The sequence below is a fragment of the Candidatus Microthrix subdominans genome (genome assembly GCA_016719385.1).
GTDB lineage: Bacteria > Actinomycetota > Acidimicrobiia > Acidimicrobiales > Microtrichaceae > Microthrix > Microthrix subdominans.
In genome coordinates, this window is sequence record JADJZA010000007.1 from 689,257 (window position 1) to 804,599 (window position 115,343).

General features: G+C 69.1%; 108 protein-coding genes, 1 tRNA gene and 2 pseudogenes (1 of these 111 running past the window's edge). 59 read left to right on the top strand and 52 right to left on the bottom strand.

Annotated elements, in window-relative coordinates; translation table 11 throughout:
• Nucleotides 1-134: 134 nt before the first annotated feature.
• The 5 genes from IPN02_13345 to IPN02_13365 all read right to left on the bottom strand — a co-directional run bounded on the left by IPN02_13345 (nt 135) and on the right by IPN02_13365 (nt 4,717).
• Nucleotides 135-1,337 (bottom strand): acetyl-CoA C-acetyltransferase, encoded by a 1,203-nt coding sequence (locus IPN02_13345; protein ID MBK9297788.1) that lies wholly within the window; start codon nt 1,335-1,337, stop codon nt 135-137.
• A complete protein-coding gene (locus tag IPN02_13350; GenBank protein ID MBK9297789.1) occupies nt 1,283-1,960 on the bottom strand; it encodes a DUF1990 domain-containing protein in 678 nt (225 codons plus the stop codon). The genes IPN02_13345 and IPN02_13350 overlap by 55 nt, the downstream gene beginning before the upstream one ends.
• Before the next feature lie 110 nt (nt 1,961-2,070).
• Nucleotides 2,071-2,514 (bottom strand): MaoC family dehydratase, encoded by a 444-nt coding sequence (locus IPN02_13355; protein MBK9297790.1) that lies wholly within the window; start codon nt 2,512-2,514, stop codon nt 2,071-2,073.
• 125 nt (nt 2,515-2,639) lie between these two features.
• Entirely contained in the window at nt 2,640-3,434 is a 795-nt protein-coding gene (locus IPN02_13360; GenBank protein ID MBK9297791.1) for an SDR family oxidoreductase, read from the bottom strand.
• A 71-nt stretch (nt 3,435-3,505) separates the two neighbouring features.
• A complete protein-coding gene (locus IPN02_13365; protein MBK9297792.1) occupies nt 3,506-4,717 on the bottom strand; it encodes an acyl-CoA dehydrogenase family protein in 1,212 nt (403 codons plus the stop codon).
• 121 nt (nt 4,718-4,838) lie between these two features.
• Between IPN02_13365 and IPN02_13370 the strand changes: the two genes are divergently transcribed.
• On the top strand, nt 4,839-5,684 hold the full coding sequence (locus IPN02_13370; GenBank protein ID MBK9297793.1) for an alpha/beta fold hydrolase: 846 nt from the start codon (nt 4,839-4,841) through the stop codon (nt 5,682-5,684).
• Between the two features lie 8 nt (nt 5,685-5,692).
• Here the strand turns inward: IPN02_13370 and IPN02_13375 are convergent, their stop codons facing one another.
• The 4 genes from IPN02_13375 to IPN02_13390 form a co-directional block, all read right to left on the bottom strand.
• Nucleotides 5,693-6,223, bottom strand: coding sequence for a hypothetical protein (locus IPN02_13375; protein ID MBK9297794.1), 531 nt, complete (start codon nt 6,221-6,223; stop codon nt 5,693-5,695).
• A 42-nt stretch (nt 6,224-6,265) separates the two neighbouring features.
• Nucleotides 6,266-6,958, bottom strand: a complete 693-nt coding sequence (locus IPN02_13380; protein ID MBK9297795.1) for a NifU family protein — start codon at nt 6,956-6,958, stop codon at nt 6,266-6,268.
• Between the two features lie 100 nt (nt 6,959-7,058).
• On the bottom strand, nt 7,059-8,951 hold the full coding sequence (locus IPN02_13385; GenBank protein ID MBK9297796.1) for an ABC-F family ATP-binding cassette domain-containing protein: 1,893 nt from the start codon (nt 8,949-8,951) through the stop codon (nt 7,059-7,061).
• Nucleotides 8,952-8,994: 43 nt separating this feature from the next.
• Nucleotides 8,995-9,498, bottom strand: a complete 504-nt coding sequence (locus IPN02_13390) for a hypothetical protein (protein MBK9297797.1) — start codon at nt 9,496-9,498, stop codon at nt 8,995-8,997.
• Nucleotides 9,499-9,695: 197 nt separating this feature from the next.
• Between IPN02_13390 and IPN02_13395 the strand changes: the two genes are divergently transcribed.
• Nucleotides 9,696-10,409: a crotonase/enoyl-CoA hydratase family protein gene (locus tag IPN02_13395; GenBank protein MBK9297798.1), complete on the top strand. Its 714-nt coding sequence runs from the start codon at nt 9,696-9,698 to the stop codon at nt 10,407-10,409.
• A gap of 66 nt (nt 10,410-10,475) precedes the next feature.
• Here the strand turns inward: IPN02_13395 and IPN02_13400 are convergent, their stop codons facing one another.
• Nucleotides 10,476-10,988, bottom strand: coding sequence for a hypothetical protein (locus IPN02_13400; protein ID MBK9297799.1), 513 nt, complete (start codon nt 10,986-10,988; stop codon nt 10,476-10,478).
• A complete protein-coding gene (locus IPN02_13405; protein ID MBK9297800.1) occupies nt 10,988-11,791 on the bottom strand; it encodes a ParA family protein in 804 nt (267 codons plus the stop codon). Before IPN02_13405 ends, IPN02_13400 begins: the two co-directional genes overlap by 1 nt.
• A gap of 143 nt (nt 11,792-11,934) precedes the next feature.
• On the opposite strand from IPN02_13405, the gene mutM reads away from it, so the two are divergent.
• The gene (gene mutM / locus IPN02_13410; protein MBK9297801.1) at nt 11,935-12,819 is read left to right on the top strand and encodes a bifunctional DNA-formamidopyrimidine glycosylase/DNA-(apurinic or apyrimidinic site) lyase; all 885 of its coding nucleotides are present in this window, start codon (nt 11,935-11,937) and stop codon (nt 12,817-12,819) included.
• Nucleotides 12,820-12,831: 12 nt separating this feature from the next.
• Here mutM and IPN02_13415 read toward each other — a convergent pair whose 3' ends face one another.
• Nucleotides 12,832-14,913, bottom strand: coding sequence for a diguanylate cyclase (locus IPN02_13415; GenBank protein MBK9297802.1), 2,082 nt, complete (start codon nt 14,911-14,913; stop codon nt 12,832-12,834).
• Between the two features lie 237 nt (nt 14,914-15,150).
• Between IPN02_13415 and IPN02_13420 the strand changes: the two genes are divergently transcribed.
• Nucleotides 15,151-15,675, top strand: a complete 525-nt coding sequence (locus tag IPN02_13420) for a hypothetical protein (GenBank protein ID MBK9297803.1) — start codon at nt 15,151-15,153, stop codon at nt 15,673-15,675.
• An 8-nt stretch (nt 15,676-15,683) separates the two neighbouring features.
• Here IPN02_13420 and IPN02_13425 read toward each other — a convergent pair whose 3' ends face one another.
• From IPN02_13425 to IPN02_13440, 4 genes are all read right to left on the bottom strand, one after another.
• Nucleotides 15,684-17,561: a 1-deoxy-D-xylulose-5-phosphate synthase gene (locus tag IPN02_13425; protein ID MBK9297804.1), complete on the bottom strand. Its 1,878-nt coding sequence runs from the start codon at nt 17,559-17,561 to the stop codon at nt 15,684-15,686.
• A 48-nt stretch (nt 17,562-17,609) separates the two neighbouring features.
• On the bottom strand, nt 17,610-18,620 hold the full coding sequence (locus IPN02_13430) for a flippase-like domain-containing protein (protein MBK9297805.1): 1,011 nt from the start codon (nt 18,618-18,620) through the stop codon (nt 17,610-17,612).
• A gap of 136 nt (nt 18,621-18,756) precedes the next feature.
• Complete coding sequence (locus tag IPN02_13435) at nt 18,757-19,776, bottom strand: alanine racemase (GenBank protein ID MBK9297806.1); 1,020 nt, start codon at nt 19,774-19,776, stop codon at nt 18,757-18,759.
• Between the two features lie 5 nt (nt 19,777-19,781).
• Complete coding sequence (locus IPN02_13440; protein MBK9297807.1) at nt 19,782-20,159, bottom strand: thioesterase; 378 nt, start codon at nt 20,157-20,159, stop codon at nt 19,782-19,784.
• Between the two features lie 151 nt (nt 20,160-20,310).
• Here IPN02_13440 and IPN02_13445 point away from each other — a divergent pair, with 151 nt between their 5' ends.
• The 3 genes from IPN02_13445 to IPN02_13455 are packed head-to-tail and all read left to right on the top strand — an operon-like array spanning nt 20,311 to nt 24,511.
• Entirely contained in the window at nt 20,311-21,702 is a 1,392-nt protein-coding gene (locus IPN02_13445; protein ID MBK9297808.1) for a TldD/PmbA family protein, read from the top strand.
• The gene (locus tag IPN02_13450) at nt 21,699-23,099 is read left to right on the top strand and encodes a TldD/PmbA family protein (protein ID MBK9297809.1); all 1,401 of its coding nucleotides are present in this window, start codon (nt 21,699-21,701) and stop codon (nt 23,097-23,099) included. Before IPN02_13445 ends, IPN02_13450 begins: the two co-directional genes overlap by 4 nt.
• Entirely contained in the window at nt 23,096-24,511 is a 1,416-nt protein-coding gene (locus IPN02_13455; GenBank protein ID MBK9297810.1) for a TldD/PmbA family protein, read from the top strand. The genes IPN02_13450 and IPN02_13455 overlap by 4 nt, the downstream gene beginning before the upstream one ends.
• Here IPN02_13455 and IPN02_13460 read toward each other — a convergent pair.
• Nucleotides 24,508-25,308 carry a hypothetical protein gene (locus IPN02_13460; GenBank protein MBK9297811.1) on the bottom strand — a complete coding sequence of 267 codons (801 nt, stop codon included), beginning with the start codon at nt 25,306-25,308 and terminating at the stop codon, nt 24,508-24,510. The genes IPN02_13455 and IPN02_13460 overlap by 4 nt on opposite strands.
• A 329-nt stretch (nt 25,309-25,637) precedes the next feature.
• On the opposite strand from IPN02_13460, the gene IPN02_13465 reads away from it, so the two are divergent.
• Complete coding sequence (locus IPN02_13465) at nt 25,638-26,990, top strand: D-alanyl-D-alanine carboxypeptidase family protein (GenBank protein ID MBK9297812.1); 1,353 nt, start codon at nt 25,638-25,640, stop codon at nt 26,988-26,990.
• 191 nt (nt 26,991-27,181) lie between these two features.
• Here IPN02_13465 and map read toward each other — a convergent pair whose 3' ends face one another.
• Nucleotides 27,182-28,147, bottom strand: a complete 966-nt coding sequence (gene map / locus IPN02_13470; GenBank protein ID MBK9297813.1) for a type I methionyl aminopeptidase — start codon at nt 28,145-28,147, stop codon at nt 27,182-27,184.
• 98 nt (nt 28,148-28,245) lie between these two features.
• Entirely contained in the window at nt 28,246-28,629 is a 384-nt protein-coding gene (locus IPN02_13475; protein ID MBK9297814.1) for an FmdB family transcriptional regulator, read from the bottom strand.
• A 96-nt stretch (nt 28,630-28,725) separates the two neighbouring features.
• On the opposite strand from IPN02_13475, the gene galU reads away from it, so the two are divergent.
• The 6 genes from galU to IPN02_13505 all read left to right on the top strand — a co-directional run bounded on the left by galU (nt 28,726) and on the right by IPN02_13505 (nt 33,874).
• Entirely contained in the window at nt 28,726-29,658 is a 933-nt protein-coding gene (gene galU, locus IPN02_13480; GenBank protein MBK9297815.1) for a UTP--glucose-1-phosphate uridylyltransferase GalU, read from the top strand.
• Nucleotides 29,655-30,890 (top strand): molybdopterin molybdotransferase MoeA, encoded by a 1,236-nt coding sequence (locus tag IPN02_13485; GenBank protein ID MBK9297816.1) that lies wholly within the window; start codon nt 29,655-29,657, stop codon nt 30,888-30,890. Before galU ends, IPN02_13485 begins: the two co-directional genes overlap by 4 nt.
• A gap of 37 nt (nt 30,891-30,927) precedes the next feature.
• A complete protein-coding gene (moaA, locus tag IPN02_13490) occupies nt 30,928-31,923 on the top strand; it encodes a GTP 3',8-cyclase MoaA (GenBank protein ID MBK9297817.1) in 996 nt (331 codons plus the stop codon).
• Nucleotides 31,924-31,966: 43 nt separating this feature from the next.
• Nucleotides 31,967-32,506 (top strand): cyclic pyranopterin monophosphate synthase MoaC, encoded by a 540-nt coding sequence (gene moaC, locus IPN02_13495; protein MBK9297818.1) that lies wholly within the window; start codon nt 31,967-31,969, stop codon nt 32,504-32,506.
• A gap of 413 nt (nt 32,507-32,919) precedes the next feature.
• Nucleotides 32,920-33,660, top strand: coding sequence for a hypothetical protein (locus IPN02_13500; GenBank protein MBK9297819.1), 741 nt, complete (start codon nt 32,920-32,922; stop codon nt 33,658-33,660).
• 137 nt (nt 33,661-33,797) lie between these two features.
• A tRNA-Ala gene (locus IPN02_13505) sits at nt 33,798-33,874 on the top strand.
• Nucleotides 33,875-33,978: 104 nt separating this feature from the next.
• Here the strand turns inward: IPN02_13505 and IPN02_13510 are convergent.
• Nucleotides 33,979-34,557, bottom strand: a complete 579-nt coding sequence (locus tag IPN02_13510) for a hypothetical protein (protein ID MBK9297820.1) — start codon at nt 34,555-34,557, stop codon at nt 33,979-33,981.
• Between the two features lie 205 nt (nt 34,558-34,762).
• On the opposite strand from IPN02_13510, the gene IPN02_13515 reads away from it, so the two are divergent.
• The 5 genes from IPN02_13515 (at nt 34,763) to IPN02_13535 (ending at nt 40,082) form a co-directional block, all read left to right on the top strand.
• Nucleotides 34,763-36,550, top strand: coding sequence for an MBOAT family protein (locus IPN02_13515; protein MBK9297821.1), 1,788 nt, complete (start codon nt 34,763-34,765; stop codon nt 36,548-36,550).
• Nucleotides 36,551-36,703: 153 nt separating this feature from the next.
• Nucleotides 36,704-37,483, top strand: a complete 780-nt coding sequence (locus IPN02_13520; GenBank protein MBK9297822.1) for a zinc-dependent peptidase — start codon at nt 36,704-36,706, stop codon at nt 37,481-37,483.
• Nucleotides 37,484-37,550: 67 nt separating this feature from the next.
• Nucleotides 37,551-38,114 (top strand): carboxymuconolactone decarboxylase family protein, encoded by a 564-nt coding sequence (locus IPN02_13525; GenBank protein ID MBK9297823.1) that lies wholly within the window; start codon nt 37,551-37,553, stop codon nt 38,112-38,114.
• Complete coding sequence (locus tag IPN02_13530; GenBank protein ID MBK9297824.1) at nt 38,111-39,010, top strand: radical SAM protein; 900 nt, start codon at nt 38,111-38,113, stop codon at nt 39,008-39,010. The genes IPN02_13525 and IPN02_13530 overlap by 4 nt, the downstream gene beginning before the upstream one ends.
• 175 nt (nt 39,011-39,185) lie before the next feature.
• Nucleotides 39,186-40,082 carry a hypothetical protein gene (locus IPN02_13535; GenBank protein ID MBK9297825.1) on the top strand — a complete coding sequence of 299 codons (897 nt, stop codon included), beginning with the start codon at nt 39,186-39,188 and terminating at the stop codon, nt 40,080-40,082.
• On the opposite strand, the gene IPN02_13540 is transcribed toward IPN02_13535, so the two are convergent.
• Both IPN02_13540 and IPN02_13545 read right to left on the bottom strand, forming a co-directional pair.
• Entirely contained in the window at nt 40,072-40,377 is a 306-nt protein-coding gene (locus tag IPN02_13540; GenBank protein ID MBK9297826.1) for an N-acetyltransferase, read from the bottom strand. The two genes, IPN02_13535 and IPN02_13540, sit on opposite strands and share 11 nt — an antisense overlap.
• A gap of 66 nt (nt 40,378-40,443) precedes the next feature.
• Nucleotides 40,444-41,022: a thioredoxin family protein gene (locus IPN02_13545; protein MBK9297827.1), complete on the bottom strand. Its 579-nt coding sequence runs from the start codon at nt 41,020-41,022 to the stop codon at nt 40,444-40,446.
• A gap of 27 nt (nt 41,023-41,049) precedes the next feature.
• Between IPN02_13545 and IPN02_13550 the strand changes: the two genes are divergently transcribed.
• Nucleotides 41,050-41,475 (top strand): CBS domain-containing protein, encoded by a 426-nt coding sequence (locus IPN02_13550; GenBank protein ID MBK9297828.1) that lies wholly within the window; start codon nt 41,050-41,052, stop codon nt 41,473-41,475.
• A gap of 487 nt (nt 41,476-41,962) precedes the next feature.
• On the top strand, nt 41,963-43,045 hold the full coding sequence (locus IPN02_13555; protein MBK9297829.1) for a DUF459 domain-containing protein: 1,083 nt from the start codon (nt 41,963-41,965) through the stop codon (nt 43,043-43,045).
• A 77-nt stretch (nt 43,046-43,122) separates the two neighbouring features.
• Here IPN02_13555 and IPN02_13560 read toward each other — a convergent pair whose 3' ends face one another.
• The 4 genes from IPN02_13560 to IPN02_13575 form a co-directional block, all read right to left on the bottom strand.
• On the bottom strand, nt 43,123-43,908 hold the full coding sequence (locus tag IPN02_13560) for a prepilin peptidase (protein MBK9297830.1): 786 nt from the start codon (nt 43,906-43,908) through the stop codon (nt 43,123-43,125).
• A gap of 69 nt (nt 43,909-43,977) precedes the next feature.
• Complete coding sequence (locus IPN02_13565) at nt 43,978-44,727, bottom strand: PIG-L family deacetylase (GenBank protein MBK9297831.1); 750 nt, start codon at nt 44,725-44,727, stop codon at nt 43,978-43,980.
• Nucleotides 44,724-46,298 (bottom strand): acyl--CoA ligase, encoded by a 1,575-nt coding sequence (locus IPN02_13570; GenBank protein ID MBK9297832.1) that lies wholly within the window; start codon nt 46,296-46,298, stop codon nt 44,724-44,726. Before IPN02_13570 ends, IPN02_13565 begins: the two co-directional genes overlap by 4 nt.
• 20 nt (nt 46,299-46,318) lie before the next feature.
• Nucleotides 46,319-47,116, bottom strand: coding sequence for an enoyl-CoA hydratase/isomerase family protein (locus IPN02_13575; GenBank protein ID MBK9297833.1), 798 nt, complete (start codon nt 47,114-47,116; stop codon nt 46,319-46,321).
• Between the two features lie 124 nt (nt 47,117-47,240).
• Here IPN02_13575 and IPN02_13580 point away from each other — a divergent pair, with 124 nt between their 5' ends.
• Nucleotides 47,241-48,788 carry an AMP-binding protein gene (locus tag IPN02_13580; protein ID MBK9297834.1) on the top strand — a complete coding sequence of 516 codons (1,548 nt, stop codon included), beginning with the start codon at nt 47,241-47,243 and terminating at the stop codon, nt 48,786-48,788.
• Between the two features lie 8 nt (nt 48,789-48,796).
• Here the strand turns inward: IPN02_13580 and IPN02_13585 are convergent, their stop codons facing one another.
• On the bottom strand, nt 48,797-50,122 hold the full coding sequence (locus IPN02_13585) for a glycoside hydrolase family 3 protein (GenBank protein ID MBK9297835.1): 1,326 nt from the start codon (nt 50,120-50,122) through the stop codon (nt 48,797-48,799).
• Between the two features lie 56 nt (nt 50,123-50,178).
• Here IPN02_13585 and IPN02_13590 point away from each other — a divergent pair, with 56 nt between their 5' ends.
• The 4 genes from IPN02_13590 (at nt 50,179) to IPN02_13605 (ending at nt 56,805) form a co-directional block, all read left to right on the top strand.
• Nucleotides 50,179-52,293: an NAD(P)-binding protein gene (locus IPN02_13590; GenBank protein MBK9297836.1), complete on the top strand. Its 2,115-nt coding sequence runs from the start codon at nt 50,179-50,181 to the stop codon at nt 52,291-52,293.
• 245 nt (nt 52,294-52,538) lie between these two features.
• Nucleotides 52,539-55,667, top strand: a complete 3,129-nt coding sequence (locus IPN02_13595; GenBank protein ID MBK9297837.1) for a DEAD/DEAH box helicase — start codon at nt 52,539-52,541, stop codon at nt 55,665-55,667.
• A gap of 17 nt (nt 55,668-55,684) precedes the next feature.
• A complete protein-coding gene (locus IPN02_13600) occupies nt 55,685-55,966 on the top strand; it encodes a hypothetical protein (GenBank protein ID MBK9297838.1) in 282 nt (93 codons plus the stop codon).
• Nucleotides 55,966-56,805, top strand: coding sequence for an SDR family oxidoreductase (locus tag IPN02_13605; GenBank protein MBK9297839.1), 840 nt, complete (start codon nt 55,966-55,968; stop codon nt 56,803-56,805). Before IPN02_13600 ends, IPN02_13605 begins: the two co-directional genes overlap by 1 nt.
• 142 nt (nt 56,806-56,947) lie before the next feature.
• Here the strand turns inward: IPN02_13605 and IPN02_13610 are convergent, their stop codons facing one another.
• Nucleotides 56,948-58,192 (bottom strand): GNAT family N-acetyltransferase, encoded by a 1,245-nt coding sequence (locus tag IPN02_13610; GenBank protein MBK9297840.1) that lies wholly within the window; start codon nt 58,190-58,192, stop codon nt 56,948-56,950.
• Between the two features lie 151 nt (nt 58,193-58,343).
• On the opposite strand from IPN02_13610, the gene IPN02_13615 reads away from it, so the two are divergent.
• From IPN02_13615 to IPN02_13635, 5 genes are all read left to right on the top strand, one after another.
• Entirely contained in the window at nt 58,344-59,585 is a 1,242-nt protein-coding gene (locus tag IPN02_13615) for a CoA transferase (GenBank protein MBK9297841.1), read from the top strand.
• A 43-nt stretch (nt 59,586-59,628) separates the two neighbouring features.
• Complete coding sequence (locus IPN02_13620; GenBank protein MBK9297842.1) at nt 59,629-59,931, top strand: hypothetical protein; 303 nt, start codon at nt 59,629-59,631, stop codon at nt 59,929-59,931.
• A 70-nt stretch (nt 59,932-60,001) separates the two neighbouring features.
• Nucleotides 60,002-60,556 carry a DUF4112 domain-containing protein gene (locus IPN02_13625; protein MBK9297843.1) on the top strand — a complete coding sequence of 185 codons (555 nt, stop codon included), beginning with the start codon at nt 60,002-60,004 and terminating at the stop codon, nt 60,554-60,556.
• A 36-nt stretch (nt 60,557-60,592) separates the two neighbouring features.
• Nucleotides 60,593-62,224: an AMP-binding protein gene (locus IPN02_13630; GenBank protein ID MBK9297844.1), complete on the top strand. Its 1,632-nt coding sequence runs from the start codon at nt 60,593-60,595 to the stop codon at nt 62,222-62,224.
• Nucleotides 62,221-62,853, top strand: a complete 633-nt coding sequence (locus IPN02_13635) for a TetR/AcrR family transcriptional regulator (GenBank protein ID MBK9297845.1) — start codon at nt 62,221-62,223, stop codon at nt 62,851-62,853. Before IPN02_13630 ends, IPN02_13635 begins: the two co-directional genes overlap by 4 nt.
• An 84-nt stretch (nt 62,854-62,937) precedes the next feature.
• Here the strand turns inward: IPN02_13635 and IPN02_13640 are convergent, their stop codons facing one another.
• The 3 genes from IPN02_13640 to IPN02_13650 form a co-directional block, all read right to left on the bottom strand.
• The gene (locus IPN02_13640; GenBank protein ID MBK9297846.1) at nt 62,938-63,135 is read right to left on the bottom strand and encodes a hypothetical protein; all 198 of its coding nucleotides are present in this window, start codon (nt 63,133-63,135) and stop codon (nt 62,938-62,940) included.
• Between the two features lie 151 nt (nt 63,136-63,286).
• Nucleotides 63,287-64,897, bottom strand: coding sequence for an MFS transporter (locus IPN02_13645; GenBank protein MBK9297847.1), 1,611 nt, complete (start codon nt 64,895-64,897; stop codon nt 63,287-63,289).
• 32 nt (nt 64,898-64,929) lie between these two features.
• A complete protein-coding gene (locus IPN02_13650) occupies nt 64,930-65,400 on the bottom strand; it encodes a cyclic nucleotide-binding domain-containing protein (GenBank protein ID MBK9297848.1) in 471 nt (156 codons plus the stop codon).
• Between the two features lie 58 nt (nt 65,401-65,458).
• Between IPN02_13650 and IPN02_13655 the strand changes: the two genes are divergently transcribed.
• From IPN02_13655 to IPN02_13690, 8 genes and pseudogenes are all read left to right on the top strand, one after another.
• A complete protein-coding gene (locus tag IPN02_13655) occupies nt 65,459-65,833 on the top strand; it encodes an EthD domain-containing protein (GenBank protein ID MBK9297849.1) in 375 nt (124 codons plus the stop codon).
• On the top strand, nt 65,830-66,660 hold the full coding sequence (locus IPN02_13660) for an SDR family oxidoreductase (protein MBK9297850.1): 831 nt from the start codon (nt 65,830-65,832) through the stop codon (nt 66,658-66,660). The genes IPN02_13655 and IPN02_13660 overlap by 4 nt, the downstream gene beginning before the upstream one ends.
• 53 nt (nt 66,661-66,713) lie before the next feature.
• Nucleotides 66,714-68,279 carry an FMN-binding glutamate synthase family protein gene (locus IPN02_13665; protein ID MBK9297851.1) on the top strand — a complete coding sequence of 522 codons (1,566 nt, stop codon included), beginning with the start codon at nt 66,714-66,716 and terminating at the stop codon, nt 68,277-68,279.
• 47 nt (nt 68,280-68,326) lie between these two features.
• A pseudogene (locus tag IPN02_13670) lies at nt 68,327-69,530 on the top strand (MBL fold metallo-hydrolase).
• Nucleotides 69,531-69,619: 89 nt separating this feature from the next.
• Entirely contained in the window at nt 69,620-70,807 is a 1,188-nt protein-coding gene (locus IPN02_13675; protein MBK9297852.1) for an amidohydrolase, read from the top strand.
• A gap of 254 nt (nt 70,808-71,061) precedes the next feature.
• Nucleotides 71,062-72,944: pseudogene (locus tag IPN02_13680) on the top strand (DUF222 domain-containing protein).
• A 237-nt stretch (nt 72,945-73,181) separates the two neighbouring features.
• Nucleotides 73,182-73,982 (top strand): AzlC family ABC transporter permease, encoded by an 801-nt coding sequence (locus IPN02_13685; protein ID MBK9297853.1) that lies wholly within the window; start codon nt 73,182-73,184, stop codon nt 73,980-73,982.
• Nucleotides 73,979-74,284 carry an AzlD domain-containing protein gene (locus IPN02_13690; GenBank protein MBK9297854.1) on the top strand — a complete coding sequence of 102 codons (306 nt, stop codon included), beginning with the start codon at nt 73,979-73,981 and terminating at the stop codon, nt 74,282-74,284. The genes IPN02_13685 and IPN02_13690 overlap by 4 nt, the downstream gene beginning before the upstream one ends.
• A gap of 243 nt (nt 74,285-74,527) precedes the next feature.
• Here the strand turns inward: IPN02_13690 and IPN02_13695 are convergent, their stop codons facing one another.
• Complete coding sequence (locus IPN02_13695; GenBank protein MBK9297855.1) at nt 74,528-75,889, bottom strand: hypothetical protein; 1,362 nt, start codon at nt 75,887-75,889, stop codon at nt 74,528-74,530.
• A 152-nt stretch (nt 75,890-76,041) separates the two neighbouring features.
• On the opposite strand from IPN02_13695, the gene IPN02_13700 reads away from it, so the two are divergent.
• On the top strand, nt 76,042-76,758 hold the full coding sequence (locus IPN02_13700) for an enoyl-CoA hydratase/isomerase family protein (GenBank protein ID MBK9297856.1): 717 nt from the start codon (nt 76,042-76,044) through the stop codon (nt 76,756-76,758).
• Nucleotides 76,759-76,812: 54 nt separating this feature from the next.
• Here the strand turns inward: IPN02_13700 and IPN02_13705 are convergent, their stop codons facing one another.
• Complete coding sequence (locus IPN02_13705) at nt 76,813-77,616, bottom strand: ABC transporter permease (GenBank protein MBK9297857.1); 804 nt, start codon at nt 77,614-77,616, stop codon at nt 76,813-76,815.
• Nucleotides 77,613-78,587 (bottom strand): ATP-binding cassette domain-containing protein, encoded by a 975-nt coding sequence (locus tag IPN02_13710; GenBank protein MBK9297858.1) that lies wholly within the window; start codon nt 78,585-78,587, stop codon nt 77,613-77,615. The genes IPN02_13705 and IPN02_13710 overlap by 4 nt, the downstream gene beginning before the upstream one ends.
• A gap of 149 nt (nt 78,588-78,736) precedes the next feature.
• On the opposite strand from IPN02_13710, the gene IPN02_13715 reads away from it, so the two are divergent.
• Together IPN02_13715 and IPN02_13720 are read left to right on the top strand one after the other, a co-directional pair.
• Nucleotides 78,737-79,822 carry a Zn-dependent alcohol dehydrogenase gene (locus IPN02_13715; protein ID MBK9297859.1) on the top strand — a complete coding sequence of 362 codons (1,086 nt, stop codon included), beginning with the start codon at nt 78,737-78,739 and terminating at the stop codon, nt 79,820-79,822.
• A gap of 2 nt (nt 79,823-79,824) precedes the next feature.
• Nucleotides 79,825-80,784 carry a cyclase family protein gene (locus IPN02_13720; protein MBK9297860.1) on the top strand — a complete coding sequence of 320 codons (960 nt, stop codon included), beginning with the start codon at nt 79,825-79,827 and terminating at the stop codon, nt 80,782-80,784.
• A 6-nt stretch (nt 80,785-80,790) separates the two neighbouring features.
• On the opposite strand, the gene IPN02_13725 is transcribed toward IPN02_13720, so the two are convergent.
• A complete protein-coding gene (locus tag IPN02_13725) occupies nt 80,791-81,264 on the bottom strand; it encodes an Hsp20 family protein (protein MBK9297861.1) in 474 nt (157 codons plus the stop codon).
• A gap of 141 nt (nt 81,265-81,405) precedes the next feature.
• On the opposite strand from IPN02_13725, the gene IPN02_13730 reads away from it, so the two are divergent.
• The 7 genes from IPN02_13730 to IPN02_13760 all read left to right on the top strand — a co-directional run bounded on the left by IPN02_13730 (nt 81,406) and on the right by IPN02_13760 (nt 87,785).
• Entirely contained in the window at nt 81,406-81,900 is a 495-nt protein-coding gene (locus IPN02_13730; protein MBK9297862.1) for a DUF2505 domain-containing protein, read from the top strand.
• 33 nt (nt 81,901-81,933) lie between these two features.
• On the top strand, nt 81,934-82,869 hold the full coding sequence (locus IPN02_13735) for a type I pantothenate kinase (GenBank protein MBK9297863.1): 936 nt from the start codon (nt 81,934-81,936) through the stop codon (nt 82,867-82,869).
• A 66-nt stretch (nt 82,870-82,935) separates the two neighbouring features.
• Nucleotides 82,936-83,850, top strand: a complete 915-nt coding sequence (locus tag IPN02_13740; GenBank protein MBK9297864.1) for an SDR family NAD(P)-dependent oxidoreductase — start codon at nt 82,936-82,938, stop codon at nt 83,848-83,850.
• Between the two features lie 84 nt (nt 83,851-83,934).
• Entirely contained in the window at nt 83,935-84,795 is an 861-nt protein-coding gene (locus IPN02_13745; protein MBK9297865.1) for a DUF3097 family protein, read from the top strand.
• Nucleotides 84,792-86,159 carry a hypothetical protein gene (locus IPN02_13750; protein ID MBK9297866.1) on the top strand — a complete coding sequence of 456 codons (1,368 nt, stop codon included), beginning with the start codon at nt 84,792-84,794 and terminating at the stop codon, nt 86,157-86,159. The genes IPN02_13745 and IPN02_13750 overlap by 4 nt, the downstream gene beginning before the upstream one ends.
• Complete coding sequence (locus IPN02_13755) at nt 86,156-86,737, top strand: TetR family transcriptional regulator (GenBank protein ID MBK9297867.1); 582 nt, start codon at nt 86,156-86,158, stop codon at nt 86,735-86,737. The genes IPN02_13750 and IPN02_13755 overlap by 4 nt, the downstream gene beginning before the upstream one ends.
• A 76-nt stretch (nt 86,738-86,813) precedes the next feature.
• The gene (locus tag IPN02_13760) at nt 86,814-87,785 is read left to right on the top strand and encodes an alpha/beta hydrolase (GenBank protein MBK9297868.1); all 972 of its coding nucleotides are present in this window, start codon (nt 86,814-86,816) and stop codon (nt 87,783-87,785) included.
• A gap of 57 nt (nt 87,786-87,842) precedes the next feature.
• Here the strand turns inward: IPN02_13760 and IPN02_13765 are convergent, their stop codons facing one another.
• Nucleotides 87,843-88,721 carry an amidohydrolase gene (locus IPN02_13765; protein ID MBK9297869.1) on the bottom strand — a complete coding sequence of 293 codons (879 nt, stop codon included), beginning with the start codon at nt 88,719-88,721 and terminating at the stop codon, nt 87,843-87,845.
• Nucleotides 88,722-88,805: 84 nt separating this feature from the next.
• Between IPN02_13765 and IPN02_13770 the strand changes: the two genes are divergently transcribed.
• The 5 genes from IPN02_13770 to IPN02_13790 all read left to right on the top strand — a co-directional run bounded on the left by IPN02_13770 (nt 88,806) and on the right by IPN02_13790 (nt 94,830).
• A complete protein-coding gene (locus tag IPN02_13770) occupies nt 88,806-90,467 on the top strand; it encodes an acyl-CoA synthetase (protein MBK9297870.1) in 1,662 nt (553 codons plus the stop codon).
• Nucleotides 90,468-90,538: 71 nt separating this feature from the next.
• Nucleotides 90,539-91,561 carry an EamA family transporter gene (locus tag IPN02_13775; protein MBK9297871.1) on the top strand — a complete coding sequence of 341 codons (1,023 nt, stop codon included), beginning with the start codon at nt 90,539-90,541 and terminating at the stop codon, nt 91,559-91,561.
• Nucleotides 91,562-91,699: 138 nt separating this feature from the next.
• Complete coding sequence (locus IPN02_13780) at nt 91,700-93,790, top strand: ABC-F family ATP-binding cassette domain-containing protein (protein MBK9297872.1); 2,091 nt, start codon at nt 91,700-91,702, stop codon at nt 93,788-93,790.
• Nucleotides 93,783-94,196, top strand: coding sequence for a hypothetical protein (locus IPN02_13785; GenBank protein MBK9297873.1), 414 nt, complete (start codon nt 93,783-93,785; stop codon nt 94,194-94,196). The genes IPN02_13780 and IPN02_13785 overlap by 8 nt, the downstream gene beginning before the upstream one ends.
• Entirely contained in the window at nt 94,162-94,830 is a 669-nt protein-coding gene (locus IPN02_13790) for a hypothetical protein (GenBank protein ID MBK9297874.1), read from the top strand. The genes IPN02_13785 and IPN02_13790 overlap by 35 nt, the downstream gene beginning before the upstream one ends.
• A gap of 45 nt (nt 94,831-94,875) precedes the next feature.
• Here IPN02_13790 and IPN02_13795 read toward each other — a convergent pair whose 3' ends face one another.
• The 6 genes from IPN02_13795 to IPN02_13820 all read right to left on the bottom strand — a co-directional run bounded on the left by IPN02_13795 (nt 94,876) and on the right by IPN02_13820 (nt 102,691).
• Nucleotides 94,876-95,328: a hypothetical protein gene (locus IPN02_13795; GenBank protein MBK9297875.1), complete on the bottom strand. Its 453-nt coding sequence runs from the start codon at nt 95,326-95,328 to the stop codon at nt 94,876-94,878.
• Between the two features lie 48 nt (nt 95,329-95,376).
• Nucleotides 95,377-96,066 carry a J domain-containing protein gene (locus IPN02_13800; protein ID MBK9297876.1) on the bottom strand — a complete coding sequence of 230 codons (690 nt, stop codon included), beginning with the start codon at nt 96,064-96,066 and terminating at the stop codon, nt 95,377-95,379.
• A 23-nt stretch (nt 96,067-96,089) separates the two neighbouring features.
• On the bottom strand, nt 96,090-97,424 hold the full coding sequence (locus IPN02_13805; protein ID MBK9297877.1) for an amidohydrolase: 1,335 nt from the start codon (nt 97,422-97,424) through the stop codon (nt 96,090-96,092).
• Between the two features lie 65 nt (nt 97,425-97,489).
• Nucleotides 97,490-98,428, bottom strand: coding sequence for a purine-nucleoside phosphorylase (locus IPN02_13810; GenBank protein MBK9297878.1), 939 nt, complete (start codon nt 98,426-98,428; stop codon nt 97,490-97,492).
• Nucleotides 98,428-100,032, bottom strand: a complete 1,605-nt coding sequence (locus IPN02_13815; protein ID MBK9297879.1) for an alkaline phosphatase D family protein — start codon at nt 100,030-100,032, stop codon at nt 98,428-98,430. Before IPN02_13815 ends, IPN02_13810 begins: the two co-directional genes overlap by 1 nt.
• 112 nt (nt 100,033-100,144) lie before the next feature.
• Nucleotides 100,145-102,691, bottom strand: a complete 2,547-nt coding sequence (locus tag IPN02_13820) for an FtsX-like permease family protein (protein ID MBK9297880.1) — start codon at nt 102,689-102,691, stop codon at nt 100,145-100,147.
• Nucleotides 102,692-102,809: 118 nt separating this feature from the next.
• On the opposite strand from IPN02_13820, the gene IPN02_13825 reads away from it, so the two are divergent.
• Both IPN02_13825 and IPN02_13830 read left to right on the top strand, forming a co-directional pair.
• Nucleotides 102,810-103,667: a crotonase/enoyl-CoA hydratase family protein gene (locus IPN02_13825; protein ID MBK9297881.1), complete on the top strand. Its 858-nt coding sequence runs from the start codon at nt 102,810-102,812 to the stop codon at nt 103,665-103,667.
• A gap of 16 nt (nt 103,668-103,683) precedes the next feature.
• A complete protein-coding gene (locus IPN02_13830; GenBank protein ID MBK9297882.1) occupies nt 103,684-104,316 on the top strand; it encodes an HAD-IA family hydrolase in 633 nt (210 codons plus the stop codon).
• 33 nt (nt 104,317-104,349) lie between these two features.
• Here the strand turns inward: IPN02_13830 and IPN02_13835 are convergent, their stop codons facing one another.
• The 5 genes from IPN02_13835 to IPN02_13855 are packed head-to-tail and all read right to left on the bottom strand — an operon-like array spanning nt 104,350 to nt 109,032.
• Nucleotides 104,350-104,955, bottom strand: a complete 606-nt coding sequence (locus IPN02_13835) for a hypothetical protein (protein MBK9297883.1) — start codon at nt 104,953-104,955, stop codon at nt 104,350-104,352.
• Nucleotides 104,956-104,984: 29 nt separating this feature from the next.
• Entirely contained in the window at nt 104,985-105,692 is a 708-nt protein-coding gene (locus IPN02_13840) for a glyoxalase (GenBank protein MBK9297884.1), read from the bottom strand.
• Between the two features lie 52 nt (nt 105,693-105,744).
• Nucleotides 105,745-107,301, bottom strand: coding sequence for a deoxyribodipyrimidine photo-lyase (locus IPN02_13845; GenBank protein ID MBK9297885.1), 1,557 nt, complete (start codon nt 107,299-107,301; stop codon nt 105,745-105,747).
• Between the two features lie 27 nt (nt 107,302-107,328).
• Nucleotides 107,329-107,907 carry a DUF4395 domain-containing protein gene (locus tag IPN02_13850; GenBank protein MBK9297886.1) on the bottom strand — a complete coding sequence of 193 codons (579 nt, stop codon included), beginning with the start codon at nt 107,905-107,907 and terminating at the stop codon, nt 107,329-107,331.
• Between the two features lie 51 nt (nt 107,908-107,958).
• Nucleotides 107,959-109,032 carry a Rieske 2Fe-2S domain-containing protein gene (locus IPN02_13855; GenBank protein MBK9297887.1) on the bottom strand — a complete coding sequence of 358 codons (1,074 nt, stop codon included), beginning with the start codon at nt 109,030-109,032 and terminating at the stop codon, nt 107,959-107,961.
• A gap of 162 nt (nt 109,033-109,194) precedes the next feature.
• On the opposite strand from IPN02_13855, the gene IPN02_13860 reads away from it, so the two are divergent.
• A complete protein-coding gene (locus IPN02_13860) occupies nt 109,195-109,860 on the top strand; it encodes a histidine phosphatase family protein (protein MBK9297888.1) in 666 nt (221 codons plus the stop codon).
• 240 nt (nt 109,861-110,100) lie between these two features.
• On the opposite strand, the gene IPN02_13865 is transcribed toward IPN02_13860, so the two are convergent.
• From IPN02_13865 to IPN02_13875, 3 genes are read right to left on the bottom strand one after another with little or no spacing between them, the layout of a single operon-like run.
• Complete coding sequence (locus IPN02_13865; protein MBK9297889.1) at nt 110,101-111,267, bottom strand: beta-lactamase family protein; 1,167 nt, start codon at nt 111,265-111,267, stop codon at nt 110,101-110,103.
• Between the two features lie 24 nt (nt 111,268-111,291).
• Nucleotides 111,292-111,780 (bottom strand): inorganic diphosphatase, encoded by a 489-nt coding sequence (locus IPN02_13870; protein MBK9297890.1) that lies wholly within the window; start codon nt 111,778-111,780, stop codon nt 111,292-111,294.
• 29 nt (nt 111,781-111,809) lie between these two features.
• Nucleotides 111,810-112,424, bottom strand: coding sequence for a TetR/AcrR family transcriptional regulator (locus IPN02_13875; protein ID MBK9297891.1), 615 nt, complete (start codon nt 112,422-112,424; stop codon nt 111,810-111,812).
• An 84-nt stretch (nt 112,425-112,508) separates the two neighbouring features.
• Between IPN02_13875 and IPN02_13880 the strand changes: the two genes are divergently transcribed.
• Both IPN02_13880 and IPN02_13885 read left to right on the top strand, forming a co-directional pair.
• The gene (locus IPN02_13880; protein MBK9297892.1) at nt 112,509-113,486 is read left to right on the top strand and encodes a polysaccharide deacetylase family protein; all 978 of its coding nucleotides are present in this window, start codon (nt 112,509-112,511) and stop codon (nt 113,484-113,486) included.
• Complete coding sequence (locus IPN02_13885) at nt 113,479-113,790, top strand: hypothetical protein (protein MBK9297893.1); 312 nt, start codon at nt 113,479-113,481, stop codon at nt 113,788-113,790. The genes IPN02_13880 and IPN02_13885 overlap by 8 nt, the downstream gene beginning before the upstream one ends.
• Nucleotides 113,791-113,821: 31 nt before the next feature.
• Here IPN02_13885 and folP read toward each other — a convergent pair whose 3' ends face one another.
• Nucleotides 113,822-114,721, bottom strand: a complete 900-nt coding sequence (gene folP, locus IPN02_13890; GenBank protein ID MBK9297894.1) for a dihydropteroate synthase — start codon at nt 114,719-114,721, stop codon at nt 113,822-113,824.
• Nucleotides 114,722-114,738: 17 nt separating this feature from the next.
• Nucleotides 114,739-115,343, bottom strand: partial view of a DUF5317 domain-containing protein gene (locus IPN02_13895; protein ID MBK9297895.1) — the 3' portion only. The gene runs 982 nt beyond the window's last position; the window shows 605 of its 1,587 coding nt (coding positions 983-1,587); its start codon lies beyond the right edge, outside the window; its stop codon occupies nt 114,739-114,741.

Consider the following 115,343-nt stretch of genomic DNA (forward strand, 5'->3'; position numbering starts at 1 on the left):
CTGATCACCGTGGGGCGAATCTGCGATCAGCTCGGCCCGATCGATCCGGGCGGACGCGCAACCGCGCGCCCCGGAGGACGCGCGGTTGACGTGAATTAGAGATAGTGAGGGTCGCCCCTGAGCGGGGCGGGCACTCAGCTGAGGCGCTCGATCACCATGGCCATGCCCTGGCCACCGCCGACGCACATGCTCTCCACGCCAAAGGTCTTGTCCTCGGTCTGCAGGTTGTGGATCAGGGTGGTCATGATGCGGGCGCCGGTCATGCCGAACGGGTGACCGAGGGCGATTGAACCGCCGTGGACGTTGAGCTTCTCCATCGGGATGCCCAGCTCGTCGGCCGAGGGCAGCACCTGGGCGGCGAAGGCCTCGTTGATCTCGACCAGGTCGATGTCGTCGATGCCCATCTTGGCGCGGCCGAGGGCCTGCTTGATCGCCTCGACCGGGCCGAGGCCCATGATCTCGGGGTTGAGGCCGGACACGCCGGACGACACGATGCGTGCCAGCGGGGTCAGGCCCAGCTCCTTGGCCAGGGTGTCGGACATGACGACCACGCCGGCGGCGCCGTCGTTGAGGGGGCAGGCGTTACCAGCGGTCACCGTGCCGCCAGGGCGGAACACCGGGTTGAGGCCCGACAGCTTCTCGGCGGTCGTGCCGCGCCGGATGCCGTCGTCGTCGGTCACCACGGTGCCGTCGGGCAACGTGATCGGGGTGATCTCGTCGGCCCAGTAGCCACTGTCCAGGCTGGCCTCGGCCAGGTTCTGGGAGCGGGCGGCAAACTCGTCCTGGGCCTCGCGGCTGACCTGCTTGTACTCGGCCACGTTCTCGGCGGTCTGGCCCATGGCGATGTACAGGTCGGGCAGGCCGTCGTGGGGCGCCCAGTCGGCCTCGTTGCCCTCGGCCATCTTGGCGGTGCGGGCCTCGGCCTCCTCGAAGGTCGGGTTGTGGGGGCCGTCGGCCATGCCGTGGACGTAGCGGCTGACCGTCTCGACGCCGGCGGCGACGAAGCAATCGCCCTCGCCGGCCTTGATGGCGTGGGCGGCCATCCGGATCGTCATCAGCGACGACGAGCAGTAGCGGTTGACCGTGACGCCGGGAACCTGGTTCCAGCCGAGCAGCACGGCGGTGGCGCGACCGATGTTGTGGCCCGATTCGCCGGCCGGCTGGCCGCAACCCATCAGCAGGTCGTCGATGTGGTCCGGGGTGACCGCGGGCACCTTGCTCATCAGGTCGGTGAGCACCTGAGCGGACAGGTCGTCGGGACGGATGTCCTTCAGCGAGCCCTTCATGGCCCGACCGATCGGGCTGCGGGCGGTTGCGACGATGACTGCTTCGGGCATGTTTCCTCCGGGTGGTTGGCCGGCGGGGTGTCGGCGGCGCGTGTCGACCCTAGATGCGGTCGACGGCCGGATCGATTCCCCCTGCCGATCTTGGTGACCGCATGGTAACAACCGCTGGCGCTCCGGCGCGAGCCGACGCTTCTCAGCGGCGGCTCGTGTTTCCGACCGGAGCGGCGGTGAGGCCCACGAGGTAGCGATCGGTGGCGCGGCGCTGGAAGAAGCGCGTGGCCGGGAGGCCGATGCGGGTGATCAGGTTGCCGGGTCGCCACACCGCCTCGATGCGGGCTGATCGTGCCCTCGCCGTCTCGCTCGACGAGGAACAGCTCCTCCCCCTGCTCGGGGTGGTGGGGGAGCGTGGCGTAGACGAAGCCGAACCGGTCGGGCTCGTCGATGACCTCGACGATGCGGCACGTGCCGGTGACCGAACCGGGGCCGATGGGGTAGGCGAAGGCCAGCGTGGTGTCGACGGCAATGTCCGGCGTCGGGGGCGAGAGGGTGAGCCCTGCGGTGCGCTGCGCCGCCCAGGTCGTGATCGCCCGACGGGCGGCGTCGAAATCGTCGTGGTCGGCCCGGCGGGTCCAGCGGTCTCGCCGGTAGCCGGGCGGCGTGGGGGAGTGCGCCATACCCGCGGGTGCGGTTGGGGCATCCGCTGTCGCCGACGCCGCCAGTTTGGCCAGCGCATCGGTCGATAGGCGCCCGAAATGGAAGACCGACTTCGAGCTCAGAGCGATCCTCAGGGGAAGAAGCGGCTGACCGTGTCGACCACGCAGCTCGGCTTGGCCGCACCGTCGATGGTGACGCTCACCCGGACCACCGCCTGGGTGCCGCCGCCGACCTCGTCGACCGACATCACCTCGGCGGTGCCCCGCACAACCGAACCGACCGGCACCGGCGACGGGAACCGCACCTTGTCGACTCCCACGTTGACGCCCATCGACGTGCCGGTGACCTCCAACATTTTGGGCATCAGGTCGTTGACGAGCGACAGGGTGAGGTAGCCGTGGGCGATCGGGCCTCCGAACGGGCTCTCGGCGTTGGCCCGCTCGACGTCGACGTGAATCCACTGGTGATCGCCGGTGGCGTCGGCAAACGTGTTGACCCGCTCCTGGGTGATCTCCACGCCATCGGTGGGGCCCAGGGTGGTGCCGACCAGGGAGGCCAGGTCGCCCAACGCCACCTTGCTGACCGGCTGTGGGCTGACCGGCTGTGGGTGGTGTGGGTGGGGCTGGATGTGTCGCTCATCGCTGGGTCCTTCGTACTCGGGGCATGGCTGCTCGATGGTCTGAAGCGTTGGGGTGCGGCTCAGGCGTGCTGGCTGGAGACCGAGATGACCTCGCCGGTGAGGTAGCTGGCCAGGTCGGAGGCGAGGAACACCATCACGTTGGCCACCTCCCACGGCTCGGCGCCACGACCAAAGGCCTCTTGGCCGCGCAACTGGTCGAGCAGCCCATCCGGGGTGACCTTCTCCAGGAAGGCGTGCATCGCCAGGCTCGGGGCCACGGCGTTGATGCGCACGTCGTGCTTGGCGGCCTCCATCGCGGCCGAACGGGTCAGCGCCATCACGCCGGCCTTGGCGGCGGCGTAGTGGGCCTGCAGCTCCTGGGCCCGCCAGCCCAGCACCGAGGCATTGTTGACAACGGCCCCGCCGCCACGCTCGTACATGTGGGGCAGCACTGCGCGCAGGCATCGGAACGTGCCGGTGAGGGTGACGTCGAGCACCATCGACCACTGCTCGTCGGTCATCTCGACGATCGGGGCGTTGCCGCCCAGGCCGGCGTTGTTCATCCACACGTCGATGCCGCCGAGGGCCTCGATCGAGCCCTGGACCAGGTGCTGCACCTGTTCCTCGTCGGTGACGTTGCACAGGATCGTGGTCGGCCGGGGGCCGAGCTCGGCAAGCCGGTCGGCGGTCTCGCCCAGGCGGCGCTCGTGCAGGTCGGAGATCACCAAGCGGGCGCCCTCCAGCTGGCATCGCTCGGCGAGCGCCGATCCGATGCCGGTCCCGGCGGCGGCGGTGATGACGACGCCCTTCCCTTCGAGCAGGTGTCGGCCTGGGGGCGGTTGCGGAGCGGTCGGCACGGCGTTCTGGTCGGTCATGTCATTACCTGTCGTTCGTCGGAGGGAGGTGCTGGGGGTCGTTTGGTGGGGCGAAGATGGGGGCGGGCCCACTACCTGGCCGGGGGGCGGGGTTCCCGGGGGAGGCCGAGCGCCCGCTCGCCGATCACATTGCGCTGGATCTGGTTGGACCCGCCGTAGATCGTGTCGGATCGAGTGAAGAAGAACAGCCGATGGGCCGCCTCCATCTCGTCGGCGTCGTGGGTATTGTCCGCCCGGCCGTAGGGGGTGAGCGTCGCTTCGGGCCCAAGGGCGTCCATGGCGGCCTCGCCCATGTCGCGGTGCAGGCCGGCCCAGTACAGCTTGTGGATCATCGCCTCGGGCATGAGCTCGCCCGACTCGGCCACGCCCAGGCTGCGCACCGAGTTCCAGCGCATGATGCGCAGGCGCACCCACAGCGACGCCAGTTGCTGGCGCAAGGACGGATCATCCCACCGGCCGGTGCGGCGGGCATCGGCGCAGATCTCGTGAAACTCGTGCTCAAAAGCAGCCTGCTGGCCCAGCGTGAGCGCGCCCCGCTCGAAGGCCAGGGTGCCCATCGCCACCTTCCAGCCCTCGCCCGGCTCGCCGACCACCAGGTCGGCGTCGGTCCGAGCGCCGTCGAAAAACACCTCGTTGAACTCGGCGGTTCCCGTGATTTGGCGGATCGGCCGGGTCTCGATGCCGTCGCCGTCCATCGGCACCAGCAGGTAGCTCAGCCCGTGGTGGCGGACGCTGTCCGGCTCGGTGCGGGCCACGACGAAGCACCAGTCCGACCACTGGGCCAGCGACGTCCACACCTTCTGGCCGTCGAGCACCCACTGGTCCCCATCGAGGCGGGCCTTGGTGGTGACGTTGGCCAGGTCGCTGCCGGCGTTGGGCTCGGAGTAGCCCTGGCACCAGTACTGCGTGCCGTCGACGATGCCGGGCAGGAACCGTTGCTGTTGGTCGGCGCTGCCGAAGTGGATCAGCGTGGGGCCGAGCAGGCCCTCACCGATCAGTCCGGCCCGGCCGGGCCCGCCGGCACGGGAGTACTCCTCGTGAAAGATCACCTCGAGGTGCAGCGGTAGGCCTCGGCCGCCGTGCTCGGTGGGCCAGCCCACGCAGGTCCAACCGCCGGAGGCCAACTCGCGCTCCCAGGCCATGCGCTCGGCGATGAAGGAGTGCTCGTCGCCGGGCCCACCCCGGCCGGCGAGCTGAGCGAACTCGCCGGTGAGATGCTCGTGCATCCACGAGCTCACCTCCTCGCGAAAGCTCTGTTCCTCCGCGGAGAGTCCGAAGTCCACGTCTCGCTCCTCTGCGGCGTCGGGGAAGACCGCTCGCGGATGCTACCCGGCGGCCGATTTCCGGGGGCAGTTCAGGGTTGGTTCCACTCAGCCGTCACACTTGGGCGGTGGAGATGTCGACATGAGGCGCGCGTGGCCCTGGCTGATCGTGGCCGTGGTGCTCGCCGGAGCGCTGTGGTGGAACGCTCGGGGGTCGTCCTCGATGGAGCGCAAGAGCATCTCGACCGGTGGCGAGCGACGCGAGTACGCCTGGTTCACCCCCGAGTCCGTCGCCGACGACGCGGGTCGGCACCCGGTGGTGATCGCGCTGCACAGCCTGGGTATGGAGGGCGAGGGCATGGCCTACGTCGGTGCCTGGGGCGAACCAGCGCAGGCCGGTGAATTTCTGGTGGCGTTTCCCGACGGGCTCGATGACTCCTGGAATGCCGGCACGTGCTGTGGGGCGAGCATGCGCAACGAGGTGAGCGACGTCGCCTTCATCAACGACCTGATCACCTGGGTACGCAAGCAGCCCAACGTCGACCCGGACCGCATCTCGATCGTCGGGTTTTCCAATGGGGGGATGTTGGCGTTGGCGCTCGCCTGCAACGCGCCGGAAGGGGTGAACGCCGTGGTGACCACCGGTGCGCTGCCCACCGCCGGCTGCACCCCGGAGGTCCCGCCCAATGTGTTGTTGATCACATCCTCCTCTGACACCACGGTGCCGCCGGCGGGAGGCGACGGCGATTTGGTTGCCGGGACGATCTCTGGGCCCTTCCCGTCGCTGGATGACTCGGTCCGGTTGATGTCCGAGGCGCACGCCTGCGACCTGCCGGCGCCGGTGAAGGCCCCGTTCCCCGGCGTACTCACCAGCAGGACGTGCGCCGACGACGCCCGGCTGGATACGGCCTTCTGGCCGGAGCTCGGCCACGACTATGACGGTTCGGTCACCGACCTGATGGTGTGGTGGCTCGACCTGGACGGCTGAGCACAACCTCACGGTGCGGTGACCCGTGCGTGGCCCGTCAACGATGTGACCGATGCCGGTCGGGCAACCGGGTGCTGCTGGGCAGCGCGGCGTTCCTCCGGTGAGCGGCCACCCACCCGGCGCGACGTCGGGCGGCGAGTGCGCCGTGTGCGAACCTCGCGCCCGTCTGCGTCGAGGAAGCCGACCTCGCTCAAGGCCTCGAACAGGCGCCTCGGGTGCGACGAGCGGGCCGCCAGGCCGACCGGCGAGGCGGGATCGGCGAGAAAAGCCAGGTAGGTCCAGAGCGACTCGGCGAGATGGGGTGGCGCCTCCAGCCCGGTTCGATCGCAGTAGACGGGCACCATCTGATGGAGGAACACCGGCAGGTCGGCGCAGCGGAACCGCCGCTCCGGCCGTCGGGCGGCCTTGGCGTCGTCGCGGGACGTGCCCAGGATGATCGTGATGGCGGTGCGGTTGAGCGGACGGCCGTTGGCCAACGCCCACCGGGCCACCGCCACGCGCAGATTGCGGAGATCGGGAGGGAGCAGTGATGAGGTCATGGGCCCATCATCCCGATCGGCTGTGACAATCTCGCGGGTCGCTCAGTAGAAGGGGTTTTCTCCCTGGGCATGGTCGGTGACGTCGATGACGTCGCCGATCTCGGGGATGGCGGCGTTGAGCTGCTTTTGGATTCCCTGGGTGAGCGTCATCTGCGTCATGGAGCAGCCCTGACATCCGCCGCCGAGGGTGATGTACACCTTGTTGTCGTCGTCGACGCCCACCAGGGTGGCGAAGCCGCCGTGGGAGGCGAGGCCCGGGTTGATCACCTGCTCCAACAGCTGTTGCACCTGGGACGCCATGTCACCCGAACGATCGAGCTCGACGCCTGCCAGGGGGTCCGGGCGGTTGGGGTTGCGGATGACCAGGCCGGCCGAACCCGCCGCAGGGGTGTCGAGCACGGCGCCGATCAGGTCGGGCACGGTTGCGGCGGGCACCATGACGGTCAGTCCGTCCTGCACGACCCGAACGTCGTCATCGGCGGCGTCGGCCAGGCTTTCGAAGCTGAGGTCGTAGCTGTACTCCGCACCGTTGGTGCCGACGATCTCCACCCGCAGGCCCAGCTCGTCGGGGTCGGGTTCGGTGGACAGCACGCCGTTGACCACCTCCATGGCGGCTGGAGTGATCGACAGCACCACAACCCCGTTGTCCACCCCGTCACCCGGGTCGGCGGTGGCCACCGACGAAGCGTCGGTGCTCGTGTCGCTGGTCGATGTTACGTCGGTGTCGACGGACACAGGTACCTCCAAGAAAGCGTGGTTGCCGATCAGACAGTACCGGCGAAGGACTCAACACCCCAGCCACGTCCGGTGTTCCACGGGCGTCGGGTGCGGTCGCTCACGGCGTGAGCCCGCGGCTTTCGAGGTCGTCGGCCAGCTCCAGCCAGCGCTCCTCGGCCGTTTCCAGGTCGGCTTCCACTTCGGCCAAGCGGGCGCCGGCCTCGGCGAGCCGCTGGTGATCATCGCCGATCCCGTGCAGTTCGTCGGTCAGCCGCTGCCGCTTGGAGCGGGTGGCGTTCATCGAGCGTTCGAGCTCCCGCATGCGGAACCGAAGCGTGTTGGGGCTGGGTCGCCGATCCTCGGGCGCCGGCTGCGGCGCCCGACCGGGCCCTTTCGTCGTGCCACCCTGGCTGCCACCCGTCTCGTCGGCGGTGGGCTTGTCGGTGCTGCGCTCGTCGGTGACGGCGGAGGTGGCGTGCCCCCGACGACGGCGCAGCCGGCGTTCCTGTTCCCAGGCACCGAAGCCGCCTGGGCGCCGTCCAGCGAAGCCCTGGCCGTCCATCACGATCACGTCGGCCACCGTGCGCTCGAGGAACGCCCGGTCGTGGCTGACGACCACCAACGCCCCGGGCCAGTCGTCGAGGAAGTCCTCCAGGGCCCGAAGTGTGTCCAGATCGAGGTCGTTGGTCGGCTCATCGAGAAACAACACGTTGGGACGCTTGGCCAGCGTCAACACCAGCTGGAGGCGTCGTTGCTCGCCGCCGGACAGCGTGCCAACCGGGGCCCACTGGGCGTCGGTGTCAAACCAGAACGACTCCATCAGCGCCTTGTCGCGCCAGTCGGGTTGCCCGTCGGTGCCACAGATCGCCTCCCAGACCCGGTGGGCGGGGTTGAGCTGGGCACCGGTCTGGTCCAACAAGGCCGTGACCGCTGTGTGGCCCTGGCGGCGGGTGCCGGCGGTGGGCTCGAGCCGCCCGGCCAGGATGCTCATCAGCGTCGTTTTGCCTGCGCCGTTCGGCCCGACGATGCCGAGCCGTTCCCGAGGGTCCAGGCGCAACTCGACGTTCTCGAACAGCCATCCCCCTGCCCCGGCGTCGTTCGCCTCGGCGCCGGTCGGGTCGTCGTCCGAGGCGTCGTCCCCGCTCCTCTTGCCGTAGCGGTGGCCGACGCCTTCCAGTTCGATCACGACGTCGCCGAGGCGGGGGGTGTCACCGTGCAGGGCGAGGCCGCCGCCGCGCTCGCCCTTCGGTGCCGAGGCCTGGGTGATCGCCTCGGCGGTGGCGATGCGCGCCTTGGGCTTGGAGGTGCGCGCCGGGGCGCCGCGTCGCAGCCACTCCAGCTCGCGCTTGGCCAGGTTGCGCCGGACGGTTTCGGCCTCGGCCGCCCGGCTCTCCCGCAGCGCCTTGCCCGCGAGGTAACCGGAGTAACCACCCTCGTGACGATGGGCGTTGCCGCGTTCCAGCTCGACGACCGAGGTGCTGACGGCGTCGAGCACGTGGCGGTCGTGGGTGATCAACATCAGCCCGCCCTGGTAGGCGGCAAGCCGTTCCTCCAGCCAGGCGATCGCGTCGAGGTCGAGATGGTTGGTCGGCTCGTCGAGCAGCAACAGATCGGAGCGCACCGCCAGCGCCCGGGCGAGCGCCGCCCGTTTCAGCTGGCCACCGGAGAGGCTGGCGACCGGCGCGTCCAGCAGGGCCCCCATGCCCAGACGGTCGGCCACAGCGTGAGCCTCCCAGCCGCCACCGATCGCCTCGGCCACCGTTCCCGAGCCCAGGTCGGGGCGCTGGGTGAGCTCGGCGACCACCAGGTCCTTGCTGCGTCGCACGGTGCCGGTCTCGGGTCGGTTCCGGCCCGAGATGATGCCCATCAGCGTCGACTTGCCCGTGCCGTTGATACCGACGATGCCCACGCGGTCGCCCCGGTGAACGGTGAGGTCGACGTCGCTGAGGAGGTCCCGACCCGGGCGCGATGCGCCGACGCCGACGAGGTCGACCAGTACCTGACGGCTCATCGCTGATCAGCGCCGCGTCGAGCGGTGCCGCTGCGCTCGATGATCAGAAGCCGGGCGGGGGTGGAGGGGGCGGCGGCGTGGGGGATGACGAAGGCTGCGGTTGCTGGTCGGAATCGTTCCCGGGGCCCTGCTCCGGCGCGGGCTGGGGTGCCTCGTAACCGGGGGGCGGTGGCGTGCCCGGGCCGGGCGGTGGGGGTGTCGAGGGGCCGCCGGGGGGTGGGGGTGCGGTCGACACACCCGATGCCGTGTGGGTGGCCTGCCCGGGAGGCGGCGGGGGAGCGGCCCCGGTGCCGCCGGAGTGGACGTGCTTGCGCCCGACGTTCAGCGATCGGTTGGGATCGACCTCGGCGAGCTCCTCGAGCACGGCCTGGATCTCGTCAGCGGTCGCCTGTGTGGCGGATCCACGATGCTGGGCCCAGGTGAGCGCTCCGAGATCGCGAAACAGCTGCTCGCCTCGCCGGTCGTTCTCGCCCTCCGGTGAGACCGTCTGGTCCAGGCTGCTCATCGCCTGGTCGGCCATCGCCTTTGCCTTGTCCAAGAACCCCATGGCAGTACTCCCCACTTGTGCTGGTCGATCGTGCGACCGGACCCATCGCTCAGCATAGGACCGGCCGGGCGAAACGTCACCCGTCGGGAACCATCGGCTCGGCGGGCGCCGGCCGCAGCGAGCGGGCTACCGTGCCCATCGTGATGGTCGCCTCACCCAGCCGGGGGTGCGGCACAGAACGATCGATGGGAGAGCACGTGAGTGATCAGGTCAGCGAATCGACGGTCAGCGTCAGCACCGAGGGCGACGTGGTCGTCGTCCGGCTCGACGACGGCAAGGCGAACGCGCTGAGCCACGAGATCATCGATGCTCTGTCGGCCGCCCTCGACCAGGGCGCGTCGGCCAAGGCCGTGGCGATCATCGGCCGCGAGGGCAAGTTCTCGGCCGGGTTCGACCTGTCGGTGATGACCAGCGGACCCCAGCAGGCACGCGATCTGCTCGAGGCGGGTGCCAACCTGGCGATGCAGGCCTACCTCAGCCCGGTGCCGGTCGTGTTCGGCGTGACCGGCCATGCGCTGGCGATGGGTGCGATCCTGTGCTCGGCGGTCGACTACCGGGTCGGCGCCGGGGGCCCGTACAAGCTGGGCCTCAACGAGGTCGGGATCGGCATGCCCGTGCCCCGTTTCGCCGTCGAGCTCGTCCGTGACCGGCTGACCCCGACCTGGTTCACCCGGTCGGCTCAGCACGGCGAGGTGCTCGACCCCACCCAGGCGCTCGCCGCCGGGTACCTCGACGAGGTCGTCCCGCTGGCCGAGGTGCCCGGCCGTGCCATCGAGGTGGCCAGCGGACTGGCCGAGCGGGTCCACCCGGGGCCCTTTCGCTTGACGCGCACCAACATCCGCGGGGCGTTGGCCCAGCGGGTGACCGCAGAACTGCACCAAGACCTCAGCGAGTTCAGCGTCGGCGGATAGCCGCTGCCCGGCAGCTGGGCCTCGCTCCGCTGAGCTCGGCCCAGCCCGGTGCTCGGTGGGCCTTGCTCAGCGCTTGCGGCGCCAGGCGATGACGCCGGCGATCGCCGTGACGACGAGCACCGCTCCGGCGGCGATCAGCAGCCGACGATCGTCCTCGTCCGGCGGTGCGGCGGCGGGCACGAGCGGTTCGCGCCGCTCCGGAGCGCTGGGCAGACCGTCCTCGATGGGGAGGTCATCGATGGCGGGAAGAACGTCCTCGAGGGGGAGGGGGGCCTCCGGCGGGGTGGGATCCTCCGGGTCGTTGGCGGCCGCTTGGTCGATCGGCTCGACGTCAACTGGATCGACAACGACCGCTTCGGTGTCTTCCGTGTTGCGCTTGCCCTCGCGAGACGCCTCCGGCGGCAACGTGGCCGCCTCGAAGTCGGCGAGGCTCACGCCATCGGGCGGGGTGGGCGTTGGGTCGACGTTCGTGACGGCATGCTCGCCGGTGGCGTTCAACATGGCGTCGATCGGCACGGTTGAGTCGCCGGCAGGCTTGGCCGAGCGGGCCCGCTTGCCCTTGGGGTCGTAGCCCGCCATCAGGCCACGCCGGAGATCGCGGTCGCCGTGCTGATGCGGTCCCACATGGCGTCGTACAGCGTGGCCAACTCGGCCGACGCTTCCTCGGCGCCCGGACGGGTTAATGCGTGGATGGGGAGGGACTGGGCGGCGGCTTCGGTCAGCGCCGCCCGCTGATGCACAGCGGGCAAGATGTCGTCCCCGTGGGTGGCGAGCAACTCGTTGTGCCAATACTGGGCATCCCGAGTGCGGCCGAGCCGATTGACCGCAATGCCCAGCAGTTCGGGCAGACCGTTGCGTCGGGCGGCTACCCGCTCCAGGTTGGCGAGGATCTGGTCGACGCCGTCGGAGGCCCAGGCGCCCGGCTCGGTGACGATCATGGTGTGGGTGGCGGCGAACAGGGCGTTGATCGTGAGCAGCCCAAGCGACGGCGGGCAGTCGATCAGGGTGAGGTCGGCTTCGGTGCCCACCAGCGCAGAGGCCAGCCGGTCCTGGGCGCCGACGGGATCGGTGGCCAACTGCATCTCCCGCTGGGCCATCAGCGGTGAGCTCGGTGCCACCCGAGGGATCGATCGGAGCGGCGGTCGCTCCCAGGCCGAATAGACGATCGACTGCGCGATCGAGCCCGGCTGGGGGCTCGCCAGAGCGTCGTCGACGCTTCGGACGACGCCGGATACGCCCAGACCGGAGGTTGCGTTGGCCTGCGGATCCAGGTCGACCACCATCACCCGCGCACCGCGCATTGCGGCGGTTGCGGCCAAACCGAGGGTAATCGTGGTTTTACCCACGCCCCCCTTCTGATTGACGATTGCCACACGAGTCACGAACTCAACGCTAGCCACCCGTGGTCCCGTGTCCGGTGATGGGGCGCGAGGACCGCTTGGAGCGTTACCTGAGACGGTGGGAGAACACCGGTTTGTTGCGGGCGCCCCGGCATCGGTCGAGCCCCGCAGTAACCAGTATCACCATGCCCGAGCTTCCCGAGGTCGAAACGATCCGTGCCGCCCTCGATCCAGAGCTCGCCGGGGCGACGGTGATCGAGGCGTGGGGGCATCCGTCGGCGAAGTTCGCCCAGGCCCCCGCAGCGATCGGGAGGCGGTTCGTCTCGGTGGGTCGGCGGGGCAAGTACCTGCTGGCCGATCTGAGTTCCCCGCCCGCCCCCCACGGTGCCCAACGGCGGACGCCCCACACCGAGCTTGGTCCGCCGGCCGACTCCCAGCTGATCGTTCATCTGGGAATGACCGGGGTGTTGTCGCTGCGCCCTTCTCGTGCGCCGGGGCCGTCGGATACGGCGCCGGAGGGTGACCACGTGCGCGCCTGGTGGGCCCTCGACGATCGGCGCACGCTCGTGTTCAGCGATGTTCGACGCTTCGGCCGCCTGGCGGTCGTCGCCCACGGCGACTACTCGGGGCTGCCAACCCTGGCCGCATTGGGGCCCGAACCGTTTGACCCAATGTTCAGCCCATCGCTGTTGCGGGCAGGCGTCAACGCCACACCGCGGACGATCAAAACCGCCCTGCTCTCGCAGCGCATCGTCGCCGGCCTGGGCAACATCTACGTCGACGAGTCGCTCTGGCGAGCGAGGATCGATCCCCGCCGACGGACCGGGCTGGGTCGGCATCGAGCCGAGGCGCTCCACGGCGCCATCGTCGACGTGCTCGCCGAGGCGGTCGACGAAGGGGGAACGACGCTGCGCGACTACCGGATGCTCGATGGCTCGAGCGGCGAGCATCAACACCGGCTGGAGGTCTATGGGCGTGCCGGGTTGCCGTGCCTGCGTTGCGGCTCGACGTTGCGCAGCGCAGTGGTGGATGCCCGCACCACGGTGTGGTGCGGGAGCTGCCAGCGTTAGTGAGACCGGCCCTCAGTGCCCAGTGGGACGCTCGGCGGAGAACACCTGCCGGACCAGCTCGGGGGAGGCGGCGATGGTGCGGTCGCGGCCCTGCTCCTTGGCCACCAGCAGCCCGGCGTCGGCCAGTCGAACCAGATCGGTGAAGTCGCTGCCCATCGTCGAGTGCACCAGCCCGAAGCTGGCGGTGAACGGGACGATCAGCCCGCCGGCGACGGCCTCGCCCAACGCGGTTCGGAGGCGCTCGATCGCTTCGCCCGCCGCCGCGACCGAGAGTTCCGGATAGATGATGACGAACTCGTCACCGCCAAGGCGCCCGACCACATCGGCGCCGCGCACGTTCTGGGACACGACGGTGGCAAACGTCTGCAGGGCCCGATCGCCCGCCTCGTGTCCGAACCGGTCGTTGATCGACTTGAACCGGTCGAGGTCGGCGAGCACGACGACGAACGGGGTGCGTTGTCTGAGCAACCGGGCGACGTTCGCTTCGATCACCTGCCGATTGGCAAGGCCGGTCAGCCCGTCGGTGCTCGCTTGACGACGGGTGAACTCGAGGGTGCGCAGGGCCCCGACATGGCTGGCGGTCTGGGTCGCCAAGGCTACGAACTGGTTGCTGGTGGGTCCGTCGGGGGGCTGTTGACCGGGCCCGGTCAGATGGATCACCCCCAGCGGGGACGAGTTGAACGTCATCGGGATGCATAACGCCGAGATGGGCCCGCCGGGCCGGTTTTGCAGCATCGGGCAGCCGTTGATCGATTCGGAGCTGTCGAACACGGTGCTCTGTCCGCGCCGCAGCGCCACGCAGTCGGTCGGATCGGTCACCGGACATCCGGGCGAACCGGAACTCGGGCTGGCTGCCACCTCACCGAGGTCGCCCGACGTTGCGTCGAGCAACAGCAGCTCGCCCTGAAGGCCGGGAGCGAACAGTCCCATCGCCTGTTCGACGACCGCAAACGTGGCGGCTTCAGAATCGGCGGTTTCGAGCGTCTCGGAGATCACCCGGTTCTGGGCGTTGCGACGGGCATCGTCGGACAGGGTGGAGAACCGGTTCCCGAGGCGCTGCGCCAAGCGATCGGTCGCCTGCCCCACGCGCCCAAGGTCGTCGTTGCCGCCCAGATCGGAGCGCACCTGGAAATGTCCATGGGCGACCTGATCGAGCGTTCGGGAGACTCGGCGCAGCGGTTTGACGGTCGCTCGCCAGGCCCACACAGCCAGCACGAACGCGACGATTGTGAGCGCAAGGGGGAGGAGCGGAAACAGAAGGACGTCCTCGCCCCGCTGGTCGTCGAGCTCGGCGGTCAGTCGGTTGAGCTCGCGAGACAGGTCCCGGCTGAGGGCCTCGTGCTCGGCGAGGCGCTGCTCGTAGGACTCGCGGTCGAACCCAAGGGCCGCCTGGGCAGCATCGGGAGTGCGCCGGGCAAACTCGATCAGACGGAGGGTCCCGTCCAGATACGATCGGTTCGACGCCAAGAGCACCGCGAGCGGTCTGTCGAAATCGGCGTTCCCGGCAATCCTCTCGGCACGTTCGATGATGGCCGTCAACTCGTCCGACTGCCGGCGGAGCACGCGTTCGGCACGGTCCAACGCAAGTTTGGTGGCGGTGATCACACCCTGGTTGACCGCGACCTGCGCTTGGGAGACCGCCCGGTCGGCGTCGGCCGCGACCCGGTATTGATCCTGTGCCGAGCTGATCCGGCCTGCGACCCGCTCGGTTGCGGTGTTCTCGCCCTGGGCGTAGAGGCTGATCAGCGCAGCCAGGACCACGACGACCAGGGTCGGCGCCCCGATGAGGACGGCCAGGGTCGGTCGGACTCGACGCCCGCCCGCCTCCGACCGTTGGTCCGACTCGGTGACGGGGCGGTCCGGGCCTGGATCGGGGTGGTCGGTCGTCGGCGTGTCCGGATCTCTGCCACCAGCAAAGGGCACACCCAAGGGAGTCGGCGGTGTCGTGTTGTCGTGACGGCCGGAGCGGACGTGGTCGTTGAGGGCTTCCTCGGTTCGGGTCGCGTCCCGAGCGGCCCCGACCCGCGCTGGTCCGGATACCTGTCGATATCGCCCGGCCGGTTGCCAGTCGTTGTTGGGTACAAGGTTCATCATCCGCCAAGGTGATTTCCCGGTCCACCTCCAAGGCCTACTGCCGCTCGCGCCCTGACGGTGGTCACACAACCGCGTACGGTTGTATCCGAACACGAAGGGTACCGACGACCTCTGGTGATGTCCATGGGGCGCCGGACACGTCATCACCATCAGGGGCCGCCAGCCAACAGGTCTGCGGCTGCGGGCGTGTCGGTGTGCAACCTCGGTGAATCGTCCCGGCTCCGGTAGCTTCACGCCGTGGCGATCGCTGTGGTGCTGGTGGTGGTGGGGGTGACCGGCATGATCTCCGCCCGCGTTGCAGCCCTGTGGTGGGCACGCCAGCCGCTCGGCGTGGTTCGTCTCGACGGCCGGGTCGAGGTGCGGGTCGGCGCCCGCCGGGTCGACGCTGAGGGTCGCTGCGGCGACAGCGGCGAACTGGCGATCGCAGCGGGTCGCTTGGAGATGGCTGTGGCGGGCAGGACCATCGTGTCGACACCGGTCGGCAGGGTCGGTGCGGCGGTCCGCTCCGATCCCCGACCGTCGCTACGGCTGAGCGGTGACGGCTGGAGCGTGACGCTCGTCGTCGATCGTGAGCGTCCCGTCCCGGTCGTGGTCGGTCGGATCGGCGCTCTTCGTCAGGCGACGACATCTCAGGTGGTGCTCGACGCCCTGCGCGAGGCGACGGCCGCCGCCGATGCCGAACACGTCGACGGTTCGCCAGATGGGTCCAGCGACGGCAACCTCAGGCCGGGCGACCCAGGGCCGTACGTCGACGACCGCTGAGCCCCAATTCAGCTGGTCTGGCTGGCCTTGGCGCTGCGCCAAGCGTTCACCTCGGCGACAACCCCGGCGGAGTCGAGGCCCAGGTCGGCCAGGATGGCGTCGACCTCCCCGTGGGGCAGGTAGGCGACCGGGACGCCGAGCACCCGCACATCGGGACCCCCGACCGGAGCCAGGTCTCGCAGGGAGTCGGCAATCGCCGATCCGACGCCACCCTCGCGTACGCCGTCCTCGATCGTGACGACCAGGCGGTGCCGAGCGGCGTCGGCCAACATCTCGGCGTCGAGCGGTTTGACCACGCGCGGGTCCCAGACCGTGCAGGCGACCCCTTCGGCCTCGAGGCGGTCGGCGGCCCCTTGCGCAGCGGCGAGCATCCTGCCGACGCCGATCAGGCACACCTCGGCGTCCTCGTCGGCGCGTGCACACCGGGCGGACAGGCCGGAACCGACCTGGTCGGGAGGAACCTGAGGCGCCGCCGACTTGGTCCACCTGATGGCCGCAGGGCCGTCGCACAGGTCGAGCGCGTCGGTCATCATCTGCGGCAGTTCCTGGTAGGACGACGGGGCGAAGACCACCATGTCGGGAACCTTGGTCAACAGCACCATGTCCAGGACGCCATGATGGGAGGCCCCGTCGTTGCCGGTCACCCCGGCGCGGTCGAGGCAGAAAAGCACCGGCTGATGGTGCAGCCCGACGTCGAGGTTCACCTGGTCGATCGCCCGGGTGAGGAAGGTCGAATACACGGCGAACACCGGCCGGAGACCCATCATCGCCATGCCGGCAGCGGAGGTGACCGCATGCTGTTCGGCGATGCCGACGTCGAAGACGCGGTCGGGAAAGCGCTCCATCATCGGCAACAGCCCGGTCGAGTCGGGCATCGCGGCGGTAAGCGCCACCAGTTCGGGCCGGGCTTCGGCCTCGGCGACGATCGCCTCGGAAAAGGCGCCGGTGTAGCTGCCCGGCTTGACCGAGCCCATGTCGTGGAGGTGCTTGACCGAGTCGTTCTCGGCAGGGGCGTATCCCCGTCCCTTCTGGGTGAGCACGTGGACGACGACCGGGCCGTCCATCTCCTTGGCCGCAGCGAGCGCCCGCTCGAGGGCATCGATGTCGTGGCCATCGAGCGGGCCGAGGTAGGCCACGCCGAGGTCCTCGAAGAACGCCGGCGGCTCGAACATGTCGCGGAGGGCGTGGGTGGCCGAGTCCCATCCCCGCCCGAGCACCTCGCCGCCCGGCAGGTCGCGCACCACACGCTCGATCCGGGCGGTGTTGCGCCGGTACATCGGGTGGGCGCGCAGCTTGACCAGGCTGTCGCCCAAGCGGGAGGCGGTCGGGGCGTAGGAGCGGCCGTTGTCGTTGAGGATGGTGATCACCCGGCGGCCGCTGTGGCCCAGGTTGTTCAGCCCCTCGAAGGCCATCCCCCCGGTCATCGCCCCGTCGCCGACGACGGCGACGACGTGCCGCTTGGGGCCGCCGCTCAGCTCGAGCGCGGTCGCCATGCCCTGGGCATAGGACAGCACGGTTGAGGCATGGGAGTTCTCGATCCAGTCGTGTTCGGACTCGGCCCGGCTGGGGTATCCCGACATGCCGCCGGCCTGGCGGAGGGTGCTGAACCCTTCGCGTCGGCCGGTGAGCAGCTTGTGGACGTAGGCCTGGTGGCCGGTGTCCCACAGGATCACGTCGTGGGGAGAATGGAAGCTGCGGTGCAACGCCAACGTGAGTTCGACCACGCCGAGGTTGGAGCCGAGGTGGCCGCCGCTGGGGCTGGCATTGACCGCGTCGACCACGAACGCGCGGATCTCCTCCGCCAGCTGGGCGAGTTGGGCCGGGTCCATCCGTCGGATGTCCTGGGGACTGGAAATTTGCTCCAGCAGCACGCTGGTCACCTCCACAAATGAGAGCACTTCGATGCCGGGCCGCTCCCTGTACAAAAAACGAGCCTACTCAGGCAGCGGTGTCTCGGGGTCGGCACGGCCGGGCTTGGTTGGACGGTATCCGGCGGCGAAGGCGGGAGCGCCGAGCGCCGACACGGCCACCGTCGCCAGGTAGTGCACCAGGCCAAGGGCGATCGCCTGAGCGTCCGGGGTTCCAAGCGCTCCCAGCAGGATCACCAATGCCCCCTCTCGAACGCCGAGGCCGCCAAGCCCGATCGGAAGGTTCTGGGCGATCGCCACCGGCGGAAACAGCGCAAGCACGGCCAGAAGTGTCAGGCCCTCGATGCCGACGATCTGCCCCTCGGCCCAGACCGCAGCGCAAAGCACCAACTGGAACGCCGCCCCTGCGGCCATCACGGTGGCGGCGCGTGACGGGTAGGTGCGGGCGGCGCGAACACCCCGGTACACCCCGAAGAGGAGCCCCCGCCAACCGCTGGGGTTCTCGTCGGCGACCACCCGCGCCGTGGCGACGCGCCCAACCGAGGAATGGCCGGCTGCGATCAGCAAGGACGCCAGGGCGATCAGGGTTCCGACGTCGATGGCGAGCGCCAGGGCGGTCGAGGTGCCCGCCGACAGCAACGACGGGTGGACGGCCAGGGCCACCAGGCTGATCACGGGCAACACCACCCAGCCGGTCAGCCGCTCCAGGGCGATCGAGGCGAAGGCGGTGCCGACGCTGTCCAACTCCGGGGCGGAGCGGGCGATGCGGACGACGTCGCCCCCGAAGGCGGTCGGCAGGACGTTGGAGACGAACTGCCCGGCCCAGGTCATCGACAGCAGGTGTCGCATCGCCAGCCGCTGGTCGAACAGGGCAAGAACCCGTTGCCAGCGAACCGCCTGAAGTGACAATGCGGTGCCCTGCAACCCGAGCGCCAGTGCAATCCACGCCGGGGTGGCGGCGGTCCAGGTGGGGACGAGATCGCTGAGCGACACGTCGGGCAGCTGCCAGACGAGGAGGCCCAACATGGCGGCGCTGAGCAGCACCCGCAGCCAGGTGCTCGCCAGGGCGCGCCGCATGGGGCTGAGCGGTTCGACACCGGGGCCGGCGTGGCCGGGGCGTCCGCCAGGGGCGTGTGGGTCCTCGGTGGTGATCCGACCGAGGGTACTGCCGACCGTCGGCGGGGCTGCGGAGCGATCGACCAGTGGCTGTGAGCTACCAGTGACGCAGGTCGATCTCCCACTCATCGACCACGTCGTCGCCATCGACCAGGTGGTATCGCTCGTGGCGGGCGACGGTCGGGTCGACGTGAGCGGGCCAGAGCCGCACCCGGTCGCCCACCTTCCATGCTGGGGCGTTGGAGGACAGGGCGTCGGTGGGCAACAGCGTGATGTGTTCGTCGGAACAGAAGAACACCTCGCCGTCGTCCCAGGAGGGGTTGCCGTGGTCCATGCCAAAGGCCTTGAGCCCGGCGTCGGCGATGATCCATCCCTTTGCGCTCACCGAGATGACGGTGGCGAGCACCGACAGCGCCTTGGCGAAGGGCAGGTCGAGGGTGTCGTAGTCGGTGTCGAGCAGCGCGTAGGACCCGGCCTGAATTTCGGTGCAGGACGTGTTGACGTCGAAGGTGCCGGTACCTCCGCCCGACACGACGTCGCCACCCACCTCGTCGGCCGCGTGGGTGAGCAGTGCCATCGCCTCAGCGGTTCGCTGTGCCCGCTCGGCGCGATCCGTCACCATCATCAGGTGGCCCTCGTACCCCATCACCCCTCGCACCTCGAGCCCGGACGACCGGGCCAGTTCGGCGAGGGCCGGGGCCTCGGCCGGTTCGCAGCCGCAGCGGGGTAGCCCAACGTTGACGTCGATCAGCACCGAGCGGACCCCGCCGGACGCGGCCGCCTCGATCGTCGCCCTCGAATCGACCGCCACGGTGATGTTGGCCCGTTCGGACAGCGCGCCCAGGCGGGCGGTGTCGAGGGTCTCGTTGGCCAGCAACAGATCGTCGACCAGCCCGGCGGCGACCAGGCCCTCGATCTCGCGCGGTGTCGCCGCGCAAAAAGACCGATGGCCGCCCTCGGCGAGATGACGGGCCAGGGTGGTGCTCTTGGTCGCCTTGACGTGCGGCCGCAACCGGGGCCCGGGCAGTACAGCGTCCATTGCGGCCAGGTTGGCCTCGAAGGTGGGCGTGTCGATCAGCAGGGCGGGGGTGCGGAGCTGGGCGACGGTGCGGACCATGGTGCCTAGTCCAGCTTGGCCAGGAACTCGTCGCGACCGATGGCCACCCGGGTGACCTTGCCGGCCGCCACCAAACGGCCCTCCTCCCGCACCGACACGGTGAACGTCAGCCGGCGGCCCTCGACTTTTTCGAGGATCGACTCGGTCGTGATCGTGGCGCCGACGGCGGAGGGTGCGATGTGTTCGAACTGCACCCGCATGCCGACGGTCGTCCGGTCGGCTTCGAGGGCATCCCCCAGCGCCGCGATCGACGCCGACTCGCACCAGGCGAGCAGCCGGGGGGTTGCGAGCGCAGGCACGTCGCCCGACCCCAGGGCCTGGGCGGTGTCGGTCTCGGCGACCGTGGTTTCGATCTCGGCGCGGAGTCCCGGTGTGATGGACATGGCTGCTCCCTGACGGGGTGACACCCGTCGAACGACGGTCTCGGCAGGCTAGTGCCCTGGCCGCGAGGGCCTGCGAGGGCGTCGGGGTCGAGCCGGGTCCGGGCGGTAGGTTGGCCGGCCGACCATATGTCCCCGATCGAGAGCAGCGCACGTGATCGACCAATCCGTCATGTCCGACGTCCTGGCAGCCGGCCTGAGCGGCGGCGCCGAATTCGCCGAGGTGTTCGTCGAGGATCGCCGGTCCACCTCGGCGGTGCTCGACGATGGTCGGGTGGAGGACGTGGCCACCGGGCGCGATCGCGGTGCCGGTATCCGCGTGGTCGTCGGGGAGTCGACCGGCTTCGCCCATACGACCGACCTCAGCCCCGAGGGGCTGTCCGCAGCCGCCCGAACCGCCGCAGCAGCCGCTCGCGACGGCAAGGGCGGTACGACGATGGTGGAGCTCACGACGGTCAACGCCCCGAGCCCTTCGGTGGTTCGGCTCTTTCCCGGCGACGTGGCCACCAGCGCCAAGGTCGAACTGCTCGGACGCGCCGACGATGCGGCCCGCTCAGCCGGGTCGTCGATCAGCCAGGTGTCGGCCCGTTACGGCGACTCCCGCAGGCGCATCCAGGTGGCCAACTCCGACGGCGTGCTCGCATCGGACGATCAGGTGCGCACGCTGTTCTCGGTATCGGCGGTGGCCAGCGGGGACACCGGCCTGCAGACCGGCCGCGAGAGCATCGGCCACACGGTGGGCTTCGAGCTCTTCGATGACCACAGCGTCGAAGAGCTGGCCGGCCGGGCCGCCCAGCGCGCCATCACCAAGCTGGCCGCCCGCCCGGCGCCGTCGGGCAACCGCACGGTCGTGATCGGCCCGGGCGGGGGCGGGGTGATGTTTCATGAGGCGTGCGGGCACGGCCTCGAGGCCGACCTGGTCAACAAGGCGGCCTCGGTGTTTGCCGGACGTGTCGGCGAGCAGGTGGCCTCGCCGCTGGTCACGTTGGTGGACGACGGCACGATGGGTGGGGAGTGGGGCGCCTATGCGATCGACGATGAGGGCCGGCCTGCCCAGCGCAACGTGCTGATCTCCGACGGCGTGCTCACCGACTTCATGTGGGATCTGCTGCGGGCCCGCAAGGAGGGTCGCACGAGCTCGGGCAACGGGCGCCGCCAGAGCTACCAGCACCTGCCGATGGTGCGCATGACCAACACCTACCTGGTCGGTGGCGAGTCCGATCCGGACGACATCGTGGCCGACACCCCGACCGGCGTGTACATCGCCCACCTGGGTGGGGGACAGGTGAACACGGCCACCGGCGACTTCGTCTTCGGTATGACCGAGGCCTACCTGATCGAGGACGGCAAGATCACCGAGCCCCTGCGGGACGGCAACCTGATCGGCAACGGCCCGGCGGCCCTGGCTTCGATCGACGCGGTGGGCAACGACTTCGCCATGGGTTCCCCGGGTACCTGCGGCAAGGACGGCCAGGGCGTGCCGGTGGGCGATGGGGTTCCTACCCTGCGGGTGGGTGGGCTGACGGTCGGCGGCACCGCAGCGTGAGCGCCCGCACCGGTTCCGCCGCAACCGGTCGGTCGCCGGGTGCCGCCGGCCTCGTCGATCCCGAGGAGTTGTTGGGTCGGGCGGAGGACCTGGTGTCCACCGCCCGTCCGGGGGAGCAGATCGACGTCAGCTTGGGCGCCTCGGTCGATACCGAGATTCGGGCTTACGGCGGCGCGATCGAGTCGCTGTCCTCGGCCCGTTCCGAGGGTGCACTCGTCCGGGTGATCGTCGACGGGCGCTCTGGGGTGGCCACCGCCACCCTGACCGACCCGGCGGCGCTGGCCGAACTGCTCGTCGAGGCCCGCACCAACGCCGCCGACGCCGGTGTCGACCCGACCGCAGCGGTGGCATCGCCCGACGGCGTGCAGCCTCCCGACATCGAGCTGTACGACGCCCGCATCGAGGCGCTGTCGGTCGACGATAAGGCCGATTTGGCCTTGGCGCTCGAGGCCGCCGTGCTCGGGGGCGACGCCCGCATGTGCGGGGTCGAGGGCGCCGACTACGGCGACTCGGTGATCGTGTCGGCGGTCGCCAACTCTGCCGGCGTGCGGGCCGCCCAGCGCGAAAGCGGCGCCGGCCTGTCCGTCTACGCCATGGCGTCCGATGGGTCCGAGACCCAAACCGGTTTCGGCTTCGCCGTGGGCCGCAGCGCCGAGGAACTCTCCGTCGAGCGTACCGCCGCCGACGCGGTCGAGCGGGCCGTGCGCCTACTCGGCGCCACCCGGCCGCCCAGCGGTCGCGTCGATGCCGTGCTCGACCCCTGGGTGACCGCGCAGTTTCTCGGGGTGATCGCCGAGATGCTCTCCGGCGAGGAGGTGCGCAAGGGACGCTCGCCCTTCGCCGACCGGTTGGGCGAGTCGGTGGCCTCGCCGCTGCTGTCGCTGCTCGACGATCCCACCGACCCGCTCGGTCCCGGTGCATCGCGCACCGACGACGAGGGCCTGGCCTGTCGCCAGGTCGGGCTGATCGACGGTGGCCGGTTGACCAGCTATCTGCACAACTCGGTGACCGGCGCAGCGCTCGGCACAGCCTCGACCGGCTCGGCGATCCGGGTTGGATCCTCGCTGAACGTCGGGCCTCGGGCGGTCCGCCTCATGCCCGGCTCCACCACCCGTCAGGGCGTCCTGGCCTCGGTGGGCGACGGGATCCTCGTCACCGAGGTGTCCGGGCTGCACTCGGGCGTCAACCCGACGTCGGGCGACTTCAGCTGCGGGGTCGAGGGGCTGCGCGTGCGCGACGGCGAGGTGGCCGAACCGATCCGGGAGGCGATCGTCGCCTCGACCCTCCAGCGCATGCTGGCCGACGTGATCGCAGTCGGTGACGATGAATCGTGGTTCCCAATCGACGCTGCCGGCGTCAGCCTGTCGATCCAGGGCCTCAGCCTGGCGGGTTCATGAGCGACGCAACGACAACGGACCGATCGGGTGACGCTCGGGGCGACCGGGGAGAGGCAGCGCTGGCGACCGAGGCCGAGCTGCGGGCCCTGTGCGGACGGGTGCGCGATCAGGCCAAGGCCGGCGAGTACGTCGAGGTGGCTGCGGCCCGCAACGAGGGAACGGCGGTCAAGGTGCACGGCGGCCAGGTGGAGTCGCTGACCGCGTCGGTGACCGCCTCCCTGGGCATCCGGGTGGTGGTCGACGGCCGGGTCGGTTTCGCCCATGCTGGGTCGCTCGCCGACGACGTCATCGCCGACACCTTGGGCCAGGCACGTGAGAACGTCGCCTTCGCCGAGGTCGACCCGCACCTGGCGCTCGCCCGGCCCGACGGCGTGGAGGTGGTGGCCCAGCCGGCGCTGCGAAACAACCTGGTCGCGGCAATTCCCGTCGAGGACAAGGTGGCCCGGGCGTTGGAGCTCGAGCGTCGCACGATCGAGCTCGACCCCAGGGTGAGCGGCGTCCGGGTGGCGAGCTACTCCGACGGGTGGGGCTCGAGCGCGCTGGTGTCCACCGAGGGTATTGACGTCGCCTCGTCCGGATCGCACTGCTCGGCGGCCACCCAGCCGCTGGCGGTGGCCGACGGCGAGACCCAGATCGGCGTCGGCTGGGACGCCACACGCGATCCGGCGCTGCTCGACCTGGCCGAGATCGCCGCCGATGGGGTCGAGCGGGCGACGCGCCTGCTCGGTGCATCGCAGCCGCCGAGCGCCCGCATGCCGATCGTGTTGGAACCACGGCTGACAGCGACGCTGTGGGGCATCGTGGCGGGGATGTTGTCGGGTGAAGCGGTCGTCAAGGGCCGGTCGCCGTTCGCCGACCGCCTCGGCGAGGAGGTGGCGGCCTCGTCCCTCACCCTCGTCGATGACCCGACCGACCCGGACAGCCTGGGCGCCGAGGAGTATGACGGGGAGGGCCTGGCCTGCCGCCGCAACGTGCTGATCTCCGACGGCATGCTGTCGAGCTTCCTGCTCAACTGCACGACCGCCAACCGCCTCGGGGTGTCCTCCAACGCCTGCGCGGTGCGGGGCAGCCGCTCGCTGCCCGGCGCCGGCGCGATCGCTCTGGCCATGGCGCCCGGCGTCGGGACTGCCGAGCAGTTGCGGGCCTCGGTGGGCGATGGGCTGTTGGTCAACTCCTTCACCGGGTTGCACTCGGGGGTCAACCCCATCTCGGGTGACTTCTCGGTTGGTGCCGATGGGTTGATGATCCGCAACGGTCAGGTGGCGGAGCCGGCGAGGGAGATCACGCTGGCATCGACGATCCAGCGACTGCTCAGCGGGGTGATCGCCGTCGGTGGTCAGCTCGAACGGCTGCCGTCGGGTTCCTCGATGCCCTGGATCGTGATCGACGACGTGTCGCTCGGCGGGCGCTAGCGGGGCACCCTGGCAGGGTCGTCAAAGGCCGGCCCGTCGGAGGTTGCGCGGTCGTCAACCGAACCGTTGGGGCTCGGGCTGTCGAGCACCAGCGCCACCGAGCCGGAGAGCGCAATCTGCGCAACCTCGTCGGCGTCCCTGGGTGACACCGCCACCCAGGCGGTCCATCCGGGTGATCGGTCGGCCGGACCAGCGGCATCGGTTGGAGCGGTGGGTGGACCGACGACCACACCGCTGGGGGCCGACGTCGATGGAAACGACCCTCCTCCGCCGTCGAAAGCCCCGGCCTCAAGCGACTGACCTGCGACGACACGGACGCGATCGCCCGGGTCGAGCCGAGGGGCCAGCGTGCCGTCCGGGAACGCCACCACCGAGCCCCGTGCCGCCCCAGCGGCGCCATCGCCGACGAGGATGCCGGCCCGGATGGGCTCGTCCTCGGCGACGTTGCGATCAATGACCGGGGGCACACCGGCCGGCACCAGATCGTTCCAGGCAGCCTCGGTCAGGGCGTCCGACGCCAGGGTTGCGGTCGGAAGGCGGCGGAATCGAACCTCTGTCGCCCCCAGTTGGGAGCCGGCGCGCAGGTCGTGGCGGGCGACGACGACCGAGCTCAGGGTTCCCCAGCGTCGCTCGGCGCTGGCGGCCCTGGCCTCGGATCGGAGCAACAGGCCTGCGCTGAACAGGGCCAACACCAGCGCCCCGAGCATCTGGGGAGCCCGTTGTCGCCGGAGCAGGTGGGCCAGGTCACCCAGCGGGTGATCGGGCAGGGAGGTCGGGATGAAACGGAACCAACTCACGGGGGGCACGGTACGAAGGGGACGGACCGTTGTCAGCGGGTCGCGAGACCCCCGAGGATCCACCAATGCGACGCGTGCAAAGCGTCACACTGGACAGAAATGTCGGCGGAAGAACCCATATGTCCCTCAATACCCGCTATCGTTACAGAACCGTAACCAAACCGAGGGTTTTGTCACGCTTACGTGACGTTTCGGCCCTCACGACCGGCTTATGCCAATCGCCGGTCCCATGTCCGCCCCCCGTTCACTCTCCCCCCCCTCGAGGTGTGATGCGTTCGTTTCCCCCCCGACCTGACCTGGCTGACGCCCGCAGGCGAGCCCCCGGCCTGATGGCCGCTTGGGCGGCCGTGGCCGTGACGCTCATCTCCGGCGTGACCTCGGCGTCGATCCCGGCCGGGGCCGCCCCGTCTCGAACCGATTACGCCTCGGAGGCCAAGCGGCTGGCCGGGGAGCGAGAGCAGGTTCGGGCTCAGCGGGCGTCGAAGGCGTCCCAGATCGACGCGCTGGCGGCTGATGACGACAAGGTCTCGGCGGCCCTGAACGACCTCAACCAGAACGTCAGCTCCCAGCAGGACCTGTTGTTGGAGGCCCAGAAGGGTGTGCAGGATTCCCAGCGTCAGGCCAAGGAGGCCGAGAAGCGGGCCACCGACGCCGAAACCAAGCTGGGCAAGCTACGCGACGGTTTGGCCGATCGTGCCGCCAAGGCATTCGTCACCATGCCGGGCCAGAGCTTTGGTGCGGCCTCGGAGGATACCGGGCCCACCCAGCTGATGACCCGCCGCACCTACCTCAACCTGGTAGCCGGCAACGATCGAACCCAGGTCGAAGACCTGCGCGCCACCGAGCAGGACCTGAGTGCCGCCCGCGCCAGCGCCGCGTCGGCATCGGAGCGGGCGAAGAACCGGCGGGCCGAGGTGTCCTCGCGGCTGGGCAGGCTCCAGGCGGCTCAGGCGGAGCAGCTCGACTTTCAGGAGGAGGTGGCCAACCGCATCGCTTCGGCCTCCGCCGAGGCGGAAGGGCTGGCCGCACAGGATGAGAAGCTCTCGACCGAGTTGGTCAAGCAGCAGCTGGCGTTGACAGCGCAGCTGAAGAAGGCCGAGGAAGATCGCAAGGCCAAGATCGCTGCGCTGCAGCAGGCCAAGCTGAAACAAGCGGCCGATCTGCAGGCCGCAGCCGAGGCTCAGCGCGCCGCAGCGGCCCAGGCCTCCTCGGGTGGCGGTGGCGGTGGCGGTGGAGGCGGCGGTAGCTCGGCGCCTTCGGGAGGCGGCGGCGCGCCGGTGGGTATCAGCGGCAGCGGCAGCATCGTCAGCGTCGGTGGCATCCGGGTGCACAGCTCGATCGCCGGCAACCTTTCCAACATGCTCGGTGCGGCGCAAGCTGCCGGCCTCAACCTCGGCGGCGGCGGGTTCCGCGACCCGTCCGATCAGGTCCGTGTTCGCCGCAGCAACTGCGGTTCGTCCAGCTACTCGATCTACCAGGCCCCGGCGTCGTCGTGCAGCCCACCGACCGCTCGTCCGGGTTCATCCCAGCACGAGCAGGGCCTGGCCATCGACTTCACGATGGGCGGCTCGGCGCTGAGCTCTGGAAGCTCCGCATACAACTGGCTGAAGGCCAACGCCGCCCAATACGGGTTCCACAATCTCCCCGGTGAACCCTGGCACTGGTCTACCAGTGGGCGGTAGGCCGCTGTAGCTGGGGAGGGTGCGCAGTGGCGACTTGTCAGGTCGAGAGCGTCAGCGGGTTTCGGATACCACCCGTGAGGTGTCCGGTCGGCGACCACATCGTGGACGTCTCGCCGGCAGGCTCAGCATTGGGGCCGGCGCGTGTGGCGCGCTGATCGGACGGAGTGCCACCGGGACGTCATGGGGATCGGTCAGTTGGCGGTGGTCGAGGCCACGGCCTCGGCGAAGCGCTCCTCGGCCGGTGGACCGTCGGCGGGCATGGTGAGCAGCTCCACACCGGTCTCGGTGACCACCATCGTGTGCTCGAACTGGGCCGTGCGCTGGCCGCTGACGGTGAGGGCCGTCCAGTCGTCGTCCCACATCCACACCTCGGCCGGGCCCACCGTGATCATCGGCTCGATCGTGAACGTCATGCCAGGCTCGAGCACGGTGGTCGCCCGCGGGTCGAAGTAGTGGGGGATCTGCAGGCTGGTGTGGAATTGGTCGCCGATGCCGTGGCCGATGAACTCCCGCACGATGCCGAACCGGCCGCCGTGGCGATCGACCTCGGCCTCGATTGCCCTACCGATGTCCTGAACCCTGGCGCCAGGGGCGACCGCTCCGATGCCGGCGTGCATTGCGGCGCGGGTGACCCGCACCAGTCGTCGGCTCTCCTCGTCGACGTCGCCGACCAACACGGTGCAGCTGGTGTCGCCGTGGACCCCATCGTGAAACACGGTGATGTCGATGTTGATGATGTCGCCGTCGGTGAGGCGCCGGCTGTCGGGGATGCCGTGGCAGATGACCTCGTTGACCGAGGTGCACAGTGACTTGGGAAAGCCCCGATAGTTGAGCGGGCTGGGGTAGCTGTCGCGTGCGACGGCTGCCTCGTGACCGATCCGATCGAGCTCGTCGGTGGTGATGCCCACCTCGACGGCGGCACAGACCTCGTTGAGCACCTCGGCGGCCAAGCGGCCCGACACCCTCATGCGAGCCAGCTCGTCCTCGGTTCGCACCGCACGGCTGGTGCGCGACGACGGTTCGCCGTCGAGGGCGTACTCGGGGCGGCCGATGCCGGTTGGAACGGAGCGGCGGGGGCTGATCAGCCCGGCTTCGATCGGGCCGGAGGGCGGAGGGGTGGAGATGCGTCGCACGCGACGTCGCTTGCGTTTCACCATCTCCTCAGTGTGTCACGCGACGCCTCGAGCGTCGTCTCGGGCGAGGGGCCTCGCCCGGCGTCGATCGCATGGCGCCACGGCCCAGCCGCTGGGGACGGTCAGTCGCCGCTGGAGGCGCCGGCGGTCGACTTGGCCGGTGACTTCGAGGCGGAGTCACCCGAGCCCGAGCTCGAACCGGAGGAGCCCGAATCCGAGGAGCTCGAATCCGAGGAGCCCGAGGAGTCGGAACCGGAGGACTCGGATTTCTTCTGCTTGGCCGAGTCGGTGCTCGACGAGGTCGATGTCGACGACGAGCCGGAGCCACCGCTTCTGCTGTCGGTCTTGTAGAACCCGGAGCCCTTGAACGAGATGCCGGGGGTGGAGAAGATCTTGCGCAGGCTGCCCTTGCAGTGGGGGCACTCGGTCAGCGCATCGTCGGTGAAGGCCTGGCGCACTTCCAACGCCTCGCCGCAGTCCCGGCATCGGTATTCATAGATTGGCATCAGGACTCCAAGAAGTGGTTGGCACTCGTCAACGTCGAGTGCCAACGATACCGGGCGCAGGATCGTTTCCCAAAGCGGCCCCGTAGGCTACGGACCATGAATCCCGATGTCGTGAACAGCTCCGATGGAACACCACCGCCCAGCGCCGCCAAACGCGTGACCAAGGCCGTGATCCCGGCGGCCGGTTTGGGCACGCGCTTTCTTCCCGCCACCAAGGCACAGCCCAAGGAGATGTTGCCGGTTGTCGATCGGCCGGCCATCCAATACGTGGTCGAGGAGGCGGTGGCCGCCGGCATCGACGACATTTTGATCATCACCGGTCGCAACAAGCGCAGCCTGGAGGACCACTTCGACCGCAACTTCGAACTGGAGTATCTCCTCGAGTCGAAGGGGAAGATGGAGGAGCTGAGCGAGGTGGTCGAGCTTGCCGACCTCGCCGACATCCACTTTGTGCGCCAGGGTGAACCCCTCGGCCTGGGCCACGCCGTGTCGGTCGCCCGCAAGCACATCGGCGACAACCCGTTCGTTGTCATGCTCGGCGACGACATCATGACGCATCGACCCCCGCTGATCTCCGAAATGATGGACCTGCACGGGCGAACCGGTGGCTCGGTCATCGCGTTGAAAGAGGTCCCTCACGAGGAGATCTCGCTGTACGGCTGCGCCGAGCCCGGCGACCGCGTCGGCGACGTCGTCGAGTTTCGGGGCGTGGTCGAGAAACCGGCGCCCGAGGATGCCCCGTCCAACCTGGCGGTCGTCGGCCGTTACCTGTTCACCCCCCGGATCTTCGAGTTTCTCGAGGACGCACAACCGGGTGTCGGGGGCGAGATCCAGCTGACCGATGCGATGGACAAGCTGTTGGCGGTCGAGCCGATGCACGGCCTGATCTTCGAATCGGGGCGCTACGACATCGGCCAGAAGATCGACTTCCTGCGGGCCACGGTCGAGATGACCCTCGAGCGGGACGATCTCGGCCCGGAGTTCGCCTCGTTTCTCGCCCGGTTGGTTGCCGAGCGGGGCCTGACGTGACCCCACTCGACGAGGCGCGCTCGTTCGTTGTTGGCCTGGGGTCGAAGCTCGGGAGCGTCGAGGTGCCCGTCGCCGACGCCGACGGCCTGGTGCTCGCCGAGGACGTGGTCGCAACAGAACCCGTCCCCGGCGACGACAACGCGGCGATGGACGGCTGGGGCCTGCGATCGGCCGATGCCACCGAACCGGGCGCGACCCTGCGGGTCGTCGGACGCCAGATGGCCGGCCTGGCCGACCCGGGCCTGACGGTCGGCCCAGGCGAGGCGGTGCGCATCATGACCGGGGCGCCCATTCCGGCCGGGGTCGATGCGGTGGAGATGGTGGAGCGGACCTCGGTGAGCGACGGAAACGACCGGAACGAAGCGGTCACCTTTGAGCTCTCCGTGCCGGTCGGGCAGTTCATCCGACGGGCCGGCGAGGATGTGTCGCCCGGCCAGCGTGTGCTGCCCGCCGGGACCCGGCTCACCCCCGCCGCCATCGGGGTGGCGGTCTCGGTCGGCCGTCGGCGGGTGACGGTCGTCCGACGCCCCCGGGTCGGTGTCGTGTCGACCGGCGACGAGCTGGTGACCGAGGACCGGCCGCTGCGGACGGGCGAGCTGCGCGACTCGAACCGCCCGGGGTTGTTGGCAGCGGTGGCCCGGATGGGCGCGGAGGCGGTCGATCTGGGACGGGTGCCCGACGACGAGGCGTTGATCGAGGCAGCACTGCTGCGAGGGGCCGAGGACTGCGACCTCGTCCTCAGCTCCGGCGGGGTGTCGATGGGGGATGCCGACCTGGTCAAGGTGATCCTCGCTCGACTCGGCGACATGCGCTGGATGCAGGTGGCGATCAAGCCGGCCAAGCCACTGGCCGCCGGCACGGTTGGATCGACCCCGGTGGTGGGCCTGCCGGGCAACCCGGTGTCGTCGCACGTGTCCTTCATGTTGTTCGCCGCCCCGTTGATCGCCCGCTTGGCCGGTCGAAACGATCCGATCCTGCGGCTGCGGGCGACGCTGGTCGACGGGCTGGCCGGTCGACCGGCCGCCGAGGTGAATGGCCGGGTGGACGAGCGCACCCACTTCACCAGGGTGCTGGTCGAGTCGGACGATGAGGGCGTCTGGACCGCCCGGTCGGCGGGAGGGCAGGGCAGCCATCAACTGTCGACGATGGCGCTGGCCAATGGACTGGCGACCCAACCGGGCGGGGTGGCGATCGAGCCCGGCGCCGAGGCGACCATCCTGATGTTGCCGTGAGGAAGCGAGCCGGGAACTCCGGCATAGGGTGGACGCCGTGCAACAGCTGAGCGACACCTTCGGGCGGGTCCACCGCGACCTGCGTATCTCGGTGACCGATCGCTGCAACTTTCGCTGTACCTACTGCATGCCCGCCGAAGGGATGGAGTGGTTGCCTCGCGGTGAGGTGCTGAGCTTCGAGGAGATCGAGCGCCTGGCGTCGCTGCTCGTCCAGCGCTACGGGTTTGACTCGATCCGGTTGACCGGCGGCGAGCCGACCGTGCGGGCCCACCTGCCCCGGTTGGTCGAACGGCTGTCCCGCCTCGGCGTCGACCTGTCGCTGACGACCAACGGCGCCACCCTGTCGCTGCTCGCATCGGCGCTGGCCGACGCCGGACTGGCCCGGATCAACGTCTCGCTCGACACGCTGCGCAGCGACCGCTTTGTGGAGATGACCCGCCGCGATTCCTTCGACGCCGTGATCGATGGCATCCGATCGGCCAAGTTGGCGGGGCTCGACCCGGTGAAGATCAACGTGGTGGCGATGGCGGGCGTCAACGACGACGAGCTGGTCGATTTCGCCCGGTTCGGTCGTACCGAGGGGGTGGAGGTGCGGTTCATCGAGTTCATGCCCCTCGACGCTGATGGGGCATGGCAGCGCTCGGCGGTGCTCAGCCAGGCCGACATCGTTGCGCGTATCGACGAGGTGTACCCGTTGGTGGCGATCCCGAAGGGCAACGCTCCGGCCGAGCGCTTTGCGTTCGCCGACGGTGGGGGAGCACCGGGGGGTACCCACATCGGGGTGATCGCCTCGGTCACCCAGCCGTTCTGCGCCACGTGCGACCGAGTGCGCCTCACCGCTGATGGCAAGCTGCGCAACTGCTTGTTCTCGGCCGACGAAACCGACCTTCGAGCGCTGCTGCGCGCCGGCGCCGGCGACGATGAAGTGGCGGCGGCGATCGAGGGGTGCGTCGAGGACAAACGCGCCGGCCATGCGATTGGCCAGGTCAACTTCATCCGGCCGAGTCGATCGATGAGTCAGATCGGCGGGTAACGGCCTGGTACACGACCCTGACGGGCTGAGTATCCTCGCCGCCATGGTCGAACAGCCGCTGACCCACCTCGACCCGTTGGGGCGAGCCCGCATGGTTGACGTCACCCAGAAGGAGGTCTCCGCCCGCCGGGCCACCGCCCGTGGGCGGGTGCTGATGACCCCCGAGACGACCGCGCTGATCGCCCGGGGTGAGGTGTCGAAGGGCGACGTGCTGGCGGTGGCGCGCGTGGCGGGGATCCAGGCGGCGAAGCGGACGAGCGACCTCATCCCGCTGTGCCACCCGGTGGGGATCGGCGGGATCCTGATCAACTTCCGCATCGACGACGCCTGGGTCGAGGTCGAAGCTCGGGTGGAGACCGTCGACCGCACCGGCGTCGAAATGGAAGCGTTAACCGCCGTCTCGGTCGCCTGTTTGACGATCTATGACATGTGTAAATCGGTCGACAGGGCGATGACGCTGGGCGAGATCACCTTGTGGGAGAAGACCGGGGGTCGCTCCGGTGCGTACCGTCGCCAGGGCGACGAGGTTGGCGAGGGGCGCGATGGACCGGGCTCCAGCGGCTCCGCGACCTTTGACCGATGAGAATTTCACGCGTGTAGTTACGTCATCTTCTCGTCACGTTGCGTGGCGGAACCCGCCGGGTCCAAGCGGCGAGCGCATCCGTTTCGTCACCGGCCGAGGCCCTGGTTGCGGGGCATACGCGCGCTGAACGCCCCGAATTCTGAATGAGGTATCCGGTGAAAGTGCCCAGTGTGGGCAAGGAATCTGGGTCGATGTGACCGGTGTCTATGCCAGAGGTCGGCTCATGGCATGTGTGCCCGACTACCCGTAGCCACCCGTATGGCGTACGTGTTACAGTTCGTGGTCGTAAAGCAATGATCCAGATGCCCTGCGAGGCCGGGTCACCCTCCGACACCCCCCGAATGGTGCCGGTATCCACCAACCAGCGCGCCACGGTTTCTACCGTGGACAGAGTCCAGGAGTACATGGATCACGTGAGGAACCCTACGGTGCTGGTGTTGTTGGGATTGGCTGTGGTGTGGGCACTCGTGCTCACCCCGGATCTGGTGCGCATGTATCGCCAGACCACGTCGCGCCGTCCCACCGGTCTGCGGAGCGTGACCCAGCCGGTCTCACGCCGGTCGTCCTCGGGCACCATGGGCGGTTTTGCTTCGCCGTCGACGCGATCCAGCGGTTCGGCCCTGACATCGATGAGCCGAACCCAGGCCCAGCAGCGGCGGTCGATGGTGTTGTTCGCATTGCTCGTGTTGTGCGTGCTCACCCTGATGGGTGGCGTGCTGATGGGCGGCTCGGTGTGGGGCGTCCACTTGGCTCTCGACGCCGCCCTGGTCGGCTACGTCTACCTGCTCGCCACCCGCGCCAGTAACGCTCGGGCCTCCAATGCTCAGCGCGCCTCACGCACCGTTCGCCGCCAAGCCGACCAGCAGCGCCCTTCCTACCTGCAGCGACCGGCCGCCCCCGCCCCGATCATGGGTGCCGTCGGAGAGGTGTTCTATCTCGACGACGCCCGGCCTGGTAACGCGGTGGCCGGCTACGTCGACGAGGCCTACCCCGCCGAGCCGGCCGCCTACTACGAGGACGAGTACGCCCCGGTGGCCAACTACGAGGACTACGTCGTCGAGGCGGCCTACTACGACGAGGCCCCTGTCGCTGACGGCTATAACGAGGAGTGGGCAGAGCCGCACCAGCAACTGCCCCGCTCGGTTGGCTGGTAACCACTCCACGACGCATCCCGCTCGGTGCACGAGGGTGGGCTGAAGGTGGTCCGGGCACTGGTCAAGAAGCAGCCTTGAGCCCCTTCGCCGATGGGCGTCGATGCTGTGGGGGCCGATAGTATTGCTGTCCCATCCATGGGGGTGTAGCTCAGTTGGCTAGAGCGCATCGTTCGCAACGATGAGGTCGTGGGTTCGATTCCCATCACCTCCACCATGGCGTTGACCCACTGTGAGCGGGTCGACGCGCAACGGCCCCCAAACACCTGAGTGTTCGGGGGCCGTGACGCGTGTGCGATGCGCCTGCAAGCGGCGCAGCGATCAGGCGGTGGTGAACAGGTTGGGGGCGCGGCCCCGGCTGGCGTGGTTGGGGTCGGCACCCAGCGACTTCACCTTGTTGGACGCCACCAGTTCGTCGACGACCTTTCGCACGGTGCCGATGCTGGCGCCGGTCGTCGACTCAATGTCGTTGTAGGTCCACTCTCCGGATCGACCGAGTACGTGGGTCGACACCGTGGCCGCATTGACCCGCTGGGAACGAACCGTAGGAGCCTTGGTGCTCTTGGCGGCTCTCACATCAAATCCGGCGAGGGACAGCACCTCGGAAGGAACCCCCTGGCGCCGAAACGCGCCGGCGGTGATGTGCTCCGAGTCGGCGAACGCCTTGGCGACCGAAATGAACGATTGAGCGATCGCTTCGCCGTCGGTGCTCTGCGCCCGATCGAGTTCTGATTCCAAGCGAAGTCGCTCGATCTGGTCGTCGGTGCTGCTCAATTGCTCCTGTATTTCGTTGACGCGATCGTGATCGATCACCGAAGACGGGTCGCCGAGGTAGTTGAGGTACCGACGTACCACATCCTCGGGGTTGGATGATTCTGAATTCAATTTCTTTGGAGCCATGCAATCACTCTACGTGCAAGCACCAGAAAATGCATCCTCAACGGTCGTTGGCCGTTGATCACGCACGCAGACTCCGACCTGGGCTATTCATACATCGAGCCGGGTCGTGGGCTTGGACGACATCCGCCACTCGTCAGTGGGGCTGTGGTTGACTAACGAGCGCTAGGTACGCGGGCGGAACCGCACCACAGAGAGGCGCGCGCCCGTGCTGTTTCCCACCATGAGCTTCGCACTGTTTTTTGTCGTGGTGCTGGGAGTCGCCTGGCGGCTCAACGACCGCCCCCAGGCCTGGAAGCTCTTTATGCTGGGGGCCAGCTACGTCTTCTATGGGGCATGGGACTGGCGCTTTCTCGGCCTGATCATCGGCTCCAGCCTGATCAACGCGTTGGTGGCCAAAGCGATGGAGCCCCGATACGGCGCGGCGCGACGGGCCTGGCTGGTGGTTGGGTTGGCCGCCAACCTGGGCACGTTGGGCTACTTCAAGTACTACGAGTTCTTCAGCGAGTCCCTGGTGCGGATGTTGTCGCCCTTCGGTTTGGAGCCGCACGGGCTGGTCAAATCGGTGGCGCTGCCGGTGGCGATCAGCTTCTTTACGTTCCAGGGGATCAGCTACATCGTCGATGTGTTCAGGGGCGACGAGCGCACCTTTTCGGTACTCGACGTCAGCTTGTATCTGGCGTTCTTTCCGCAGCTGGTGGCGGGCCCGATCGTTCGTACCAGCGAGTTCATGCCGGAGTTGCACCATCGACGAAACCCCGATGGTATCGATGTGGCCCGGGCGGTTCGGCTGATCGGCCGTGGACTGATCAAGAAGGTGGTCATCGCCTCCTTCATGGCCGAACTGGTCGATCCGGTGTTTGCTGCGCCTGGCGGATACACGGCCTTTACCGTTTTTGTGGCCATCCTCGCCTACGCCATCCAGATCTACGCCGACTTCTCGGGCTACACCGACATCGCCATCGGCATCGCTTTGCTGTTGGGGTTTCACTTTCCCGACAACTTCGATCGTCCGTATGCGGCGAGCAGCATTCAGGACTTCTGGCGTCGCTGGCACATGACGTTGTCGCGCTGGCTGCTCGATTACCTCTACATCCCACTCGGCGGAAACCAGGGGGGAGCTGCCCGCCACTACCGCAACCTGATCCTGACGATGGCCCTGGGCGGGCTCTGGCACGGGGCCAGCGGCACCTTCCTGGCGTGGGGGCTCTACCAGGGCGTTGGTTTGGCGGTGGAACGCTGGATGAGCGACCGGCGCAAGGCCGGCGCTCCGGTTTCGGCCGGCATCCGCTCGGCCTGGTTGGAGCGACGTCTTGCGGTCAAGTCGCTGGCCTCCCACAACTCCAACCTCACTGCCACGGACGGCGGGGGCCTGAGCGCCGAGGTCGACGAAGGGCAGGCCGTCGCCGGCTCCGGACGCTTTCAGGCCAGCTACGAGACGGCCGGCATGTCGCTGGACCACCTTCGGGAGGCCGCCCGAGCAGACGTCGACCACTCCGAGCGGGACCGCTTCGTCGGCGAACCAGGCGATGATGATCCGTCACCGGCGGCAGCGGGCAACCGCTGGTTCCGCCGCCGCCCGACCGGGGAGATTCCCTTCGACGACGAATGGAAACGGCTGCGGGCCGATCTTGAGGACTCTCGGCCGACCCACTCCGGCTGGCCGCTGGCGGTCAAGCGCGTCTTGGTGTTTGCGTTCGTCTGTGTCGGCTGGGTGTTCTTCCGTTCCCCGTCCCTGGGGGACGGTTTTGCGGTGCTCGCTCGTCTGATCACCGGCTGGACCGGCGGTCAGTCGCTGGTGACACCCTTGGCGCTGCTCGTCATCGCCGGGGCGCTCGCCGCCCAGTACCTACCCTCCAAGGTGGGCGACACGCTCGAGGTGGGCTTCTCGCGTTGGACACCGCTGGCCCAGGCGGTCGGCTTTGGGATGCTGCTGGCGTTGATCGACGTACTCGGCCCTCAAGGTGTTGCGCCGTTCATCTACTTCCAGTTCTGAAAGCGGCCGTCGCTCGAAGGCGGGCGTGGCAACAGGACAGCGCTTTCGGTTACGTGACGGTCGGCGCCGGCCGAGGATCGGCAAAGATGGGGTGATGGCACGCATCGCTCAGCCCCTTCGAACGACCGAATCCCCCGACGACGGCAGAGGCCGATGACCAGGCTCGGGGATTGGTGGCGGGCCCGCAACGAACCGCCCGAGTTTCCCGTCGAGTGGCGCCGGGTGCTGGAGACCTGCCTGGCTCCGTGGGGCGCGCTGAGCGCCGACGAACGGGAACGGCTGGAGCAGCTGGCATTGCAGCTGATCATCAACAAGCGCTGGGAGGCCACCGCCGGGCTGACGATCACCGACGAGATGCAGGTGGTGATCGCCGGGCACGCCGCGCTGCTGGTACTGGAGCTGGGTCTGGAGGCCTACGGCAAGGTTGGATCGATTTTGGTGGCACCACACGAGGTGCGCGTGACCGGCCGAGAGTTCAGCTTCGTGCCAGGCATGTTGAGCGACGGTCCGGTCACCCTGTCGGGGGAGACGAGCGAGCGGGGCCCGGTGATGATCACTTGGAATTCGGCGAGCCGGGAGGCCCGACACCCCGAGCACGGCCACAATGTGGTGTACCACGAGTTCGCCCACAAGCTCGACCTGCTCGACGGTGTGGTCGACGGCACACCGCCGCTGTCGGACCCGTCGATGGTTGAGCGCTGGGTCAAGGTGTTCACCGCCGAGTACGAGGCGGTCGGACGAGGGGAGGGGTCGCACCTGCTGAGGTCCTACGCCTCGGTCAACCCGGGCGAGTTCTTCGCAGTGGTCACCGAGGTCTTCTTCACCCGCGGCGCCGAGCTGGCGGCCGATCGCCCCGACCTGTACGGCCTGCTGCGCGACTTTTATCGTCAAGATCCGGCCGGTCGGGTGCGCGGGCGAACCGTGAACGTTTAGTGTCTGGCGACACGTCGTATCCAGGGGGGTCCCCTTCCCCGGCGTCGTGGTGCGGGAGGACGCTCAGGTGGCCCAGATAGAACTGCTCGATCAGGTAGCAGCACCGCTGCTGATGGAAGGGGTGTTCGCCGGTGGCGACCCAGGGCCCATCGCCGCTGCGCTGGCCCAGGTTCCGGAGGTCGCCCGAGTGGCGCTTCCCTATATCGGGGCCTCTTTGGGGGCGGGCAGCACCGGCGCCCGCCTGAAGGAGCTGGCCGTTCTCAGGACCTCCGCTTTGCTGTCGTGCCGTTACTGCGTGGCCGCTCATACCACCGTGGCGCTCGACATCGGTCTGAGCGACGCCGAGGTGCGGGCGCTGCGTGGCGAGACCCCGTGGGTGGACGCCTACGACGACCCGGCTGAGCTGGCACTCCTGGCCTGGATCGACGAGGTGGCCGGCGGGCGGGGTGCGGTGGCGGCCGACATCACGGCGGACGTGAAGGAACACTTCGAGGACTACGAGCTGGTCGAGCTGGCCAACACGATTGGGGTGACGATGATGCTCAACCGATTCTGCACAGCGCTCGACCTACCGGTGAGCGACGAGACGCTGGCGCGCCTGAGCGCCGAAAGCTTCAAGGTGGACCTGTGAGCACGGCGGTCAGCATCGACAGTCGCACCCACGACGGCACCGAACCGGCCGCCGAACACCTGCCGGGGTCGGTCGGCGCCGCCATCGAGTCGGGTGTGCTGCCCGACCGCGTTTGGGTGTACTCCAACTACCACTGCAACCTGGAGTGCGCGTACTGCCTCACCGAGTCGGCGCCGCGCTCGAAGCGGCGCATCATCGGTCCCGAACACATGGTGGCGATCGCCGAGCAGGCCGCTGCGCTGGGCTTTCGGGCGGTGGGCGTCACCGGGGGAGAGCCGTTCATGCGTCGCGACATGGTCGCGGTCGTCACGGCCATGGCGGAGCACCTTCCCGTGACCGTGCTGACCAACGGCACGCTGTTCGGTGGCGACCGACTCGACATGCTCGACCCGCTGCTGGGCAAGCGGGTCAGGTTTCAGATCTCCCTCGACTCGCCCGACGCCGTATCCAACGACGAAATGCGCGGACCGCTCAACTACGCCAAGGTGGTCGAGGCGGTGCCGCGCATGGTGCAGCGGGGGCACACAGTGCGCATCGCCACCACCATCGAAGAGGGTCAGATGACGCCCGACGATCGCAGCCGACTGTGTGCCATGCACCGCGGCTGGGGCATCACCGACGACGATCACCTCGTCCGGCCGATCATCACCAGCGGCCGGGCCGAGGACACCGGGATGGGGGTGCGATTCGAGCGTGATCAGCTGCCGGCCGAGCTGACGATTGCCGATCACGGAGCGTTCTGGTCGCCGTTTGGTCCGACCATTCACAACGGGCGCACCGACACCCACCTGCTCATCACCCGAACCACGCTCCCGCTGGAGGTGCCGGCGCAGGCGCTGTTAGGGCTGGTGGAAGGCCGCCCACCCGGAGCCGATGCCAGCATCGGCATCCGTTGAGCGTGACCCAACACGCCGACCGGTCGGTCGGCCCTGCCCCTCACTGCTCTCCCGTCCATTCCGGCGATGGTGCCGCTCTCTCGCCGTCATCGCCGCCACCGTCGGTCCGAAAAGCGAATATCCGCCTCATCGCTCGGCGGGTTTGCCCACCAACCCGGTCGGGTAAGGACCGGACATGAACTCAGCGTCACTGCAGGAGCGCACGAGCGCCGTTGTCGGGCGGACCGACGAGCTGTCCGCTCGCTGGGCGCCCGCTGTGCTGCGTTGGACCGCAGCGCTGTTGTGGCTCTCCAACCTGTCTTGGAAGGTGCCTACGGCGTTTGGCAAGGCCGCAGGGAAGTGCAGCGGCCTGTGCGGCTACGTCGACAAGGGAGCGGAGTTCCGGGTGATCCCCGGCAGCCCGTGGGTCTTCGAGCACCTCATCGGGCCCAACTTGAGCATCTTCGGCTGGTTGACGCTCTTCATCGAGGCCACCCTGGTGGCGTTGTTGCTTTCTGGCCGCTACCTGCGTATCGCCGCGGTGCTGGGTTTCGTGCAGGCCGGCGCCATCGGACTTGCCGTCGCCAACGCCGACGGTGAGTGGTACTGGAGCTACCTGTTGATGATGGCGTTGCACGTGGCGATCCTGGCGCTGGCACCTCAAACTCGGCCTGTGCGCGCTGCGGCGTTCGGCTGGGTGCTCGCCGGGTACGGTGCCCTGGTGGCGATCGGCCACATCGGTGCCCCGTTCGCCGGCGACAGCAACGGCACCTGGTGGGGGCCCTTTGCGGAGAGCAACGATGTGCCTGGCGACTTCGCCCGCAACGTTTTCGCCGGTTCGATTCTGCTCGGCCTGATCCTGGTGGTGTTGGGCGTGGCGATGGCGCTGATCATCCCCAAGCTGAACGAGGCGGTGCTGGTGCCGGCCGGGTGGACGGTCGTCGTGATCTCCGCTCTGCTGTTGGTGACCTTCCGGGCCGATGGGCTGATCCTCGGCATGGGGTCGAAGGCCAGCACCGCTGCCGTGTTGGCGGCGGCCGGCCTGACCCTTGTCGGCGGCGGTTCGTCACGCCGCCACGGCGTTACCGCTTGATCAGGTAGGCCAGATCCGGGTGGTCGTGCAGGTAGTTCGCAGCGAAGGGACAGACCGGAACGACGGTGAGTTGCCGGTCGACCACGTCGGCGATCACACCCTCCATCAGCTTCGAACCCAGACCCCGGTTGCGAAGCGACCGTTCGGTTTCGACATGAGGGATCGTGATCTCATCGTCGCGGAGCGAGTAGTCGGCGTGCCCCACGACCACCCCGTCCTGGAGTAGCTCGTAGCGGCCGAGATCCGCTCGGTTTCGGACCTCAAGGTCGCCGATGTCCGCCTCGCTGTCGCTCACAGTGCCTTGCTGATCGCTATCGCTCACGGTGTCCCCCGAAATCATCGTCGATGTGTCGGTTCGACCCTAGCCAAACCACTCCGGCTCACGTCCCGGTGGCCACTTGATGTTGCAGCCCATCGACGGCAATTGTTCGGTCGGCCCCGGGACGCCGTCGAACAGGGCGTTGACCGCCGCCCGGAGCTCGCCGCCGGTCACCGGGGTGTCGGTGCCGGGGCGGCTGGCGTCGAAGCGGCCCCGGTACACGAGCGTTCGTTCGCCGTCGAAGAGGAAGAAGTCCGGCGTGCAGGCGGAGCGAAAAGCGGTGGCCACCTCGGCGCCCTCGTCGACGAGGTACGGGAAGTCCCATCCGAACGACCGGGCGGTGGGCGCCATCTTTTCCCGGGCGTCAGCCGGGTACGCCTCGGCATCGTTCGGGTTGAGGCCGACGACGGCCAGACCCCGGGACGCCCACCGCTGGGTGAGCAGCCCGAGTTCCCGGCCGAGGTGCACGACGAACGGGCAGTGGTTGCACAGGAACACGACGAGCAGGCCGGGTGCCCCTGCGGCCGACGCTGTGTCCCACCGGGAACCGTCCGGTGCGGCCGCCTCGAACTCGGGAAGCGCGGTGCCCAACGGGATCATGGTCGACAGGGTTCTGCTCATGGCCGAATTCAGCCTACGCTGAGGGTTATGGCCGATTCTGCTTCTCCGTCTATTGCCGAGGTGATGACCACCGAGGTGATCACCGTCGACCGTTCTCAGGCGTTGTCGGAGGTCTATGACCTGTTCGAGTCTCGGAGCATCCATCACCTGCCCGTGTTGGACGGTCAGCGGCCGGTCGGCATGGTGTCGGCCACCGACGTGCTGCGCCTGGTGTACGACATCGAGGATCCCTCCGACCGGATGATGCGATCGATGTTGGATCATCAGTTCAACATCGATGATGCGATGACCGTTGAACTGGACACGTTGGGCGTCGACGCCACCGTCCACGATGCCGCCGATCGTCTGTCCGGAGGCGACTACCACTCGGTGGTCGTCGTCGACGCCGTCGGACACCTGGCGGGGATCGTCACGTCGACCGACCTGATCCGGTACCTGCGCGACATCACCTGATCCGGCCTGGGCCGGTGCGCCGCTCGCCAGACCTGAGGGGTATCCCCGGTCTGGCGGCGTCACCCTCCTAACCTCACCAATGGAGTTCGGATGACCCCCGCAGCTGCGGGCGGTCGAACGATCACGCGAACGGCAACCGCTTGACGGCGGTCACGCCGACAGCGACGCCAACTGTGAGGACTCCATGGCCATCCCCACCCGACCACGACGTCCAGCTCGGCGGGGCACGTCGGACTCGTCCGACGGCTACGGCCGGCCGGGGTCGGCGCACGGTCCCGAAGAGTGGGACGATGACGGTGACCGGGTTGCGACGCGTGTGCGTCCAGACGCGCGACGCGGCGAGACACACTCGACACCCACCTTGCGCCGCCGGGTCGGCTCCGACTCCGGCGGCTCTCGCCGTGCCCATGGGGGCTCCCGCCCCGGCGACCGAACCGGTCGCGGCCTGCGGCGGGTGCGCTTGGTCGACGGACGCCCTGGGGGACGCGTGCGGCTGGGGGTTCCGTATCAGTCGGCGTGGCTGAGCTACGTGGTGGCGTTGGTGCTGTTCGTCTTTCTGACGTCCGGCAACATGGTGCGCTCGGTGCGGGCCATGGACATCGGGCCGGTGCGCACGATCACCTTGCCGGTCGTCCAAGGGATTGACCGCGTCTCCAACCTGCTGTCGCTCAACCGGCCCGCTGACGCGTTGGGTTCGGCGCTTGGCCGTGAGGTGGACGACCCGGCTGACCAGCCGGTGGACTTCGACGCCTCCTCCACCGACCGGGAGGACGCAACGCCACCGTTGCGGGAGGTGACGGCCCAGGTACCCCTGGAGGTGCACGTTGCCGGTGACTCGATGGGCCAGTCGCTCGGCCAGCTGACGGAGGCCGCCGGGGTCGACGACCCGACGCTGGACGTCACCTACGAGTACAAGATCTCCTCGGGACTGGCCCGGCCCGACTACTACAACTGGCCCGCCCGCTTTGCCGAGATCGCCAAGGACGTCAAGCCGGAGGCCCTGGTGATGATGATCGGCGGCAACGACGCCCAGGAACTGACCGACGCCGCCGGCAACGTGGTCGCCCGCCCGGCGACCGCCGAGTGGGACCGGGAGTACCGACGCCGAGTCGACGAGCTCTTCGACGGCCTCCGGGCGGACAACCGCCGGCTGTTCTGGGTACTTCAGCCCGACGTCGCGTCATCGAAGCACCAGCGCTCGGTGGACGCGATGAACGCCCAGGTGAGGGCCTCGGCCAAGAGCCGACCCTGGGTGACCCTGGTCGATGCCGGCGCACTGACCGCCGGTGCGGACGGTGGCTACAGCGATTACCTGATGCTCGACGACGGCAGCCGGGTGAGCTGCCGCCAGAGCGACGGCGTGCACCTGACCACCGACTGTACGCAGCTGGTGAGCGCCGCCGCCGTCGCCGATATCGCCGCCACCTGGGAGATCGGCGAACCGGCGGCGCCCGCCGGGACGCCGCTGGACCTCAGCGATGGGCGGGACGCCTCCGGCCCGGGCACCCCGACCACATCGGGCAGCCCGGCCGCCGAGACGAACCCCAATCGCGGCACGGGTGAGGACTGAGGGCCGACGGGGTCGAGCGGTGGGGTGGGCGGCCCGATGTGCTCGTAGCGTGACGGAGCCGACAACCTGTTCGTCGGCTACGGCCCTGCGCTGCCGACGAGCAGGTCGAGGATCGGCTGATGGGCCCAGACGGTCATCAGGGCGCCGGCTGCGAGCGCCGGACCAAACGGGAACGCTTGACGCCGCCCGCTGAGCCCAGTGGCGAAGAGGCCCTGCGCGATGCCGACCACCGAGCCGAGCACGAGGGCCGCCGCAATCAGCGGCCAGGCGAGCCAGCCCAGGTACAGGCCGATCAGCGCGCCGAGACGGACGTCGCCCATGCCCATGCCGCCGGGCGAGATCAGGCTGGTCACCCAGAGGAAGGCGAAGTAGCCGACCGCCCCGATGACAGCGCCGCCCAGTCGGCCGACGTCGCCGGTCCCGGCCGAAACTCCGCCCATCAGGGCCAGGCCGCCGGCCATGCCCACCCATATCACCTGCCGGGGGATCAGCATCGTGCGCAGGTCGATGACCGACGCAACGACCAAGACGACGACGAACAACCCGTAGACCGGCACCGACGCGGTCGGACCGATCGCGAGCGTCGTGATCACTGCCAGCATCGGGATGGCCGCCTGAGGAGCGACCCAGCTCCAGCCTCGCGAGGCGCCGCAGTCGGAGCAGCGCCGACCGGGCCCGAACCACGACCGCAGCGGCGCGACGTCGACCGGCCGCACCTCGGCGCCACAGCGCTCGCAGGCAGCGACGCAGGTGACGGCAAACCCCTCTCCGGCGTCGTCCTCGCAAAAGCGGTGCAGCGGAACCGTGACCGCCCACCCGGCCAACGCCGAGGCGACGAGCACCATCACAACGATCAGCGCCATCCCCCCAGCCTGAGGGTGCGAAGCGCTCAAATCCAGGGGAGCGCGACCCATGGATGCGCCGGGGGCCCCTCAGGCCGTGGACACTCGCTGAAAGGCCTCGGCGTAGCGGCCGGTTTCGAGGCCACCGTCCCGGGCGTTCTGCGTGAGAAAGCCTCGCACCATCTCGTGTAGTTCGCCCTGATCGGGGTGCTGGCTGACGTGGTGAGACAAGGCGGCCAGCTTGGCGTCGAGGGTGTTGGTGATGTCGACGTAGGTGTCCGGGTTGCGGCCTGACATCAGCCACACTTCGGGGACCACCCAAGGGAGAAGCCCACGTTCGGCCAACTCGGGGTGGGCGAGCGGGTTGCGGGCGTCGGGAAAGACGGCGCACACGGTGGCCTCCCCGGTGGCGAGGTGGTCGGGGTGGCTCGGGCCGATGCGGTCCCAGCGGCGTTCGGGGCTCTGGGTGAGGATGCGGTCCGGACGGTAGGTGCGGATCACGCGGGTCAGGTCTCTGCGCAGGGCCAGGCTGGGCTCGACCCGCCCGTCCCGATAGGCGAGAAACTCCAGCGTCTCGACGCCCACTTCGCCAGCGGCCCTGGTCTGTTCGGAGCGCCGCATGCGGGCCACCCTGGCCCGGTCCGGCTCATCTTCGAGGCCGCCGGCCTCCCCGTCGGTGACGAAGCAGTAGGTGACCTCGACCCCGGCTGCGGTCCAACGGGCCACCGTGCCCGCCGCTCCGAAATCGACGTCGTCGGGGTGGGCGCAGGTGACGAGCACGCGCTCGATGCCCACCAGCTGCGGGTCGGAGTACGACTGGGACTCTGGGGCCGGGCTCATCGGGTCGATCCTGCCCCGTCCGAAGAGCGGCCGCCAGAGTCGACCGCCGCGGCTTCGTCGGCCAGGCGGCGGCGGTCGATCTTGCCGGTGGCCCCCTCGGGCAGGTTGGATCGGACGAGCAGCGCTTCGGGCAGCTTGTGGCGGGCGATCGTGCGGGCGCCGTGACGGCGAAGCGATTCCAGGTCGGGTGGTGATGAGGGTCGGCGCGGAACGACCACCGCCACACCGATCTCGCCCATCACGGCGTCGGACCGGGGCACCACCGTCACCTGGGCGACGTCGGGGTGGTCGGCCAGGGCGGCCTCCACCTCGGACGGGAACACGTTGTAGCCGCCGCGGATGTACATGTCGCCTCGCCGGCCGGCCAGCGCGTAGCGCCCCAGGCGGTCGCAGGTGGCCAGGTCGCCGGTGCGGATCCACCCGTCGGTCATGGCGGCCGCCGTGGCGTGGGGGGCCTCCCAGTACCCGGCCATGGCGCTCGGTGTACGGATCCACAGCTCGCCCAGGGTGTCGACGGGCAGCTCGGCGCCGTCGTCGTCGCGCACCGACGCCTCGATGCCGTTGCGGGGTCGACCGATCGTTTCGTCGTCCCCCTGGTCGACCGGCCAGGGCGGGGTGGCCAGGCCGCAGCCGCCCGACTCGGTCGAGGAATAGCGGATGCTGTAGCCGGCGCCGAAGCGTTCCCGTGCTTCGGCGACCAGCGATGGTGCGCTGGCGGCGCCGCCGACGATCAACAACTCGACCGCCGACAGGTCGAGGTCGTCGAAGCCGGGCGACCGCAGCATCAGCGCCACCTGGGGCGCGACCGCGCCGATCACGGTCATTGCCTCGGCGGCCACCAGCGCCAGGACGTCGTCGGCTCGCCAGCGGTCGACCAGGTGCAGCCGGGAGCCCCGGCGCACGTACCAGCACAGTTTGGTCATCAGCCCGACGTGGGCGAACTGGGTGGACACGAACATCGGTGCGCCGCCGCCCCAACGGGTGGCGTCGGCGCCCAGGTCCAGTCGGGCGACGGCGGCGAGGGCACCCTCGGTGAACCTGGCCGCCTTGGGGAGGCCGGTCGTGCCCGATGTGAACACCAGCGAGGCGCTGCGATCGGAGCGCGGCGCAGCAGCGCCGTTCCACACTTCGGCGGGTTCGGTGGACAGGAGCTCCGCCCACGGCGCTCGACCGGGTTCGCAGGCGGTGGTGGCCTCGACCCGACGGGCCGGGTCGAGGCCCTCGGTGAGCGCCGGGTCGGCGAGCACGAGCTTTGGGTCGACCAGCTCGACCAGGCCGGCCCGCTCGTTCGGGGCCAGCGACGGGTTGACCCCGGCGACGATCGCCCCGAGGGCCGATGCGGCGGCGGCGGCCACCAGGTACTCCAGGCCCGATGGCAACACCAGGGCCACCCGGTCGCCCTCCCCGACGCCTCGGCGCGCCATCCACCCGGCCAGTGCGCAGGCCTGGCCCCACCACGTCGCGTAGCTCAGCGTCTCGCCGTCCCAGCGGACGACTGCGGGCGTGTCGCCGAAGCGCAGCGCCGCTCCGGCGAGCGTGTCGGCCAGGCTTGCGGCAGGAGCGTCGCTCATCGGCACGGGGCGCGCATCGATCAGCGAATATTGGGGCGCACGCGCTGGCCGGAGGCGAAGAACCGCTGACCCTCGGCCAGCGCCTCCGGCGAGTTGCCGGCCGCCAACAGGAAGTTGCCCAGGTCGAGGGCCTGGCGGCGCGACAGCTCCTGGGCCATCCACAGGTTGCGCACGGTGGCGATGACGGCGTCGACGGGTTGGGAGGCGATTGCCTCCGCCGCCCATCGGGCCCGCTCGGGTAGCTCGTCGGCCGTCGTCACCTCGCTGACAAGACCCACCTCGAGGGCCCGCCGGGCAGACAGGCGTTCGTGGGCGCCGAGCAGCATCATGCGCATCAGGTCGCCGAAGGGCATGCGGGGGGCGAGCAGCGTCGGCTCGAGCACGGCGGCCATGCCGTAGGTGACGTGCGGATCGAAAAACGTGGCCGATTCCGCGGCGATCAGGAACTCGACCTCACCGAGCAGGTAGAAGGCACCCCCGCAGGCCATGCCGTTGACAGCGGCGATCACCGGCTTCCACATGCCGTGGGTCTTGGGCCCCAGCGCCTCGCCCGGGTCGGTGTAGGTGTAGGGGTCGAAGGTGTACTCGCCATCACCGGCGGGCACCGCGTCGCGGTCGATGCCGGTGCAGAAGGCGGCATCGCCGGCGCCGGTCAGGACCACTGCACGCACGTCGGCATCGTCTCGCAGCTGCGCCCAGGCTCGGGGCAATTCCGCCACCATGGTGGCGTCGAAAGCGTTGTAGCGGTCGGGTCGGTTGAGGGTGAGGGTGGCCACCCCGTCCGAGGTCTCCAACAACAGGGTCTCGTAGTCGCTCACCGCCTCACCCTACCCGCCGTATCTGACGGGGCGTCAGGTGTCGGCGAGCCGCGGTTGGCGCACCGGTGGCGTTACCGTGACACCCACCAGGGGGTGGACCCCGGGGCCGCAGGGGGGCATGCACATGAAGGTTGACCTGAGCGTCATCGATTTTCTCGACCGGGCCGAGCTGGTTTTTCCCGACCGCATCGCCATCGTCGACGAACCGGACCAACCGGCCGAGTCGTGGGGAGCGGTCACCGCTGCGGAGTTCGCTCGCCGGGCCCGCAACCAGGCCGCCCACCTCGACGCCCTCGGCATCGGGGTCGGCGAACGGGTGGCGATCATCTCGCACAACTCCGCCCGCCTGGCCTGCGGCTTCTTCGGGGTGTCCGGGTGGGGGCGCATCTACGTGCCGATCAACTTCCGCTTGAGCGCCGTCGAGGTGGCCTACATCGTCGAGCATTGCGGCGCCTCGGTCCTGTTGTACGACCCGGAGGTGGCCGACACGGTCGCCGGGGTCGAGGTGGCCCACAAGGTGATGCTGGGCGCCGAGAGCGATGCCGAATGGTTCTTGACCGACGGCGAACCGCAACCGTGGCAGCCCGACGAGGATGCCACCGCCACGATCAACTACACCTCGGGCACGACCGCCCGGCCCAAGGGGGTGGAACAGACGCACAGGTCGCTGTGGCTGAACGCCTCCACGTTCGGTTGGCACGCCGGGGTGAACGAACGCGACGTGTACCTGCATACGCTGCCGATGTTCCACTGCAACGGCTGGGGCATGGTGTACGCAGCGCTGGGCATGGGCGTCACCCAGGTGGTGCTGCGCAAGGTGGACGGCGCCGAGATCCTCCGTCGCGTGGAGTCCCACGGCGTGACCTATGCCTGCGCCGCTCCGGCGGTGGTCTCAGCCGCGCTGGACGCCTCATCCGACTTCGATCCGGTGCCGGGAAGCGACGCGATGAGGGGCGGGGGCCGGATGAGGGTGATCGTCGCCGGAGCACCGCCCCCTACCCAGACGATCGAGCGGGTCGAGGCCGAACTCGGCTGGGAGTTCATCCAGATCTACGGCCTGACCGAGACCGCGCCGCTCATGACGATGAACCGCGGGCGTGCCGAGTGGGACGACCTCGAGCCGTCGGAGCGGGCGGCCAGGCTGGCGGCGGCCGGCTCGCCAACGATCGGTATGCGGGTGGCGGTGGACGACATGGGCGAGGTGCTGGCCCGTGGGAACCACGTGCTCGAGGGCTACTGGGGTCAGCCGGAGGCGACCGAGGCGGCGATCGTCGACGGCTGGTTTCACACTGGCGACGGTGGGACGATTGAGAACGGGTTCGTCACGATCTCGGACCGCAAGAAGGACGTGATCATCACCGGCGGCGAGAACGTGTCATCGATCGAGGTGGAGGACGCGGTGTTCAGCCATCCGGATGTGGCCGAGGTGGCGGTGATCGGGGTGCCGTCGGAGAAGTGGGGTGAGGAGGTCAGGGCGCTCGTCGTGCTCAGCGACGGGTCGTCCCTTGACGAAGCGACCTTGATCGCCCACGTGAGAGGCCGTCTGGCGGGGTACAAGTGCCCCAAGTCGGTCGAGTTCCGCGACGAGTTGGTGCGGACGGCTACCGGCAAGCTGCAGAAGTTCAAGCTGCGGGCCCCGTACTGGGAGGGTCGGGACCGGCAGGTGAACTGAACCGGGCGTCAGCCCTGGTCGGTCGGCTGGCCGCCTCCGACCGGGTCGCGCTCGAGCACCGGGGCGTCGGTAACGGGAGCGGTCGTCGGTGCGGGGTCGGCCGGATCCGCCTTGGGGGCGGCGCCCCCGGCGGGACAGGAGCCCTTCACGCCCTTGAAATCGAGGACCCGCTTCACCGACTGGGCCAGTCGTTTCTCGGTGATCGTGCCGTCGGTGACGGCGGCGACCAGCGCGAGGTACACCTCGTCGACGTTCTGGGCGCCGGAGATCAGCGCCACGTCGTTGCCCGCCACCAGCGCCTGAACCGCGGCCTCACTTTGGGTGCGCGAGTCGGCGATGGCGCCCATGATCAGCGAATCGGTGACGATCAGGCCCTTGAACCCGAGGTCCTCTCGCAGCAGGGCGACGCCCTCGGGGGACATGGTGACCGGTTCGCCCTTGGTGACGTCTGGGATGACCGCATGGGTGGTCATGATCGCCGGGATCCCAGCATCGATCGCCGCCCGGAAGGGCAGAAACTCCCGCTGCTTGAGCTCCTTCAGATCGCTCACTTGGACCAGTTGCCCGTGGGGGTCGGCCGTTGCATAGCCGATGCCGGGGAAGTGCTTCGCTATCGGCTTGATCCCGCCATCGGTCATGCCTTGGGCAGCAGCGATGGCGAAGTCGGCGACCACGGTGGGGTCGAGCGCGTACGAACGGCTCTTCAGGGCCGGGCCGAACCCGACGTCGAGCACGGGGGCGAAGTTGGCGTTGAAGCCCAGCTCGACCATGTCCTTTGCGTACTTCGTCCACATCGTTTTGGTCTGGGCGGTCGACAGCTTCTGGGTGGTGTCGCGGGCTGATGGCAGCGGCTCGATCACCTGATCCAGCCGCTGCACGGTGCCGCCCTCCTCGTCGGAGGCGATCACCATCGGCACGCGCGGCCCGTCGTTGATCGACTTGATCTGCTCGGCGATGTCGCCGCCCTGGTCCTCGAGCGCCCCGACGCCGCCGATCTTGCCCGCCTTCGCCGCCTCGGCCAGGTTGCCCGGCGTCGAGGTCATCACCCACAGCACCTGGCCGGCCTGTTCCTCGACGCTGAGGGTGTCGATGCAGTTCTTCAGGGGGTCGAGGTCGACGTCGGGGGTGGCGCCGGCGGCGCTGGTCGTCGTTGCATCCCCGCTGGTCGTCGGCGGCTCAGCATCGCCCAAGGTGGTGACGTCGGAGGAGGTCGTTCCCGAGCAGGCGCCGACCAGCACCAGGGCGACGGCGCACACGGCCGCGCCGAAGACGGATCGGTGGCTCCGGAACCGGGTTGCGCCGACACCGGGGGTGGGGCGTCGTTGAGGGATCACGGTCAGATTGTACCGGCTGTGGTGGTCGACGAGGTGCCGGTGGCACGCTGTAGACGATGAGCGATACGGCCGCCGGCCCCCATGACGCGCTGCACCGACCGCTCCGGCTCGGGCCGGCCACCGCCCGCAACCGGGTGGTCTTCGGCGCCCACCACACCCTGTTCGCCGAGCCGTCGTCGACCTTCGGCGAGCCCGGCGTCGTCGGCGAGCGGCTGGTCGGCTACCTGGCCGAACGGGCGGCGGGCGGCGTCGGCACCGTGATCTGTGGCCAGACCTCGGTGCATCCCGACACGGCGGCGCAGGTGGCCAACCTGCCGATCGCATGGGACCGGCAAGTCATCGGCGGCTGGTCCCTGCTGGCCCGCAGCCTGCAGGAGCACGGGGCGCTCACCTTCGTGCAGTTGGCCCACAACGGGGGCATGGTCCCGGGTGACTGGACCAAGCGTCCGGCGGTGGCGCCCAGCTCGATCGCCTACCTGCACGAGTCGCCCCGGGTGATGAGCCCGGCCGACCTCGACGACCTGGTCACCCACTACGGCCGAGCGGCCCGCCACGCCCGGTCGGCAGGCCTCGACGGCATCGAGGTGCACGCTGCGCACGGCTACCTGTTGCATCAGTTTCTTTCGCCGGCGTGGAACCAGCGCAGCGATGCCTATGGCGGTAACTTCGACCGTCGCCTTCTCCTGGTGCGCGAGGTGTTGACGGCGGTCCGCGATCGCGTGGGCGACGACCTGGCCGTCGGGCTGCGCATCGGCGGCGACGACGGCGACCGCACCGGCCGTGGGCTCGATGGTGATGCCTGGGGTGAGATCGCCGCCGCCCTCGCCGGCGAGGGCCTGGTCGACTTTCTCAACGTATCGGTGGGCTCCGGGGGGATTGGCATGGTCCGCCCCCTCTATGTGCGTCACGGCTACGGGGTGGAACGCACCGCAACCTTGCGGGCCCGGGTGCGGGAGGCGGCTGACGTGCCCGTCCTGGCGGTCGGGCGGCTGACCACGCCCGCCGAGGCGGCGGCGGTGATCGAGGAGGACCGGGCCGACGCGGTCACCATCGTCAGGGCGCTGATCGCAGATGCCAACTGGGTGGCCAAGGATGCCGCTGGCGGGGCCGACTCCATCCGGGCGTGCACCGGCTGCAACGAGAGCTGCTACGGCAACCTGGTGCGGGGCCAGCCGATGACGTGCGCGACCAACCCGGTCGTCGGCCGGGAGTCCACGCTGGGCACCGGCACGATGTTCAAGGCCCGCCGGCCTCGATCGGTGGTGATCGTCGGCGCCGGCCCTGCCGGGCTGGAGGCGGCCTGGGTGGCGGCGGCCCGTGGCCACCGGGTGACGCTGCTCGAACGGGAGGAGTTGCCGGGTGGCCGGATCAACGCCGCTGCCCGGCTGCCCGGTCGCGGCGAGCTCTCGGGGTTCGTCACCTGGCGCGTCGCCGAGTGCGAGCGCCGGGGCGTCGAGCTGCGCTGTGGCACCGAGGCCACCCCGGAACTGGTCGCTTCGCTGGCTCCGGATGCGGTCGTCGTCGCCACCGGAGCGGTCGGCGATGCCACCACGGAGGTGGCCTGGCACCCACCGATCGCCGGGGTCGGCGGCCCGGGGGTGCTCGACCACGAGGCGGCGCTGCGGCAGGCCATTACCGACGGGCCGGGGGCGCTGGGTGCCCGGGTGGTGATCGCCGACCTCGTCGGGTTCGTCGAGGCCTACGCGCTGGCCGAACTGCTGGCCGCCCCGAACCCAGCCACCGGCGAGCCGGGGGCGGAGGTGATCCTGGCCAGTCCATTCGCCGAGCCGATCGCGGCCGACCCCGAGACCCGCCTGACGCTGATGCGCCGGGCCAGACGGGCAGGCGCAACGCTCGCGCCCCACCACGTGATCCTCGGCGTCGAGCCCTCCGGCCCCGCCGACAGCGCGCGCACCGAACCCGACGAGGCCTCGCCTGGCGGCGCAACCTATCGGGTCAGCCTGGCCGACACGCTTGCCGGTTCGGTGCGGGTGGTCGAAAACGTCGACACGCTCGTCGTCCGCTCTCCGGCCCGCTCCGTCGATCGCCTCGTCGCCGAGCTGCAGACGTCCCAACCAGGCGTCGAGGTGCACGCGATCGGTGATGCGGTGGCCGCCCGTTGGGTGGACAAGGCCATCGCCGATGGTCACCGGGTCGGGCGGTTGCTGTAGCGGACGAACGCCCGAAGCAGGCCGGCGCCGGCAACGCCGACCGACATGACCGTCCGCAGGGCCGGTCGGCTCGGCTACCCGTCACCGCCGCACGTTGCTACGCTGGTCGCCGACGGGAACTCAGAGGGCGGAGCGGCCGAGGCAATGGCCTGCTGTGCCAGTCGCGTGGTTACCCGATGTGTTGGACGGCGTGGCCCCTTTGTTGGGCGCGACCGTTGTCTTTTCGAAGGAGAACCCTCACAGGGATGAACCACCTGAGCCCTGCTCTTGAGGCCGCCGCCTGGGCGGCGGCGGATGGCGTGGCCACCGACGCTGACCTGGCGTTGCTGGAACGCGACCCGTTGGTGTGGCGCCGCCAGCTCGAGGTGTTGATCGACGACACCGAGGACGCCCTCGACCACGTCCGCAAGCTGCGCGGCCCGGAGCGCGGGCGCGTGGTCGCTGACATGGAAGCCGAGCTGACCCGCCTCGAAGTCTCCTACGGGCGTCTGCTGTCGCCAGGGGACCTCAACGATGCGCTGGTCGAGGCCGACCCGCCGGGCGAGGTGCGCCTGCAGGCCTCCTGGGCCGGCGGGCAGATCGTGGTGTGGGCCGCCGGGCCGAGCACCCTGCCAGCGGACAACGACGCGTTGGCCGACCTGCTCGAGCGCATCGGCGGGCCGGCGGTCGGCTGGAGCGTGCACCGTGACGTGGTCCTGCCCAGCGGCGCCACCGCAGCGGCCCTGGCCATCCCGGTCGAGGAGTCGCTGGGGTGGCTGGTCGCGGTCGGCGGGGGCCTTGGCCGCAAGGGTGTGGGGTCGAGCGTGGCCTGGCTGGGGCGGGTCGCCGTCGCCGCCGTGCGCCAGGTGGCTACCGGCGCCATCGTGCCCACCCTCCACGGCGAGAAGCGCGAGCGCGGCGGCCTGATGGACATGACGGTTCGATGGGTGCCGGCGCTGCTCGACCAGATCGATCTCGACGCCATGTCGGCCGCCATGCCCGAAGCGGTGATCCTGCTGGCCCGGGCCGACGCCCGCTCGGTCACGCTGTCGGTGCTGCGGGCGGTCACCGATGCGATCGTGCGAGAGGCGACGTCCCGCATCGAGCTGCCTGCACCCCCGCCGCAGGTCCGCAACGCCTCCGGCGTGGCCGAGGCCTTCCTCACCCGCCTGGATGGCTCGCCGTTCGAGGCACCGATCTCGGCAGGCGCCGAAGTGTCCAAGCGGCTCGACCGTTGGTCCAAGTCGGTCTCCGGTTCGGGCCGTACCCGGCTGGTCGTTCAGCTCGATCCGCCCGACTCCTCCGACGCCTGGTTTCTGTCGGTGCTCGGCCCGGGAGCCGAGGGGCACCTCATGCCGATCGAGCTCGCCCTGACCGATCGGCCCGGAACCAAGGCATTGGCAGACGAGCTCACCCGGCTCGAACGCATCCTGCCGGCACTGTTGCGCCCGGGCGCCATGCGGCGCGGCCAGGTGTACCTGTCGACCGACGAGGCCTGGGAGCTGATGAGCAACGGGGGGCCCAGCCTGGCCGCCGCCGGATACGACCTGCGCCTGCCGGCGCTGTCGCGCCGCAAGCCGTCCCCGGCCCTGCGGCTCTTCACCGAGCCGGCCGGCGACAGCGTCGTCGGCGCCAACCAGCTGTCCAACGTGTCGTGGTCGGCCCTCTTCGACGATGTTGAACTGACCGCTGAGGAGATCGCCCGGCTGGCCACCCAGGCCCGACCGTTGGTGCAGAGCCGGGGCAAGTGGATCGAGCTCGACAAGGTCGATCTCAAGGAGGCGGCCGCAGCGCTGGCCGAGCGCTCCGCCCGCACCCAGATGACCGGCGCCGAGATCCTGCGGGCCTCGGTCGGCCTCGACAGCGTGTCGCTCGCCGGTGGGGTGTCGGTCGAAGGTCAGAGCTGGGCGGGCGAGCTGCTCGCCCAGGCCCGCAACCTGCCCGTGCCCAATCCTCGACCCGAGGGCTTCCACGGCGAGCTGCGGTCCTACCAGGCCGAGGCGCTCGCCTGGCTGGGCTTCCTCGACGCCGTCGACCTGGGCGGTTGCCTGGCACTCGACATGGGCCTGGGTAAGACCCCGACCGTGCTGGCCCACCTCGCCGAGCCGGATGCCCAGGGACCGTCGCTGGTGATCGCCCCGCCGGCGGTCGTCGGCAACTGGGCGGCAGAGGCCCGGCGCTTCGTTCCCGGCCTGTCGGTCGTCGTGCACCACGGCGCCAACCGGGCCCAGGGTGCGGCGTTCAAGCGGGCGGTGCGCAACAACGACGTGATCCTCACCACCTACGGCACCGCGGTGCGCGACGTGGCGCTGCTCGAGGACCACACCTGGAACAAGGTGGTGCTCGACGAGGCCCAGGCGATCAAGAACCCGGCCAACGAGACCTCCCAACAGCTACGTCGCCTCACTGCCCGCAGCCGCATCGCGCTGACCGGTACGCCGATCGAAAACGGGCTGGGCGACCTGTGGGCGATCCTCGACTTCTGCAACCCCGGCCTGGTCGGTTCCCGACCCGAGTTCATCGCCGGGCTGTCCGGCGAGGCTGAGGCGGCGCTGCGGGCCCTCAACGGCGTGCTGGTGTTCCGCCGCACCAAGTCCGAGCCCGAGGTGGCCAAGGAGCTGCCCGATCGCATCGACGAGCTCGACCACTGTGCGATGACCAAGGAGCAGATCGGCCTGTACCAGGCGGTGCTCGACTCGCTGGTCGCCGACAGCTCCGAGGTGGGCGGCGAGCCGAAGAAGGGTGCCGTGCTGGCGGCGATCACCGCGCTCAAGCAGATCTGCAACCACCCGGCCGCCTACCAGCACGACGACCTGCCCCTCGAGGGTCGCTCGGGCAAGCTGGCCCGGCTGGAGGAGATCATCGACACGGTGTTCGCTTCCGGCGAGCGGGTGCTGATCTTCACCCACTTCGCCTCGTGGGGCCGGCGCCTCGCCGAGTACCTCACCGAGAAGACCGGGGTGAAGATCTCCTCCTACGACGGGTCGCTCGCACGCGGTGCGCGCGACCGGCTGGTCAAGGAGTTCCAGGAGGGTGAAGGCCCCGGCGCGTTGGTGCTGTCGCTGAAGGCGGGCGGCACCGGGCTGAACCTGACCGCCGCCAACCACGTCGTGTTGTACGACCGCTGGTGGAACCCGGCGGTCGAGGACCAGGCGCGTGACCGGGCGTGGCGCATCGGGCAGACCAAGACGGTGATATCGCACCGTCTGGTGTGCCCCGGCACCGTCGACGAACGGGTGGAGGAGGTGGTGGCCGGCAAGCGCCACATCGCCAACCTGGTGCTGCCCAAGTCGTCGTCGTTGGCCGATCTGGACGGCGAGCAACTGCGCACGGCGCTCGGCCTGGAGAGCGACGCCCTGCTGACCGAAGACGACGTCGACGAACTGTCGGCGTGACGAGAGGATCAAGCCCGATGGTCACCCGCTCGAAGAGCAACCGCCGCCGCAACAAGCGCAAGAAGCCGGTCGACCTCTGGCGTCCGGTGCCGACGTTGCCCGACCCGGAGCCGATCTCGGTCGAGGGCGACCCGACTGCGCTGGTGCGCTCGCTGGGCAACCCGCCACTGCCGGGGCAGAACAAGGTGGCCGAGCATTATCTGGCCGCCGTCGCCGAACGAGCCAGTGGCATGGCCGAGGCGCTGGCCGCAGCCTCGGGGCTGCTCGCCCAACCCGACGACGGCAACGGCGGGGACTGATGACCGAGGCGTTCGTCAGCGAGCCCGACGAGGCCATCGGGCCCGCTTGGGCCAGCCTGGAGGATCGCTGGGTGGTCGTCACCGGGGCGGCGCGGGGGCTTGGCCGGGCGATCGCGTTGGGCGTCGCCCGCTTTGGTGCCGACGTGATCGCCATCGACCGGGATGAGGTGGGGCTTGCGGGGCTGCGCGACGGCGTCGAAGCGTTCGGACGCAGCTGTCTGACCGGGGTGTGCGACGTGCGCGACGCCGCAGCGGTCGATGCGGTGCTCGCCGAGGCGGTCGAGCGCTCCGGGCGCATCGACGTGTTGGTCAACAACGCCGGCGGCGGGTTCTGGGCCCCGTTTCTCGACGTCAGCCCGGGGGGCGAAGCGGCGCTGATCGCCGAGAACTTCACCCAGGTCACCCACCTGATCCGGGCGGTTGTCCCCCACATGACCGGAGGCGGAGCGATCGTCTCGGTCACCTCGATCGAGGGGCACCGGGCCGGGCCGGGTTTTGCGCTGTATTCGGCGATGAAGGCGGCGGTCGAAAACCTCACCCGCTCGCTGGCGCTCGAGCTGGCCGAGCGGCGCATCCGGGTGAACGCGGTCGCCCCCGACATGATCCCAACACCGGGTGACGATGCCTTGGCGGAGGCCGCCGGGGCAATGGCCGACGACGCCTATGACGCCCACCCGTGGCCCGATGCGGGCACCCCCGACGACGCAGCCGCGGCGGTCATCTTCCTCGCCTCGGACATGTCCCGCTTCATCACCGGCTCGACGATCCATCTCGATGGCGGCACCTACGCCGCGTCGGGCTGGAAGCGCCGCCGATCCGACGGCGCCTGGCTGCTCTGAACGCCCTGGCGGCCAAAACCGCCCTGGCCATTCACGAACGATCCGATGGTTTGGGTTGCGTTGACGTGCCCACAGACCGTCAACGCAACCCAAACTTCAAACCCGGGTGATGCGGTGGCGCCACGCGGTGAGCGGTGTGGACTCAGTAGGGCCAATCGGGGAGTGGCGAGGGCAGGCAGAACGCTGCATCGAGGGCGGCGACCAGCTCGGGTGGCCCCACCAGCTCGTCGGTCAGCGCCAAACCCGACGCCGGACGGACACCGAGCCACAGGCGGGTGAAGGCTCCGACCGAGGCGTCGAGGACCGCCGTCGAGCCGTCGGGCAGGCCGTCGTCCACACCCGGATCGTCGCCGAGATGCACGGTGTACTCGCCGCCGATGCCCGGCCACGTGGCACCCGACCGATCGGCGAGCGGGTCGTGCAGCCGCAGGCCGAAGGTGAGGTCGGTTCTCGGCCGGGCGCAGGCCTCGATGCAGGCGGACAGGTCGAGCATGCGCCACTGCACCTTGGACCAGGCGGTGTGCAGCGGCCGCCCGGAGCCGCCGAGGTTGGCCTGGGTCAGCTGGCGGAGGGGTTCGGTGATCAGGGCCTGCAGTTGCACGCCCGGCGGCTCGCGGTTGATCGTCACCGACCTCGCCTGGTCGCCCAGCGCCTTGAGTAGGCCCAGCAGGTCGAGCAACTGCTCGGGCCGCTCGTACATCAGCCACTCGACGGTGACGGGCCCGTAATGGCCGGAGAGGGTTCCCAGGAGGCAGTGGGTGAGCCGGCCGTCGTCGGCCCGGAACCCCAGACCGATGGGCCGGTCGAGCTCGCCGAGGGCGCCGGCGATCAACTCGGGCAGTGCCAGCACCACCGAGCCGTGCCCGCGATGCCGGCGCACGAGCAGGTCGTAGACCTCCCGGTGGTCGCCGGCCCCGACCCGCACCGGTGGGCGATCCGGAATTGGCACGTTCAAGGTGGCAGGGTCGAAGGAGACGACGTGGTCGTAGGCACCGGTTCCGAAGCCGAACCGGTCGTAGTACCCCTGGTCGAATACCCCCAGGGTGGCCACGGCGACGCCGTCGGCTGCTGCGTCGGCCAGCGAGCCAGCGACGAGCGCGCCGGCCAGGCCCTGGCGCCGGGCCACATGGCCGGTGGCGACAAAGGTGATCGTCGCCAGGTCGAGGTCGACCGCCGAGGGGCCTCGGCCGTAACGCACCGACCCGGGCGCCCATTGAACGACGCACTCGGGCGATCCGTTGAGGTCGGCGACCACGGTGCTGCCGACGGCCAGTACGTCGGCCAACGCCGCCGCCTGCGCGTCGGAGTCGTCGATCCAGCCCACCTCCCGCCAGATGCGGGTTGCGGCACCCAGGTCGTGCTCGGCTTGGTAGGGGCGTCCGGCCATGGCCAAGTGTTCACCGCCAGCCCCCGACGGGACAATCGGGTTTGGGCGATCGGGGTCGGCGCAGCCGCTAGTTTCTGACGGTCCGTCAGGTCGCCCGCCAGCAGGGCGGCGGCCGTCGGTATCGATCCGACACAGCTCAAGGAGTACCCCCGTGGCTGAAACCGCAAGGCCCCTGGCCGGCGTCCGCATCATCGAAAGCTCGCTGTTGGGCCCGGGCGCCGTCGGCACCCACCTCGCCGACCTGGGCGCCGAGGTGATCAAGGTGGAGAGCCCGGCCGGCGACTACATCCGTCGCATGACCTGGCCGATCATCGAAGGCGACTCGCTGTTGCACCACCACATCAGCCGGGGCAAACGGTCGATCACGCTCGACCTGCGCACGCCCGAGGGCGTCGAGGTGTACAAGGACCTGGTGCGCGGCGCCGACGCGGTGGTGGAGGCTATGCGCCCCGGTGCCCTGGCCCGGCGGGGACTTGGCTTCGACGACCTCAAGGAGGTCAACCCCTCCATCGTGTTTTGCACGATCTCGGGCTACGGAATGACCGGCCCTTACAAGGACCTGCCCAGCCACGGCATCGCTTATGACGCCTGGGGCGGGCTGATCAGCCCCGGTCGCGACGAGGAGGGGTTCCCCCGCATCGACGAGCACGCCTCGGTCGGCATGCACTCCGGCCCGCTGTTCGCTGCCTACGGCATCCTCGCCGGCATCATCCGTGCCCGCAGCACCGGCGAGCCCACCTACCTCGACATCGCCCAGAGCGACGCCTCGGTGGCGATGGACTGGCTGCGCATCGAGACCTACCTGGCCTACGAGCGGCCGGAGGACGTCGTGACCGGCAACCCGGCTGACGACTACGAGCGGCGCGAGCCGGGCACCGCCGGCATGCTCGGCGGCGTGCGCTACCAGTTCTACGATTCCTCCGACGGCATGGTGCTGTTCATGTCCTCCGAGCAGGAGTTTTGGAAGAACTTCTGTGGCGGCGTCGGCCGCATGGATCTGTTCGAGAAGTGGCCGGGCAGCCAGTACGGCGACCATGCCCGGGGCAACCGGGAGCTGCAGCGTGAGCTGGTGGCCATCTTTGCGTCGAAGACCACCGAGGAGTGGGTGGACTTCGCCGACGAGGTCAACACCCCGATCTGCCCGGTGAACACGCCCAAGACCGTGGCCGACGACCCGCAGTTCCAGGATCGGTTCCCGCTGCTCGGTCATGAGGAGCACGGCGCCGACATGATCGGCTCGGCCATCCACCTGGTGGGCGAGGAACTGCCGGTGCCGACCCGGGCGCCGACGGTGGGCCAGCACAACGACGAGATCCTCGTCGACGTGCTGGGCTACGACGCGACCAAGGTGGCGGCGCTGCGCGAGGCCGGCGCCCTGGGCTCCCCGCAGTAACTTCGACCTGACGCCCGGCCCTCCGCCGTGTGAGGCTGCCTGGATGGAGCCCACCCCCGTCGAGTCGTCGCCAGCCTCGTTCGGGTGGTGGTTCCGCAGCCGGGAGACCGGCCGGATCACGATCGCCCAGGCACCCAATCCGGCGTTGTGGCTCTTCCTGGCGACCACCTTCACGCGGTGGGTCATTCCCGAAAGCGGGCAATGGGCCGATGTGTTCTGGTGGGTGTCGACCGGGGCGTTGACCTGGTGGGCCGCCGACGAGGTGATCCGCGGCGTCAACCCGTGGCGTCGGGTGATCGGCGTCGCAGGGCTGGTGTTTGTCGTGCTGCGCCTCGTTGGTCGCTGAGAGATTTCGGCCGACGTGGGTAGAACCAGGCCGACGTGGGTACGACCAGCGGGTGAGGATGGATGGAACGGTGAGAGCCGCTGTGGATGAGGTACTCGAACCCGATGAGGTGATCCCCGCCGGCGACCCAATCGGCGCGAGCGATCGGATCGACCCTGACGCGGTCGAGGTGCCCGCCTACGTCGACGCATTGGCCTGGGTGCTCGACGATTGGATCCGTATCCCGGTGATTGATCGGCGGGTGGGCATCGACGGGGCAATCGGCATGATCCCGGTCGTCGGGGACGGCGCCGGGTTGGTGACCTCGGCCATCGTCATCCTCAGCGCGGTCCGACAGGGCGTGTCGGTGCCCACCGTCGTGCGCATGGTGGGCAACGTGCTCTTCGACTCGATGCTTGGCGTCGTCCCTTTCGCAGGCGACGCGTTCGATTTTATGTGGAAGTCGAACGCCAAGAACGTGCGTCTGCTTCGAGCCGACCTGGTCGAACCCCAGCGCACCCGCCGGTCCTCGCTGGCGGCGATCGCCATCTCGGTGATGGTGGTGCTGGCGCTCACCACGATCACGGTCGCAGCGGCGGCGCTCAGCGTGTGGCTGATGGTGCGGCTGGTTCGGACCGTCCTCTGAACCAGCCGGTGTGAGGCGGCACTACGATCTGACGCTGTGTCAGATGATCTTTCAGATGATGTAGCAGCCCCGCGGACCACGCCCCAGCTTCTCGCTGAGGTCAGCGCCCGCTATCCGGACGACCCGGGGGTGGTCGACGACGGTTGCACGCTCACGTGGGCAGAGTTGGCCGAGCGGTCCCACCGACTGGCGCGTGCGGTGGCGGCCCATGGCATCGCCCCGGGCGACCGGGTGGCAATCTGGGCGCCCAACTGTTGGGAATGGGTGGTCGCCGTCCTGGGCCTGCACTGCGCGGGCGCCGTGCTGGTACCGATCAACACCCGCTATCGGGGCGAAGAGGCAGCCGAGTTGCTCGAGCGTTCCAACGCCCGTCTGCTGTTCACCGTTGGCGAGTTCCTGGGCACCGACTACCTGGCCATGCTGGGCGACCGACGGCCGACGGTGACCGAGACGGTCGTCGTGCTCCGCACCGACGCCGGCGTCATCGAAGATGCGATCACCGGCGATGGCGTCGTCGGCCTGGAGGCGTTCCTCGGCCGCGCCGAAGAGGTGACCGCCGCTGAGATCGACGCTCGCATCGAAGCCCTCGGCCCGGACAGCCCCGCCGACATCCTCTTCACGTCGGGCACCACCGGGCGACCCAAGGGCGCGGTGTGCACCCACGGCCAGGTGGTGCGGGCGTACGCCGCCTGGGCTTCGGTGGTCGGCCTCACCCACGAGGACCGCTACCTGGTCGTCAGCCCGTTCTTCCACGCCTTCGGGTACAAGGCGGGGATCATCGCAGCGATGACCGTCGGCGCGCCGCTCTACCCCGAGCCGGTATTTGACGTGAACAAGGTGATGGAGCGCATCGCTGCGGAGAAGATCTCGATGCTTCCCGGCCCGCCGACGCTGTACCAGAGCATCCTCAACCATCCCGATCTCGACACTGCGGCGCTCACCAGCCTGCGCCTGGCCGTCACCGGTGCCGCCTCGGTGCCCGTGGAGCTGATCGAGGCGATGGGCGACACGCTCGGCTTCGAGACCGTGATCACCGGCTACGGGCTCACCGAGGCCTGCGGTATCGCCACGATGTGTCGCGACGGCGACGATGCGGTGACGATCGCTACGACGTCGGGCCGGGCCATCCCCGGTGTCGAAGTGGCTACGTTCGACGATGACGGTCGGCCGACCGCTCCCGGAGTGGCCGGAGAGGTGCGGATTCGCGGCTACAACGTGATGGTCGGCTATCTCGACGACCCCGAGGCGACCGCCGAGACGATCGACGTCGACGGTTGGCTGGCCACCGGCGACATCGGGGTGCTGAACGCCGACGGATATCTGACGATCACCGACCGCTTGAAGGACATGTTCATCGTCGGGGGCTTCAATGCCTATCCCGCCGAGATCGAACGGCAACTGCTGATCCATCCCGACGTGGCCCAGGCGGCCGTTATCGGCGTCCCCGACGACCGGCTGGGCGAGGTGGGCTTCGCCTTCGTCGTGCCGGCAGCGGGCGCGTCGCCGAACAGCGACGACATCGTTGCCTGGTGTCGCGACCGGCTGGCCAACTTCAAGGTGCCGCGATTTGTTGAGCTGACCGACGAGTTGCCGATCAACGCCGGCGGCAAGGTGATGAAGTTCCAGCTGAGGGAGCGGGCGTCGGCGGTGCTCGACGCCGGCTCGTGACCGCCCGCGCCTCCGACGGCCGGGTGCCGGGCCGACGCGGCCAGGCCACCCGCCAACGATTGCTCGAGTGCACCCTGGCCATGCTCGACACCGCCTCGTACCGCGACCTCAAGGTGGTGGACATCGCCAGGGAGGCGGGCACCTCCCCGGCCACCTTTTACCAGTACTTCACCGACGTCGATGCCGCCATCGCCGAGTTGGCCGGCGACATGGCTGCCGACGGGGCGACCCGGCTCGGCGGCCTGCTCGAGGGCACCCGCTGGAGCGGAGAGGACGCCGAAGCGTCGGTGCGGATGCTGGTCACCGGGTTTCTCGACTTCTGGGATGCCAACCGACCGTTGATGCGGGTGATCGACCTGAAGGCGGCCGAGGGTGAAGGCCGCATCCGCTCCACGCGCAAGGATCTGCTGGCCGGCTTCTCCAACGGCCTCGCCGAATGCGTGCAGCGCAAGTCATTGCCGGACGCCCCGGCCAACCCGTGGGCGATGGCCTCGGTGGCAGTGACGATGTTGGTCAACGTCGCCATCCAACGGGAGATCTTTGCCGCCTCGGAGATCCCCGACGAGGACATGATCGACGCGGTGGCGCGGCTTCTGCTGGCAGCGGTCACCGGCACGACGACCGGCTGATCCCAGTCGCTTGGAACCTCCAGGGTCACCGGCGCATGCTGGGCCGGAGCGCGGCGGAACGGCGTGCGCTCGGACTGCCGGCGCTCAGAGCGTGACGAAAAGCACTCCGATCAACGCCAGCACCAGTATCACCCCGATGATCACGGCCGTGACTCGGCTCTGTCCGAACACCTGCCGCTGGCGCGTCTCGCGCTCCCAGCGCTCGTTGGCCGGCGACCCAACCTTGGGCAGGTGCTGAGGCTTCTTGTGACCCTTGCGCGGCTTGCTGGTGCTGCTACCCATGGCTGAACCCTACGTGGTTGGTGGCCATCGCACACACGGTTGAACCCCGCCTCTCGTGAAGGTCGCCGGCGTCCCGGTTCACCAGTAGGCCGATGGCCGCATCGACCGGCGCCCGCCCAGCCTTGGGTGGTCGCGTGAGGGCCCGGCCCATTCACGCCTGGACGGCACCTGGGCGAGGGACCGCGTCCTCTGGCGTCGGTGGCGTTGGGCCGGAGCGGTCGTCGTCGGGGGCCCGGGCCGGCAACCACTTCAGCACCGAGAGCGCTGCGATCAGCAGGATCCCGGCGGCGACGACCGAGGCGAGATGCATGCCGGACACGAAGCTCTCCCGGGCCGCCGACTCGATCACGGGCCGGAGAGCGGGAGGTGCCTTCTCGGCGATGCCGAGGGTTTTCCCGATCGAGTCCTGGAGTGGCTTGATGAACTCGGCGGGGACCTTGCCTGCCAAGCTGGTGGCCATCTCCGGCCCGTATCGGGACGACAGCAGCGAACCGAGGACCGCCACGCCGACGGCGCCGCCGGTTTGGCGGGTCGTGTCGTTCATTGCCGAGCCGACGCCCGCCTTGGCCCGGGGCAGCGAGCCCATGATCGAGTCGGTGGCGGGGGCCATCACGTTGCCCATGCCCAGGCCCAGCACCATCGTCAGACCGATGACGGCGATCGCCGGTGTGTCCACGGTGAAGCGGGTGAAGGCCAGGAAGGCCAGCGAGCACACGAACAGGCCGCCGGCCACCACCACCTTGTTTCCCAGCTTGTTCACCCAGATGCTCGACAGCGGCGCGGCGATCATGATCACCAGCGCCTGGGGAACGAGGACGGCCCCGGCCTTGATCGTGCCGTAGCCCAGCACCGACTGCAGGTACTGGGTGAGGAGAAAGATCATGCCGAACAGGCCGAGAAAGGTGAGCGTGATCGCCCCGCTGGCCGCCGAGAACCGTGGGTTCTTGAAGAAGTCCAGGTTGAGCATCGGATGGTCGCAGTGGCGCTCCCAGGCCAGGAAGACGACGAACAGAGCGATGCCCAGAGCGAATCCACCGAGGATCTCCGGGGAGGTCCAGCCGTGAGCGGGTGCCTCGATGATGGCGGCGAGCAGGACGCCGAGCGCAGCGATCGACAGCAGGGCACCGCGCGGGTCGGCCTTGGACGGCGCAGGGTCCTTCGACTCGGGGACGTACCGGTAGCCCAGGAACAGCCCGACGATCACGATCGGAACGTTGACCAAAAAGATGGACCCCCACCAGAAGTGGGCCAACAGAAAGCCGCCGGTGATCGGGCCGAACCCCAACCCCAGGGCCGAGACCCCGGCCCAGATTCCGATCGCTTTGGCCCGCTCCTTGGGGTCGGTGAACACGTTGGTCAGGATCGACAGCGTCGCCGGCATGATGAACGCCCCGCCGACGCCCATCAGGGCGCGGGTGCCGATCAGCACGTTGGCGTCGGAGGCGAGCGCCGACAGTACCGAACCGGTGCCGAAGATGATCAGCCCGACGGTCAGAAACCGGTATCGGCCGAAGCGATCGCCGATCGTGCCGGTGGTCAGCAACAGCCCCGCAAATACGATCGTGTAGCTGTCGACGATCCACTGCAGCTGGCTCTGCGAGGCGCCCAGGCCGCCCTCGGCGGCGGGTCGGGCCATGCGCGGCAGCGCCACGTTGAGGATCGTGTTGTCCAACACGATCACCAGCAGGCTGACGCACAGCACGATCAGCGTGATCCACCGATCCCGATAGACCGAATCTGATTGCTCAACACGATCGTGCATGTGGGCCCCCTCGGCGGTGGCGCTGGTTGGAGCTACGTGGCGGCGTCGCCCTCGGTGGGATGACGCAGCCGGCTGCGCAGCTGTTCGTTCTCGTCTGTCAGCTCGACGATCCGGTGCGTGAGGCCCAGAAGCATGGTGCGCGACATCAGCGGGAACTCGTCCAACAGGCTGCGAAAAGACCGCCGGTCCAAAACCTCGAGGATGGAGTCCTCTGCGGCGGTCACCGTAGCGGTGCGCGTGATTCCGTCGAGCAGCGCGATCTCGCCGAAGTACTCGCCGGCCTGGATCGTCGCCAGTTCCTTGCCCTCGCGGCTGATCGTGGCCGACCCGGACACGATCACCGCAAACTCCTTGCCGATGGTGCCCTCACGGGCCAACACCGTTCCGGCCTTGACGTCCAGGGTGTCGCTCAGCTGATCGATGCGATCGAGTTCCTGAGGGGAGCAGCCTTCGAACAGCTTGATCTTGCGCAGTTGATCCCGGGGAACCGAATGGTCTGACATGGGAGCAGCGTATCCATCCTCTCGGCGTTGCGGTTGTGGTTTCTGACAAGCTCGGCACATGGTCCAGCTGTTTGCGTTTCTCACCCGGCGATCGGGCACGACACACGAGGAGTTTCTCGACCACTGGTTGAACCGTCACGGTCCGTTGATCGCCAACACCCCCGAGCTCGCCCGCCACATCCGGCGCTACGAGCAGCACCCCCGGGCCGAGGCGGGACCGATGTCGGGCACCGAGGACTGCGACGGCGTCACCGTGCAGCACTTCGACAAGATGGACGACATGTGGGCCTTCACCGCAGAACCCGCCTATGCCGAGCTGGTGGCGCCCGACGAGGCGGCCCTGCTCGACCTGAAGCGGCTGGTGTGGGTGATCACCGGGGAACCCACCGTCGTCATCGATGACCGAGCCCCTGCGCCGGGAGACGGCGCGTGAGTGCGATGGCGGGCGCCCGGGCTCTGATCACCGGCGGAGCATCGGGCATCGGCGAGGCAACGGCCCGCCACCTGAGCGAACTCGGGGTTGGCGTTGCTCTGCTCGACCGCAACGCCGAGCGTTTGGCCTCGGTGGCCGATCGGCTGGGGGCGCCCGCAGCGGTCGTCGACGTGACCGACCCCGACGCGGTACGAACCGGCGTCGCCTCGCTGGTCGAGGAGCTCGGCGGCTTGGACTACCTGGTCAACAACGCCGGCACCGGGTCGCTCGGCCGCCTCGAGCGCTACTCGGACCGAGATCTGGACCGGCTGATCGCGGTCAACCTCACGGGCGCGTACCGGGTGCTCGCCGCGTCGTTGCCTCACCTCCAGGCCAGGCCGGGGACCGGTGCGTCAAGAGGTCCGGCGGCTCGCGGCGGCCCGGCGCGACGGGGTGGCGCTGTCGTCAACGTCGCCTCGGCATCGGGGGTTCGGCCGACGCTGGGTGAGGCTCCGTATTCGGCGGCCAAGGCGGGGCTGATCAGCTTGACCCAGTCGGCGGCCATGGAGGCCGCACCCGATGTGCGGGTCAACTGCGTGTCACCCGGCTTCGTCGCCACGCCGCTCAACCAGATCCTGCTCGATCAGCCTGGCGTCGAGGATGCTTTGGGCGCCGCCACACCCTTGGGTCGGGTGGGGACCGCCGAGGAGGTGGCCCGGGTGATCGCCTTTCTGCTGTCCGACGAGGCCTCCTACGTCACCGGCCAGAATGTGGTGGTCGACGGTGGCAGCCTGTTGCCAAACAGCCAGGTCGACCCGGTGCTGGGCGCGCTGCTCGGCCCGACCTGAGGAGGAAACCCTTGAGCTTCATCGTCTCACGAAGTGCCATTTTCCGTTTCGGGATGTGGGCGGCCTGCCTGGTCGGCGCGCTCGCCGGCGGATTGCTGTCGATCCTGATCAGTTGGTGGTGGCTGTGGCTGGCCATTCCCGCCGTCGGGCTGTCAGTGGTCGGCCTGGTGGACTACCTCCAGCCGCGTCACTCGATCCGCCGCATCTACCCGGTGGTTGGCCGCTTGCGCTGGACGGCGGAGGCGACCCGCCCGAAGGTTCGCCAGTACTTCATGGAGTCCGATACCGACGGCACCCCCTTCAGCACCGAGCAGCGGGCGGACGTGTACATCCGGGCCAAGGGCGGGGCGGGCACCGCTTCGTTTGGCACCCAATTGGACGCCTACGCGCCGGGATACGAGTGGTTTCGGCACTCGATCTACCCCAAGCCGGCAGCGCAGGGCCAGCATCGGGTGCGGATCGGTGAGGCCAGTGGTGCGGTGCCCTACGACATGGCGTTGATGAACGTCTCGGCGATGAGCTTCGGGTCGCTCTCGGGTCCGGCGATCACGGCACTGAACGAGGGGGCGCGCCGGGGCGGCTTTGCCCACGACACGGGCGAGGGCGCCGTGTCGCCCTATCACCTCCAGGGTGGCGACCTGGTGTGGGAGATCGGCACGGCCTATTTCGGCTGTCGCACCGCCGACGGTGGCTTTAACCCGGATCGGTTCGCCGAGCTGTGTCGTCAGACCGACGCGATCAAGCTGATCTCGATCAAGTTGTCCCAGGGCGCCAAGCCCGGGCTGGGCGGTGTGCTGCCGGGGGAGAAGGTGACCCAGGAGATCGCCGATACCCGCGGGGTTCCCGTCGGTCAGACCGTGGTGTCCCCCGGATACCACAGCGCCTTCGATGGACCGAAGGGGCTGGTGGACTTCGTGGTGAGGCTGCGCGAGCTGTCGGGCAACCTTCCCACCGGGTTCAAGCTGTGCGTCGGCGAGCGAGCCCAGTTTCTCGCCGTCCTCCGGGCGATGATCGCCGCCGATGCCTATCCCGACTTCATCATCGTCGACGGCTCCGAGGGCGGCACCGGTGCGGCCCCGCTCGAGTTCGAGGACCACGCCGGCACGCCGCTTGACGACGGGCTGACCACCGTCCACCGGGCGCTGGTGGGCGCTGGGCTGCGGGACCGCATCAAGGTGGGTGCATCGGGCAAGGTCGCCAGCGGGTTCGACATCGCACGGCGTCTTGCCCAAGGCGCCGACTACACCAACTCGGCCCGCACGATGATGTTTGCGCTCGGCTGTATCCAGGCCCGGGAGTGCCATACGAACAAGTGCCCCAGCGGCGTGACCAGCAACAACCCGATGGTCACCAGGGGGCTCGATGTGGAGGACAAGGCCCAGCGGGTTTGCGCCTACCAACACTCGACGATCGCCAACTTCAACACGATCCTCGGCGTCCTCGGGCACGACTCGTGTCGTCAGATCCGCCCCGACCAGTTCGTCCGCCGTATCTCCCAGACGGAGGAGTTGCGCTACGACCAGCTGTGGCCCGAGCTCCCCGAGGGAAGCCTGCTCGACGGGTCCGCGCCCGAAGATTGGATGCGCGACTGGCGGGCCGCTGGCAAGATCTCGACGTAGCGCGCGCCAACGCAAGCGGGGAGAGGTCGAGGGGAGGAGAGAGAACGTTGTCCGAGCACCCGATCGAGCTGTCCAACCGCATCATCGACACCGGCGCCACCGACGCACCCAACCGGGTAACCAACGAGCTGTCCGAGCTGGCCGACGGCGTGGCGTTGGTCGAGTCGTTCAGCCACTCGATTGCCGTCGATTCGGGTGATTGTCTGGCGGTCTTCGATACCTCCAGCGCGTTCACCGGGCGCGCCGTCACCGAGGCGCTCCGCAGCTGGTCCACCGATCCGGTCGACACGATCGTCTACACCCACGGCCACGTCGATCACGTCGGCGGTTCGGGCTTTTTGGTGGCAGACGGACGGCAACGCGGCCATGCCGACCCGCGCGTGATTGGGCACGAGGCCCTACCGCAGCGGTTGGCCCGTTACGAGCGCACCAACGGGTGGAACGTGGCGATCAACGCCCGCCAGTTCGGCGGCATCAGCCCGTCGGCGGGCCTGGGCGTGGTTTCCCGAGGAGAAGATGCTGTTGCCCGGCGACCTGTTCATCTGGGTGTTCCCCAACGCCGGCAACCCGCAGAAGGTGCAGCGCTACCCCGACGACTGGGCGGTCGCGCTACGCAAGATGGCGGTGCTCGGCCCCGAGCTGTTCGTGCCCGCCCACGGGTTGCCGATCGTCGGGACGGACCGGATCTCCATGGTGCTCGACGAGGCGGCCAGCGCGCTCGAGTTCCTCGTCGCCGGGGTGCTGGAATCCATGAACGCCGGCATGGAGTTGGAGGCGATCGTCGAGCAGGTCAAGCTGCCTGCCGAGGTGCTCGAGAAGCCCTACCTCACGCCGGTGTACGACGAGCCCGAGTTTGTGGTGCGCAACATCTGGCGACGCTTCGGCGGTTGGTGGGACGGCAACGCCGCGTCGCTGAAGCCGCCGACCCGGGCGGCGGTGGGCGGGGAGTTGCTTGGGCTTGCCGGCGGTGCCGACCCGGTGATCACCCGGGCCCAGGCTTTGGCAGACGACGGCGAACTCGCTCTGGCCTGCGAGCTGGTCGAGCTTGTGTCGCGGGCACTCCCCGACGACGCGGCGGTTCATGAGGCTCGCGCCGGGTTGTACCAACGCCGTCGGGATGCGGAGCTGTCGTTGATGGCCAAGGGCGTCTATGCGGCGGCGGCACGATCGAGTCAGCACGCCGCCGGCCTGGAGGTCGAGCGCGGCGGCACGCGATCGGCGGCCGGGCTGGACCTGGAATCGGGGCGGTAGCCGGACTCGTTCGGCCCGAGGTGCGAGATTTCACAGCTTGACGCGCGAGTTTCTGACACACCGTCAGATTTCGGCGTTAGGGTGTCGGCATGGACATCCCGAAGATCATCTCGATCGACGACCACGTGATTGAACCGGCAGATGTGTGGCAGAACCGCCTGCCGGCCAAGTACCGCGAAGTGGGTCCGCGCGTGATCCAGGAGCGAGGCAAGATGCAGTTCGTCGGGGGTGTGTTCTCCTATGAACCCTCCGACGAGGGCGAGCTGTGCGACTGGTGGCTGTACGAGGACAAGCGGGTGCCCCAGACCCGGCTGTCGGCCGCGGCCGGCTTCAGTCGCGAAGAGGTCAAGGTCACGGGCATTACCTACGAGGAGATGCGTGACGGTTGCTACGACCCGGTCGCCCGGCTGTCCGACATGGACATGAACCACACCGAAGCGCAGATGTCGTTTCCGTCGTTCCCCCGTTTCTGCGGTCAGACGTTTATGGAAGCCGACGACAAGGTGCTGTCCGACCTGTGCGTCAAGGCCTACAACGACTGGATGGTCGAGGAGTGGTGTGCCGGGTCCGAGGGTCGCCTGATCCCGCTGACCATCGTTCAGCTCTGGGATGCCGAGCTGGCTGCCGCCGAGGTTCATCGCAACGCCGAGCGCGGGGTGCGTGCGGTGTGCTTCTCGGAGATCCCGCCGTACCTCAACCTGCCGTCGATCCACACCGACTACTGGGAGCCGTTCTTCCGGGCGTGCGAAGAGACCGGCACGGTCATCAACATGCACATCGGATCCAGCTCGAAGATGCCGTCGACTTCGGCCGATGCGCCGGCTGCGGTGGGCTCCACGCTCACCTTCGGCAACGCCATGAGTTCGATGGCCGACTGGCTGTTCTCCGGCTGGCTGGAACGACTGCCCACCCTGAAGCTGGCCTACTCCGAAGGCCAGATCGGCTGGATTCCTTACATCCTCGAGCGGGCGGACAATGTCTGGGAGGAGAACCGGGCGTGGGGTGGCTTCGGTGAGAACGTGCCCGAGCCGCCGTCCACCTACTACTACCGCCAGATCTACGGGTGCTTCTTCGACGATAAGTACGGCTTGGACAACCTGGAGAAGGTCGGGGTGGACAACATCTGCTTCGAGACCGACTACCCGCACTCGGACTCCACCTGGCCGCACTCCAAGGAGGTGGCCGAGAAGCTGATGGGTCACCTTCCCGAGGACGTGATCTACAAGCTGATGCGCGGCAACGCTATCGAAATGCTGGGTCTCGACTTCGATAAGTAGGGGGCCCAGCGGGTCGGTGGGTGTGGCCCTCGACTGACGCGATCCTCAACCGAGTACGAAGAAGCCAAGGCGCCGACACCGGTGCCTTGGCTTTTTCTGTTTCATCAGGGGAAGAGCCCCCATTCCTGCCCTTGCGTCCCCAGCCATGGCCATCTTGGGAGGCCTGACCCGGTTGCCGTCCGAGTGGCACGGGTCACATGTGTCGGCGTCGGCTGACAGTCCTCCTTGTCACAGGCCCTCTTCATACTGGACACATGTTCGACTTCGTCGATACGTCCGGTTTGCCTGATGCGGCGGTGGTGTTTGCTGAGGCGGAGGCGCGGCGTGATCCGGATCGGGAGTTGCGGGCTCCGGTGTCGATCGTGGCGGGTTCGGTGGTTGATGCGGTGGCGGTGTTGGTGGAGCGGGGTGTGGTGGCCGATCCGGGTCCTGGGGTTGCTGCTCGTCGCGACGGCGTGGGTGGGGATGATCCTGCCAGTGGGGTCGGTGGGGTTGGTGGGGTTGGTCCGGACGGCAGTGTTTCGGATGGGGATGGGTCCGACGGTGTTGGGGCCGGTGCTTCCGGGGCTGGGTCCGTTGGGGCTGGTGTTGTGGATGTTGGTGATGTGATGGTGGCGGTCGAGTTGGTTGGTCGGGCTCGGCGGATGTTGGCGGCGGCTGAGTCGGTGATGGTGGCCCGGTTGGAGGATGCGGAGGCGTCGGTGAAGGCGCGTGGTGAGCGGACGACGGCGTGGTTGGGTCGTACGCAGGGGTTGCCGGGGTGGAAGGCGGCTGAGACGACGAGGGTGGCGGCTGCGTTGGATTCGACGTTCGACAGGTTTGCTGGGGCGTTGGCTGCTGGTGAGATTGATCATTCGTATTGCGCGGCGTTGGTGCGGGCGTCGAACGAGCGGATCGAAGACGCGTTGGTCGATTTGCAGGACGAGTTGTTGGCTCGGGTTCCTGGCCGCCGGTTTGGTGCGTGGCGGCGGGAGTTGTCGGCGGTGTGTGCGTTGTTGGACGCGGATGGTCCTGAGCCGGTGGTGGAGCGGGATGACAAGGTGTTTTTGTCTGAGACCCTGGATGGGCTGGTCGATCTGAGGGGCACGTTTTCGGGGTCGACCGCTGAGGAGGTCCGACAGTTGGTGGAGGCACATACCGATCGGTTGGTGCGTCGGGCCCGGCGGGATGCCAGGTTGACTCCGGATTTGGGGGTGCCGTCGCGTGGGGTGTTGCGGGCTCGTGCGGTGTTGGAGTTGTTGCGGTGGGGTTCGTCGGGTGGGGGCGGTGGCGGTCCGGAGACTCATATCAACCTGGATGTCGAAGCGGCCCCGATGCCAGCCGAAGACACCGACACCGACACCGACACCGACACCGACACCGACAGCGCCGACACTGACACCGGCACCGCCGACACCGCCGACACCGACGAGACCGACGAGACCGACAGCGCCGTCTCCGGCACCGCCGGCACCGACACCGAGGACATGGCCGACACGGCCGAGACCGACACCGACCCCGTGGGTGCCGACCAGAGCGCCGGCGGTCACGCTGGTCCGCCCGGTTGCTCGATTCCGCACGATTCCAGCGGAGCGCCGGCCGGCCAAGCGGTCCCCGGCGATGGTGCCCCTGCCGGAAACCTCGCCCAACCGGCCGGGTTGAATCGACGTCCGCCGGTGGGGGAGCTGTCCCGGGATTGGTTTCGGCGGGTGCTGGGCCAACGCGGTGACGTGCTTGCCGGCACCGCCCGGTTGGCTGACACCAACCTGTGGCGGCTGTTGTGTAACCCGGTCATCCACACGTTCGTCACCGACTCGGCCCACGAGATCCTCCAGATGGGCCGGGCGGTCCGGCTGGCCACCCCCGCCCAACGACGTGCGCTGCGACTGCGCGACGGCGGATGTGTGTTCCCGGGATGCGACGCACCGATCGGCTGGACCCAGGCACACCACGTCGTGCACTGGTCCACAGGCGGCCGCAGCGATCTCGGGTGTCGCTCGCCCTGTTATGCACTACCCACCACGACGTCACCCACCGACGGGACTGGCAGATGCTGCCCAACCACGACCCGCACGACCAACCCGATGGCACGTTCCACTGGATCACCCCCTCGGGCGACGTCCTGTGGTCCCAACGCCACGGCGAATTCATACCCTGACCCGACGGCGGAGCCGGCCGATGGGGTTGCTGGCCCCCGTTATCGACTGCTGGGCGTGTCGCCATGGCCGGTTCAGCTCGACCCGGCACCCGTTGCCGTCTGCCTGGCCACCGTCGCCATTCGGCTTGATCATGGCGAGGCTCTCGGCACGTTTGTGTTCTAGCGTGCGCCGCTGTGTCGACTACCGAAGGGCCCTCTCCACCTCGTCGTGCCCTTGGCGGCGCGTTGTCGCTCTTCGTGCCGGCCGTGCCCTTCGCCATGGTGCTGGGCGTGGCGATCGGCGAGTCGTCGATCAACAACTTCGTCGGCTGGGCCAGTTCGTGGATCATCTTTGGCGGCGCCAGCCAGCTGACCCTGATCACCATCCTCGCTGCTGGTGGCGCCCCGTTCAGTGCGCTGGGGGCGGCGCTGGCAGTGAACTCCCGGCACCTGATGTATTCGGCTGCACTCGCTTCGCGCTTCACCGACCAGCCCCGCTGGTTCCGCTGGCTGGCTCCATATGTGCTGATCGACCAACAGTTCGCGCTCACCGAGCCGTTGGAGGATGACGCTCACGATTGGCGCCGCTACTACCTGACCTCGGGGGCGGTCTTCTGGACGCTCTGGCAGACCACGGTGGCGCTCGGGATCCTTCTCGGCCCTCTGGTGCCCGATTCCTGGGGTCTGGACTTCGCCGTACCGCTGATGTTCCTCGGTCTGGTGGTCGTGGCGCTCAACCGGATGCCGGCTGTCGTCGCCGCGGTCAGCGGGGGTGTTGGGGCGTGGTTGTTCGCCGGGCTGCCCAACAACCTGGGGCTTCTGGCCGGCGGGCTGGTGGGCGTGATCGTCGGCACGCTGGCCGATCGAGAAGGTGAGGACGAGGCGGGTGGCCTGCGCCCGATCGACCGCGTCCCCGAGCACGACGACGGCGACCCCTCCACGCCGGCAACCCATAACGCGGCCGATCGAGCCGCCCGCGATCTCGCCGAGCATTCGGCCCACGACATCGCCGAGGAGTTCACGGGCCTGGATGACCTGAGCGAAGGGACCGAGCCGTGATCCTGCTGGTCATCGTGCTGGCGGGCATCGGCTCCTACCTGTTCCGCAGCGTGTTCATCCTGGCGCTGGCGGATCGCACCCCACCCCCGGTGGTGTCCAAGGCGCTGCGCAACGTCGGCCCGGCCGTGCTGTCGGCGCTGGTCGTCACCGATCTGTGGGGGCCGAGCGCCCCGCCGGTCGGCACGCCGGAATTGCTCGGCGTGCTGGCGGCCGGCCTGGCAGCCTGGCGAACCCGCAACCTGATCGTTGCGGTGGTGGTGGGCATGGTCGTGCGCTGGGTGCTGTTGGCGGCGGGTCTCTGACCGATGACGCGACGGCCGGATCAGGAGACCTTCCCGTTCAAGGAGCACCTTGGGTTCACGGTTCACGACGGTGAGGCCACCGGCACCGTGACCCTCCTCCTCGGCGAGCGTCATATGAACCCGAACGGCGTTGCCCACGGTTCGGTTGCGTTTGCGCTGATGGACACGGCCATGGGATCGGTGGTCATGAGCACGATCGAGCATGGCGCCATGCAGAGGGCCGATGGGTTGAACCGGGCGTGCTCAGCCGGTGAACTTCGGCGGCAGCGGCTTGGCAGCCTCGTCGTCGCCGCTCGGCGGTGCCTCGATCGTCGACGGCGGCTCCGGTTCGGTGAGGGCCAGGTCGAAGCAGTAGTCCGGCGCGCTGACCGGGTTGCAGCGGGCCACGCGAAGCGGGGCGTCGGCCGGCGCAGCACGCTCGGCGACCAACGCAGCGCCGCGGCTGGTGGGCGGCAGGGGCGAGACGTAGTCGGCGAACGGTAACCCGTAAACGCCCAGCAGCTTGGTGAGGCCGGGCACCGGGTAGTCGGTCGACACCCACTGGGCGCCCGAGGCAAAGGCGGCGTCCTGCATGGTCGTGTTTCCCGACTGGGCCTGGCTGATCGGGGTGTCGGCGCGGGTGCGGACGACATAGCCCGCCTCGACCGCTTGCTCGATGGTGGCGCGGTCGGTCATTGGATCGTTCAGCTTGACGAACGCAGCGTCGGGTTCCCCGGGGGCGTTTGACGTGAACATCACCCGTCCCTCGAGCGCCGGGTGCCCGTCGCGGTAGCGGTCGGCGATGACGTTCTCGTTGTCGAGCAGGAACATGGTCTGGCCACGGAGCGCTGACATCGCCGGCCAACCCGGCCCGGTCACCACCTCGTCGAGCGTGGCGGCGTTGCCCCGCAGGTCGTCGGGCGTGAACATGGCGTCCTCCGGGAACACGGTGCGGATCTCGGCGTCGAGGTCATCGAGACGCGCGGCGGTGAACGGCAGGGGTTCGGTCAGGTCGACCGGCAGGTCGCCCTCGAACATATCGTCCTTCAACTCGAGCAGAACAGCGATCGGAAAGTGGCCGGGGTGCGCTGTCGACCAGTCACGTACCTGGGTCAAGCACTGGGTCAACAACACGCAGGTGGTGCGCATGTCGAAGTCGGGGATGTGTAACACCTTGGTCCCCGGCTCCTGCAGCTCGGGTGGGTCCCACGCCTCGTACTCCTCGTCGTACGGCGCGATGCCGGTGACGATGTTGGCGACCGGATCGGCGTAGCGGCCGCCCTCGGGGTCGGCGACGAGGTCGAGCTCGATCTGGCGGACCCCTTCGCCGGAGAACTGCTGTGGCAGGGGGCCGTGCTCGTAGAGCAACTCTTCGGGTTTCAGCTCGGGTGGGGCAATCGTCTTGGCGAAGTCGAACAGGCCCTTCAGCGGTGGCAGGTGATAGCTGTTGTGGCTGCCGAGGAACTGCAGTTCGTTGAGCCTGAGGTCGTCCTGGGTGGGGGCATCGTCCTGGCGTGGCGACGTCGGAGCGGCGCCGGCGTTCGATGCGGTCAGCGGTACCATGAGCGCCACGGCGCACAGCGCCGCAACCACTCCGTTTCGTGCGTGCGTTCGGGGCTGCGTCATGGTCCCTCCGACCCTCTGTGCTCAGTGCTTCGGTGAGGGTACCGCTTGTGTCGCACGTCATAGCGATTTGGGAACGATGGCGCCCGCTCTTGTGGGCGGACTCGGCGGTGGCCGAACCGTCGCCCGCGGTCCTGATGCGACACACTGAGCTGATGAACGATCACGCAGCTGCAGCCGACGTTGAGGACGCGGTGACACGCTGGGGTGCGGTCACGTTGTCCGAGTTGGATGGGACGGCCGTCCTGGTCTTGGGTGACGGCCTCAACACGGTTGACGGCGAGTGGTTGGATGGGGTGATCGACGCCATCGATCGGCTCGAGGGTGCCGAGCAGCCGCCGGCCTTGGTGACGATCGGGTCACAGCGGGCCTACTGCACCGGCTACGACCTCGAGTTTCTTGCCGGGCTGGAGCAGGGTGAGGTGGAGGCCGAGGTCGAGCGGTCGCTGGACGTGCTGGCCCGGATCCTGACCTACCCCGGCCCAACCGTGGCGGCGCTGTCGGGCCACGCCTTCGGATACGGGGCCATGTTGGCACTGGCCCACGATCAGCGGGTGATGCGCGCCGACCGGGGTTGGTTCTGCCTGCCCGAGGTGGACCTGGGTCTGGCGTTCCAGCCGTTCCAGTTGGCCCTCATCCGGGCACGTCTGATGCCCCAGACGGCGCACCGGGCCATCACCACCGGCCACCGGTTCGACGCGGCCGAAGCGTTGGCCGCCGGCATCGTCGAGCACATCGCCGAACCAGACGCCCTGAAGGGACGTGCGCTCGAACTGGCGGCGGACGGTGCCGGGAAGGCGCCCACCATCGTGTCGACGTTGAAGCGCGACCTGTATGCCGACGTGTTGGCGGCGCCCCGCCTGGGCCGCTGAGCGCAACGCTCCACAACATCGGTCGGCCTTCCGGTCGACACGCGCAGCGGGTCCTCAGTCGCTGGAGACTCGGGCGCCCAGCGATCGAAAGGCCAGCGTGAAGGTCACCAGGCCCAAGCCGAGCACGGCCGCAATGGCCTTGGCGATCGGCGCCACCTCCCACCCGCTGGACACGATCGCCCGCAGGCCCTCGAGCAGGTAGGTCACCGGGTTGTAGGTGGCGGCGGTCTGCAGCCAGCCGCTGAGCGCCTCCTTGGGAAGAAACGACGTCGTGAGGAAGGCGAACGGAAAGAACAGCAGAAAGCTGGAAGCGACCGCGCCCGGGTTTCCGGTGCGCAGAGCGATCGTGTACGGGAAACCGGTGAAGGCCACGCCCCAGGCGCCGGCGATCAGCAGGAAGGCCAGCATGCCCAGCGGGCCGGTGACGAAGCGAACGCCCATGACCATGGCCAGGGCGGTGACGCCGATGCTGAGGACGACCACCAGCACGAAGTCGGCGATCATCAGCCCGAGCAGCAGCGCGGGCCGCTTTACCGGGGTGACCAACAGGCGATCGAAGTAGCCGTCCTGGATGTCGGTCACCAGCGCCGAGGCACGGGACACACCGGTGACGGCGAAGATGATCGCCACCGGCAGCTGGAAGGCCTTGAAGTCGGTCACGCTGCCGCTGCTCTGGGCCAACTTTTGGAGCGATCCCACGTTGACGAAGAAGAAGAACACCGGCACGATGATCGCCGGGATGATCGCCTCCGGCTCCCGGGGAAGGCTGCGGATCGCCCGTCGGGCCACCGTGGCCAGGTCGGTGAAGAAGCCCGCGGGGCGGGCGCTGATCTGGGTGCTGATCTCGGTGTTGCTCACTCGGACTCCACGTCGTCTTGGTCGTCGTCGTCCCCGGCCAGACGCTCGCCGGTCACCGAGACGAACACGTCGTCCAGGGTGGGCGTGCGCAGCGTCAGGCTGAGGACCTTGAGGTCGGCCTTGCCCAGGGCGATCGCCACCGGGCTGAGCAGGGCGGCACCGTTGGGGGTGCCGACCAGCAGCTCGTGGCCTCGCATCTCGACGCCCTCGGTGCCCTCGAGCCCGGCCAGGGTCGATTCGGCCAGCTCCATCTGGGCATGTTCGACCTCGACGACGATCAGGTCGTTGCCGAGCTGGCGCTTCAGCGCGGTCGGGGTGTCCTCGACCGCGAGCTTGCCGTGGCTGATGATGCCCACCCGGTCCGCCAGCTCGTCGGCCTCCTCGAGGTACTGCGTGGTGAGGAACACGGTCATCCCCAGCTCCTCGTTGAGGTGGCGCACCTCGTCCCACACCTTCTTGCGGCTGATCGGGTCGAGACCGGTGGTCGGCTCGTCGAGGAACAGCACCTGCGGGTTGTGCACCAGCGAGGCGGCCAGGTCGAGGCGCCGCTTCATGCCGCCCGAGTAGGTGGCCACCCGCTGGTCGAACGCCTCGCCCAGGTCGATGAACGAGATGATGTCCGTGGTGCGCTGGGCGATCTCCGAGCGGTTCAGGCCGTAGAGCCGACCCTGGATGTCGAGGATCTCCCGCCCGGTCTGACGCTCGTCCAGCCCGGCGTCCTGCAGCGCCACCCCGATGTTGAACCGCACGCCGTTGGGGTCCTTGGCGACGTCGTGTCCGAGCACGGCGGCCGTTCCGGACGTGGGTGCCAACAGGGTGCACAGCATGCGCACCATCGTCGACTTGCCGGCGCCGTTGGGCCCGAGAAACCCATAAATTTCGCCGGGGGCCACGCTGAGGTCGACCCCGTCGACGGCGGGCCTGCCGTCGAAAGTGCGCTTGATGGTGTGGGTTTCGATTGCGGGCGACATGGAGCGGGAAACGTACCCGTTGTCGTGATGGGCCAAACGAGAGGGTGAACTGCGCCGAGCGACCCGATAGCTTCTGACGGGTCGTCAGATAAGTCTCGGCCGCTGATCAGCCAGGAGCGGGCCGGGCAAACCAGGAAGGGCACCACCGCATGAGGGGCATTGTTTTCGACGGAAGCGAAGCGTCGGTTCGCGACGACATCGAGGTGCGGGACCTCCGCGCCGGGGAGGTCCGGGTGCGCATCGAGGCGGCCGGGTTGTGCCACAGCGACGTGTCGGTGATCGACGGAACGATCAAGTTTCCGCCGCCGGTCGTGCTCGGCCACGAGGGAGCGGGCGTCGTCGTCGGCGTCGCCCCCGACGTCACCACCCTGGCCGAGGGCGACCACGTGGTGCTCAGCACCCTCGGCAACTGTGGCATCTGTGCCGAGTGCGCCCGGGGCAAGCCGACGTTCTGTCGGGCCAACGCCGGGCGGCTGGGCCGTCCCTTTACCGTCGGCGGCGAGAAGGCCTTCCAGTTCGCCAACACGTCGGCGTTCGTCGAGGAGACCGTCGTCAAGGCCACCTCGGCGATCGCCGTTCCCAAGGAGATTCCCCTCAGCTCGGCATCGCTGATCGGGTGCGGCGTCATCACCGGCGTCGGCGCCGTGATCAATCGGGCCAAGGTCAGCCACGGCGAGTCGGCGGTGGTGATCGGCGTGGGCGGCATCGGCCTCAACGTCGTGCAGGGCTTGGCGCTGTCCGATTCGCTGCCGATCATCGCCGTCGACACCAACCCGGCCAAGGAGCAGCTCGCCCGCGAGTTTGGCGCCACCCACTTCGTCTGCGCCGGCGAGGGGGTCGACCTGGTCGAGGCGATCAAGGAGATCTGCCCCAACGGCGTCGACTACGTCTTCGAGTGCGTCGGGTCGACCGCGCTGATCCGCATGTCGACCGACCTGTTGGACTTTGGCGGCACCGTCGTGATGGTGGGGGTGCCCAAGATGGGCGCCGAGGCCAGCTTCGTCGTCAACACGATGTACAACGACAAGTCGATCACCGGCTGCCGCTACGGCTCGTCGCGCCCGGCGTACGACATCCCGATGCTGGTGCGCCTCTACCAGGCCGGTCGCCTGAAGCTGGACGAGCTGGTGAGCGCCACCTATCCGTTGGAGGAGTTCAACAAGGCGCTCGACGAGCTGCACGAGGGCAAGCTGGCCCGCGGCGTGCTCGCCGTGTCCGGAACCGAACCGATCTAACCGTGGCGTTCTCCGAGGAACTGCGCGAGCTGGCCGAGCGGGTTTCCAACTGGGGTCGCTGGGGCGACGACGACCAGGCCGGCACCGGCAACCTGTTGACCCCGGAGGCGGCGCGGCGCGGCGCCGCCTGCGTCGTCGACGGCGCGGCGTTTCCGTTGGCGCTCCCGTTGCTGGGGGAGGGCAAGGGCGTGCAGGTCGGCCAGCCGGCCGGTCGGCTCAACGCCGTCCTGACGTTTACGACGATGAACGAGCGCGATCCGATGGCTCCCGGCATCTGGACCGGCTGCGACGATCAGCTGACGATGTCGACCTCGGCCGGCACCCACGTGGACGCGCTTTCACATGTCGCCTACGACGGCCTCTTGTACAACGGCCGGTCGACCGACACGATCGGTGCCGCCTCCGGCGCCACCTGGTGCGGTGCGGAGCAGCTGCGGCCGATCAACACCCGGGCGATCCTCCTCGACGTGCCCCGCACGTTGGGGATCGACTTCATGGAACCGGGGCAGGCGGTGACCGCCGACGTGCTCGACGCCGCCATCGAGCGCGCCGGGGTCACACCCGAGCCGGGCGATGTCGTGTTGGTGCGCACCGGCGACGTCCGCCACTACCTGTCGGGTGACCGTCGCCGCTACGCGGTCGGCAAGGACTGGCAGCTGCCGGGCATCGGGGTCAGCTGCGTTGAGTGGTTTGCCCGCCACGACCTGGCCGGGGTGTTCAGCGATACCTACAGCCACGAGGTGTTTCCGCCCGAGACCGGCAACTGGGACGATCTGCTGGCCGTCCACCTGCTGTGCCTGCGCGATCTGGGCATGGTGCAGGGTCAGAACTGGAACCTGGAGGCGTTGGCGGACGAATGTGCCGCCCATCCCGACCGGCCGGCCACCGCTCAGCTGATCGCCGTGCCCGAACCCCTGGTCGGCGCCACATCGACGCCGGTCGCCCCGCTCGCCATCCGCTGAGGATGCTCAGTCGGTCGCGAGATGGTGGTCTGCGTCGGCCTGGGTGGCCTGAAGGTCGACGTCGCCGCCAAACGGACCGGCGGCGACCCGGATGACCAGCTGGCCGTTGCCGAGCGACACCAACACCGACGCCCCGAATCCGTCGGGTACCTCGATGGTCCGTTCGTAACCGCCGTAGTGCCATTCGTGCACGTCATAGGTGCGCGTCGTCGCCGAGCGGACGTTGGTCCAGAAGCGGACCGATCCTTGGCGCAGTTCGACGTGCACGTCCTCGGGGCTGACGCCGGGCACCGGTGCCACGACGACGAATGCGGCGTCGGAGCGGTAGGCGTTGATCGGCACACGCTGGGGCGACGCCTCCAAGCGGTGCTGGGCCTCGCGCGTCGAGGCGAGCACCTCCTCGTGGGAGGCACCGTCGTGGCCTTCGGCCCGGCCGGCGCTGCGGTTTGATTCGTCGTGATCGCCCGTGGATGTGCTCATCGACACACCGTATCCCGGACCTCCGGCCCCCAGCCCGCGCTGGCGAACGCTTCTTCGTGGAGGTGCTTCGCCGCCCTTGACCTACGCTCTGGGATTCCAACCCGAACCCAGAGCCCCGCGGGGATGAGGAGCCACAGCACCGTGAAGCTGACGATGAAGCACGACTTCGACCACCCGATCGAGGAGGTGTGGGCGATGTTTTCCGACCCGAAGGCACACGTCGCCAAGTTCGAGGCGATGGGTCACCACAACATCGAGGTGATCACCGAGGAGCCTTCCGACGACGGCTTGCGCATGGTGATCAAGAGGAACACCGATCTCGACGTGCCGGCGATCGCCAAGAAGGTGCTGCCCTCCAGCCCGCTGGTCACCACCGATGACGTCTGGATGGACAAGGGCGATGGCACCTACGGCGGCCACTTCGACGTGACGATGGACGGTGTTCCACAGCAGACCAAGGGCACCACGTTGATCACCTCCAACGACGACGGCACCACCCACTACGAGATCGAGATGGACGTCTCGATCAAGGTGCCCCTGATCGGCGATCGGATCGCCAAGGCGTCCAAGGGCGAGCTGGAGAAGCAGATCAACGCCGAGTTTGCCGCGGGCGACGCCTGGTTGAGCCGGGCCTGATCGGGCCCTCTCGCCCTTGAGCTGGCAGGCCGTGTGAACCCCCAGTCCCGGTATCGGAGCTTTGACCGAGACACCTGGGCCGGGCTGCGCGCCTCCACGCCGCTCACCCTGAGCGAGGCCGACGTCGCCGACCTGCGCGGCATCAACGACCGTCTCGACCTGCACGAGGTGGAGGAGGTGTACCTGCCGGTCTCGCGCCTGATGAACCTGCGCGTCAGCGCGTCTCAGGCGCTCTTCCGTGCCACCGATACCTTCCTGGGTGCGCCGGCGGTCAAGGTGCCGTACCTGTTGGGGGTGGCCGGATCGGTGGCGGTGGGTAAGTCGACGACCGCCCGGGTGTTGGCGGCGCTGTTGAAGCGCTGGCCCGATCACCCCAAGGTGGCGCTGATCACCACCGACAACTTCCTGCACCCCAACGCCGTACTGGCCGAGCGCGGCCTGATGGAGCGCAAGGGGTTTCCGGAGAGCTACGACCGGGCCGCGCTCATCGACGTGCTCAGCCGGCTCAAGAGCGGCGAGCCATCGGTGACGACACCGGTGTACAGCCACGTGAGCTACGACATCGTCCCCGACGAGTCGCAGGTGATCTGCGATCCCGACATCGTGATCGTCGAGGGCCTGAACGTATTGCAAGCACCGATGGTGGAGCGGGGCACCCCCGTGGTGTTCGTGTCGGACTTCTTCGACAGCTCGCTGTACGTCGACGCCCCCGAGGACCTGGTCGAGCAGTGGTACGTCGAGCGGTTCTTCAAGCTGCGCGAGACCGTGTTTCAGACCTCGGACAGCTACTTCACGACCTATGCCCGGCTCGATGAGGCCGAGGCCGAAGCGACCGCCCGTCGAATCTGGCGCACCGTCAACGGCGCCAACCTGGCCGAGAACATCCTGCCCACCCGCGAGCGGGCCGACGTGATTCTGGAGAAGGGCCGCGCCCACCGGGTGGAGCGGGTGCACTTGCGTCGTCTGTAGGTAGTTTCAACCCGCTCCCTCTAGAATCTGACGAACCGTCAGATTTCGAACGAGGAGCGCCCGCACATGGGAATGTTGGACAACAAGGTGGCCGTCGTAACCGGGGCCGGTCAGGGCATCGGTCGAGGCCATGCGCTGGAGCTGGCCCGCCACGGCGCCAAGGTGATCGTGAACGACCTGGGCAGCTCGGTGCACGGCGAGGGCACCGGCAAGGCCGCCGACGACACGGTGGCGCTGATCGTCGAGCGCGGCGGGCAGGCCGCCTCCAACTTTGCCAACGTGGCCGACTACGCAGCGGCGGGCGAGATGGTTGCGCAGGCGATCGATACCTACGGGCAGCTCGACATCCTGGTCAACAACGCCGGCATCGTGCGGGACTCGGCGATCTGGAACATGGACGAGGCGGATTTCGACTCGGTGATCGCCGTGCATCTCAAGGGTGCCTGGGCCCCGTCCAAGCACGCAGCGGTGCACTGGCGTGAGCGCAACAAGGCCAGCGGTGCGCCGGTGGGCGGCCGCATCATCAACACCACCTCCGGTGCCGGCCTGGTCGGCAACTTCGGCCAGTCCAACTACGCCACCGCCAAGGCCGGCATCGCCGGGATGACCCAGACCCTCAGCCTCGAGCTGGCCAAGATGGGCGTGACGGTCAACTGCGTCGGCCCCGCCGCCGCCACCCGTATCACCGCCACCATGCCCGGTGCGCCCGACGTGATCGAGGCCGACGATGTGGCCGAGGGCGAGTGGAACCCGATGGACCCGTCGGTGTCCTCGCCGCTGGTCGCATGGCTGGCCTCCGATGAGGCCGCCCACGTCAGCGGTCAGGTGATCCGCGCGGTGGCGGAGAACATCATCTGGATGGAGGGCTGGAGCGACGGCGCAACCCTCAACAACAAGGGCAAGCGCTGGGACGCCACCAAGCTGGGTTCGCAGCTCGGAGTCGACATCTTCGGCACCCGAGCCCCGGGTCTGCGTTACTGAAGCCCACGCCCGGATGTTCCCGTCGGTCGGGATGGCGGAGCCCGGATGCGCCGGTCGCTCCGCCATCTCTCCTACGTTGGCAGGGTGGCACGCTTCTCACGACCCGCGTCGAACCCGGTTCCCGGTGACATCCTGGACCTGCGCAACGACCCCATCGCCGCCGGCCCGCCGGAGCGACGGGTTTCCGATGCCGAGACCGTGGTGCACCGGGCGACCGGCGCCCGCGGAACGGTCGACAAATGGCACCGCGACTGGGTGGTGTTGCGGCTGCTGGATGGCACGACACGTCGGGTGACCAACCTGGCGGGCGGCTTTGCTGTCGCCGGCGAGACGATCACGCTGATCGGCGTGGACCGGGTTCCGTCGTCGGGCTTGTCGCTGGGACGGACCGCGTCGGGCTCGATCGCCGCCCCACAAGGCCCGGCCAAGGTCGCCCGGGCCAGCCGCCTGTGGGTGGAGGGCGACCACGATGCCCGCCTGATCGAGCGGGTGTGGGGCGACGACCTGCGCGACGCCGCCATCGTCGTCGAACCCCAGGGCGGGATCGACGACCTCGACGCGGCGGTCGCCCGGTTCGCTCCTGGGCCGCAGGCCCGCCTTGCCGTGTTGGTCGATCACCTCATCCCGGGCACGAAGGAGTGGCACCTCACCGAGTCCCAGCGCAGCGCAGCGTCGAAGTGGGTCACGGTCGTCGGTCATCCGTTCGTCGACGTGTGGGCGTGCGTCCGTCCACAGGTGGTCGGCATCGCGGCATGGCCCGACGTGCCCAAGGGCGAGGATTGGAAGACCGGCACCTGTCGCCGCCTGGGCTGGGGGACGCCCCAGGAGGGTTGGCGTCGTATCCTCGCCTCGGTGAACGGATTCTCTGACCTCGATCCCTCTTTGGTGGGCGCCGTCGAAGCGGCCCTCGACGCCCTGGTCGGCGGCGGGGAGGAGCCGACGTGAGCCAGGCCGAGACCAAGCCGGGCACCGTCGCAGAGGTGCTTGCCGGCGCGCTGGCAGCACTCGGCGTGCGGCGCACGGTCGGACTCGATCTGGGCACGGCCGCCGGGGGCCTTCCCCATATTGACGTCGACGACCCCGACCTGGCCGTGTTGCTCGCCGACGCCGACGGGGCGGTCAATGGCGGCCTGGGCGCAGCGGTACTCGCCGGTCAGCTGTTGCACCTGTCATCGCTCCCCGGCGGTACAGCGTTTCCCCAGACGGTCGGATCACCCGAGGAACTGCTCGACACGCTGGCGGGAATCGACCCGATGATGCCCGCCACCGTGGCGCTGCACCTCGATCTCGACCTGGGCGCAGACGTGCCCGACGGCCTGACAGTGGGCGGTGAGCTCGACCGGCAGGTGGCCTACCAGCTGGGATCATCCTTACAAGGCGCTCCGCTGGCGGTGATCGCCGGCGTCGGCGTCGTCCGTTCCGGCTCGGTCGAGGCACTGGCTTCGTTCGCCGAACGCCTGGGCATGCCGGTGCTCAACACGGTCGGGGCCAAGGGTGTGTTTCGTTGGAACAGCCCTTACCACGCCGGCACGATCGGCCTCCAGGCCCGCGACGGCGAGCTCGGTGGCGTCGACGACGCCGTGGTAGTGATCATCTGCGGGGTCGGCGACGACGAACTGCCCGCCCGTCCGACCGGCAACGTGATCGACCTCGATCCCCGTCAGCTCTCGATCGCAGCAGAGGGCTGGACCCGTCCTGCCGGCGGCCCGGCGCCACGCCCGCCGCTGTACGAGGCGCTGGCGGCGGTCACCGGTCCTGCCTACGAGCGCGACGAGGTGCCGCTGTCGGCGCCTCGAGCTGCACTTCACCTCTCCGGGGCGGCACCCGACGACGGCGTGGCGGTCGTCGAGGCCGATCTGGCGGGCTTCTGGGTTGGGCGCGCGTTTCCGACGGCCGTGCCGCGGTCGGTCGTCGTCGCCACCACGCCGCTGCCGGGCTTTGCTGCGGCGGGTGCCCTGATGGCTCGCCTGGCCGGTCGCCCGTCGATCGGCGTGCGCGCCGGTGGCATGGAGGTCGACGGTGGTGAACTTGAGCCCGAGGTGCTGGCGCTCGCCCAACGGCTCGGGGTCGGTGTGGTCGTGCAGGCGTGGGCGCCCGATGCTCCCGCCATGAGCGCCGACGAACACGCTCGCGCCACCGAGGCGGACTATCGCGGGGTGGGTGCTCCCTTCCAGGGTTCCTCGTCGCAGGGTTCGCTGGTTCGCCCCGTGGCTGTGGCGCTCGACGACCTCGACGCGATCGTCGAGGTGGCGGGCCGGCCAGTTTCGTGGGCCACGTTGCCGTCGGCGCCGAGCCCGTCCCCTCAGTGAACGCCGCCGGCAGCCGGCTGACCGCGGCCCAGGATGCCCGGCGTCGACGCATGCTGCGGGAGGTCTCCGCGTTGGCAGCGGAGGGCGGCTACGAGTCGGTACAGATGCGCGACGTCGCCGCCCGTGCCGACGTGGCGATCGGGACGTTGTACCGCTACTTTCCCTCCAAGGAGTACCTGGTGGCATCGGTGATGGAGGCCGAGGTGGGGGCGTTGGCCGCCGACCTGGAGGCCCGTCCCGCGCGGGGGAATTCGGCCGGCGAGCGGGTGTTGGCCGTGCTCGGACGGGCCAATCACGCCCTGTTGGCCCGCCCCAACGTGTCGATCGCCCAGATCCGGGCGCTGGTGTCGGGCAATGACGAGGTGGCCGAGGTGGTCAAGACCGTCACCGATGCCATGCGCGCCCTGATCGTCGCCGCTATGGAGGCCGAACCGACCGACGAATCGATCGACGTGGCCGACACCCTCTTCGACGTCTGGTTGGCGGCACTGGTCGGATGGATCTCGGGTATGACCGAGGCCGACGAGGTGCAGCGAAAACTGGCCCGCACCGTCAAACAGCTGTTGCCGATGTCCTAAGCTGCCGGTGGCCACCGGACGGTCCATCCGGAATCCCCTGATGCGTGCGCGCTTTGGTGGCCCAGGGGGAACGTTCATGGCCGAACAGCGCGACACCGTCCATCCCGACACGAGCTTGGTCGACGACGAGGGGCCGATCGACGAGGCCGAGGAGCACAACGTCCTCGGGTTGCCATGGGGTGAACGGGTTGAGCTGCCCGGCCGCGGCAAGACGTTCTACCGTCGGGTCGAGGGGCCTCCGGGCGCACCGACCCTTCTGTTGCTTCACGGCTGGGTGGCCAGCGGTGGGTTGAACTACTACAACGCGTTCGACGAGCTGTCGAAGCACTTCAGCATCATCGCTCCCGACATGCGGGGCCACGGCCGAGGCATCCGCTCGCGGCGGCGGTTTCGCTTGGCCGATTGCGCCGACGACACCGCTGCGCTGATCGAGCATCTCGGCTGCGGACCGGTGATCGCCGTCGGATACTCGATGGGCGGCCCGATCGCCCAGCTGTTGTGGAAGCGCCACCCGGAGCTGGTGTCCGGCCTGGTGCTCGCCGCCACCGGCAGCTGGCTGGTGCCCGGCCTGCGCCAACAGATCGTCGTGGTCGGTGCGGTCTCGGCGATCGCCGGGCCGCTGCGCGTCACCTGGGGGCTGCCGAAGACGATCCGCAGGCGCATCCCGTTCGCCCCGACCGGGGAGCGGCCCAGCACCTTCCAACGCTGGGCGTCCGAGGAGATGCGCCGCCACGACTGGCGCATGGTCACCGAGGCGGGGGTGGCGGTGGCCACCTTCGACTCCCGACGCTGGATCAAGTACTGCGACGTGCCCACCACCGTGCTGGTCACCACGAGGGACCGGGCGGTGTCGCCCCTCGAGCAGGCCCGCACGGCGCTGTTGATCCCGACCGCCGAATTCCTGCGCTACGACGAGGGGCACCTGGCCCCGGTCAAAGAGACCTTTGGCCCCAAGCTCACCGAGGCCTGCCTGCACACCGCAGCCCGCATCGGCCTGCCCGCCGATGCGGACACGACGGAACCGGTCGACCTGCGCCTGATCGACTGAATCACTCCAGCGGCAGTTGCTGCACTGCATAACCCAACACGCTCGTCGGCGCCTTCGTTACTCCTGAGCCGAGCCGAGTCCCAGGATGCGCTCGGCGTTGGTGCGCAGAAACTTGGGCCACACCTCGTCTTTGAAGGCCACGTCGGGCAGCTCGGAGAAGATCCGGTCGTAGGTGAGCCCGGCGGGGAAGTACCCGGCATAGATGATCTTGTCCGCACCCCGGGTATTGGCGTAGTCGATGATCGCCTGGGGGTAGTACCTGGGGGCGAATGCAGAGGTGGAGTAATACAGGTTGGGCCACTTGATCATCAGCTTCACCGCCAGCGCCTCCCACGGCTCGGCGCCGTGGCGCATGACGAACTTCAGCTCGGGGAAGAACCAGCACACCTCGTCGATCAGCTCCACCTTCTGGTCGGCCATCGGCACCCGAGGGCCGGGCACGCCGGCGGTGACGAAGATCGGCAGGTCGAGCTCGACGCACTTGGCGTACAGCGGGTAGTAGCGGGCGTCGTTGATCGCCACCCGGTAGGCGAACGGGGTGGTGGTCACCGCACGCACACCGAAGTCGGCGACCAGGCGTTCGAGCAGCCGGATGGTGTCCATGCCGCCGTTGGGGTCGAGCTCGGCGCAGGCGATGAAGCGGTCGGGGAAGTCGCGGATGGCCCGGCGGGGCGCCTCCCGGTCGTCCTTGGCCACGTTGACCATCGCCCGCTCGACACCGTGGGCGTCCATGTTCATCAGCACGACGGCCACCGGGTCGGCCTCGGGATCGATCTCGGGCGGCACGTCCTTAAACATGTAGGCCGCCGGCATCGAGAAGCTCTTCGACTCCTCGTCGCGCAGATGAGGCTGAATGAACTTGTAAACCTGACTACGGTCTGGCGAGGGGAACCCGACCATGGTGTCGATGATTCCGATGTCCGTTGGCATGCCCATGGACCCAGAGTAGAACACGTTGCAGTTTGAATGGCCGGGGCATCGGGCGACCGAAACGCACCGCTCACCAACAGGGGGACACAGATGACCGACCGGAGCACGGAATCGAGCGGAACGCAGGTTCCGTGGAACCTGGCCGATCTGTGGGAGCTGACCACCGATCGCTATCCCGACCGGGAGGCGCTGGTGGTCGGGAGCCAGCGGGTGACCTACCGGGAGATCGAGGAGCGGTCCAACGCGCTGGCCCACGTGCTGGCCGACGCCGGGGTGGGCCCGGGCGATCACGTCGCCTGCTACATGCAGAACTGCGTCGAGTTCGTGGAGACCATGCTGGCCGCATTCAAGATCCGGGCGGTGCCCCTCAACGTCAACTACCGCTACGTCCACGCAGAGCTGTCGCACCTGCTCCAGGACGGCGACGCGGTGGCGGTCGTCTTTCACCGACGCTTCACCGATGCGATGGCCGAGGTAGCGGGCGACTTGGACGACCTGCGCATCAGCCTGGTGGTCGACGACATCGATCCCCGAGCCGAGCCGTCGCAAGGCGACCCGGTCGCCTTCGGTGCGATCGACTACACCGAGGCGGTGGGGGCCGCGTCGACCGCTCGCGACTTCGGCCCACGCAGCGGCGACGACATCTACCTGATGTACACCGGCGGCACCACCGGCATGCCCAAGGGGGTCGAGTGGCGTATGGAGGATGCCTTCTTCGCCTGCGTCGGCGGCGGCGACCCGATGCGCCTGCTCGGCCCCGTGTCCAGCGTCGACGAACTGTGCGACCGCATCCTCGACGACCAGGTGGTTGTCATGGCCTGTGCGCCGCTGATCCACGCCGCCGCCCAGTGGACGTCGATGTCGTGGTGGCTCTGCGGCGGCAGAATGGTGCTGCTGCCCGGCAGCTTCGACGGCGCCGAGGTGTGGCGCCAGATCGAGGCCGAGGGGGTCAACATCCTCATCGTCATCGGTGACGCCATGGCGCGGCCGCTGCTCGACGCCTGGGACGACGAGGGCGGCTTCGAGGTTCCATCGCTGTACACGGTGTCCTCCGGAGGGGCGCCGCTCAACCCGAACAACAAGGCCCGCCTTCAGGAGATCCTGCCCAACCTGATCATTGCCGACGGCTACGGCAGCTCGGAGACCGGAGCCCAGGGCACCCAGCGACTCATGCCCGGCGATAGCGCCTCCGAGGGCACCAAGTTTGTGCTCGATCCCGAGGTCACCTGCGTTCTCGACGAGGACATGGTGCCGATCGAGCCGGGCTCGGACACGATCGGCAAGGTGGCGCGCACCGGGCGCATGCCGCTGGGCTACTACGGCGACCCCAAGAAGACCGCCGAGACGTTCGTCGAGGCCAACGGCAAACGCTGGGCCATCACCGGTGATCAGGCGGTCGTCGAGGCCGATGGGACGATCACCGTGCTCGGCCGTGGGTCGGTCAGCATCAATACAGGTGGGGAGAAGGTGTTTCCCGAGGAGGTGGAAGCGGCGCTCAAGACCCACCCGGACGTCTTCGACACCGTCGTCGTTGGCGTGCCCGACGAGCGCTGGGGCGAGACGGTCGCCGCCATCGTGGCAGCCACGGAGGGCGCCGAGCCGACGCTGGACGTGCTCAAGGCCCATGTGCGCACCTCGATCGCCGGGTACAAGGTGCCCCGTAAGCTGGTGATCGTCGACGAGGTGGTGCGGTCGCCGACCGGCAAGGCCGACTATCCGTGGGCCAAGAAGACCGCCTCCGACCGGGAATGAACCGACGCCGATCGGGCGGTGACGGACAACCGGGCGGCGACTCGACGCTCAGGGGAAGGGCCGGCCGCTCGTTGGCCCCAGGAACGATCGGCGCACTGGCCGTGCTGGGAGCGGCGGTGCTGTGGGGCGTGATCGGCCCGGTCGCCAACGGCCTGGCCGCCCGGGGCATCGACCCGGTGACCATGGCCGCCTGGAGGGCAATGATCGCCGGCGTCGGCTTCGCGGTCATCTGGCTCATCCAGGCAATGCGGGGCCGCACCGCCGACGGTCCGGATCTTCATGGAACCGGTCTCGAGAGCGGCGCCGCGCCCATCACACCACCGCTTCGACAACCGGTGGTGTGGCTGCGCCTGGTGGCGCTCGGGCTGATCGGCGTCTCGGTCTTCTACACGGCGCTCCCGGCCGCGATCGAGCGCGGTGGCATCACGCTGGCCTGGGTGCTGTTGTACACAGCGCCGCTGTGGGTGCTGATCGGCTCGGTCAGCCTCGGGTGGCTCCGCCCGACCGTCCGGGCGGTCACGCTGGTGCTGCTCGCCACCGGCGGCGTCGCCCTCACCGCCGCCGCTGGTGGCGAGGGCGTCACCGTGAGCGCAGCGGCCGTTGCCTGGGGCCTGGCGGCCGGCCTCAGCTACGCCAGCTACTACCTGGTCGGGCGCACGCTGGTCGAGACCTTGGGCCCGATCCGCACCTACGCGATCGCCATGATCATCGGTGGCTTGGCGCTGGTCCCCTTCGCCGACCTGGAGTGGCCCACCCGAGAGGTCGCCGGGCTGTTGGCGGTGTTGGCGCTGGCGAGCACGCTGCTCGCCTACCTGCTGCTCGGGGTGGGGCTGACCCGCATCTCGTCGACCCGGGCGTCGGTGATCGCAACCGCCGAGCCGGTGGTGGCCACCGTGATGGCGGTTGCGGTCGCTGGCGAACGCCCCGGCCCCCTCGCCTACGTGGGCGGGGTGCTGGTCGTCGGCTCGGCGCTGGCAGCCGGCCTCGGCCCCCTCGACGGCGCCACCGTCCCCAAGCAAGCCCCCTACCCAGTCCCCACGTCCGACCCATCTCCCGACCCATCTCCCAAGTCGGGAGCCCAGAGCGCGCCCTGACGGTCGTTTCCGCTCCCCGGTTCGTTCGCTCGTCCCAAGTCGGGAGCCCAGAGCGCGCCCTGACGGTCGTTTCCGCTCCCCGGTTCGTTCGCTCGCGATGACCGGCACCGAGGTGCGGGTCGGTAGCCTTGATCGGTCATGATTTCGGTCTCCTCACTTGAAAAAGGTCACGGCGGCCGCACACTGTTTCGTGACGTCTCATTTCGACTTCTGCCCGGGCGGCGCATCGCGCTGGTCGGCGGCAACGGCGTCGGCAAGACGACCATCCTCGAGATCGTCGTCGGCCACCAGCGGGCCGATGCCGGCGAGGTGCACCGCACCAAGGACCTCACCGTTGGCTACCTGCCCCAGGACCTCACCGACGAGGTGAACGACACGGTGCTGGCCCATGTGATGGCCGGCGCCGGTGAGCTGGCCGGAATGGAGGAGGAGCTGCGCTCGCTGGAGGCCGACATGGCCTCGCCCGACGCGGCCAAGGCAGAGGCGGCACTCGACGCCTACGGCGAGATCAGCACCCGCTTCGAGGCTGCGGGCGGCTACCAGCTGGAGGCCGAGGCCCAGCGGGTGCTCGCCGGGCTGGGATTCAAGCCAAGCGATGCGAACCGCAGCGTGTCGGAGCTGTCCGGTGGGTGGCGCATGCGGGCCACCCTGGGCCAGCTGTTGTTGGCCAAGCCCGAGGTGCTCGTGCTCGACGAGCCGACCAACCACCTCGACGTCGACTCGGTGACCTGGCTTGAGGAACAGCTGGCCGCCTGGCCGGGCTCGATCCTGTTCGTCTCCCACGACCGCGACTTCATCGATGCGGTGGCCGAGCGGGTGCTCGAGGTGGTCGGCGGCGGCGCCACCGAATACGTCGGCGGGTTTGCCGAGTTCATCGTCGCCCGCGAGGAGCGCTTGGCCAACCTGCAGGCCCAGGCGGCCAGCCAAGCCAAGTCGGTCGCCTCCACCGAGAAGTTCATCGAGCGCTTTCGCTACAAGGCGACCAAGGCCCGCCAGGTGCAGAGCCGTTTGAAGACCCTGGAGAAGCTGGACCGCATCGAGGTGCCCGACCACCGCCAGCTGGTCGCCAAGTTTGGCTTCCCGAAGCCGCAGCGCTCGGCACGCGTGGTCGCCGAACTCGAAGACATCTCGGTGGGCTACGACGATGATGACCCGATCCTCACCGGCGTCGACCTGGTGATCGAGCGCGGTGAAAAGTGGGCGCTGGTCGGCCCCAACGGCGCCGGTAAGTCGACGCTGGTGAAGCTGTTGTTGGGTCAGCTGAAGGCCTCGGCGGGCCACGCTCAGCTGGGCGCCAACGTCGACGTCGCCTACTTCGCCCAGCAACAGGTGGATGAGCTCGACTTGGAGGCGACGGTCGAGGAAACCTTCCGGGCTGCCATCGGCAAAGATCCCGCAGGCCGAAACCTCCGCTCGATCCTGGGCACCTTCGGCTTCCGGGGCGATGCGGTCGACCGGCTGGTCGGCGACATTTCCGGTGGTGAGCGCACCCGGCTGGCGTTGGCGTCGATCATGGTCAACCCGGTCAACCTGCTGGTGCTCGACGAGCCGACCAACCACCTCGATCTGCCCAGCTGCGACGTGCTCGAGGATGCGCTCGAGGCCTACCCGGGCACCGTGCTGATCGTGACCCACGATCGACACCTGATCCGCTCGGTTGCAGCGGGGCTGATCGAGGTGCGCGATGGACAAGTCACGGTCCACCCCGAGGTCGACGAGGCCGTGCTGCACCCGCATCCGTTGAGCGCCACCGTCACGGGTTCCGCCGGGCAGAAGACGTCCGGCCAGGGCAAATCGAACCAGGGCAAGGCCAGTCAAGGGAGGTCCGGCCAGGGCAAGCAACGGGCCAAGGGCCGCAACCGCACGAAGCCGCCGGCCGCCTCGGTACCCGCCGGGGCAAATGGGGGTGGCCCCTCGGGCGGCGCCGGTGCCGGCACCAACCCGGCGGAGCGCCGTCAGGCCTCGGCGGAGGAGCGTCAGCGGCACTCCAACGCCACGCGCGAGCTGCGCAAGCGGGTGCAGGCGGCCGAGAAGCGGGTGGGCCGCACGGAGGGCAAGGTGGTCGAGATCCAGGCGAAGATGGGCGACCCTGCCACCTACGACGACGCCGACAAGGTGAAGTCGCTCGTCGCCCAGTTGGCCGAGGCGAAGGACCGGGCGGCTGCGACGATGGCCGAGTGGGAGGGTCTGATCACCGAGCTGGACGAGGTTGAGGCCTCGCTTGGCTGAGGAGCCTGGTGGGACCGACGAGGCCGCTCCCGATGGGCCCACCGGTCTGAGCGGTTGGTTACGACGCCTCTTCGGCGGGCTCGCCCCGAGCGAGCGCACCCGCGGGTACCCCACCTCGAGCAACCGGGCGTCGTCGATGCACCTGTTCTGGGACCTGCCCGGACGCTTTGTGGAGGTGGGGGTCACCCTCACCATCCTGGACGAGCCTCGAACCGACGACCTGTACTTCTGGGCGTTGCAGGTGGGCTTCGAGGATGCTGCGAGCGGCAGACGCCAGGGTGCCGCCCACACCGGCCCGCAGTGGGCGGCCCAGCATCCCGGGCACGGGGCGGTCAACTGGGGCGGGTACGGCGCCGTCGGCGAACTCGACGGTGGCCAGGGGATGGCTGCATTCCTCGTCGGGTAACGCCAACTCGGTCGACTACCCGTGGCGGGTTGGCGTGCCCTACCGGCTGACCGTCGCCCGAGCGCCGGGCGACTTGGCCACCGGTCCCTCTGCACCCGGGTACGGCGTGCCGGAGGCGACGACGTCAGACCCGCTGGCGGCTGCACCGCCGCCTGGATTCACCGCCTGGCGGGCGACGATCACGCCGCTCGCTGCAGGTCCGGACGCAGGCGTGTCGGCCAACGTCGGTTCGCCTGCTCACACCGCCGAACCCCAGGTGATCCGTGACCTGTGGGCGCCGGGCGACCGGTTGGTGTCACCGATGGTGTGGTCGGAGGTGTTCGCCCGCTGCGACGCCGTCCCGGTTCGGGTTGCCTGGTCCAACCCGACCGCGATCGACGAACGCGGCAATGTGCACCGGGTGCAGTCGGCGCGAGTGAATTACCAGTCGGTGGCCGACGGGGGCTGCTCCAACACCGAGGTCAGCGTGACGGCCGCCGCCGACGGCCCTGCCTGGCTGCACTCGACCTCCACCGAACGCCGCACCCGGCCCGGCACCCGGGGGGGGGGGGGGGGGGGCCCCGCGCAGGAGGGGGGGGGGGCTGCACCGGGGGGGGGGGGGGGGGGGGGGTGTGGGGAAGCTGGCTGCGTCTGACCGGCCAGCGGTGAGATCGCCGCGTCAGCTCGGCCTTCGCTCGGTCTAGCGAACCGCTTGGGACTCAACGAGCTCGCATGGCGGCGGCAGCCAAGCACGTTCGTCGAGCGCTTCCAGAAACTGCGTGGAGGTCACGATGTCAAACAACTTCACGTCCTCGGTCACCAACGTGAGGCCACCTGCGGCGATCGCGCTGGCAACGGTCCAGTAGACGTTGTGCGAGAGCTTTCGGCCGAAGCGTGCGGTCAGGAAGCCGAACTGTTCGGCGGGCAGAGCGTGTTCGCCGATCTGCTCAAGTCGCTGCACCGTGAACCGCAACGTGTTCGTCCGCATCTCCCGCTCTGGGCTGGTCCCGGCGCGCTCGATCCCGGCGTAGAGCTCGCCGAGGGCGACAGGGTGGTATAGCGCAGAATCGCTGGCGGCGATGAGGGAGGGCAGCGAGCTGTCGCTGCGTTCGAGCCATCCGATGATGGCTGACGTGTCCAGGAGGTACGTCAACGAACCGACTGTGCGTCTTGAGAGCGCTCCTTGGCGGTCTCGGGCCGCTCAGCTCCAGCCGCGTTCGACGCGGATCAGGCGGTAGGCCTCGGTGATGATCTTGAGGTTCGCTTCGGCCCGGGCCTGCCGCTGCGCCTGGTCCGGCGTCTGCTCGCCCGTGGTGGGGTAGCTGTCCGGGTGGTCCCGCTTGACCAGCTCCAGGTACCGCTTGCGTACGGCGGCCCGATCGTCGCTGCGATCGACGCCGAGTACCCGGTAGGGGGCGTCGCCGGGCGTCGAGATCGGCTTGGGGCGACCCGACGTTTGGCCGCCGCCTGATGGTTGTCCCGGGTCGAGCCGTCCCTCGCCCCACGGGCCGAAGTCTGCTTCGAACTGCTCGAGTAGGTCCCGGAGGGCACCACCGAGCGCTGTCGCCTGCCCGGCGTGGGCCCCGGCCAGCCGCCCGCTGCGGCGGGCGAGCGACGACAGCGAGAAGCCTGGGGTCAGCGATAGGTTCGACGCCCGGTGGGAGGCGCCCTGGCCCAGGATCATCGCCGTCGCTGCGATCGCCCCGGCGGTGGAGCCGACGATCATGGTGACCAGCGGTGGCAGTGGGGTCACCAGGCCGACCCCGATCCCCAGCGCAGCGGCCGCCAGTGTGATCTGGATGGCGATCCGGTTGACGCGCCGACGTTCGTCCGTTGGCAGTGTTAACGCAGCGAGCCGGAATCCGACCGCGACGAGGAAGACGGTCAGCACCACCGCCAGCTCGGTCGCGTTGCTCAGGAGAGCGCTGCCAGCACCTGGTCGCGGCGCCCTGCGACCGCGTGACGGGCGGCGGCGACGTCGATGGTGAGCAGGGTCCGGTCGGCGACCACCCGGCGTCCGGCCATCCACACGTCGGTGACGTCGCCCCGTCCGGCGGCGTAGACGACCGTGCCGATCGGGTCGTAGCTGGGCGTCAGGTGGGGAGCTCCGGCATCGAGCACGACCAGGTCGGCCTGTTTGCCAACCTCGAGCGATCCCAGCGAGTCGCCGGCACCAAGCAGCGTTGCCCCGCCAATCGTGGCCGCCCGCAGCACCTGGTGCGCTGTCATGGTGGTCGCATCGCCGCTGACCCCCTTGTGGATCAGGGCGGTGAGGCGCATGACGGCAAACAGGTCGAGGTCGTTGGAGGACGCCGGGCCGTCGGTACCCAGCCCGATCACCACGCCGGCGGCGAGCAGGGCGGGGATGGGGGCGATACCCGAGCCCAGCTTGAGGTTGGACGCCGGGCAGTGGGCAACCGAGGTGCCGGAGGCGGCGATGGCGGCGATCTCGGCCTCGTCGAGGTGCACGGCGTGGGCGAGCACGACGTCGGGGCCGAGCAGCCCCAACGAGTCGAGGAGCGCGATGGGCCGCATGCCCCGGGCGGCGCTGACCATCGCCACCTCACCGGCCGACTCCGAAGCGTGGGTGTGAAGGCGTGCACCGGCGGCGCGGGCAGCCTCGGCCACCAGCGCGAGCTGATCGGGGTCGACCGTGTAGGTGGAGTGGGGGTGGGCCCAGCGGCCGATCGGATCGTCGGGCGTTTCCTCGGCCTGGTCGGCCCAGAGCCTCCGGGCGCGCTCGACCTGGGCGTCGAAGCTGGTGCCCTCCGGGCTACCCCCGCCGAGAAACGCGGGGCCGCCGGCCAGGCGTAGGCCACCGCTGCGGGCGACCTCGGAGGCCACCCCGTCCCAGAAGTACATGTCGAGGGCGGCGGTCACCCCGCCGAGCAGCGACTCGGCGACGGCGAGGGTGACGCCGTCGCGGACGGCCTCGCCGGACAACACGTTGGCCTCGGCGGGCATGATGCGATCGAGGAATCCCTCCAGGTCGACGTCGTCGGCCAGCCCACGAAAAAGCGTCATCGCCAAGTGGGTGTGGGCGTTGATCAGGCCGGGCATCACGATCGCCCCGCCAAGGGGGTGCCGAGCGGCGCCCGGATAGGCGGCGGTGACGTCGGCGGTCGGGCCGACGGCCGCCAACCGATCGCCGACGATGGCGAGCGCACCATCGTCGAGTACCCGGTCGTCGGCGTCGCAGGTGATGATCGTGCCGCCGGTGAGCACCAGGGCTCCCGCGTGAGTGGGCACCGTGGCTCCGCTGTCAGTGGGCACTGTGGCTTTGCCGTTGATGGGATGTGTGGCGTCGCGCTGATTCACAGAACAGAGCCTTCCCACAGTTCGGTGTCGGCGGCCAGTGCTGCGAGCACCCGGGCGAGCAGGCGGGCCAACTTGGGAGCGGCGGCGCCGGCCACCTCGATCACCTCAGAGGCGGACAGCGCTCCCCCCAGCCCGGCGGCGGCATTGGTAATCAGGCTGATGCCCAGCACGCCCAGGCCCACCTGGCGGGCGGCGATCGTCTCGAGCACGGTCGATTGTCCTACCAGGTCGGCGCCGGCTCGCCCGACCGCAGTGATCTCGGCCGGTGTCTCGAACTCGGGCCCGTGGAAGCCGGCGTACACGCCCTCGGGCAGGTCGGGCGCAACGTTCCGGGCCAGGCCGCGCAGGCGGGGGTGGTACGCATCGGTGAGGTCGACGTGGCGGTAGGCGTGCGGAGGTGGGGGGAGGGGGCCGGTAAGTGGCGACGCACCGGTGAGGTTGAGCTGGTCGCTGATCAGCACCGGGCTGCCGATGGGCCACGCTGCGCCTGCGCCGTCGGGGCCACCATCGCTCGCCCCCGCATCGCCGCTTCGCAGGCACCCGGCGGCGTTGGTCAGCACCGCAACCGTGCAACCGGCCGCCGCAGCCGTGCGAACGCCGTGCGCCACCGCCGCAGGGCCGTGACCCTCGTACAGGTGGGTGCGACCGGTAAACACCAGCGCCTGCAGGCTCTCGCCTTCGGGGGCGTCGACCCGCACGCTGTGCGCCTCCGAGCCGTGCCCCATGGCGCCGGCCGGTTGAAAGCCGGCCAGCTCGTCGGTGGACGTGGTGGCGGTGACGTTCAGCTCGTCGAGCGCTCGCTGCCAACCCGAGCCCAGCCACAGCGCCAACCGGTGGTCGTCGCGACCCAGCCGACCGGCGAGCTGCTCGGCCGCTCGTGCGGCCAGAGCGAACGGCTCTGAGGGGCCGTCGAGCGGTTGGGGCCTGGCGCTCATCAGGCGGTCACCTCGGTGGCTACATGTTCGCCGGCGTCGACCGCCCACGTCGGACCGACCGTGATCGTGCTGTTGGCATCCCAGACGTCGTCGACATAGCGGAACTCGCACTCGAAGCGGTCCTCGGTCACCGTGAACACGGCGTAGCCGTGCTTGGCCTGGAAGTAGCGCACCTGGGGGTTGAGATCGTTGTAGTTGGCGCTGAAGAGGATCGAGCTGATGGCGGTGACCAGAAACTCCGGGCACACCGTGTCGCCGGCAGTCGGGTCCGTCGCCTCGCCGGATGGGCTCGGGCCGTTGACGTCGAGCACAAAGCTGGCGTGGTAGTCGCCGGTGAGGACCACCGGGTTGTCCAGCTCGGCGAGCGCCGAACGGATCGCGGCCCGTTCGGCGGGGAAGCCGTCCCAGGTGTCCATGTAGAACTGAGGAGTGCCCTCGTCGGTCTCGCCGGCGACCAGCCCGGCGAACAGCACCGGGTTGGCCAACGCGGTCCATGTCGTTTCCGACGCCGCCAGCCCGTCGAGCAGCCAGGCGCGCTGGTCCTCGCCAAGCATCGTGCGCTGGTCATCGGCGCGCTGGGCACAGTCGGCGACCGTGCCCAGGCCGTCGTCGCCTGGGCACGGCGGCTCGTCGGAGTACTGGCGGGTGTCGAGGATGAACAGCTGGATCAGCCCACCCACGTCGAGGGTGCGGTACACCGCCAGCTCGCCGTTCTCGGGTGGCGGCAGCCGCACCGGCTGGTGCTCCCACCAAGCCTGGTAGGCGGCGGCACGAAGCTCGGGATCGACTGCCACGTTGTAGTTGTTGAGGACTTCGTGATCATCCCAGGTGGCAAAGAAGGGGGCGGCGGCGTGTGCGGCCTGAAGCTGTTCGTCCCCCTTCACCTGGCCGTAGCGGGCCCGGAACCCCTTGAGGTCCTTGGGGACCGGCGACGTGTACTGGCGGCTGGTATCGCCGTCGGGTCCGGTGAAGAGGTTCTCCAACTCGTAGATGTAGTCGCCCAGGAACACGACGGCGTCGAGATCGTCCAGCTCGGCGGCGTCGCGCCAAGCGGCGTAGCGGCCGCCCTGGAAGTCCTGGCAGGTGGCCAGGGCAAAGCGGAACTGGCCCGACGCCGGCTGCTTTCCGGCCGACGGCATGGTGCGGGTGCGACCGACTGGTGAGATGGTCTCGCCGATCGAGAACCGATACCAATAGGTTCCGTCCGGCTCGAGCCCGTCGGCGATGGCGTGCACCGAGTGGGCGGACTCGCCACGGGCCACCTCGGTGCCCGAAGCGACCACCCGGTCGAATGCCTCGTCGCCGGCAAGCTCCCAGGCGACCGGCACCGGAGCCTCGCCGACACCCCCGTCTGTCCGGGCGGGATCGATGACCACCCGGGTCCACAGGACAACCGACGTGTCGTTCGGATCTCCGGAGGCGACCCCGAGGGCAAACGGGTCGCCCTCGAGCTCGGGGACCGGCGGCAGGGTGGTGGCTGCCACAGACTCGGCGGACGCTCCGTCGCCACCGTCGTCGGAGCTGCATGCCGCCCCCAGCGCGCCAGCGCCGATCAGCGCTGCGCCGCGGAGGAACCGGCGCCGGGTGGCCGCACGTTCGAGCACCGCTGGACGTTCACCCGTGTACATGGGGCTCAGTTCAGCACAGCATCCCAACGCAGCGCCCCACAGCGCCGGGCCGGCAAGTGCTTCGGGGGAGGCCGGTCGTTGCAATCAGCTACTCGTGGGAGATCGCATCGAGCATGTTCATACGCGCCGCCCGCCAGGCGGGCCACAGCGCGGCGAGCAGGCCCATCAGCATCGTGAACATGATGCAGGCGATAATCCACAGCCATGGGATCACCAGGGTGTTCGACAGCGAGTCGGGCAGCACCTTGACCGCTGCCGAGCCCAGAGCAGTACCGACCACCACGCCGAGCAGCCCACCGAACACCGAGGTGATCACCGCCTCACGCCGAACCGTTTTGCGGATCTGGCGGCGCGTCATGCCCACCGCTCGCAGCAGGCCGATCTCGCGGGTGCGTTCGTAGACCGAGAGCGCAAGGGTGTTGGCCACGCCCAGCCCGGCGACCAACACTGAGGCCAACAGCAGTGCGGCAACGGCCTTCACCGCTATGTCGAGTGGGCCGGTCTGGCTCTCCTCGAACTGCCTGGGGGTGATCACCTCGGCGTTGGCAAAGTCGGCGGCCACCGGCTCGATCGACGCCTTCAGTGCCGCTGGGCTGGTGTCGGGTGTTGCCTTGATCGCAATGGCCTGCACGAAAGCCTGTGCGCCGACCTCGTCGGCGACCCGCTCGTCGATGATGATGTCGCTCAGCGCCGCCGTGCGGGTGTAGATCGCCCCGACGGTGGCGGTGGTCTCGGCGCCGGTTCCTGTGGACACGGTGACCCGGGCGCCCTGGCCGACGCCTTGGTTGTCGGCAGCGTCGCTCGACAGCCATACCCCGCCGTCGGAGGGGCCGTCGGTGATGTTGAGGTCGTACACCTCACCCACCTCGCTCAGCCTGGCGACCGCCACCCCCGTCGTCTTCCCGGCCGGTCCTTCGACGGTGGCGTTGGCGAACGAGCTGGGCACGACGGCGGCCACGCCTTCGGCCCCGCTCAGCGCGTCGGTGATGGCAGCCGGGTCCGGGGGCACGAACTGGTTGGGGACGAGGTACCAGGTGGCGGTCGTGTTGTTACGCAGCTGGTTCTCGAGGCTCTGACGGACCGAAAGGCCCACGGTGGCCACCAAAGCGATCAGCGCCAGCCCGATCATCAGCGCGCTGGCGGTGGTGGCGGTTCGCTTGGGGTTGCGGGCGGCGTTGGTGCGGGCCAGCGTCGGCACCGGGCCGGAACCGAGCGGTGCTCCGATCAGCCGCACCGCTGGCGCAGCGATCACCCGCGACAGCGCGGCGAGCGCCAGGAACATCACGATCGCACCGCCGCCGATCAGAGCGATGCGCTGTGGGGTCGACCGTCCGCCGCCCAAGCCGATCACGATGCCGGTGAGGCCCACACCCAGTGCGAGCAGGCCCATCAACAGGCCCGAGAGCCCCGAACGCGACGGGTCGGACTCGGTGTCGCGCATCGCCGCCACCGGTGACACCCTGATCGCTTTGAGCGCCGGGAACAGCGCCGAGAGCAGCGTGACCCCCAGGCCGATACCGAACCCGATGCCCACGGTGCGACCCGACACGATCAGCTCGAAGCCTCGGTCGGTATCGATCGCCCAGCCCGCAAGCGTGGACAGCGCCAGCCCTGCGGCCAAACCGAGCAGCGAGGCGATCAACCCGATCACCGCCGCCTCACCGAGCACCGAAACGAACACCTGGCGCCGGCCGGCGCCGACCGCCCGCAGCACCGCCAGCTCCCGGGTGCGCTGAGCGACGACGATCGAGAACGTGTTGGCCACCAGGAACGTGCCGACGAACAACGTGATGCCGGCAAACACCAACATGCCGGTCTCGATGCCGTCGACGATCGTGTTGATCAGGCCGACGACCTGGCCGGTGAGGTCCTCGGCGTCGCCGACCGTGATGCCAGAGGGAAGGTTGGCCTCGATCGCCGAGCTGACGGTGGCGACGTCGGCATCGGGGGCGACCGCCACCAGGATGCTGTCGATCCGGTTGCCGCCGCCGAACAGCTGGGCATTGACCGCCGGGTCGAACACGGCGACCGCCGAGGTGAACGTGAACAAACTGGAGGACTCCGGGGTCACCGACGAAACCACCCCGGTGATGGTCATGTCCCGTCGCCCGGTCGGCAGAAACACCGAGGCCGTGTCGCCCACCTGGGCGTCGGCGGCGCTGAGACCGTCGCTGTTGACCGCCAACTGATCGGGGCCTTTGGGGGCGGTGCCGGAGGTGAGCTTCCACCGGGCCTCGTCGAAGGCGGAGGTGGTGGCCGAACTCTGTATGGCCCCCAGGGCGTCGACGCGACGCCCTGGCACGCCGAAAGCGACGCCACGCTGGCTTTGCCCGACCGCCGATGCGACGCCGTCGATGCCGTCGATCTCGTCGACCAGGGCAGCATCGAGCGAGCCGCCGAATCCGAACGACGTGAGCTCGGGTGACACGAACAACAGCCGATTGGCACCGGGAATCTCGCCGACGTCGCCCAGCGCGCCGGCGCCGGAGGTCTCCTCGTCGAGGATGCTCCGCAGCTGGTCCGCCAGCCCGTAGGCCGTCGTGATGAAGGTGACGCCGATGAGCACCGCAAAGGTGGTGAGCAGGAACCGAAGTATGTGGGCTCGGGCGCTCCGCAGGGTCAGCCGAAGTATCACCTCGCCAGTTTGTCAGCCGCTGGCCGGGTACCGTGACGACGCGTCCGCATCCACCGCGTCGTTCAAACCAGAGGAGCCCCGCACCGTGACCGCAACACCGACCGATCGAGAATCGCCGATGGAGGCCGTTCCCCCAGTGGACACAGCCTGGGAGTGCTTCGACGTGAGCCTCGCCGATGGCGTCGCCCACGTGCAGCTCAACCGCCCGGACGCCTACAACTCGATGGTGCTGGCGTTCTGGACCGAGCTTCCCGCCATCGTGAGGGCGCTCGATGCCGCCGGCACCACCCGCGTCATGGTGTTGTCGTCCACCGGCAAGCACTTCTCCGCCGGGATGGACCTGGCGGTGTTCACCGACGGCGGACTGGGCGGGGCCTCGGGCGCTACCGAGCAGGGCCGGCGCAACTCCAGCCTGTGGCTGATGGTGCAGCACCTCCAGGCCAGCTTTACCGCTTTGGCCGAGGCTCGTTTTCCCGTGTTGGCAGCCGTGCAGGGCGGCTGCATCGGCGGGGCGGTCGACATGGTGTCGGCGGCCGACTGCCGCTACGGCACCGAGGATGCCTTCGTGTGTATCCAGGAGATCAACATCGGTATGACCGCCGACGTCGGCACCTTGCAGCGCCTGGGCAAGCTGATCCCCGACGGGGTGGCGCGCGAGTGGGCCTACACCGGCGACCGCGTGCCGGCGGAGCGGGCACGCGAGGTGGGGTTCTTCAACGAGGTCTTCGCAGACCACGACGCCCTGATCGCCGGCGTGCTCGAGATCGCCGGGCGCATCGCCGCCCAGTCGCCCCTGGCGATCTGGGGCACCAAGGAGGCGATCAGCTACGCACGCGACCATTCGACCGCCGACGCGCTGCATCAGATCGCCGGGTGGCAATCGGGCATGTTTCAGCCGGGCGACATGATGGAGGCTTTCGCTGCCAAGGCCGAGAAACGCCCGGGAGTCTTCGAAGACCTTCCCCCGCGTCCGTGACACAGCGGATGCTGCGATGACTTTGGGCCTGTTCGACCTTGACAACACGCTGATCGACCGCCGGGCGATGTTCGCCCGCTGGGCGTCGGGCATGTTGGAGCGGCAACAGATCGACGCGCCGGGTGCGCTCGAGTGGCTGATCGACGTCGACGGCAACGGCTACGGCGACAAGAACCGCTGGATGCCGCTGGCGGCCGAGCGATTCGACGTGGCCGAGGCGGCGATCGCCGCTGACCGCGAGGCGCACTGGGTGGCGTCGATCGAGGTCGACGCCTCGGTTGGGGTCGCCCTGACCCGGCTGGCGGATGCGGGCTGGGTGTTGGGCCTGGTGACCAACGGGCCCCCCGGCCAGTGGGACAAGATCCACGCCGCTCGCTTGGCCGGGCACTTCGACGCGGTGGTCGTGTCGGAGCTGGTCGGTGCCCGCAAGCCCGAACCGGAGATCTTCCAGCTGGCCGCCGAGCTGTGCGGCCACCCGCTCGATGGCTGGATGGTCGGCGACCACCCGCACTTCGATATCGAAGGTGGGCGCCGCGTCGGGCTGAACGGCGCGTGGATGCGGGGGCCCGACCCCTGGCCGGATGAGTTGGCCCCGCCGACGATGACCGTCGAGACGATTGAGGAGTTCGTCGATGCGGTCCTCAGCTGAGGATGGCGGCGCCGCTGGGTCCGGCGGGTCCGCTCAGGGCAGGTCGATGTCGTTCGAGGGCAGAAAGCTGAAGGTCAGGTCGCCGAGCTTGACCAGCGTGGACGCCACCCAGCCGCCCATGGCACCAAAGTGGTCGTCGAGGACCGAGCCGTCGGCCAGGGTGGACTCGTCGAGCTCGTAGACCCCTTCGTAGGACACCTCGACCGACCACTCGGTGCTGGTGAGGTGGCTGTCGTGTAATGCCTCGGTGGTCGGCCCCTCACGGTGAAGCCGCTCGGGGCCCACGTTGGGGCTGTCCTCGGGCAGGGCCGCCAGCAGGCTGGCCAGGTCGGGCGTCTCCGACATGCGCTGGATGCGGAACGACACCTCGATCTCGATGCTCGGCGCCTCGGTCAGATCCTCGTCGATGTACCACGAGCGGTAGGCGGTCTGGCTCCACGTCGGCCAATCCAACGAGATGTCGGCGCGGATACGCGGGGGGGTGCCCTCCCCGGGCAACCCGTAGGAGGTCTCCCAGCTCACGTCGCCGAGCAGGATGTCGGTCTGAAAGCGCTCCTCGAAGGCCTGGCGTTCCAGCATTGCCCGTTCCATGGCATCGCGGAGCGCACCGATGGCGTCGGTGAAGACATGATCGAGCATCGGAGGCGACCCTACTGCCGGTGCGCCCCTCAGGCGGATGCGGGGTCGCCCGGGTGCGGGCTCATGATGACGGTCGGCACCGACCCGCCCACCCGGTCGAGCCGCAGCGTGGAGATGAAACGTCCGGGCTGTACGGCCTCGCGGGGTGGGCCCAGCAGGTCGCCGAGCCCGACGGCGGTCGCCTCGAGGGTGGCGCTGGTCAGTGCCAGCCCGAAGAAGGCGGCGGGTCCGCCGGGATCCGCCGGCACGTCGGTCGGCCCGACCAGCTCCAGGATCACATCGCCGACCCAGAAGAACACCTGCACCATCGGTTCGCCGTAGCGGCCGGTCGTGCGTCGGCGGCGCTCCCGGAAGCCGTGAGTCGTCAGGGCGCGCACCGTGCGATCGACATCTGGTGAGCTGACGACGATGTGGTCGATCGAGCTCACCCGGTTGGGGTGGGTTGCGAGGGATGCCTCTGGGGTGTCGGCCACCCATGCGGTCGGCAACCCATCGAGGTCGCCACCGGCGGATGCGGATGGCGGGGAGTCGGCCTGTGAAGCCGACCGCTCGGGCAGAACAAGGTCCCATCGCAGCAGGCCGCGCGGCCCGTCGGCGCCGTGCAGCTGAATGCTCACCGCGCCGAGCTGGATCGCTGGAATCGTTGTCGACCGTTGGCTGACGTCGAATCCGGCGGCCCGCCAGGTCGTTGGATCATCGCCGATATGAAGGGTGCACAAGGTCGGTTCGGCCGCCATGATCGCCGACGCTATCGGCCGGGTGGGCTGGGGCCGTGCCGTGCACTCCCGGTCACTTCGACGGGGTGTCGCCTCGGGCCTGACCGTACGCTGCCAGGGCCCGCTCACGAGCATCGCCGTGGTCGATCAGCGGCAGGGGATAGGTCGTCCCCAGCTCAACCCCGGCATCGGCCAACACCCCGGCCGGGGCCTCCGATGGGCGATGGATCCACTTCGGTGGCAGACCGGCCAACTCGGGCACCCAGGATCGAACGAACTCGCCGCGGGGATCGAACTTCTCGGCCTGGGTCGTCGGGTTGAAGACCCGAAAGTAGGGCGCCGCATCGGGGCCGGTGCCGGCCACCCACTGCCAGTTGCCGACGTTTTGGGTGGTGTCACCGTCGACGAGCAGGCGGCGAAAGTGGGCTTCGCCCAGGCGCCAGTCGACGAGCAGGTCCTTGACCAGAAATGACGCCACGATCATTCGCACCCGATTGTGCATCCAGCCGGAGGCGGCCAGCTGGCGCATGCCGGCGTCGACGATTGGAAACCCGGTCCTCCCTTGGCACCAGGCGTCGAACTCGTCGGGATCGTTCTGCCAGGGCAGCCGGTCGTACTCGCTACGCATCGCCCGGTCGGTCAGGTGCGGGTGGGCCCACAGCAGGTGGGCATACCAGTCCCGCCAGGCCAGCTGGCGGACGATCGCTGCGCCGCCCTCGACAGCGTCCGCTGGCGGCCCCTCCGAGTCGGAACCGCCGGTGGCGTGCCCCAGCGCCGACGCTGCGCGTCGCGGTGACAGGGTACCGTAGTGCAGGTCGGCCGACAGCTCGGTCGTGGTCGCCAGGTCGGGGCGGTCCCGCTCGTCCCGATAGCGGGGGGCACGCTGAACGGCGGCGCCCAAGCGACCAAGCGCCGCCTGGGATCCGCCGGAGTGATGCGGGACGTCGCCGGCATGGGGAAGATCGTCGATCGCCATCGTCTCGCCGGCGCCCCAGGCCGCTTGTGACGGCGGGCGGGTCACCTGCGGTGTGTCCTCGGCGAGGGGGTTGCGCTCCGGCCAGGCGTCCCACGGGGTGTCCCGCCAGCGCTTGTAGAAGGGCGTGAACACCTTGGACACCCCGCCGTCGTTCGTCGTCACCGACAGCGGCGGAAGCACCAACGTGCCCCAGTAGGTGTGAAAGGGCACAGGCTCGTTGCGATGGTGGCGGGCGGCTGGTGTCGAGGCCAGCGCCTGGTGGACCCGCTTGTCGCGACGGCGGCTACCCGGGGCGGCGTCCGCGTTGGCGTACAGTGCGCCCGCCTCCACCTCGCCGACCACGTGGGGCACGACGGAGGCCGGGTCACCGCGCCGCAACCACAGCTGGCCGCCCGCCGAAGCGAGCTCCTCGTCGAGGGCGCGCAGGTGCGCGCTCAGTTGGGCAAGGCGGTACGGGCCGGCAGGTTCGACGATCGCCGGATCGACCACGAACAACGCCGTGATTCGGCGGCACTTGGACACGGCGGCATCCCAGGCCGGATTGTCGACGAGCCGCAGGTCCTTGCGAAACCACACCACGCCGTGGTCGACCATGCCGTGCTCGGGCGCGCCACCGCCGGTTGCGCGGTCCTGGGGAGTGCCACCCTCAACCACGAGCGGCCGATTCGCAGCGCTTGTTGGTCAGGAGCGGGAGGCCGGTGCCCTGTCCTGCGCCTGGCGCAGTGGGCTGTCCTGCGCCGGGCGGACGCGTCCGGTTCGTGTCGGTCGGAGAGAGATGTCGGCACATTCCGGGCAGTCTGCCGCGGCGAACAAGCCGGCGTTGGCCAATCGTCCATAGGCGACGCACCCGAGGCACAGCGCGAACCCAGCTTCAAGTCCGGCGGCGACGGCGATCCCCGCAACCAGGGCGAAGCCGGCCCCGCTCCAGTCCAATCCCAGCCAAACGATGGCAGCCAGGCTCGACATGACGGTTCCGATTCCCTGGGCAAAGCGCTTGGGGGCGCCGGGCACCAACCGTGGTGAGCCGGGTAGACGGGGAGCCACCACCCGGGTGGCGAGCTGGCCAAGCGGGCTGAGGGTGGGGCCGGTGAGCACCCGGGCCCAGAACCCCAGTGCCAGCGGGATGACCATCCACTTGGCGCCGGTAAACCCGGCGGCGGTGCCGACGATGATCAGGCCGGTGAGGGCGAAGACGCCGGTGGCGACGCTGCGCGCCGCGAGTTCGTCGACCGGGTCGGGGAAGGTGAAGAGGGATCGCACCTCGAAACCCTACCTAGTTGACCAAGGTGGTCGGGTATTGCCCTCGGTTTGCTACTGCTTGAACGCCGGGTCGGGGGTACCGAACTTCTTCGAGGCGGTCAGCTCCCGCTCGTCCTCGGCCGGGAACGAGCCCGACGGCGGGAACACCATCGCCTCGGACTCCGTCGGCTCGACGTAAAACTGGCTGGCCCACTTGCGAAACTTCATGAACGGGCCGTCCCCGGGGGCCAACGCCGGCCGCACCAGGTGGGCCTTGTTCTCCCAGATCGGCTTGTCCTCGACCACCTGGCGGGACACCTCGTCGGCGAAAGCGGTGCCAACGGTCGATTCGAAGTTGGCGTCGCCCATGCGGCGCGTGACGAAGCTGAACTGCAGTTCGCACTTGTTGGCGCTGATCGGTGTGTTGCACCCCATGAGGACCGTGTCGATGATGCCGCTGAACCGGGTGATTGAGAAGCCCGGGCCCCAGCTGTCGGAATCGATCCGGCCGTCGACGACGCCCCGCGGCGTCGGGAACTTCTGGGCCGAGCGCATCGTGCTGCGATAGCCGTCGGTGTCGTATCGCTCGAGCTCGGGCACCATTTCGGTGTTGTGGACGTAGCGGAAGTGGGCGGCGTCAACACCGTTCTCGGCCAGCTCCTGCCACGGCGCCTCGATGGTGAACGAGCGGCGGATCGGCTCGGTCCACTCCTCGGTGTTCTCAAACTCCTCGACCTCGGGGAGCTCGAAGCTGGGGGGCTCGTCGTGGGGGTGATACCACGCAGCGATGGCGCCGTTGCGTTCGACGGTGGGGTATGGGGTCGCCACCTCCCGCTTGTTCACCCGATCGGCGTAGGGGATGTTGGTGTTGTGGCCCTCAGCGTCGAACCGCCAGCCGTGGAACGGGCACACGATCTCGCAGTTCTCGACCACGCCACCGTGCCCGAGGTGGGCGCCCAGGTGGGGGCAGAAGGCATCGTTGACGTGGGCCTCGCCGTCGTTGTCGCGCCACAGCACCAGGTGGCGGTCGAAGTACTCGAGTGGGACGACGTCGCCGATCTTCAGCTGCTCGGAGTACGCCATGGTGAACCAGCCGTAGGGCACCGGGAACGGTGAACGGGTCGTGGCAATGGGTCCGGTGACCATCTTGTCTCCTTCGAGCGCCCTGGGCGTCGCCAGGAACGAGGTCGGCAAAACTAGAACGTGTTCTCATTCTAGGGCTTCGGGGCCGTGTTGTCGCCTCCGAACCGGTTGGTGTTCCCGATGTCTCGCCGCTCGGTGCGGATGTAAGCGGCTAAAAACGATGCCATGACCGAGTCGTCGCCGATCCACCAGCGCCCCTATGTGCCACCGCCCGGTTCGGTGACCGTGACGTTGATCCGCCATGGCGCGTCCGCCCCGGTCATCCCGGGGCAACGCCACCCGATGTTCGCCGGTCAGGGCAACCCGGCGCTCGACCCGATCGGCGTAGAGCAGGCGCAGCGGACGGCCGAGGCCCTGTGCGAGCCCGGTCAGCGGCCCATCGATGCCATCTACACGTCGACGCTGGTGCGCACCCAGCAGACCGCCGAGCCGTTGGCGGAGCGTCTGGGCCTCACCCCGATCGCCCTGGCCGACCTGCGGGAGGTGTATGTGGGAGAGCTGGAGGGAGGTCTGTTGCGCGAGGCCGGTGCGGCGGGCGATCCGGTGGTCAAGGCGGCGATGCTCCTCGAGCGCTGGGACACGATCCCCGGCGCAGAGGCCGAGGAGGCGTTCTCCGAGCGCCTGGCCCGGGGCCTGGCCACCGCCGTCGAGGGGCGGCGAGACCAGCGGGTGGCGCTCGTCGTCCACGGCGGGGTGATCGCCCGCATGCTGGCCGACCTGACCGGGGCATCCAACTTCGCGTTCAAGGGTGCCGAGAACGGCTCGGTGTCCGAGTTCGTGCTGCTCGCCGACGGGCGTCGCTGGCTGCGCAGCTACAACGTCACGTACTGAGCGCCGACACCCGTGAGGTTGGGCATCGCCCGGACCCTGCTGTTCGGGTGGCCGGCCTACCTGCTGGTCGGCCTCACCGGATCCGAGCGCCGCGGTCGCAGTAACCACTTCTGGCCGGTCCAGCCCTTCGACACCGAGCTGTTTCCGGCTCGCTGGCACCGGCGGGTGTGGGCGTCGGCGGCCGGGGTAGCGGTCGTCGTCGGCCTGCGGGGTGACGGGCCTGGACCTGGGCGCATCGCGTCAGCCAGAGACCGAGTCGGCCACCTTCGACGCGATCGATATGGTGCGTCGCGCCTCGCGCAGGTTGTTGGCGTCGATGCCCGAGGTGACGAACCCCATCGACAGGCCGGTGTCGGGGTCGGCCCAGGAGATCTGGCCGCCGGCGCCGTTGTGCCCAAACGTCCGTGGTGAGCAGCCGGCGCCGAAGCCGCGCAGCGTGAAGTTGGCGTCGTCCCCGGCGATGATCAGCCCGGCGGACCGGTTGGCGGCGAAGCCGAGCATCGGGTCGGGCAAGTTGACGAGGATCTCCTGGGTGGCCAGGCGAAGCACTTCGGGATCCCACATCCCGTCGGGGTTGGCCATCAGCGCCTGGTAGTAGCGAGCCAGGTCGGCGGCGGTGGCCACGCCGCCCGCACCGGGTACGCCGACGGCCCGAACCCCCGGTTTGGCGAACATCGTGAGCACCTCGGGGGTGACCTCGCCCAGGTCGAAGCTGTCGGTGCCGAACACCGCCCGCAACTCGTCGGGGGAGGGCGGCTCGCCGACGGCGACCGGGTTGGCGATCGGGCCTTGAGCCTCGGGCGGCTGCCCCAGCCCGAACGTGAGCCCCAGCGGTCGGCACAGGCGCTCGTCGATCGCCTCGCCCAGGGGCTGGCCAAGAATCGCTTCGGCCACCGCCCCCAGTACCCAATGCCCGGACGTCGGGTGATACTCGAAGTGGGTCCCCGGCTCGGTGTCCAGGCGCCATCGGGCAAACGCCTCGTTGCGCCCCTCGGCCGAGTCCCAGAGCGGCGGTCCCAGCGGGGCGTGGGGAAAGCCGCCGGTGTGGGTGAGCAGGTGGGCGATCGTCACCGCGTTCTTGCCGTTGGCCCCGAACGACGGGACATAACGGGCGGCGGGATCGTCCAGAGCCAGGCGTCCCTCGCCGAGCAGCTGCCAGATCACCCCGCCGGTGAATGCCTTCGTGCACGAATACACCACGAAGCGGTCGGTGGTCGTCGCCGAGCCGAAGCTGACGTCGAGTATCAGTTGTCCGTGCCGGGCCACCGCCAGCTGAGCGGCGGGGAGTCGTCCCGTGTCGACCTCTGCCTGGATGCGGTCGGCCGCTCGCTGCAGGCCGGCCGGGTCGACGCCCAGCGACTCGGGATCGGCGGCGGTCCGCCCGGCGTCGGTCATGGGCACACGCATGTGGTCATGTCGAGCGGTGGGCGGTCAGCCCGGAAAGTTGGCTTGGGCCTCGGCAACGACGGCGAGTGCCTCGTCCCGGCTGTGCCAGCCACCAACCTTGACGTACTTACCCGGCTCGAGATCCTTGTACACCTCGAAGAAGTGGCTGATTTCGGCCAGCAGATGCTCGGGTAGGTCGCCGATGTCGCTGTACTGATCCTGGCGGTGATCGCCGTGCAGGACGCACAGGATCTTCTCATCGCGGCCTGCCTCGTCGTGCATCATCATCATGCCGACCACCCGAACCCGCAGGTGAACGCCGGGGTAGGTGGGCTCGCTGAGCAGCACCAACACATCGAGCGGGTCGCCGTCGTTGGCGAGCGTATTGGGAAAGAACCCGTACTCGACCGGATAGACCGTCGCCTGAAACAGCAGTCGGTCCAACCAGACGTCGCCGGTGTCATGATCGATCTCGTACTTGTTGCGCGACCCCCGGGGGATCTCGACGACAACCTCGAACCATTCGTCAGTCACCGGTGCAACCTAGCGCTTTGTCTCTCGGCTCAACGCCGGGGGTCGGCGGGGTGGTCCGGCAGTTCGGCCGCACGGATCCCGCGCAGGCCAAACCAGACGAGTTCGGACACCTGCGCTGCCAACTCGGCGTGGTCGATGCTGGCGGGTTTGGCGATCCAGCGCCGACAGGTGCTTTCGGCCATGCCGACGATGCCGTGGGCGAGCAGCACGCGACGCTCGCGGGTGAGGCCGCTGATCACGATGTTGTCGGCCACCAGGTCCGCAATCGCATCCTCCACCCGATGTGCTGCGGCCAAAAAGTCGGGTTCGCGCCGAGTACCGGCCGAGAAGAGCAGATCGAAGGCCGCCCGGTTGTGGTCGACCCAGGCGAAGTAGGCGTCGAAGCCATGCTCGAGCTGTTGGCGGGTGGAGGACTGGTCCACTGTCGCCTTGGCGATCACGCTGGACAGGTCGGCGCCGATCTCGGCGAGCAATTCCAGGAACAGCTCGCGCTTGGAGGAGAAATGTTGGTAGAGCACCGGCTTGGTGACGCCCGCCGCCTCGGCGAGGTCGTTCATCGAGGTCGCATGAAACCCCCGCTCGCCGAAGATATCGAGGGCCACGCCCAACAACTGGCGGCGGCGGGCTGCGGCGGGAAGGCGCATGGCCTCAGGATAGCTGTAGTTACCGCACGGTAACTACGGGTGGGGGCGGACGGCGAAGAGGTTGATCGGGGCTACGATGCCACCGTGTCCGGCGGAGTCAGCTTCACCATCGACGTGGAGGACCACTGGGCCGACCCCTTGGGGGAGCTGCGCTACGAGCAGCTGGCCTGGGAGGTGCTCGGCTGGTTGCAGGGCCTCGGGGTGCGCGGCAGTTGGTACTTCGTTGGGGAACTGGCTCAGCGTCACGGCGACCTGGTGGCCGCCGTCGCTGCTGCCGGCCACGAGATCGGTGTGCACGGGTGGACCCACACCCCGCTTCCCGAGCTGTCCCCACAACGGTTCCGCGACGACGTGCGACGGGCCAAGGGGGTGCTCGAAGACCTGGGCGGTAGCCCTGTCATCGGTTTCCGGGCCCCGACGTACTCGCTGGTGCGGGAGTCGTTGTGGGCCACCGACATCCTCGCCGAGGAGGGCTACGCCTACTCCTCGGGTGTGTCGTCGCGTCGCAACCCGCTCTGGTGGTACCCCGGAGTTCCGCCCCACCCGTTTCGTTGGCCCTCGGGGCTGCTCGAGACCTCGGGCGAGTTCGCCAGGGTCGGGCGCTACGTCTATTACTTCGGCGGGGGGACTTTTCTGCGGGCCACGCCCTGGTGGATGGTGCGCGAGGGCTTCGCCCGCTGGGCGGACGAGGGCGTTGCCTTTCTGTATTGCCACCCCTATGACTTCGATCCGGGCGAGGAACGCTTCCGGATCCCCGACGTTCCGGCGGTGCTCGCGCCCCTGCTGTGGGCCGGCCGCCGCAACACGTGGAGCCGGGTTGAGGCACTGCTGCAGAACGCTGCGGCACCGCTCGCAGAACGCTTGGACGAGGTGGCGGCGCTGGCCAGCGCCGGTCGGGCCGACCCGATCTCGCTGGCCGAAGACGGCACGGTCACCGGGGCGCGGCCCTGGGCCGGCCGTGGGGCGCTGCGGGTGCAGGCGGGATCGTCGCTCGGCGGGTTGCGCCACACCTGGCTGGGCCCGCGACCGGGCTCGCTACCAAAGGAGTTCTCCCATGGCTGATCCCGACGACGCCGCAATCCCTCCGACCGACCCAGTACCGCCGACCGACCCCGTGCTCGCCAAGCGAGCCCGGGCCTCGGAGCTGGCCAACCTGGGCAAGCGCCTCGGCTACTCGGTGATCCTCATCGCCATCGTCGTGTTTGCCATCGGCGTCATCACCGGCTTCGAGGAGTGGATGGTGGTCGTCGTCACCACCTGCCTGGCCTTGTCGGCGGTGTTCCTCGTGCCGGCGGTGATCGTTGGCTACGGAGTGAGCGCCGCCAACCGTGAAGAGCGGGAGGAACGGGCGCAGCGGGCCGGCTGAGCCGCCGTCCGCCGAAACCGGTCGCCCCTGCTCAGGCCCGCCGACGGCGCAGTTCGGGTGCCAGCCGGGCAGCAGCGTCCATCTGAGTGTCTCCCTCGAGATAGCGGCAGACGTCGAGGTAGCGCCGGGCCTCGGCCACATCGTGGAGGCGAAAGATGCGCTGGCCTCCGGATCGCAGGTGGCCGAGCACCGCCAGGGTGCCGGCCAGGCGCTGGTCGGGCGGCGACTCGGTCATGACGCCGATCACATCCTTGCGGGAGATCGCCATGAGAACCGGGACGCCCAGCGCATCGAACTCGGAGGCCCGTCGCAGGAGCTCCAGGCTCTGGGCCGGGGTTTTGGCCAGGTCGATGCCTGGATCGATGATCGTGGCCTCAAGGGCGCCCGGCACGGAGCCGAGCTCGTCGAGCTGAGCGCGGAAGTAGACGCCAACGTCCTCGACGACGTCGCCGTAACGATCGTTCTCGAGCAGCTTGGTCTTGGGGGCTCCAGGGTTGTGGGTGATCACGTGTAATGCGTCGTGGCGCACAGCCAGGGCGGCGAACTCGGCGTGTTGGGCGCCGATGATGTTGTTGAGCACGGACGCGCCGGCCTGCAGGGCAGCCTCGGCCACCTCCAGACGGTAGGTATCGACCGACAGCGGCACCTGCGGGAGCTCGGCGGCCAAAGCTTCGATCACCGGAAGCACGCGGGTGAGTTCCTCGTCGATGCTGATCTCGGCAACCGCTGGGGAGGCGGTCTGGCCACCGATGTCGAGCAGGTCGGCGCCAGCGTCGACCAATTCGGTCGCCTCTGCGATCACCGCTTCGGGGCCCATCGTGGCTCGCGGATCGGAAAACGAATCGGCGTTGGCGTTGACGATGCCCATGATCAACGGGCCGTCGTCGTGGGCGAGCAGGGAACCGTGCGGCCGGGCGGCTGCGGTGGTCATCGGTGCGGAGCAGCCGATCAGGAACCGTCGGCGGGTGACGGGTCGTCGTCGGAGCCGGAGGAGCTCTCGGCGTCGCGCGTCGGTCGGCGCCCCCTGGCCGACGCGGGCACCCGCCATCTGCCCGGCGACGAGTCTTCGGGCACCACGGCGGGGGTGGATTGCGTCTTGAGTGCCTCGTGTTCGGCGGTCAAGGTGCTGTCGTCCGGGACCTCGGGCTCGACGGTCGGCTCGGGCGGCGGCTCCGGTGGCGGAGCCGCCGGTTCGACGGGAGGAGCGACCGTCGCTGGCGTCGGGTTCATCGTTGGTCGGCGTCGGACCCCGCCGGGGCGGGTGCCGGGTTCGGGCCGGGACGCCGTGACCTCGGCTGGGGCTGCGGTGGGCGCTGGAGCTGAGATCGTCGGGGGGGCAGGTGCCGGAGCTGGAGCAGGTTCCGGTGCAGGTGCAGGTGCAGGGGTCGGTGCCAGCAGGTCAGGTGCCGAAGCGGGTACCGGTGCCGGTGCAGGCGTCGGTGCCGGAGTAGGTGCCGGGTCTCCGTCCGGCCACGGTTCGGACGTCTGGCGGGAATCGACCGCCCTCGACCAGCCAGGCGGCAGGTCGGCATCGTCACCCATCGTGTCCGGTC

Bases quoted from the DNA above. Each gene is read 5' to 3' on its own strand.
- IPN02_13345 (MBK9297788.1), bottom strand. From the start codon at position 1,337: ATGCCCGAAGCAGTCATCGTCGCAACCGCCCGCAGCCCGATCGGTCGG.
- IPN02_13350 (MBK9297789.1), bottom strand. From the start codon at position 1,960: ATGGCGCACTCCCCCACGCCGCCCGGCTACCGGCGAGACCGCTGGACC.
- IPN02_13360 (MBK9297791.1), bottom strand. From the start codon at position 3,434: ATGACCGACCAGAACGCCGTGCCGACCGCTCCGCAACCGCCCCCAGGC.
- IPN02_13370 (MBK9297793.1), top strand. From the start codon at position 4,839: ATGAGGCGCGCGTGGCCCTGGCTGATCGTGGCCGTGGTGCTCGCCGGA.
- IPN02_13375 (MBK9297794.1), bottom strand. From the start codon at position 6,223: ATGACCTCATCACTGCTCCCTCCCGATCTCCGCAATCTGCGCGTGGCG.
- IPN02_13385 (MBK9297796.1), bottom strand. From the start codon at position 8,951: ATGAGCCGTCAGGTACTGGTCGACCTCGTCGGCGTCGGCGCATCGCGC.
- IPN02_13390 (MBK9297797.1), bottom strand. From the start codon at position 9,498: ATGGGGTTCTTGGACAAGGCAAAGGCGATGGCCGACCAGGCGATGAGC.
- IPN02_13400 (MBK9297799.1), bottom strand. From the start codon at position 10,988: ATGGCGGGCTACGACCCCAAGGGCAAGCGGGCCCGCTCGGCCAAGCCT.
- mutM (MBK9297801.1), top strand. From the start codon at position 11,935: ATGCCCGAGCTTCCCGAGGTCGAAACGATCCGTGCCGCCCTCGATCCA.
- IPN02_13415 (MBK9297802.1), bottom strand. From the start codon at position 14,913: ATGATGAACCTTGTACCCAACAACGACTGGCAACCGGCCGGGCGATAT.
- IPN02_13430 (MBK9297805.1), bottom strand. From the start codon at position 18,620: ATGCGGCGCGCCCTGGCGAGCACCTGGCTGCGGGTGCTGCTCAGCGCC.
- IPN02_13435 (MBK9297806.1), bottom strand. From the start codon at position 19,776: ATGGTCCGCACCGTCGCCCAGCTCCGCACCCCCGCCCTGCTGATCGAC.
- IPN02_13440 (MBK9297807.1), bottom strand. From the start codon at position 20,159: ATGTCCATCACACCGGGACTCCGCGCCGAGATCGAAACCACGGTCGCC.
- IPN02_13455 (MBK9297810.1), top strand. From the start codon at position 23,096: ATGAGCGACGCAACGACAACGGACCGATCGGGTGACGCTCGGGGCGAC.
- IPN02_13465 (MBK9297812.1), top strand. From the start codon at position 25,638: ATGGCCGCTTGGGCGGCCGTGGCCGTGACGCTCATCTCCGGCGTGACC.
- map (MBK9297813.1), bottom strand. From the start codon at position 28,147: ATGGTGAAACGCAAGCGACGTCGCGTGCGACGCATCTCCACCCCTCCG.
- IPN02_13475 (MBK9297814.1), bottom strand. From the start codon at position 28,629: ATGCCAATCTATGAATACCGATGCCGGGACTGCGGCGAGGCGTTGGAA.
- galU (MBK9297815.1), top strand. From the start codon at position 28,726: ATGAATCCCGATGTCGTGAACAGCTCCGATGGAACACCACCGCCCAGC.
- moaC (MBK9297818.1), top strand. From the start codon at position 31,967: ATGGTCGAACAGCCGCTGACCCACCTCGACCCGTTGGGGCGAGCCCGC.
- IPN02_13510 (MBK9297820.1), bottom strand. From the start codon at position 34,557: ATGGCTCCAAAGAAATTGAATTCAGAATCATCCAACCCCGAGGATGTG.
- IPN02_13520 (MBK9297822.1), top strand. From the start codon at position 36,704: ATGACCAGGCTCGGGGATTGGTGGCGGGCCCGCAACGAACCGCCCGAG.
- IPN02_13535 (MBK9297825.1), top strand. From the start codon at position 39,186: ATGAACTCAGCGTCACTGCAGGAGCGCACGAGCGCCGTTGTCGGGCGG.
- IPN02_13545 (MBK9297827.1), bottom strand. From the start codon at position 41,022: ATGAGCAGAACCCTGTCGACCATGATCCCGTTGGGCACCGCGCTTCCC.
- IPN02_13550 (MBK9297828.1), top strand. From the start codon at position 41,050: ATGGCCGATTCTGCTTCTCCGTCTATTGCCGAGGTGATGACCACCGAG.
- IPN02_13560 (MBK9297830.1), bottom strand. From the start codon at position 43,908: ATGGCGCTGATCGTTGTGATGGTGCTCGTCGCCTCGGCGTTGGCCGGG.
- IPN02_13565 (MBK9297831.1), bottom strand. From the start codon at position 44,727: ATGAGCCCGGCCCCAGAGTCCCAGTCGTACTCCGACCCGCAGCTGGTG.
- IPN02_13570 (MBK9297832.1), bottom strand. From the start codon at position 46,298: ATGAGCGACGCTCCTGCCGCAAGCCTGGCCGACACGCTCGCCGGAGCG.
- IPN02_13580 (MBK9297834.1), top strand. From the start codon at position 47,241: ATGAAGGTTGACCTGAGCGTCATCGATTTTCTCGACCGGGCCGAGCTG.
- IPN02_13590 (MBK9297836.1), top strand. From the start codon at position 50,179: ATGAGCGATACGGCCGCCGGCCCCCATGACGCGCTGCACCGACCGCTC.
- IPN02_13595 (MBK9297837.1), top strand. From the start codon at position 52,539: ATGAACCACCTGAGCCCTGCTCTTGAGGCCGCCGCCTGGGCGGCGGCG.
- IPN02_13600 (MBK9297838.1), top strand. From the start codon at position 55,685: ATGGTCACCCGCTCGAAGAGCAACCGCCGCCGCAACAAGCGCAAGAAG.
- IPN02_13605 (MBK9297839.1), top strand. From the start codon at position 55,966: ATGACCGAGGCGTTCGTCAGCGAGCCCGACGAGGCCATCGGGCCCGCT.
- IPN02_13610 (MBK9297840.1), bottom strand. From the start codon at position 58,192: ATGGCCGGACGCCCCTACCAAGCCGAGCACGACCTGGGTGCCGCAACC.
- IPN02_13620 (MBK9297842.1), top strand. From the start codon at position 59,629: ATGGAGCCCACCCCCGTCGAGTCGTCGCCAGCCTCGTTCGGGTGGTGG.
- IPN02_13640 (MBK9297846.1), bottom strand. From the start codon at position 63,135: ATGGGTAGCAGCACCAGCAAGCCGCGCAAGGGTCACAAGAAGCCTCAG.
- IPN02_13645 (MBK9297847.1), bottom strand. From the start codon at position 64,897: ATGCACGATCGTGTTGAGCAATCAGATTCGGTCTATCGGGATCGGTGG.
- IPN02_13650 (MBK9297848.1), bottom strand. From the start codon at position 65,400: ATGTCAGACCATTCGGTTCCCCGGGATCAACTGCGCAAGATCAAGCTG.
- IPN02_13655 (MBK9297849.1), top strand. From the start codon at position 65,459: ATGGTCCAGCTGTTTGCGTTTCTCACCCGGCGATCGGGCACGACACAC.
- IPN02_13665 (MBK9297851.1), top strand. From the start codon at position 66,714: ATGTGGGCGGCCTGCCTGGTCGGCGCGCTCGCCGGCGGATTGCTGTCG.
- IPN02_13675 (MBK9297852.1), top strand. From the start codon at position 69,620: ATGGACATCCCGAAGATCATCTCGATCGACGACCACGTGATTGAACCG.
- IPN02_13695 (MBK9297855.1), bottom strand. From the start codon at position 75,889: ATGACGCAGCCCCGAACGCACGCACGAAACGGAGTGGTTGCGGCGCTG.
- IPN02_13700 (MBK9297856.1), top strand. From the start codon at position 76,042: ATGAACGATCACGCAGCTGCAGCCGACGTTGAGGACGCGGTGACACGC.
- IPN02_13710 (MBK9297858.1), bottom strand. From the start codon at position 78,587: ATGTCGCCCGCAATCGAAACCCACACCATCAAGCGCACTTTCGACGGC.
- IPN02_13715 (MBK9297859.1), top strand. From the start codon at position 78,737: ATGAGGGGCATTGTTTTCGACGGAAGCGAAGCGTCGGTTCGCGACGAC.
- IPN02_13725 (MBK9297861.1), bottom strand. From the start codon at position 81,264: ATGAGCACATCCACGGGCGATCACGACGAATCAAACCGCAGCGCCGGC.
- IPN02_13740 (MBK9297864.1), top strand. From the start codon at position 82,936: ATGGGAATGTTGGACAACAAGGTGGCCGTCGTAACCGGGGCCGGTCAG.
- IPN02_13760 (MBK9297868.1), top strand. From the start codon at position 86,814: ATGGCCGAACAGCGCGACACCGTCCATCCCGACACGAGCTTGGTCGAC.
- IPN02_13765 (MBK9297869.1), bottom strand. From the start codon at position 88,721: ATGGGCATGCCAACGGACATCGGAATCATCGACACCATGGTCGGGTTC.
- IPN02_13770 (MBK9297870.1), top strand. From the start codon at position 88,806: ATGACCGACCGGAGCACGGAATCGAGCGGAACGCAGGTTCCGTGGAAC.
- IPN02_13780 (MBK9297872.1), top strand. From the start codon at position 91,700: ATGATTTCGGTCTCCTCACTTGAAAAAGGTCACGGCGGCCGCACACTG.
- IPN02_13810 (MBK9297878.1), bottom strand. From the start codon at position 98,428: ATGAGCGCCAGGCCCCAACCGCTCGACGGCCCCTCAGAGCCGTTCGCT.
- IPN02_13825 (MBK9297881.1), top strand. From the start codon at position 102,810: ATGGAGGCCGTTCCCCCAGTGGACACAGCCTGGGAGTGCTTCGACGTG.
- IPN02_13830 (MBK9297882.1), top strand. From the start codon at position 103,684: ATGACTTTGGGCCTGTTCGACCTTGACAACACGCTGATCGACCGCCGG.
- IPN02_13835 (MBK9297883.1), bottom strand. From the start codon at position 104,955: ATGCTCGATCATGTCTTCACCGACGCCATCGGTGCGCTCCGCGATGCC.
- IPN02_13840 (MBK9297884.1), bottom strand. From the start codon at position 105,692: ATGGCGGCCGAACCGACCTTGTGCACCCTTCATATCGGCGATGATCCA.
- IPN02_13855 (MBK9297887.1), bottom strand. From the start codon at position 109,032: ATGGTCACCGGACCCATTGCCACGACCCGTTCACCGTTCCCGGTGCCC.
- IPN02_13860 (MBK9297888.1), top strand. From the start codon at position 109,195: ATGACCGAGTCGTCGCCGATCCACCAGCGCCCCTATGTGCCACCGCCC.
- IPN02_13865 (MBK9297889.1), bottom strand. From the start codon at position 111,267: ATGCGTGTGCCCATGACCGACGCCGGGCGGACCGCCGCCGATCCCGAG.
- IPN02_13875 (MBK9297891.1), bottom strand. From the start codon at position 112,424: ATGCGCCTTCCCGCCGCAGCCCGCCGCCGCCAGTTGTTGGGCGTGGCC.
- IPN02_13885 (MBK9297893.1), top strand. From the start codon at position 113,479: ATGGCTGATCCCGACGACGCCGCAATCCCTCCGACCGACCCAGTACCG.
- folP (MBK9297894.1), bottom strand. From the start codon at position 114,721: ATGACCACCGCAGCCGCCCGGCCGCACGGTTCCCTGCTCGCCCACGAC.